The organism is Lacticaseibacillus kribbianus, from assembly GCF_020180945.1.
Classification (GTDB): Bacteria; Bacillota; Bacilli; order Lactobacillales; family Lactobacillaceae; genus Lacticaseibacillus; species Lacticaseibacillus kribbianus.
The window spans coordinates 1,019,663-1,128,202 of the sequence record NZ_JAIPUL010000001.1 but is presented as its reverse complement, the minus strand read 5'-3'; the positions used below and the strand labels follow the sequence as shown (position 1 = coordinate 1,128,202).

The window sequence follows — 108,540 nt, the reverse complement described above, 5'->3', positions numbered from 1 at the left end:
TGCACTACAAGGCCAAGGACGGCGAGACCTACATCTTTCACCTGATCGACACGCCGGGGCACGTCGACTTCTCCTACGAGGTCAGCCGCAGCCTCGCCGCGTGCGAGGGCGCGCTGCTTCTGGTCGACGCCGCGCAGGGGGTCGAGGCGCAGACGCTGGCCAACGTGTACCTCGCGCTGGACGACGACCTGGAGATTGTGCCGATCATCAACAAGGTCGACTTGCCGAGCGCCCAGCCGGACGTCGTCAAGGAGGAGATCGAGGAGATGATCGGCCTGGACGCGTCCGACGCGATTCTGACGTCGGCCAAAACGGGCCTGGGCATTCCGGAGGTGCTGGAGCGCATCGTCTCGGACATTCCCGCCCCAAGCGGCGACCTCGACGCGCCGCTGGAGGCCTTGATCTTCGACTCTGTCTACGACTCGTACCGCGGCGTCGTGCTGGCCGTGCGCATCAAGGAGGGGATGGTGCGCCCCGGCGACACCATCCAGCTGATGAGCAACGGCAAGACCTTCGACGTGACCGAGGTCGGCGTGATGTCGCCCAAGGCCGTTCCGCGGGACTACCTGATGGTCGGCGACGTCGGCTACATCACCGCAAGCATCAAGACCATCCAAGACACCCGCGTCGGCGACACCGTGACCTTGGCCAGCCGGCCCGCGCAAAAGGCGCTGGACGGTTTCCGCAAGATCACGCCGATGGTCTACTCCGGGCTTTTCCCCGTCGACAACGCGAAGTTCAACGACCTGCGCGAGGCACTCGAAAAGCTGCAGCTCAACGACGCGGCGCTCGAGTTCACGCCGGAAACCTCGCAGGCGCTGGGTTTTGGCTTCCGCTGCGGCTTCCTGGGGCTGCTGCACATGGACGTCGTGCAGGAGCGCCTGGAGCGCGAGTTCAACCTCGACCTGATCATGACCGCGCCGTCCGTGGACTACCAGGTGACCCTGACCGACGGCAGCACGCTGACCATCGACAACCCGGCCGAGCTGCCGGAGCCAAGCGAGGTCAAGAGCATCGCCGAACCGTTCGTCAAGGCCAGCGTGATGGTGCCCAACGATTACGTCGGACCGGTGATGGAGATCGCCCAGCGCAAGCGCGGCGAGTTCGTCACGATGGACTACCTGGACAAGTACCGCGTCAACGTGATCTACAACCTGCCGCTGTCGGAGATCATCTACGACTTCTTCGACGACCTCAAGAGCTCGACGAAGGGCTACGCGAGCCTGGACTACGAGATCACCGGCTACCGCGAGTCCGACTTGGTGAAGATGGACATCCTGCTCAACGGCGACCCGGTCGACGCGCTGAGCACCATCGTCCACAAGGATTTTGCCTTTGAGCGCGGCCGCGTCATCGTTGCCAAGCTCAAGGAGACAATTCCGCGCCAGCAGTTCGAGATTCCGATTCAGGCGGCAATCGGCACCAAGATCATCGCCCGCAGCACGGTCAAGGCCTACCGCAAGAACGTCCTGGCCAAGTGCTACGGCGGCGACATCACCCGCAAGCGCAAGCTGCTGGAAAAGCAGAAGGCGGGGAAGAAGCGGATGAAGGCGGTCGGCTCCGTCGAGGTGCCGCAGGAGGCGTTCATGTCGCTGCTCAAGGTCAACGAGGCCGACACCAAGGGCAAGTAACGCAAAGAAGCCGGCGGGCATTCCCGAATGGGGAATGCTCGCCGGCTTCTTTGTGGCTTCACGCGATGACGCGGAAGCGCTCCTGCACGACCAGCGCCGTGGCGGGGTCGAAGGTCAGCCCGGCCGCTTGGTACTCGGCGGTGAAAAAGGCGTCGTGCACCCGGCGCCAGTACGCCAGCGTGCGGTCGCCTTCGCCCTCGGCCGCCGCGTAGTCGGCGCCGACGCTGGCGTAGCTCGCCACCGTCACGTCGGTGGTGACGGTGACGGCGACCGGTTCGCCGTGCCCATCGAGGATCACGTCGAAGGCGCCGACCGCTGGCAGCGGCTCATTGTCCAGATGGTACAGGGCCAGGCCGCTGGTCGTGGCGGTTTTGACGCCGCGCACCACCAGCTGAGAAAGCGCATCGGCGGTTTCGGGGTCGTCCCCGAAGGCGTAGGCGGAACTCATCTCGGCGTCGGGCATCAGTTTGCCGGCTTGAATGGCGCGTTGGAAGTAGGCTTGTGGGGTCATGAGGCTCCTTTCTGGTTGGCAAAATCGGTGAGTGTCTACAAGCGCCGCACCACGGTGACGTAACCCTCGAGGCAGGTTCGTCCAACCGTCGTGGCCAGGCCGCTCGCCTCGCTGACCCGCGGCTTTGCGCCCTGGGTCTAAAAAACCCGAGCACGGTGGCTCGGGTGGGGTGGCGAAGTTAGAATTCAACCTTGTCGACGTCCGACAGGGTGGCGGTCGGCATCTTCAGGCCCATGTCGTCCGCCAGCTTCTGCTTAGCGTCGTTGCGGGTCTTGATGACGTCCATGTTCCACACGATGTTTTCAATGTCACCGCCGTCGAAGTCGAAGGGCTCGGCGTAGATGTAGCCTTCCTCCTGCTTCTTCTCCCGGGACTTGGTAAGTGAGGCGGCCAGGTCGCGCGCGTAGTCGCGGTCTTTGAGGTCTGCAAGCTCCTTTTCGGTGACGAACCCTTGGTCGTTGATCGCCTTTTCGGCAATCGATAATGCTTCAGCAGTTGCTGCCATAATAATCTCTCCTATCTGCATCAGTCGCTGATTGGAGTAGGGCTGAAAAATCTTACAACATTATTGTAACACCGCCGGCGGCATTCAGCGCCGTTTTTTGTTATACTAGTTCGGTTAGAAAGGACGATGCATGTGAGCCCACGGTATGATTGGCAACTTGAGGCACAACCCGACAGTGCGCAGATTACGGAGGTGGCAACCGACCTGAAGGTGCCGCCGTTTTTGGCGCGGCTGTTGATTCAGCGCGACATCACGACGCCGGAGGACTACGAGGTGTTCATCAATCCGGACATGGCGCGGCTGCACGACCCGTTCCTGCTGCACGACATGGACAAGGCGGTGGCGCGGATCCAGCAGGCGATCGAGAACCAGGAGCAGATCACCATCTACGGCGACTATGACGTCGACGGCCTGACCGCGTCCAGCATCATGCTGGAGACCCTGCAGAGCATGGGCGCGGAGCCCAAGGTGTTCATTCCCGACCGCTTCACGGACGGTTACGGACCCAACGCCGCGGTTTACCGCTACCTGCAGAACTCCGGCACGCAGCTGGTGATCACGGTCGATAACGGGGTCGGCGGCGCGGCGGTGATCGATGCCGCGCAGGAAGCCGGCATGGACGTGGTGGTCACCGACCACCACGAGCTGCCGCAGGTGCTGCCCAAGGCGGTCGCCGTGGTGCACCCGCGCCACCCGGACGGCGATTACCCGTTCGGCGGTCTCAGCGGGGCCGGGGTGGCCTTCAAGGTCGCCACGGCGCTGCTCGGCGCCGCGCCGGTCGAAAGCATCGACCTGGCCGCGATGGGCACGGTGGCGGACCTGGTCGACCTGACCGACGAGAACCGCATCATCGTGCAGATGGGGCTGGCGATGATCCGCACTCAGCCGCGCGCCGGCATCGCGGCGCTGTTGAACGTGGCCAAAATCGACCCGGCCACGGTGGACGAATCGAGCATCGGCTTTGGGATCGGCCCGCGCCTCAACGCGCTCGGGCGACTGGGGGATGCCAACCCCGGCGTCACGCTTTTGACCACCTTCGACGACGACGAGGCCCAGGCGCTGGCGGTGAACGTCAACGACCTGAACACCAAGCGCCAGGCGCTGGTGCAGAGCATCGCCCAGACGGCGCTTGAGATGGCCCAGACGCCGGAGAATCAGGCCCGTCGCACGCTCATTCTGGCGCACCAGGGCTGGCACGAGGGCGTGCTTGGCATCGTCGCCAGCAAGGTGGTCGAGGCCACGGGCAAGCCGACGCTGGTGTTGAACATCGCGGCGGACGGCCAAAGCGCCAAGGGCTCCGGCCGCTCGGTGCCGGCCTACCACCTGTTCAACGCGCTGGACGCTGTGCGCGACGCGATGACGGCCTTCGGGGGCCACGGCATGGCGTGCGGCCTGACCGTGCCGGTCGCCAACATTCCACAGCTGCAGGCCGCAATGGAGGCCGCGGCCGAAAAGAGCCTGAAGGACCGGCCGAAGCCGCCCTTGGCAATCGCTGCGCGGCTGACGGCCGCGGACCTGACGCTCGACCACTACAAGGCCCTGCGCCAGCTCGCGCCGTTCGGCAACGGCAACCCGGAGCCGACCTTCAGCCTGCGCCCGGACCTGATCGACCGAATCAAGACGATGGGGCAGACCAACGCCCACCTGCGCTTCGTCGCCGACGGGGCCGCGGTGGTGGCGTTCGGCTACGGCGAGTCCGCCCAGGCGCTCGAGGCCGCGCAGCAGGTCAAGCTGGCTGTGCGTCTCGACGTCAACACCTGGCAGGGCAACACGACGCTTCAGCTGCGCCTGTGCGACTGGCAGCTGCAGGCACCGTCGGTCATCGACTGGCGCGGGCCGAGCGTCAGCGCGGCGCAGTTTCGTCCGGCTCTGACTTACGTGTTCTTCGACGCGCGCAAGCAGGCCAAGTTCACGCGCCAGTTCCAGTTCGGCGGGCCGACAGTGCTGGCGGACGAGCTGGCACCACACACGAAGGACGCGGTGCTGGTGGATCTGCCCAAGGATGCGGCTCAGCTGGCCGCGGCGATGGGCCAGCTCGAGCTGCCGGTGCGGGTGCTGTTTTACGCGCCGCCGGAGGACCTGGTGGCCCTGCCGACGCGTGCCGAGTGCGGCAGCGTGCTGCGCTTCCTGGCCGCCCACCCGCAGTTTGACAAGCACCACCTGCCCGCACTGGCCAAGGCGGTGCACGTCAGCGTCGGCCAGGCGATCTTGGCCGTACAGGTGTTTTTTGAACTCGGGTTTGTTACAATAAAGGGTGCGTTTATCGACGTGGCCGAACACCCGGCCAAAAAGCCGCTGCAATCGGCCGCGGCTTATCAGGCCCGGGCCACTTTCCTGGCGCTGGCGCGGGAGTTGCAAACCGCCGACCGGCGCACGCTCGAAGCAAGACTAACGAATCAGAATGAGAGGCATCAGCATGGCAATTAATTTCAAGGACTACATCGCAAGCGTTCCCGATTTTCCCGAGCCCGGCATCGTGTTCCGCGATATCTCGCCTTTGATGGCGGATGGGGCGGCCTACGCGGCGGCCACCGATGAAATCGTGGCCTACGCCAAGGACAAGAACGTGGAGATGATCGTGGGTCCCGAGGCGCGCGGCTTCATCGTCGGCTGCCCGGTGGCCTACAAGCTGGGCGTCGGCTTCGCCCCGGCGCGCAAGAAGGGCAAGCTGCCGCGCCCGACCGTGAGCGCGAGCTACGACCTGGAGTACGGCCAGGCAACCCTGTACCTGCACCAGGACGCGATTCGCCCCGGCCAGCGCGTGCTGGTCTGCGACGACCTGCTGGCGACCGGCGGCACCATCGCCGCGACCATCGAGCTGGTTGAGAAGCTCGGCGGCGTCGTGGTCGGCACCGCCTTTCTGGTGGAGCTGTCGGACCTGCACGGCCGCGACAAGATCAAGGACTACGACATGTTCACCCTGACCACCTACCAAGGCAAATAAGTCCAACCGGCAAGGCTTAGGTCTTGCCGGTTTTTTGTCCCAGGGCGCGTTGCGCTTCGTCGCCCGACCACAGCAGAGTGTGACGTTTTGCAACGGCCGGATACCCGGTGGTGCTGTGTCGACTTGCTCGCGCGGCCGCAACGTTGCAGCGCGTCGCTTCAAGTGGGATGATAGAAGGGGAGGATGACATGAGCAAGAAAAAGAAAGAAGACAAGACCCTCGTCGAGAAGATGCTGGACAAGGCCGGTGTCGCCTACGTGCCCTACGAGTTCCCGACCCACGCGGAGGGCGACGTGGCGCAGCTGTCCGTCGACCACATCGGCGTGCCCGAGCACCGCATCTACAAGACGCTGGTGCTGACCGGCAACAAGACCGGTCCGGTGGTCGGCGTGGTGCCGTTGGATCGGCACATCGACTACAAGCTGCTCGCCGCCGCATCCGGCAACAAGAAGGTGGGGATGGTGCCCCTGCGCGACCTGGTGAAAACCACCGGCTACGAGCACGGCGCCAACACGCCGATCGGCATCCACGCGCGCTACCGCTACCCGATTTTCATCGGCACCGAGGCGCTCGAGGAGGACGAGATTCTGGTGTCGGCCGGCAAAATCGGCCGCTCCGTGGGGGTTAACCCCAAGGACCTGGCCGAGCTGGTCGGGGCCAAGTTCCAAGACATCACCAGCCTGACCGAGCAGGCCGGCTAAAAAGGGGGAGACAACATGTTTACACCAGAACACAGTCGCTTTGCGACCTTCGGCGTCATCTCGCAGGTGCCTGGCGAGATCATCGACAGCATCTGGCTGATCATCGACCAGACCCTGCAGGGAGTCGTCCCGCTGGGCAACTGGTTGCGCTTCGACCTGCTGAACACACAGGGCAAGCTGACGGTGGCCTTCTCCCAGGAAGGCGACGACACCCAGATTGCCGTGGATCTGCCGTTCACCTACCAGAGCAGCTTTCCCAAGACGGTCATGGCCTACGACGACGGGCAGCGCCAGACCATCCTGCTGCCGGCGGAGGCCGACGGACATTAAGTGTCAGACAAAAATGGCCGGTGCGGCCTTTTTTGTTTGGCCCGGGTTTCCCGGCCGCTTGAACAACAAAAACGCCGCCATCTCAAGGATGGCGGCGCGACGTGAAACCGATTGAAATGATTAACTGATTAGTGGCCCAGCTTGGCCGCATCGGCGAGGCCGTCGACCAGGCGATTGAACGTGCTGGCACCGTGGGCGTTTGTTTCCGCATCTGCACTGCGCTTGGGTACCGTCTTGCCGACCACTCGGCCTTGGGCGTCGCGGTCGTGCTCGTTGGGCATCCATTCGAAGACCACGTGGCCTGAGATGGCGTTGGCCGCGGCCACGAGTTCGTCCCACAGGTCCGCGTTGGCAATCGTGACACCAGCATTGCGCGCCACCTGGCCGTTTCCCTGGTTGAAGGCCGGCTTTTTGACCTTCGTCCAGGTGCCGGTCTTTGTACCATCGGCATTCTTGGTGATCACGACGTACTCGCCGTTCCAGCTGCCGACCAGGTTCTGACGGTCGATGAAGGCGCGAATGGTCTCGGCCTCGATGCCAGCGGCGCTGATGGCCTTCAGGGCGGCGATGATGGCGGTCAGCTCGGCGCGGTCGATGGTGGCGCCGGTGACCTGACCGGCGTTTTGAAGCAGCTTGGTCGCCGGGTCGGTGTCGTTGTTGACGACAACGAAGGCCCAGCCGCTCTGGTCGCTTGCCGTGATGTGTTCGCCGGCGGCCTTGCCAGCCACCGAGGAACCGTCGGAATAGATGTTGAGGGTGTTGTAACTTGTCATGTGAGACTCCTTTCAGGGACGAATCGTTGTGGTTCGTCGTGCATGTCCATTATAGCGCGGAATTGCGTTGGGCGGGGAATGGCACACTGAGACCGCCAGACCATTTTTGGGTAAAAAAAACAGCAGCCCCGAAAGGCTGCGGAACGCTGTCATATCAGCGTTTCAAGAGGAGAGTACAGGATTAAATGGTGCCGCTGTACCGGCTTTTCTGACCTGTTATCCCACAAAATTCCCACAAACTCACAGCGCAGACAGTGCTTTTACCGCCGCTTGTGCTTGTTCCTGCTCGTGAGCTTTCAGCAGATGCTGGTAGACCCGAAGCGTGATCGTGATATCCGAGTGACCGAGCCGTCTGGAGATATAGGCGATGTCAACGCCCTTGGCGAGCAGGTAGCTCACGTGGGTGTGCCGGAGCCCGTGGAAGGTGACAGGCGACGGGAAGCCGAGCTTGTCCTCCACACGCTTGAGTCCGTGGTTCAGCGCGTAGTCGCTCGGTACTTGGTGGCGATTGTTGCGGAATACCATGTCCAGCTCGTCGCGGTAGCCGGTACGCAGGTTGGCCGCCGTCTGCTCGCTGTGCAGCTTCTGGAGCATCGCCACAAGCTCGTCCGGTATGTCTATGTCTCGCACGCCAGAGGGTGTCTTAGTGGGCTTGAATCCCGTGCCGTAGACGTAATCCCACGACTTCGTGACGTGGATAATGCGAGCACCTAGGTCGACGTCGGCCCACTGGAGCGCAATCAGCTCGGAAGCTCGGCACCCGGTGAGAATTGCGGCGGCGATGCAGTATAGGTACATACTCGACAGCTTGGCGTGCTCGCGGCAATAGACGAGCAGGGCGGAGAACTCGTCAAGCTCAAGGAACTTCAAGTCACTTGCTTTGGCGGCGGTGCCAGGGTTGACCACCCGCGCTGCAAAGTTCGCAGTCAGAATACGGTCAGCGATAGCGTCCTCACACATAGCCTTGATGTAGCCGTTCAGCTTGGACACAGTGTCGTGCGACCGTGGCTTAGGTTGCTTGGCGTTGCGCGGCGTTACGGTTCCGGCGGCATAGGCGTTGATGAAGGTCTGCCACGTCGTGCGCGTTATCTCTTTAAGCGGCTGGTCGCTGCCGAAATACTCCGCCAGCGCTTTGCGGATAGTAGCGTACCTGGCCTCGGTAATTTGTGAGTGCTTACCAGCCTTGAAGGTGGCGAGCCACCGATCATAGTAGGCAAGCAGCGTCACATCGGACAGGTCAGCACCAGAGCGCTTGTCGTGCTCGACTTCCGCCGCAGCTGCTTCTGCCAGTTTCTTCGTGCGGAACCCGGACTTAGACTTTTCGCGCCAGATGCCGTCCGTATCCTTGTACCGGACGCGGTAGCCGTAGGTCTTGCCGCGTTTTTCGATTGATGCCATGAGTACCTCCATGTGCTATACTGGAGTACGCAAAGAGCGCACTCCAGTAGTTCGCTTCGAGCGTTTGTTTGCGCGTCTACCCACGGTCCGCCAAGATTAGTGGGGTAGACGCTTTTTGTTTGCCAAACGCCAACGGACTGGTTTAATTACTTGGGCGTAAGGGTTACCGGTTCCCTTTTGCACGATTATGTGTCTCACACAACATTTGGCAGTTTGAGATATCAGTTGACCCGCCTTTGCTCCATGCAGTTACGTGATCCGCATCCATCTCGTTGAGCTTATAAATGCGAGTTGAGTTGTTACCATGTCCGAGTGCACATAGTGGACAGTTAGATACTGCGCGGTTCCTAGCATCCTTTGTTTGTGCATCGTAAACGGTTTTCTTAGTTTTAGGGTCGAAAACGCGAACGTTTAGAAGCTCGGTTTTTTTCTCTCCACCTAGAACGTATTCAAAGATGCCGTGTTTATCTGTCACCTCAAAATCAGCAAGTAAAGTAGACACTCGATCGTTTACGGTGTCTTTTGAATAGGCGTTCGTGTGGTACGTACGGTACAAATCTCCCCAATCTAGACCACGCATTTCTGGGCCGGTGTAATCAAAAAGTTTGTCGACCCAATCGATAACTGTATCAAAGAAAGTTTGGAGTTGCGAGATATCACTGTCATAGCGATGTTCTGCCATATATTCGTCAATGTTGTGGTTGCTAACCCAGTCGAGAGCAGTTTCTAGAATGGCTTGACGTTTCGGGTCACCCTTAATGTAAGCTTGCCATCTGTTCATATTGGCGTTTCCGGTGTTAGAAAATACAGCACGTGCTTGGGTAACGAATGGTCCGTGGTATGAAGCATTCCTAAGTTCTTGCTTAGTGAGGGGAACACCTGCAATGTTGATAGTCTCAAACCACTCTTGAATCTCAGAGGGCTCGCCCTCACACACATATATTGTCAATGGCGCATCAATAATCAGCCTCTGCTGGTCGGCATCGAGGCTATCAAAGTAGCGGGGCTTACCGTTTACATTGACCGCAAATGGCCATGACCGATTGACAAAGCGAGCAAACGAGGTGATGCGTTGCTGGCCGTCTAACACTTCATATTTCCCATCTGGATTCTTGACAAAGTAAATCAATCCTAGTGGGTAGCCTTTGAACAAAGACTCGACAACGGCCACGTCCTTTTTACCATCACCGTAAATGTAATTACGTTGGTATTCTGGTTGAATGATCAGTTGACCATCAAGGCCAAAGAGACCCTTGCCTTCGTTTTTGTCATAGACGAAGCCTTGGCAGACATCGCCAACTGTCCAATCAGTGTGCAGTGTTGTTTTCATTTGAAAAATCTCCATTTTTTTGACGAATCAATAACCGCTGATAGACTTTTTCGAAACGTCCCCGTTGCTTTACCACTCCGCTCGCATTCAAATCGTACTGCCCATTTCTACCAAATTTAGCAAAGTAAGCATTTTTCTTTTCGTCAGAAGTATAAATCCTAGTTTTTAGTTTATACAAATCTTCGTTTTCCGCCATGCCTATAATTTCAAACTGTTCAGGGTTGTACTTGTCCATAAACGTTATTGGTACCCCCATAACGCCGTCGTAGTCACTCGGAATTGCATCGGTAAAGGGCACTTCGATGGCATCGTAGTTGTCGTAGTGGGGGTATTCAAGCTTGCCATAGTCCTTTTCAAACTTCTTCCGCAATTTTTTGTTAAATTTCAGATTATGTTCCACAGTGTCGAGGATCAGTTGTTCGTGCCGCTTGCCATGGTCTATGTTGGTAAACCATCGTACCCCCTTGACCCGGATAAACTTCTTGCCGTCCGAATCGATACCGTAACCGGCCGCGTTCAACGGATAAGAATCAGGAACATTAAATTTTCGGTCGCCGGAATGAATTGAGTATCCTAACCAAAGCTGGTTATGGCTAATCAGTGGGAATACAGTCTTATAGGTGATCGCGTTCATGTTTCCGATAATAATAAATTTCTTATTAGCTTCCACAATCCATGCCAGAAACTCGCGGAATAGTGAGAAGGGTGGATTGGTGATAATAATGTCCGCCTCATCTCGTAATTTGCGAATCTCTGGTGACCGAAAGTCACCATCACCATCAAGATATCCAGAAAACACGATATCGTCAGTATCAATCTGGCCCGAATGGTTCGTATCACGGGTCAGCGTGAAAAGCTTGCCATGAGCTGGGTGCAGCTTCTCATCGTAGAGTGGTGAGCCCATTTCAAATAAAGTCAATTGCTGGCTACCTGAGCTTTTGGCATAGGAAGTGGAAATTAACTTCTTTAAGCCAAAACGGGTGAAGTTAGATGCAAAGTATTTAGTGAAGTTTGACCACTCCGGATCATCGCAAGGCAATAGAATTGTTTTGTTACGAAAGACATCAGGGTTAAATTCTACATAAGCATTCATTTCAGCTTCAATGTCGCTGTATTGTGTGTAGAATTCATCATTCTTGGCATGCTTGGCTGCGCCCAAGCTAGTATTATCAACCATTTAGTTCTCCCCATTCTGTTAAGGTCTGAAGCTGACGCCCGCGGCCCGGCTTGCACGGGCCTGCCGCTGGAGTGGGCTAGGCGAGTTCGACCACGTAGAGGACGACCTTGCCGACGATGTTTGTGAGGTCTGGATCGTCGTACCGGCGAACAATCGGCGCGAAGCCAGGCTTGCTTGAGTCGGGCTGGAAGATGTACGCGCGGCCCGTGCGGTCATTGAAGAACCGCTTGACGGCATACTCACCATCACAGTCGAAGACCACGATGTCACCGTCCTTGAGGTCTGCCGGGTCGTCCACGGCGTGGACACCGATAAGGGAGCCGTCCGGGATGACGCGGTTCATGCTCTCACCGTTGGCGCGCATGAGCTTGATGTCGGTGTGCCCCGCCCACTTGCCCATGACGGCGTCTGGAATCGCGACGACTTCGAGCTGGTCAGGCGTGATCGCGTCCACGGTGGCAGGAGCACCGGCAGAGATGGCGGCGGGGATGTATGGGTAGGTGTGGATTGGTAGAGGAACACCGTTATCGTGGTGCTCAACCAGTGCTGACTTCTTAACACCAAAATAATTGGCCATCATTTCAATCTTATCAATACGTGGGTAGGTCTTTCCGTTCGCCCAGTCCCACACGGTTGAGGTGCTGAAGCCAAGGGCAGAAGCCAAGTCAGTCACCGACATTTTCCTCTGATTCATCATTTCGGTTAGGTTCTTGCCGAAGATTGCTTTATTTCCTAAGTCTGACATATTGGACACCTCTTTATAGGTAACTATATACCAGTACCGGAAAAATACAAGGAAAAGCAGAAAATATTTCCGGTTAAGTCGAAAAACTTCTTGCGTTTCCGGTCTAACCGGATTATGATTGTTTGTGTTGAGAAAGGAGGTGAGCCAATGAGCATCACACTGAAAGCCGCACGAGTTAATGTTGGGCTGACCCAGTCCGAGTTTGCTAAACGTATCGGCGTCACCGACACCACGGTGCGCAACTACGAACGAGGCAAGACCTATCCAGACATCAAGGTTCTGGAACGAATTAAGCAGGTTACGGGTGTCGGCTATGAAGATCTTATTTTTTTACCCGACGCTCCGGTTAAACCGGAAACCAACACCAAGCAGGAGGCCTAACAATGAACAATTTAGTCATCATGCACGACAAGCAGGCGGTCACATCAAGCCTGCAAGTAGCCGAAACATTCGGCAAGGAACACAAGAATGTTATCCAAAGTATTGAAAATCTCGTGGCTGAAAAATCAGCCGCCAAATTCTTCGCTGCTGGCACATATGAAAACCGTGGCAAACAGTACCCAATGTACTACATGAACCGTGACGGCTTCAGTCTGCTGGCCATGGGCTTCACCGGTAAGAAGGCAATGAGCTTCAAGCTCCAGTACATCGACGCCTTCAACGCGATGGAAACCACGCTCAAGAAGGTGCCGGCCAAGAAGCTCGATCCCGTACTCCAAGCGGAGCTGGCAATCAGCCGCGCCAAGACGGCCCAGGCTAACGCGTTGTATCGAATCGCCAACAAAACTACATCCGAGTCAGCACGCGAGCAGATGCTGTCCCGCGCCGCTGAAATCATCACCGGTGAGCGCCTGATCCCGGTCATGAAGCAGGATGAGTACACCGCCGGTGAGGTTGCTAAGAAGTTGGGCATCTCATCTGGCGCGATGGTCGGGCGTATCTGCAACACGTTGGGACTCAAGGCAGAGCAGCCGGGCCAAAACGAGTACGGCCGCTGGGCGGCTGACAAGTCGCAACACGGCCCGAAGGAGACGCCGAATTGGCTGTACTTCGACAAGGGTGTCGCTGCAATCAAGGAGGAGGCCATCAGAATCGGAAAGCTTCAGGAGGTAGCCGAATGACAAAAAAACTGCAGGCGGCGCTGGATAAGGCGCTCGCCGCCATCGAGGACGCTCGGGACGCGGAAGACGACGCACGTGAAGCCGGCCTTGACACAGAAGGCCTGGGCGACGTGCTCGGCCGGGCCGCACATGAGCTTGAGCTTTACACGGGCTAGGAGGTCTAACCATGTCAAAAACAAAAGAGGTCGACGTCAACCAGGAAGTCGCGAACTATATCGTCGAAACACTGCGCGACCCAGAGCTAAAAAAAGAGCCCGCAATGGTGGCAGCCATCGCGGAACTCTACGCAACACTTATCCGGTACTACTAGAATGATGAGACACTTACGCAAGCTAAAAGGTCGCCTGACAGAGGCGGCGGACAACTTCAACATCAATCACGAGTGGGTACTACCAATCGCGTTGTCTGTTCTTACGGGAGTCGCGTATGGCATTGCGATTTACTTCTTATCTGGAAAGTAGATATGCCACGACGGCAGTTACGACGCCTGTAATGAATGGCGCCACAAAATGTTTTACAACGAAAGCTCGCTGTAATCGCTCGTGACGTCCGGCAAAGGTACGGCCTTTTGTAGTTGGCGATGCGGTGACCAGGTCGTTAGAAAAGCCTTTGCCATCGCTCCAATCGCCGTCAAGTTTGAGCCAACCGTCGGCATCTAGAGTTTTTAGATAGCCCCAGACCACTTCGTATGGCGTTGGCTTGACTGCCGTAAAAATTTTTTCGACCTGAGTGAAGCCCGGCTCTGACTGAGGGTGGGAATACACAGCCTTCATGATAGTGACGGCAACTTTATCGAATTCATCAATGTTCATTTTCACACCTCCTTCCCGGACACATTATCCGCCAAGCGAGGTTCAAACGAAAGGAGGCCTGATCCATGCCACCAATCACAATCTCAGTTCCGCCAGAACTGATTCAGCAAGCGGTCGACAAGGCCGTGGCTGAACGTCTCCAGCACGAACCCGACTACCGCCGCTGGTGGTCGGCTGCCGACGTGCTCGACCGATACGGACTGACACAGACGTGGCTGTCCACACACGTACTCGACAAGCCACGGTTCCAGCGGCAGCTCGACGGGTTCGCATTCAACTACGGTGGGCGCATCGGCTGGCGGTTCGAGCCGCTGGCGTTCTCGGAGTTCATGCGGACAGAGTTCCGCAATATCGCAAAGGAGGCTCAATCATGATTTACCTACAATTCGGCGCCATCCTAGGCGCCGTTCTGGCGGCCCTATGCGCCATCGCCGAGTTCATCGAAGACAAGCCGATGCCGCACTGGCTGACCGACATCACCGGCGACCTGCGCGCGGTGGACAACACAAAAGAGGAGGCGGACTGATGGAAGTAACATCACTGGAGCGCGCCGTCGTGGAAGCAATGCGGAAAGGCGCGCGGGTCAGCGTGACGTACTTCGATAGGTCGAACACGAAGGCCAACGAACTGCTTGCACCATTCGCGGCGGCTGTTGGAAAGCCGATCCGGCACGTAAAGCCAAAGCGGAAAGACCAAGTTAGCTATCGCACCGTATTTGACTATCCGTTCGATGCTAGTGTGATTCTTCGTCAAGGCCCGCCAGAACCGAAGCCGGAACCTGACCCGGTCGGGGAGAAGATTGACCACGACTACGACGGCCTGTTCTGAAGGGAGGTGAATGCAATGAAAAGTGACATCGTAAAAGAATACGCAGAACTGAATGAACTCATCGGCAAGAAGCTCGATGCCATCGCGTCCGAACTTATTGATATGTCCGACACGTGGGGCGAAGCGGTGGACGGTCTCGAATATCTTGATGATCCACACATGTTGACCAGCGAGCTTCACAGCCGCTTGTACGACCGAATGAAAAAGCAAGCCAACCGCCAGTGACTTGCTCTCTAAAGCTATCTGATTCCGTGCTGGCGATTCTGGACGACCCGCTTCATATCCGAGGTGAATTATCTCACACGAAAGGAGGTGAGACCATGACACTATTTGACACCACAATCGAGCAGGTTCAGTCCTACACCCGCGATGCACGCGCTAAGCAGCACGCCGACACTGTGATGGCAGCCATCCACGGCGCCGCATTCAGAGGCCAGTCCAGCGTCACCGTGAAGGACGTCAGTCCACAGGAGATTATCGAGCTGTCGTCGCTCGGGTTCACGCTAGACCCAATCAGCGGCGGCCAGTGGATCTCGTGGGACGAAAAATAGCCACCGGGGGCAACCGGTGGCCAGAAAGGAAAACATCCATGGACACATTATACAACATCGAGACTAAAATTGCCGATCTAACGGCAAAATTCCAGGCCGGGGACATCGACGAGCAGGCCTACCAGGACAGCGTCGATTCGCTTATTGACGGTTCGCTTCAAGACAAACTGGTGGCTTACGCACACATCGGAGAAAACGCCAAGGCGTTAGCACTCGGCCAACGCAACAAAATCAAAGAGTGGGCAGGCCGTGCCGCAAAGAACGAGGCACTGGCTGACAAGATGTTCGCCATTGTTAAGGAACGAATGCAGGCCTACGACTTGAAGACCATCGAGACCGACGACACCTACCTGCACATTCAAAACGCTGGTGGTCAGCTCGGCATCAACATTGATGGAGACCACTTGCAGGCTGATATGTTCAAGACCGAGCTGCGGCCTGACAAAGACAAGATTCGCCGCGCTTTGGCGGCAGGGCACAAAGTTGTCGGGGCAGAATTCAAGCCCCGCGGAATCGTATTGAGGGTGAACTGATGACTGACAAAACCGAAAAACTTGATGTTGCTAAGAAGGTCCTTAGGTCGGCAGAGGAACGCACGAAGCCAAGCCAGTTCGAGATGCTGAGCCACCTCAACGTTTCTGACCACATCCAGAAGGTCGAGACCAAAAGCGCCAAGCTTTCCTACCTGTCGTGGGTGTGGGGCTGGTCGGAGATGAAAAAGGCTGATCCGGCTGCGACACGCGAGTACACGATGTTCGACGAGGTTGGGCCTAATGGAGAGCTTACCGGACGCAAGGTACCATATCTGATTACCCCTCAAGGAGCGCTGGTCGAATGCACGGTTACCATCAACGGAATCAGTGAAACCGAATCACTGCCCGTGATGGACTTCAAGAATGCTGCGGTGCTTCGCCCGGACATGATGCAGATTAACAAGACGCGTCAGCGCGCGTTCGTCAAAGCCCTGGCGCTTCACGGCATCGGCTTGTACATCTACGCCGGTGAAGACTTCCCGAGCCAAGAAGCTGACGAGAGCGCCACGGCAAATGCCGCAGCGAACGCGCGCAACGTTGTTGACGAGACCCAGGCAAACGCCGCGTGGACGATGGTATGCGAGATTGCGAGTGGAACGGAAGGGTTCACATGCGAGCAGGTACTTCTCGGGCTTGAGCGCCGCGCACAGATTGTTGGGATTCAGTCAGAAGAAGTTGTTCCGGTGGATAAACTTACGGCTGATCAATACGGTCTTCTCTTGCGGGCTATCAATCAGTCAAAGGCTAAGCTGGCAAGTAAGCAAGAGGGGTGAGCAATGTGCGGTTTGACGGCGAGATTACCGCAATCAGCGGTGCGACCATCACAGTAAGCCTAACCGGTGGCCGGGACGTCGATACGCTTCGGGTTGCCAAGCTTGCGGCAGGAAGGCGGCCGTCTGTGTCGATTGACGTTGAGGACGGCCGGAGCATCAGCCCGGAGCAGCGGCGGAAAGTGTGGGCGCTGCTCAACGACTACGCAGACTTCACCGGGTACAACCCGCTTGAGATGGAAGCGTGGGTCAAGGCCTACTACATGGCGGAAACTGGGAGCGACTACTTCTCGCTTTCCGATTGCAGCATGAGCAAGGCAAGCGAGTTCTTGTCCTACGTGATTGACTTTGGTTTTGCCAACGACATTCCATGGCAGACAAAGCACCTGGACTCAATTCCAAGCGACTATCCGCTGATGATGCAATGCTTGAAACATCGCATGTGCGTTATCTGCGGCAAGCACGCAGACATTGACCATGAGCCACCTATTGGGAACGGGCGCAACCGGAACGAAATTGACAATCGCAGATACAAGTTCTTCCCGCTGTGCCGGGTTCACCACACCATCCGGCACGATCTAGGGATTGACGCGTTCATCGACCACTACCATATCAAGCCCGTCAAGCTCGATGAGCCAACGCTTATCAGTCTTAGGCTAAACACATGCGCTGACTTCGACCGGTTCGATGGATTGGGGGCGGGGTAATGGCAAGCTCGTACTTCTCACATGACAGCAACGCCAGAAACGACGACAAGATTATCAACCTCCGAATGAAGTACGGCATGGAGGGCTACGGGATTTACTTCTGCATCATTGAGCGGCTTCGAGATGAGCCAAGTTATACGGCTAAAAAGGACTACAACGCAATCGGGTTTGATCTACATGCCGACGCTGAGAAAGTAAGAAATGTGGTTGAGTCTTTCGGGTTATTTTCCTTCACCGATGACGGTGAGTGTTTCTACTCCGAGAGCCTAAACAACCGCATGGCGCACATGGACGGAAAACGAACGAAGCGCTCCGAAGCTGGCAAAAAAGGTGCTGCAAAGAGGTGGGATAGCAAAGCTATGGCAATGCCAACCAAAACGGATAGCAAAGCTATGGCAATGCCAACCGAAACGGATAGCAAAGCTATGGCAATGCCAACCGAAACCGATGGCAATAAAACTAAACTAAATAAAACTAAAGAAAATAAAACCAAAGACAGTCTGTCCGGCGGACGCGTGCAAGAGAAATCGGCGTTTAGTCGCTGGCAGGAAGTCTGGGGATTCCCCAACGCGGTTGCCCAGCAAGACCTTGCCGATTGGGTTTCGGAGTTCGGCGACGAGTTGGTGACATGGGTGATTGATTACGCCGCCCGCCGCGCAGTGCAGGCTAGGGCTGCCGACAAATATCTCGATCGTGTGTTGACGCAGTACCGTGAGCAGGACATCAAGACTGTCGAACAGGCGGAGGCCGAGGCAAAACAGCACGAGAAGACTGCCAAAGCCAACGCCCCGCGTCCGCAACGGTATGGCAAGCAAGCACGCCAGGAGACGACGCCTGACTGGGCTAAGCCTGACTACAAGGCACCGGAGGTATCAGTCACTGACGACCAGCAGGAAGAGATTCAGGCACGTCTGGCGGCGCTCAAGAAACTGGAGGAAAGCAAGAGTGACTAGATACAGAATCGTTGTTCCTGGAGAGCCGGTGGCGCAAGGACGCCCGCGTGTCTACCGGACGCCGCGTGGCGTTCGTGGGGTCGATCCTGCGAAGTCTCGCCAGTACAAAGCGCTGGTGTCGCAGCAGGCACAGCGCCAGTGGCACGGAGAACCGCTAAGCGGGCCGTTAGCCGTCAACGTGACCATTTACCGGTCGATTCAGCAAAGCGGCTCAAAGCGGCTCAAAATGGCGAAACATGCTGGTACCGTCCGCCCAATCGTGAAACCTGACGCGGACAACTACTACAAGGCCGTTAGCGATGCGCTGACCGGCATCGTGTGGGAGGACGACAACCAAATCGTGACCATCACCGTCGCCAAGTACTACGACGACGGCGGTGGCCCTAGGGCCGAGATTACCGTGGAGGATGAGAATTATGCCAAGAATGATGACGCCTAAAGAATGGCGTGAGCGCGAGCTTGACCTGCTCACTGTGATTGAGCAGTCATTGGACGAACGCGGGTATGTCCCAACGGTCCGTGAAATTTGCGCTGGCGTCGGGTTGTCGGTAGGAACCGTACACAACAACATGGCCAGGATGCAGCGAGCAAAACTGATTGATTGGGATCGCTGGAAACAGCGTACCCTGCAAGTCACCGAACTTGGCGACAAGCTATACCAAGAAAGCATGGAGGAACGACAACGTGAGCACGACAACGAAAAGCAGCATTACCGCCGATGATATTTACGTCGGTAATCACATCACGGTCCCGACGTGGAAAGGAAACGGGGACGGGTGGCACGAGGGGCACACCTTGAAGAACTTTAGCGGGCGGATTATCCATGTCTACGAGTGCAGTTTCATGGTCGAGATTGACCCAGGCGAGATTGACCGTAATACCAAGATTGACACTTGTGGCCGTGTCGTCGTCAGTATGAAAAGCGTCGGAGTCAGGCCGAGAGACGTTAAGGAACGCGCATTCTGCGGTATTGGCAGGTCGCTGTCTGTCATGACGGCCATTGATGCGGCGGAAATCGCGGCTCGTGAAGGCCACAAGCTGGCAGACAACTCGAAAAGGCGCAAGGATCTGCGAACCGGAACGACAACCGAATCGCGCAGGCTTGGTTACCGCAAGCGGCGTGACGCGATGGCACCGACGGTCGAGAAACTGTACGCGGAGGGGCTGTCACGAACCGAAGTTGCTCAGCAGATGAATTGCAGCAGCAACACACTGGTCAAGATTGAGACAGAAAATGGGCTCAAAGAGCTTGAGGTGTTTTCTGCAAAGCGTGTGCTGCCAGATGGTTCTTTCAAATACTATCGCAACACCGAAGAGGCAATCCGAAACGGATACAAGCCTAAAAGTACTTGGCGTGATCGTAGCAACGGTAAAGATGGTTCACATATCGAATATGGGATGTACAGGCAGGGTGCGCACGGGTGGCACGAATGTAAGAAGGGGCAGCGTCACGACAAGAAGGAGGAACAAGCATGATTAACAACGTCTCACTGACGGGTCGTCTGACCCGCGACATCGAATTACGCTACACGCAAAGCGGCACCGCCGTCGGTTCGTTCACGCTGGCGGTTGACCGTAAGTTCAAGAGCGAAAGCGGCGAGCGTGAGGCCGACTTCATCAACTGCGTCATCTGGCGCAAGAGCGCGGAGAACTTGAGCAACTTCACGAAGAAGGGTTCGCTTATCGGAATCGAGGGTCACATTCAGACTCGCACCTACGACAACAACCAGGGCCAGCGCGTCTTCGTGACAGAGGTGGTGGTCGACAACTTTGCGCTCCTGGAGAGCCGGCAGAAGCAGGCGGCGCCCGCAGCGCAGCCGGCAGCGGCACCGTCAGCTCAACCGGTGGCGGCCACCACGGTGCCAGCACAATCGGTCGGGTGGACGGCGACTGCCACGGCAGCGGCCAACCCGTTCGCAGGCACATCAGCGGCCATCAGCGATGATGACCTGCCGTTCTAGGAGGGGACGCGATATGACAGGGAAGATGATCTATATTCCGGTTCACACGTCAGGAGAGTATTCAGACTACACCGAGTACGTTATCGGCGTGTTCGACAGCAAGGAAGCGGCGCTGGAGGCTGCGGCACAAGGCGCTGCCAAGTGGAACACGAAGTCACACTATGCTGACGGCGATGTGATTAAGCTACGCCACTATCCGCTGAACCAGGCGATTCGCGGCACAAGTGAAGCCGAGCGCGTGGCCTACGCGATGAGCGACGACTGGGGCAAGGTGATCTACGAGCTGGACGATGGCGACGATTATCACGCGAAGCTGGTCAAGGTTGAGGAGGACGAGCGATGAGCATTTGGGCGATTGAAAATGATAATCAAGAGTTTCTATCGGTGAGAGGTATCTGGCTAGATGGTGATGGAGACGATGACGCCATTCGCGCTGTGTTCGGATCATATCAAGAAGACGAGGAACTTGCCAAGACCATCGCCAAACGGGAAGGTGGCCACGTCGTCGAGCTAGTCGAAGCGCCGGAGAAGGTCGTGGTGAGCGAAGAGGAAGCGGAGATGCTGGAGCAGGCAAAGTGTGATGATGACCCAGCGGAGCTACTTGTCGGGTTCGTCAACTCTCATGACCAGTATGACGATGACGGTATGGCCGAAGACCGCCTCATGCGCGCCTACGTCAACGGTTGGGAGGTCGAGAAGCCGAAGCGCTACTTCGTCCGAGTACCCCACGCAAACCGCCATTACTACTACCAAAAATGTGATAGCGGCGAGGTGATTCCGGTCTGGGATATGGAAAAAGAACCACCTACACGGTTCACCGCTGCCGAGATTGAGCACTATGAACTGACCGACTGCGAACGTGTGGAGGTGACTGACAATGAGCAATGAGACGAAGCGGGAAGTGTTTTATGACCTGGTCGACGCGTATGCGGACTCCGCTGCGAGCGGTGGACGGTTTTGCAATGACACGCCGCGGCAATACATTGATCGTTATACCCTCGCAACAGACAGTGATCCAGGCTGCCCGTACTGCCACGAACCGCATAAGGTAATTCCGACAGACGATGAGTTTGGTTGGGGCGGTGAGTCTGACAACTTTCTGCGCATTGGTATGACTGGTGGTGACGGTTGGGACGGCATACCGCCAAAGCCGACACCGGGTGGGGCTATTCACACCATTATGGCAGTGGGGTACGAAAATGCGGAAGTCGATGAAACAATATCAATAAAATACTGTCCGATGTGTGGGCGGAGACTGAGGACGGGAAAATGATAGAGAAACGGCATGAAATTCACATTCTGGGCGCGCTGTTTGTCACTGTGCCTCTGGGGCTTCTTGATGCGGTGGTCTCGATGTATGGCTGGAACACGTTTGTGGCCAGCGCTTTCGGAGTACCAAAGCTGAAGTTAATAAGTACATGGGGTCTTCTAGTATTCTTCAACTACCTAATCACGAAGAGAAAAGACTTCTCTGACGACAGTCGAATGACTTGGGAAGACCTAATAATCGCCATGCTCACGACACTGTACGTTTGGCTAATGATGTTCGTGTTGCACTTTTTCATATAGGGGGAGAACGAAATGAGCCTGCATGATTATCTTGGAATCAAGCTCTGGTGGGAGGCCATCACTACAATTATCGGCCTCACCGCGTTTGCTATCTGGTTAATTTACAACTGGTGGCATGATCGCTGATTGCCGTCATGCTGTTCATAGCCTTGGTGGGCGTGTGGTTCTGGGCTAATTGGGAAAGGAGCGGTGCGCAAGTGAGAAAGACAACAGCTAGTGCTGTGAGCCCGTGGGATTATGAAGCGTCTGTAGCAGAAGCTGACAATGTGCTAGAAGACTATCGTAGACGAAAACAAAGGTCACGGGTCAAGGCTTCTATCCAGTCGCCATCACTTGACGGTATGCCAAGATCATCATCAATCGGCAACGTTATGGAGATAAAGATCACCAACCGTTTGGATGATGAAACGTACGTAGAAGTATGCGAAAAGACAATCGAGTGCATCGAAGATGATGCTCGGCGAAACATACTGAGAGACTATTACATTAAGCGACCCATTGCCGTAGAACTCTTGATTGCGGATTCTGGATATAGTAAAGCCGGATACTATATCGCGCTCAAAGAGGCATTGTACGCTTTTGCCAGTATATGGCCTGTTGGTAGTCATGGATTGCTGGTTAATAAAAGTAGACAAACAGTGGACAAAAGGTAAACAAAGAGTAGACAAAGACTGGACATCTACCATGAAATTGCATGTTATTATTGTATTGTGCCAAAGGTGAGAACCTAAGACACACCTTCTTTCTTTGTTTATGGCGGTCTATGGTGATGATAAAGCCATGGACAGGTCACCCCGATATGGAAGCCACGCACGGCTGCCGGTCCGATTCCGGCACGGGGAAGAGCTTGCGATGACCCCATACTAAACTGGGCGAGCGAGCGACTCAAAAATACTGCATCACGCATATGGCCTTCGTGCCACTCATACCGTTGAGGACGTGATGACGGACAGTATAGCAATCGTAGCTCAGTATGGTAGAGCCATCGCCTAAACGACGTATGTCGCTGGTTCAAATCCAGCCGATTGCATCAAAGCATTGCATAACCTAGTCATACGTGTTAATATTTTGCACGTTGCTGTTTACTAATCAAATCATAGGAGGAACTCCCGTCATGAATTTAAAAAAGAGCTTAGTAATTTCCGCCGTTGCGATTGCGCTACTGGGAACTGGATTTGGCGTAAAAACTTTTGCGGATGATTATTGGGCAGGGCACGTAGATGTTGAAGCTATTAACACCGACATTGACACACTTGCCAGTCGTGTCCAAAGTAAGAACAGTCAGATTACACAGTTGACGTCTGACCTTGGTAATGCCAAGTCTTCCGTTAGCGGTTACCAAGATCAGATTAAGGCCCTACAGGACCAACTCACTCAGGCTAATGCCGACAAGCAGACTGAGATTCAAGAAAAAATTAACGAAATCAATCAGAAAATTGATGAAGGCAACCAGAAAGTTGCTGCTAAGCAAGCTGAGGTTGATGCAGCCAACAAGAAAGTCTCCGATCTTCAACAACAGCTAGCAGACGCACAGCAAAAGCTTTCCGATGCGCAAAACAAAAACAATGCCGATATGAACCAAGCATTGAGTGATGTTCAGGCGACACACGCTAAAGCTGATCAGGCCGTTCAAAATAACCAATAAGTTTTATTTCTCAAGGACGCTTAGGCGTCTTTTTATTTACGCAAGCACTCCGCCAAACGGTGAGGTGCTATTTTTGTGCAAACAAATAGCCGGCAAATGCCGGCCAAGAGATTAATCTTTATTGAACTTTTCTTTTACGTCATCAACGGTATCTTTAACGGCATCTTTGGCATCGTCTAATTTTTCTTTTACTTTGCCAAGCACGCCTTCAGCCTTACCTTGTGCTTCACGGGCCTTATCGCCAGTAACTTTACCTTCAACTTCTTTGGCTTTACCGGAGATTTTGTCCTTAGTGCTATCAACTTTACCATCTAAGCTCATAGATATTACCTCCTTTTGGTGTACCATCATTGTCCTATATTTGGAGTTATATTGCAAGCAACTTATTTTTTGGAGGCGAGGACATGAATTCAAAAGGAAAATATGATCCTTACCGATGGAAGGCAACAAATAAATGTTGGGATTGGGACGAATGGAAACATGAGTTCCAAGGAAATGGCAAACAAGTTCATCGTATGGAACGTAGGCTTGCCAAGCAAGACTTGGAACAGTTTCGGAGGCGAGTAGATGCAATGGACAGATGAACAAATCAGTGGCATTAGGAAGCTCGCCTCTGAAGGATTTACCAGACGCGAGACAGCAGACGAGCTAGGAATTAGTTACGATGCAGTCCAGAAGAAATCGCGGCGGCTTGGAATTGAGTTTCAATCACCCATGACTAATGAATATGACTCAGACGGTACACAGTCTAGTCAGACAATTCTAAAGGTTGTCAGGGGCCACAAAATGACGCCTAGAGAGGTGCTAGAAGCTCACGGGTACGATTACACCAAGTGGGAGCTTGTACGTGCCACGAGCAATTTCTGGAAGCAGACGCCCGAAGCTACTCTGTACCAGAGCAAGATACAAATTAGGCCATTGGTCGCGGCCGAACAATATGAATCATTGATGAATGACATCATCACACACAAGGAGCCCTATAAAGCCAAGGCTCCTATTTTTGTACCATCAGAACGATATCTTGTCGTTCCCGCATTTGACACACACTTCAACGGGCACACATTTGATATTTACGCAGAGTCCTTGAAGCGGCAGCTAGATATCATACAACGCGGCCATTATGCAAAGATATTGCTCATTCTGGGTGGTGACCTGGCTCACGTGGACAACATCAACTCGACCACAGCAAAGGGCACACAGCTCGAAACAACCGACCTAGGAGAAACTGTGAATGAAATGGAGCAATACTTCGAGACACTGATTGAAGCAATCATTAAGAACGCCAATGAGTGTGAGGTCATGTATTGTGCCGGAAACCACGACCCGTCAGTTGGATATATGTTCGCACGCCTATTGAAACGCGCCTACAGCAACCAAACAAACATCACATGGGATATATCGCTAAAACACTACAAGGGCGCTATTATGGGACACAACTTCATTGGGGCCACTCACGGAGACAAGGGCAAGAACAACTATCTGGCCAAGTATCTTGATGAGTTTGGCTTCATGTTAGGCACAGCACAGAACCGCGAATTGTTTACGGGGCATCTCCATTCAGAGATGAGCAAAGACCTAGGCGGCTTCGTACAACGTCAAGTATCAACGAGAAAACCTAATGACCGCTGGACTGATGACCTCGGGGTTGTTGCCCACAAAACGTTTGAGCTGGTCGAATACAGCGATCATGATACGAGGGCAATCTACTATGTCTAATCGCATGATCCGATTTGATTACGGCTACGTCAGCAGCACAGAGCAAGCAATCATTGAGAAACTATCGAGGGAAGAGAAACGTATGCACGCAATCATTTATACCAAACAAAACTGTGCCAAGTGTCGCATGACAGCCAACCTGCTGTCTCGTGCCATGCCAGTCCAAACAATCATGGCTGACGAGCGGGACTATGCACGTTTCCGCAAGCAAGGCTACCAGTCAATGCCAGTCGTTACGGTCTACAAATCAGACGGGACGCACGACACTTGGTCAGACATGCGAGTGGACAAGATTAAACAGTACACAAAGGGTGATGCTCTTGGCTAACCGAGAGCGTAACCGCGCGTTCTACCAGTCACAACGCTGGCAACGCAAGCGCGCCGTGGTCCTGCGCAAGTACAAATACGAGGACCAAGAAGCCAAGCGATACGGGCGGGTGGCGCAAGCCACGATGATCCACCACATCTATCCACTGGCTGACTATCCGATGCTGGCTTTGCAGACGTGGAACCTGTTGCCACTCTCTGCTGCATCACACAACAAGATGCACGACCGGCTCACGGATGAAGTGACCGGCGCAGGATTGTACTGGCAAGAGAAACGGCGACGCGAGTTTGAAAAATTTTTTGCCGATAAAAATTTGGATCCCCCCCGTTCACAAAAATAATTTTGGCTTACGGGAGACGGGACAGTGGGAGTTTTTTCCGACTACGCGGAAATTGTAAGTGAAAGGGGTGCCGCGGATGGCACAAGAAGTAAGAGTGGACACGCTGGACCGCAGGCGCCGCGTGGTTGAGCAGATGAAATACCTGGGCGTGTACAAATCAGCATACGATGACCTCATCACGATCTATGCCGGAATGCTTGACCAGTATGCCGCACTGAATCACCAGTATGAGGAATCGGGCTACAAGGTCACAGAAGATTACACCAACAAAGCCGGCGCCACAAACCAGCGTAAGGTGCCGATTCTCAACGCGATTGAATCGCTCCGTAAGGACATCGCCAGCTACTCCGATCGGCTACAGCTGAATCCGAAATCAAACAGTGTGGAAGTGGTGCCGACCGTCAACGCGAACCCACTAGCAGAATTCATGAAGAGCCGTGGTCGCGATGGATAACTTCGAGACTGCTACTGCTTATGCTCGTGGTGTGGTTGACGGTTCGATTCCGGCCAACCGGCTGCGTGTGCAGGCAGGTCAACGGTTTCTCGACGACCTGAAGCGAACGGATGAATTCGACATCCGCGCTGAAGATGCAGACTTCGTGATCAACTTGATCGAGAACGTGTTCGTACATCAACAAGGTGAAGACTTGGAAGGCCGTCCAATGCGTGGGCGGCCTCTGCTGTTGACTGACTGGCAGAAGTTTTGCATCGTCAACATGCTATGCTTCTACCGTAAGGACACCGACCTTCGCCGCTTCCACGAAGTGCTCATCATGATTCCGCGGAAGCAAGGGAAGACGACGTTCGCCGCGGCGCTGGGGTTCGCGCTGTCGCTGCTCGAAGCGCGGTCGGGCTCTAAGCTATATGTGTTAGCGAATAGTCTGAAACAGACGATGGAATCGTTCAGCCTGTTGAAATTCAACATCGACCGTTTCCACGATTCGACCTACCAGATTCGCGACAACAACTCCGAGCACTCGATTGCTAAGGACTTTGGCGAAGACGGTTCGATCTATATCCAAGCGCTGGCTAGCGATGAAAAGAGACTCGACTCGCTGAACGCGAACCTGCTCATCTTGGACGAACTGCATGCGTTCAAATCGGCGAAGAAATATATCCTGATGAAGAACGCGCAGAAGGCGTATCGGAACAAGCTGCTGATTGGCATCTCGACCGCCGGCGATATTCCGAACGGCTTCCTCGCTCAGCGCGTGGAATACGCCAAGAAGGTGCTGTCCGGCGCGATCGAGGATGATGAGTACTTCTTCTTCATCTGCCAGGCCGACCAAAACGACGATGGCGATGTGGACGACTTCACGTCCGACGAGGTGCTCATCAAGTCGAACCCGTCGGTGGGCGTATCCGTCTCACTTGATGACTTGAAGCGCGATGCTGAGATGGCGCTCAATGATCCGCAGACGCGGCTGGAGTTTTTCAACAAGACGCTGAACGTCTTCACGGCCAGCTCAAAGGCCTACTTCGACATTGAAGATTTCAAGGCGTCTGACCGCTCATACGATTGGTCACTGGAAGAGCTCGCAAAGATGAACGTCAAGTGGTACGGCGGAGCGGACTTGTCCAAACTGCACGACCTCACTGCCGCTGCTCTGTACGGTCGCAAGGGTGATGTGGACATTATCATCACGCACGCGTTCTTCCCGCGCCAAGCCGCACACGAGAAAGCAGACAAGGACGGCATCCCGCTGTTTGGTTGGGAAGACGATGGATGGCTGACGATGAGTAACACCGCGACCGTGCTGTACGACGACATCGTGAAATGGTTTGAAGAAATGCGTGCCATGGGCTTCAAGATTCAAAAGATTGGTTTCGATAAGAAGTTTGGCCGTGAGTTTTTCATGAAGATGAAGAAGGCACACTTCCGCATCGTTGACCAGCCGCAGTATTACTTCAAGAAGTCTGAAGGCTTCCGGCGTATCGAAGTGAAGGCCAAGAACAAGGAACTATATTATTGCCATTCTGAAGCCTATGAGTACTGTGTATCCAATGTGGCTGCAGTCGAGAAGGTTGACGACGCAATTCAGTACGACAAGATTGACGGGCAGTCAGGCAACCAGCGCATTGACCTTTTTGATGCGTCCGTGTTCGCATGCGTGCAGATGTCTGAGGACATCACGAAGAACGAGAATGCGGCGGCCTGGCTGAAAGGAGGTGATTAAATGTTTGGACCCTCAATTTTCAAGTCAAGTGCAACGATGATAACGAATTCTTGATAGTGGTCTAGGCTGTTACGCCATGCATCGGTAGTAATCGCATGGGCGAAGATAGTTCAGAATACGTCTGGGACGATGGTTCAGTGCGGATTGGACTGCTTGAATTTCAACCAGGGTAACGGCTCTGAGAGACTTCCCTTTCGGGAAGAATTCCCTAAGCAGTCCATTGGCGTTCTCGTTTGTGCCACGCTCCCAAGGCGAGTACGGATGTGCGAAGTAAATCTGGGTTCCAACAATCTCTGATAACTTGGCAAACTCGGAACCATTGTCAAAAGTGATACTCTCAAATTCCTTGGCCCCGTAGTCGTCAATCGTGTCTTGCAAGGCTTTAAGGCAGGTGCCCGCATGATAGTCAGGAATCTTGACGATGATCTCAGTCCGGCTGTACCGTTCTGTGAGCGTCATTAATGCTGGCTCATCAGCTAAGCGAATACCTTTGACCAAGTCGCCTTCCCAATGTCCCACGCCTGTGCGGTCATTCACGGCCGCAGGACGCAACTCGATTGAGTCGCCGTATGTCTTCTTATTCTTGCGCTTGTGGGCGTTCTTATAGCCTTTGATGCGGCGTCGGAGCTTCTTGGGAAGTGTCATGTTGTCTAGCTCAAGCAGCCCGGCGTCGATGTAGCGATACACAGTTGTCGTTGAAGGGCAAGCCTTGCCCTGGTCGCGATAGAAGTGTACGAAGCTATCAACGCTGTGTACGCGCGGCTTACGAGTAAGCTCCCTGGCGAGAGCCTTGAAGAACGCACGGCCGGTCTTAAGAAAGGCGTAGTGACCGGTTCTATCGCGTTTACGGTCGTGCATGGCTTGGGCAGTTTCCGCAAGATAGACTTGATGCGAGTGACGCTTCGAGTCGAGCTGAGTTACAGATCCACGCGTGATTTCTCGTGAGATTGTCGCTTTACTGCGATGAAGCTTCTGTGCAATCACGGTCGCGGTGTCACCAGCAGCCCGAAGGGCCTGAATTGTAGCACGGTCGCTAAAACTGAGTTGTTGGTAATGCTTGTGGGTGTTAGTCTGAGAGTGGGTCATGAAGATTCCTGCTTTCTTGTTTAGCTAGTACTAACAAGAATAGGTCTTCATGGCCTTTTTGGTCTAGTCGTCAGGGTGTTGCACTTGAATTGTAAACTGGGGTTAAATGTTTGGACTAAAACGGAAAACTGAAAAGCGTAGCACGCCAACGATTGTCCAACTTGGTTCACCGCAGTGGTCAGAGCTATTGCAGACTAGCGGCTACACGCGGCTGGCAGACAACCCGGACGTGCAGTCTGCTGTGAATACGATTGCCGAGTTGGTGTCTTCGATGAGCATTCATTTGCTGGAGAACACCGACAAGGGCGACAAGCGTGTGAACAATGAGCTGTCACGGCTGATTGACGTCAGCCCGTCCAAGGGAATGACCCGCAAGACGTGGCTGACGAAGATTGTTCGTGACCTGTACCTGTATGGTGACGGCAACTCGCTGTGCCAGATTGTCGTGCAACCAGGTAGCGAATACTTGTCCGAGTTACGCCCGCTGGATATGGCGAACGTCAGTTACATCTACGATTCGCAGACTGCCGACCTGCGCGTCCGGTACGGTGACAAGGAAATGGACTCAGCTCAGCTGGTGCATTTCCTCATCAACCCGGACCCACGTTACCCGCTGATTGGCAACGGCTTCGATACGATTCTTAGCACCACACTGAACAACTTGGCACAGGCCGCGAAGACGAAGTCGGTCTTTATGAGTGGCAAGTATATGCCGAATATCATTATCAAGGTGGACTCAGACAGTGACGCCTTGAGTAGTGACGAAGGTCGCACAGAGGTCAAAAATAAGTATATTGGTCACTCTGACGGGTTGGAACCGTGGATTATCCCAGCAGACCTACTGGAGGTGCAGCAGGTCAAGCCGTTGACGTTGCAGGACATCGCGCTGAATGAAGGCATCGAAATCGACAAGAAGACCGTGGCTGGACTATTTGGAGTACCGGCCTTTTTGCTCGGCGTTGGTGACTTCAATCGCGAAGAATACAACAACTTCGTCAACACGCGCATTGCCGGCCTTGGCCAGATGATTGCGCAGGCGCTGACGCGTGACGTGCTCATCTCATCGAACTGGTACTTCCGCTTCAACCCACGTTCGCTGTACCAGTACGACCTAGCTGAGCTGGTAAATGCCGGCAAGGAAATGGTTGACCGTACCGCGATGCGTCGCAATGAGTGGCGTGGATGGGTAGGCTTGCCGCCTGATGATGATATGGAATCACTTATCACCCTGGAGAATTATGTGCCGACCGCGCAACTTGGCGACCAGGCCAAATTGAAAGGAGGTGATAGCAATGGAGAAAAGAACCAGTCTGACGAAAACGGCTGACTTCCGCGCAGCTACCGAAGACGATAGCGGCAAGAAGTATCTTTCCGGTTACTTTATCCGCTTCAACGACGAAACGGAACTGTATCGAGGTCAGTTTGAGACCGTAGCACCAGAAGCAATCCCAGATGATATCGCAGACCACGATATCCGCGCGTTGTTCGACCACGACACCGGAAAGGTGCTAGGGCGTACAAGCGCCGGCACCATGACGCTACGTAAAGACGACAAAGGGCTATTCGGAACCGTCGAGATTAACGACGACGACCCGGAGGCCCTTTCAATTTACGCAAAAGTAAAGCGCGGCGACGTGTCGCAGGCATCATTCGGCTTCTACATCCGAGACCAAAAGGTGGAGAAGCGCGATGACGGCTGGCACAACACGCTGACTGACGTTGACCTGTTCGAGGTATCTGTGGTGGCCTTCCCAGCCTACGAAACAACCGAGATTGGTGCACGTAGCCGTGACAACGAACACGCCGAAGAAGAAGCATTCAACGAACGAAAGCACAAGATCGTGGAGGAGCTGAAAGAAAAATGGAAAATCCAATCATTCTGAACGCACGCCTGAAGATGGCGCGTGCGGCTTTGGCCGAAAACGAAACGAAACGCGGCGAATTGGAAAGCAAAAAGCAAGTTATCTTGCGCGCTGCTGATGAAGCTGCTGACCAGGAAGCCCTGGACAAGGCGGCCGCTGACAGCGACGAGAACGATAAGTCAATGGCTGATCTTGAAAAAGAAAACCAAGACTTGAAGGACAAAATCGCTGATTTAGAAAAGCAACTGGAAGACGCAAACGAAACACCCGCGGAACCAAAGGAACCACAGACAAACGCAAAGAAAGGTGGGGAAACCCGTATGAAGACGATTGAAAAAGAAAACCCAGAAGTACGTAGCCTGATTGACTACTTGAACAGCAAAGGCCAGAAGCGTGATGGCATCGTGTCAGGTGACGTTGCTGCTATCATCCCGCAGCAAATCTTGTACAAGGCACAGGACGAACTCAAGTCCACCTATGACCTGACAAAGTTTGCTGATGTTATCAGTGTTCAACAAGCAGGCGGAACCTACGTGGTGGCTAAGAAGACTGACGAAAGCCTCCACACGGTTGAAGAGCTGGCTGCTAACCCAGAGCTGGGCAAGCCTGAACTCATTACCGTGAAGTGGAACGCCGGCACCTACCGTGGTTCCATCACCACTTCCCATGAATCCCTGCGTGATGCGACCGACCTGAACCGCTTGCTACAGAACGTGCTAGACCAGGTTGTGTTAAATACCAAGAACCGCTTGATTGCCGAAAAGTTGAAGACTGCTCCTGCTGCTTCTGCTACTGATGCAGACGGCATCAAGAAGATCATCAACGTTGACCTCGACCCCGCCTACAACAAGGTTGTCATTGCCACCCAATCTGGGTTCCAATTCCTCGACACCTTGAAAGACGGCGAAGGCCGCTACCTGATGCAGCCAGACGTAACCAGCGCAACCGGCTACCGCTTCCTGGGTCTGCAGATTGGCATCGTTCCGGACACCGCGCTGGGCGAGGCTGCGGGTGATGCACTGGCCTTTATCGGGGATGCAAAGCGCTTCGTCAAGCTGTTCGACCGCGAGGAAGTACAACTTGGCTGGGCTGTGAACGAAAACTTTGCACAAGCGATGCTGGCGGCAATCTCCGTCGATGCTGAAGTTGCTGATACTGCTGCTGGCTACTTGGTAACGCTTGGCCCAAAAGCGTAACGCCGGCTCCGAACCCGGCAACCGGGCTCAAGATGAGCCAGGCAACGGCTTCGATTAAAGTCGGCGCAACTAAGCAAGTAACCGCCGTGGCTGATCCAGCTGACGCCGATGATGCGGCTGCTGTGAACGGCGCAATCACCTACGCGTCCAGCGATGAGGCAATCGCAACGGTTGCCGCCGATGGCACTATCACGGCGGTGGCTGAGGGCACGGCGACAATCACCGCGACCAGCGGCAGCTTCACTGGCACCGTAAAGGTTACCGTTGCAGCGGCAGCGTAGGGAGGTGGCCTGAATGGCTGAATTGGACAAACTCGGCCTGCTGAAGGCCAATCTCGGAATCACGTCAGAAGCGCGTGACCAATATTTGAAGTCGATTCTAACGAGTGTGGAGGGCGAGCTGAACGCTTCTGGCGTGACCATTGGTGACGAAGACAACCCGGCAATCATGCTGCAGGTTGACTATGCCGCATGGCGCTTCCGCAATCGCGGTGAAGGTACGATGCCACGCAACATCCAGTACCGCCTACACAATCTGATGGTTGGGCAGGTGAGCGCTGATGATTGACTGGAGTGAAGACGTGACGCTCATTGGCAAAGCCTACGAACCTGACCAATATGGCAATCAAATCGCAACAGAGACGAAGAATACGGTGCAGGCCGGGAAGAAAGAACTCACGATGAGCGAGTTCTACGCGGCCGCCCAAGCTGGCATTCGTCCAGAAGTCGAGTTGATTGTCCACGCTTTCGAGTATGACGGCCAGCAGTCGATGAAATGGCGCGGAAACACGTACACCTTGATTCGCACCTACCAGCGCAACGCCGATGAGGTGGAGTTGTACTTGCAAAGGAAGGTGAGCGACATTGGCGATTGAACTTGACCTGTCGAAAATACTCGACCAGTACAAGGAAGAGGTTCAGCAGGCCGTGGACGAAGCGCAAGAAAAGGCTGCCAAGGCGGCCGTTGATGAGCTCACTGCATCGTCACCGCGTGATTCACGAGCAGGCAAGAAGTACTACCGAGGCTGGACCAGCCAGAAGAATGGCAAGAGTGTGATAGTCTACAACAAGAACAAAAAGCAGCTTACACATCTACTTGAGTACGGCCACGCCAACCGTGACGGCAGTCGCACCCGTGCGATTCCACACATCGCTCCTGCTGAGAAAACGGCCGCAGATACCTTCGAGACCGCAATCAGAAAGGGGCTGAGCTGATGCTGACTGACCTAATCACTGGACTGTCGGCAATCATGCCGACCACCTACGGCGCGTGGGGCACGGGAAACGCCAAACCCTTGCCGTACCTGATTGTGTTCGACACCGGCCCCGATGACTTCTATGCAGATGATGCACACTACCTCAAGCGCGGCACCTACCGCGTGGAGTTTTATTTTGAACACAAAGACCCGACTGTAGAAACGAAAATCGAGTCTTTTTTTGATGCTAACGAAATCGGCTGGGCATGCGATGGCGATCTATACCTCGATGCTGACAAGATGTTCGAGCGCATCTACTACATTGAAAAAGGAGAATAATCATGGCAGAAAACACAGAAAACAAAGTCGAGTTCGGCCTCAAGAACGCCTATTACGCCATCGCAACCGATGACGGTTCCAAGCTGACCTACGGCGATCCAGTTGCGCTGAAAGGCGCAACCGAATTGAGCATCGACCCGGAAGGCGAGTCCAACGACTTCTACGCCGATGACACTAAATACTATACTTCAGTAAGCAACCAAGGTTACTCCGGCAAGTTGACCGTGGCCCGGCTGAATGACCGATTCAACCAGGACGTGTTCGGTGACGTTATCGATGCCACCACAGGGATGCAGGTGGACAACACGGACGCAGAGCCAAAGCGGTTCGCACTGCTGTTCGAGTTCAGCGGCGACAAGAACCGCACCCGCCACGTGATGTTCAACGTCACGGCAACTCGGCCTTCCATTGGTTCTAAGACTAAGGAAGACAAGACTGAAGTTAACACACAGGAATTGAGCTTCACTGCCGCACCGGATCCGTATGAACATCGCTCCCACGGCAAGGTGTCCGAAGGTTCACCGGCATACAGCAACTTCTTCACCAAGGTTGTTGTACCGGGTGAAACCACGCCTACAAATCCATAGACCGCCGGTTCTGAAGGATAGTCCGTCACCTAGTCGCCTATGAAATCAACAGTACACGATCCTGTGGGCGGCTCACATTTATAGGAGGAAACGATGCTAAAAGTAGTTGACCTACCAGACGGCAAGCAACTCGCGCTGCGCTCCAGCGCGGCAACTGCAATCCTGTACAAGAATCAGTTCGGCACTGACTTTTTTGCCGACATGATCATGCTGGCGAAAACGTTTGGCGCTATTCAGGACACGTCAGACAGTGATGAATTTGATATGTCTGAACTGTCTTACGAAGACTTGAAGCATTTGGACATGACCACGCTGTACAAAGTGACCTGGGCTTTCGCAAAAAATGCAGACAGCTCAATCGGCGACCTCACCAAATGGCTTGGACAGTTTGATGAGTTTCCGCTCGACGTTGTGCTTGGAGCAGTTATGGAGCTTATCCAGAAGCTATTTTCAACGACAAAAAACTAAGCAGCACCGATCAATCAGACGAACCAATCGACACGGATTCGTTCTTGTATATGTCTAAGGTCATGGGGTTCAGCGTGAGCGAACTCAATGAGCTTTCGATTGGTCAGGTGCTTGATCAGAGTGTCGAATATGTCAACGCACACAAGGGCGGTGGCGAGAAGTCACGCAAAGCGACTCAAGCTGACTTCGACAACTTCTAAAAGAAAGGAGACGAATACATGGCTGGAAATATTAAAGGCATCACGATTGAAATTAATGGCGATACAACCAAACTCGATAAGGCTCTTTCTGATGTGAATAAGCAGACCACTAGCGTCAACAAAGAGTTGCGCCAAGTGGACAATCTGCTAAAGTTTAACCCCGGAAACACCGAATTGGTGGCGCAGAAACAGCAACTGCTGGCAAAACAGATTGAGCAGACCAGTTCCAAGCTTAAGACGTTAAAGGACGCCCAAGCCCAGGTCGAGGCGCAGTTCAAGGCCGGCGACATCGGCGAAGATCAGTACCGCGCATTTCAGCGCGAGATTGTCGCAACCGAAGGCAAACTGAAGTCATATCAAGGCCAATTAGCAGCCAGCAAGAGCGAACAAGCCGAGCTTGAGTCTTCTACCAAGCAGCTCGGCGCTTACTTCGAAGCGTCGGGGAAGGATGTGAGCGACTTCACCGACGTGCTCGGGCCGAAGCTCACCAGCGCGGTCAGGGAAGGCAAGGCATCAAGCGCTCAGCTCAACGACGCCATCAACAAGATTGGCCGCACGGTGACTAACAGTGAAGGTGACTTCGACAAGTTCAAGGGCGCGCTCAAAGGCATCAGCGATGGTGGCTCCATCGACGTGTTACGCGGCGAACTGAAGCAACTGTCGTCTAGTGCGGATAGCACCGGCGATGCGTTGGAAGGCATCGGTAAGAAGCTTGACGCCGGCAACCTCATGGACGCGGCGGATTCGCTCAGCGGAATCACTGATAAGGCCAGCGAGCTTGCCGGTGAGGCGGTCGACACCGCCAAGTCGTTGTCTGACTTTCAGACCAACGCCGAAAGATCGTTTGGCATGAGCGCTGACTCTGCTCAGCAGCTTGCCGACGTCGTCAAAGATGTGATGGAGAACGGCATTGTTCCAGATCTTGATGATGCCAGCGACGCTGTCATGTCTGCAAAGAACTACTTCTGGGGATTGAACCAAGTCGACCTGACCGACGTGTCAAACAAGCTGGCGGCGCTGACCAAGACCTTTGGCGGCGACTTCAGCGAAAACGCGAACGCGGCCAAAAAGTTGATGGATAACTTCGGTTTGAGCGCGAACGACGCGTTCGACCTGTTGACTGCTGGCTATCAGCAAGGTCTCAACAACTCCGATGACTTCTTGGACACCATCAACGAGTACTCACCGCTGATGAAAAATGCTGGTATTAGCGCCGGGGAGTTCACCGATATGTTGGCAATCGGTATGCAGAATGGCGCCATGAATACTGACAAGACCGCCGATGCGGTCAAGGAGTTTCAGATTCGACTCGGTGATGGGACATTCAAGCAGAATCTCGGCAGCTTCAGCGGTGATACCAAGAAGATGTTCGGCGAGTGGCAGAAAGGTAAGGCAACCGTGACCGACGTGATGAAGTCAGTCGGCAAGGACCTCAACGGTATGAACCCTCAGAAACAACAGGCCGCGATCAGCCTGCTAGGTACTCAGTACGAGGATATGGGCACCAAAGCCTCCATCGCGTTGCTAAGCATGAAAGGCGGTATGGGTGACGTTGCCGGTGCGGCAGATAGCCTCAATAAGAAATCACCCGGCGAACAGATGGCCGCTGATATGGCGAAGCTCAAGGACAGCCTTGCAGATGCCATTCAGCCGATCATTGAGAAGATCACGGATTTGGTGAAGTGGTTTAACAAACTGAGCGGCCCGGCCAAGCAAGTCTCTGCTGTTGTTGGTATCGTGACACTCGCGGTACTCGCACTGGTTCCCGCCATTGTCAGTTTGGCGGTGGCGTTTATGTCGCTCGACGTATCGCTTGCACCGTTTATTGCAGTGATCGTCGGCATCATCGCGGTTATCTCGGCGGTGGTGCTTGCCATCATGCACTGGGGTGCGATAGTCGATTGGCTAAAAGGCGTGTGGAAGTCGGTAAGCAGTTTCTTCTCCGACTTGTGGGCGACCATTTCGCAAGCATTCAGCGACGGTGTGAACTCAGTCGTCACATTCTTCACCGGTATGTGGACGTCAATCACGAGCGCCTTCACGGCTGCCGGGCAAGCGATTGCCGGCGCGGTCACACCAATCTTCCAAAGTATTTCGGACACCATCAAAACAATCTGGGGCGGCATCACGAGCTTCTTCAGCTCCGTCTGGGAAGGCATCAAATCCGTCTTCACAGCTGCAATCACCATTGTCGCCGTCATCATCGGCACGGGAGTCGAGATATGGAAGGCCACCATCGGCCGCGTGATGAAAGCCATCAAAGGCGTCATCGTCAAAATCTGGAACGGCATCAAGGCGTTCTTTGGGCCGATTCTGTCCGCAATCGGCAACCTCATCTCGAAGGCGTGGGGGGCTATCAAGTCTGTCACGTCTTCCGTCTGGAACGGAATCAAATCGAAGATAACAACCGTCGTAAACGGAATCAAGTCAGTGGTATCCAAGGTTTGGAATGGCATCAATTCCGTCACGTCGTCAGTCTTCAACGCCGTCAAGTCCACCGTCTCCAGCATCTGGAACGGTATCAAGTCGGTGGTCACGAAGGCCGTCAACGGCGTGAAGTCCACTGTATTGAACGTCTGGAACGGTATCAAGTCGGTGACGTCGAGAGTCTGGAACGGCATCAAGAACGCCATCATGACGCCAATCAATGCGGCACGCGATGCTGTGAAGCGGGTTGTCGATGCAATCAAAGGCTTCTTCCACTTCTCAATCTCATGGCCACATATCCCGATGCCTCATTTTGGCATTAGCCCTGCCGGTTGGAAGATTGGCGACCTTCTGAAAGGTAAGCTGCCCCACCTATCAATCAACTGGCACGCGGCTGGGGGCATCTTCAACAAGCCAACTCTGTTTGCTGGCGGAGATGGTGCTGTCCACGGTGTCGGCGAGGCAGGGCCAGAAGCAGTCGCTCCAATCAGTGAGCTGATGGGCTACGTGCAGACGGCGGTGGCTAACACGATTGGTGCCGCTACTGCTCAACAACTGACGTACGCCAAGGCACAAAACGATATGCTGGCACAACTACTATCAGCAGTAGTAGAAGGCGTTCCTGCCTATGTTGACTGGCAAGCAGGGGCGCGCAAGATGCAACCAGAAATTCAGAAAATCACTAATTCGGCGATCCGCGTAAAGAATCGGAGGTTAGGCAATGTATAAGAATGAGCTTTCAATCACCTTTAATGGAGTCTTACTAAATGACTACATCACGCCTTCCTTCGCCACTGACACAGGCTTGCTTCCGGATGCCACAGACACGGTGCTTTCATTTGTTGACACGATTGGCGAACGCTTTTCACGTCGCAAATACGGCGCGAAGACAATTAAAATTCCGTACAAAATGCACCACCCAAGTGAATCCAAACGTCAAGCGTTAACGGCAGCACTTGCAACAACTGAACCGAAGCAACTAATTCTAGGCCGCACACCAGACAGGTACTATCTTGCAATTCCAAAGAATGGCGAGTTTACGATTGAAGGCTTCAGAACGTCAGGTGCGCTAGAATTCATTTGCTACGACAGTGTCGCACATTCCAACGACCTCACGGTCCTCACCGGCACCAGCGGCGCACCGATCACCGTGTCTAACAACGGCACCGCGCCAACTGCACCTGTGCTAACTGCAACTATGACCGGCGACAACGGGCTGGTAGCGTGGACAAATAACAGTGGTGGTGTGCTCCAGTTCGGCAACCCAGACGAGGTGGACGGCTACATTGCCAAAAACAATGAGCGGCCGCTGCGCTGGAGCTTCTCCGTTGCGCCCAGCGACGCTGTGCTCAACACCAACGCCGTGACGCCATACCCGTTGCGGCTAAATAGTGAAGATTACCCGAACCAGCAGACCGGCTCCATGACCTACGGCGTCGGGTCCGACGGTAAGGTGGTGGCTGGTGGTCAAGCGGCAGCTCCAGTCTTTACCAGCGTGGCTGACAAGGTCTGGCACGGGCCATCGCTGCACGGCGACATCAAGCCTAGTGCAGCCGGTGCCATGACTGACCTTCTGTGCAAGGCACGCCTGCGATTCCTGCCGGCGCTCAAGTCGATGGGTCGCATGGAGATTACGCTGGAGTCCGCAGGTCAGCCGCTACTGACGGTAGTTGTTCGCGACAGCTCGGCCGCTAGTCTCATCAAGACGGTCGAGTTCTGGAGCGGCACTAAGATGGTCAAGACTAAGCAGCTGAGCACCAAGCAGTTCGGCGGCAGCTTCGACGAGGTGCAGATGATGCGCCACGGCGACGAGGTGACCTTCCGCTTCGCCCAAATCAAGGAAGTCAGCTCGAAGGGCGTGGTCAACAGTAGCGCGGTGTGGTCATGGCCGCTGACGATCCCGGGCCTCGGCAGCACCGCCATCGACGGCATCACGCTGTGGTGTGAGAAGTACGGATCGACGCCAGTGGCCGCCATGTCTTGGACTGACCTGTCCGTGGACTGGATCAACGTTGAGACCTGGGCTGACCAGCCAAACCGCTTCAGTGACGGCGATGAGGTGGTGGCAGACGTGGCAACGAAGACGGTCTATGTTAACGGCGTCCCGGAACCAACCCTGCAGCGTGTAGGTAACATGTGGGATAGCTTCATGCTTGCGCCAGGTGAGACCGTTATCCAGCCGGTGGCCTCTGAGTGGGCTGACCCGTTCGACGCAAAGGTTGAATATAGGGAGGCTTGGTACTAGTGGACTTTTACATTACTGACCGAAAGTATAACCTGCTCGCTGTCGCCTCCACAGACGGTACAGGGCAGTTTTACATCACGGACGATGTGGACACGGAAATCGTGCCACAGTCCGTTGGCCGGTCATACGCCGGTACGATTAACTTCGCACCGGCACAAATTGACACAGCCAAGAAGCTGGCTGAGGCCGGAAATTATCTGCTGTATCAGGATGACCGCGGCCGCTACGTCTTTGCAACAATGATGGAAACCGAATTGAACGCGTTAGACGGAACAATTGACTTCACTGCCGAGAACGGTGGGGTAGACCTGATTAACGACACTGTCGGCGCATATAAGGCCGCTAAAGCGATGACCATTGCCGACTATCTGGCAGTGTTTACCTGGGATAGTGGCTTTGACATCGGCATCAATGAAGTCTCAAACCTGACGCGCACACTGGAGTGGGAAGGGGAAGAAACCGCGCTGGCGAGAGTTGAGGCGGTGGCCGCAAACTTTGACGCCGAGCTGGACTTCCGCTTCGAGGTCACTGGACTGCAAGTGGTCAAGCGCTACATCGATATCTACAAGAAGATTGGCGATGACAAGGGCGAGCGGCTGGAAGTTAATACGCACATCAATTCGATTGTGACCACGTCTAACATCTACGACCTGTACACATCAGTGATCGCCAGCGGTGACACACCGGAAGGCAAAGACGCGCCGATTACGCTGAAAGGCTACAAGTGGACGGACCCGGACGGGCGGTTCACGCTGAAATCGGATGGTATCTTGCGTGACAGCGTGGCGGTCCAGCTCTGGTCCCGAACGTTGAGTAACGCTAACCCAAACCCGACGCAGCACCATATCCAGCGTGTGAAGACGTACACGGCCAAGACACAAGCAGAGCTACTGCAATCGGCACTGGCCGACCTCAAGAAGTACAACCATGCCACGGTTAACTACACGGTCGACCTGGCCTACCTGCCGGATGGCATCAATGTTGGCGACACGGTGCACTTGGTCGATGAAGCGCAAGACCTGAATTTGTCTGCGCGATTGCTTGAGCTGAAGACAAGTTACGCCAATGGCACCCGTGCAGCTACCTTTGGTGACTATCTGATTGAGGCCAACGCAATCGACCCCGAGCTGCGCGATCTGGCGAACACAGTCAAGATTCTGTCGGCATCGGCTAAGCAGTTTCCGTGGGTTCGCTACGCTGACGATGACCATGGCACGGGCATCAGCGCGCTACCGGAAGGAAAGTCGTATATGGCAGTAGTGTGGGGCAAGACTGCCACACCGAGTGATGATCCCGCCGACTACGCAGGAAAGTGGCAGAAGGTCACCGGTGAAGATGGTGCCACTGGCGAACCCGGAAAGCCCGGTGAAGACGGTCGCACGCCATACTTCCACAAGGCTTACGCGAACAGCGTGGACGGGAAGAATGACTTTTCGCTCACTGATGCGGCTGACAAAGCGTATCTGGGCACTTACGCGGACTACACGCAAGCTGACAGCACCGACTCAAGCAAGTACATCTGGCAGCTCACCAAAGGCGAGCAGGGGCCACAGGGACCGGCAGGCAAGGACATCACGTCATACGCCAGCGGAACGGTGATTCCATCCACGGTGCCGCCTGCCAATTCGCAATTCTGGCTCCTCGATGGTGATGGCATCGCGACAAAATTCTACAAGTCAGACGGCACAAAGTGGGTTGAACAGCCTATCAGCGCTTCCGCCATTTCGGCAGCCACTTTCAACGGGTTGACCTTCAACGGCGTTCGGTTTAACGGCTCAAAATTCGTCAGCAGCTTCTCAGGGCAGTCAGTGGATGCCTCAGGAGTGCAGTCAGAGCTGACGACGACTGGTTCGGGCACGGCCACCCTAGGCGACGGATACTTGGTTATTGATGGCAAGATTGACGATGCTAGTTTTGGCGAAGCCTTTCACACTGAGGTTGGCCCTTCGGGCGCGTTCAACCGTGTTACGTCGGATCTCGGCATGGAGAGAAGTGCATCGCTGACGATGGGCGAGCTCGCCTTGTACTCAAAAGAAAGCGATGCGAGTCCGGCATATGTCGGGACGCTCACTTCGGAGAAGCTTCAGCAGATCAACAACGCCGACAAACTGTTGTGGTCTGGCTCACTGTGGATGTTGGCCAATCACGTGATCACGCCAACCCTGCCGCTGGATCAGTGCCAGAATGGCTGGAAGCTCCTGTGGAGCCGATATACTAATGGCGCGGCCGCAGACTCGCAGTTCGCAACGCTGTCGATACCAAAATTCTTCGGGGCCATGTTCAGCGGCAAGTCATACAATTTTTCGCTCACGACTTACTCGACCAACAAGACAGTGACCAAGATGCTGTACGTTACCAACACGACGCTCCAAGGCCATGACACTAACGGCACGGCGCCGCAGAACGAATACACGCTGCGCGCCGTGCTGGCTGACTAAGAGGTGATCAGATGGACAAGGAAACAATCAAGGTGCTGTTCGACCTCGACGCCGACGGCTACATCATCGGCTGGCAGGTTGGGTTTTGGGACGGCACGGCGTGGCAGGCGCCGTTTGATACCACAGGCGCCGTCGACCTGGCACCCGCTGCACTGGCCACTGTCATCATTGGCGCCACGCGCTACACCGACGGTCAGCTGGTGATCGACGAGGCCAAGCGCGCAGAACTAGCTAATCCAGCTCCTAATCCAACTGTTGAGCAGAAGATGTTGGCGGCGCTGGCCTTGAAATTGGCAAAATTGGAGGCGGGTTGATGACAGACTTTGAGCAGTGTGAACAGTTTTACACCTGGGGCATCGACATTGCACCGTACGTGGGACTGATGATAACAGCGGAGGAATACGAGAAAATCACAGGAAGCGAAGTGAAGTGAATTGGTACATGGAATGCTAGGCCTCAGTTGGGCCGAGTGGTTGGCGGTCCTCGGCATCGTGGGGGCGGTGTATGGCGGCATCAGGTCGCTGCTAAAGAATTTTGGCGACAACATCGCCAAACCGCTGAGCCAACAGATTGCCGGGCTGACACAGGCGATTGACGACCTGACGGCGAACAGCCTTAAGGAGCACAACACCTTCGACAAGCGGCTGGATCGTCACGACATCAAACTCGGCATTCACGACGCGGAAATCGGTACGCTGTACAGCGAGGTCGGCCTCCGCAGGAAGGAGCAGAATAATGACTAAGATTAACTGGAAAGCCCGGGTGCAGAACCCGGTGTGGTGGGTGCAGATTGCGCTCGCTATTTTTTTGCCGGTTCTGGCCTACTTCGGGCTAGACGGCAAGGACATGAGCACGTGGAAAGCGTTTTTTGACCTGTTATGGCGAGCATTCAGCAACCCATATGTTGTGGCAATGATGCTGGGATCAGCGTGGTCAGCGATCAATGACCCGACGACTGCTGGGGTCAGCGATAGCGCGCAGGCACTGACGTACACCGCGCCGAAGAAGGAGGAAAAGTAGTTGGTTACTATTAATAAGTCATATATGATCGCTCCAGGCACCGCCAAGACCATCGGCCACATCTTAGTCGTCCATGCGACGGCGGACTACGAAGCCACGGCGGCGAACCTGGCGTCCTACGAGCACCGGACGTGGCGCAGTGCCGAGACCTTCGTGCATCTCGCCGTGGACGACAAGGGCGCCTTCCAGGTCGCACCGACGGGCTACGTGGCCTGGGGTGCCGGCAACGTCAACCGGCTGGCACCAGTCCAGATTGAGCTGTGCCAATTCCGCGACCGCGTCCGCGCACTCAAGGCGTACAATAACCTTATCGCTTTGGCCGTGGCACAGGCCAAGCTGTACGGCGTGCCTCTGACCCTGGATAGTACCGACAAGACAAACGGCATCAAGAGCCACTACTGGTGCTCGCGGACGTACGGCGGCAGTGACCACACCGACCCGTACGCGTATCTGCAGTCCATCGGCATCAGCAAGGCACAGCTTGCGGCTGACCTCAAGGCGGGCCACGCCAGCGTGACCGCTACGGCTACTGCGACGGTCCTCAAGCCAACAGTACCTGTCAAGACCACGGCAGCCAAGGCCACGACGACCAAGCTTGCTGTCGACGGTGACTGGGGCGCTTCCACGACCAAGCGGCTGCAAGTGATCTACAAGACTACGGCCGACGGCATCGTGTCCAGTCAGTATCCGTGGGCGTGCTTCAAGGGTGCCGTGACCGGCTTCAAGTACGAAAAGGTCAACCCGGCCGGCAGCCTGCTTATCGCCGCTATCCAGCGGTCGCTGGGCCTCAAGGATGACGGCCTGCTCGGGCCGGCCACCATCAGGGCCATGCAGCGCAAGGCTGGCACACCGGTCGACGGGGTCATCTCCGTACACTCGCAGCTGGTCATGTACATCCAGCGCGAACTCAACGCGGGGCGCAAGCCTTTCTAAACAGTAAGCTCATCGCCTTCGGGCGGTGGGTTTATTTTTTTTGCTCTTAATGCAAGTTTTTTGACTAAAAGGGTTGCACATAGTCCAAAAAGTTGTATTATATAGGAGTAGGGTAATTCAGCAAAGAAAGCCACGGAGGCATACATCATGACAGACGCAAAGGAATTTCTGTTCGGTACCACTGATAAGCCACTCAACGCAGCTCAGCAGCGTGCTGTTCGCCACTTCGATGCCTTCTACGGCACGCTGGCCTTCAACGCCGCCGACGGTCACTACTACAGCGACGGCGAGAAAATTGAAGATGGCGCCTGCCTCACGGTCGCGGCGCACCCATTCACGATGGTCGGCCGCATGGTCTTCGCCGCTGACCGGGAGCAAAACCACGGCTGGAAGCTTGAAGTCGAGCCCGGAATGCTGTCACACGACCAGATCACTGACGCACCGCTTGTAGTTGAGTACAAGGACATCGAGCTCACCGAAGGTATGCGCGTCATGACCACGAAGCAAGAGGCTTACGGCGTCCGTGGAGACATGGGATAGGGAGGAGACGATCGGGATGGCAGAAGACACAAACACACTCGACACCTACCTATCAGCGCACGGCCTGACCCGCTACCAGCTCGCCAAGCAGACCGGCATCAGCGCGTCAGTATGGCAGACGGTCAACAACAAGCCTTTCAGCAAGTGGAAGGTGAGCCAGGTGCAGGCCTTGGCCGAAGCGCTGGGCCTAGCATCAAGCACCGTGATGCGCGACCTTGAGAAGATAGAAGCACTATGATCGAGTCAAGAGCTGGGTTAGCTATTGACCTCACAGGAAGACACTTCGGGCACCTCACCGTCATCAAGGACGACGGCACGCGCTCGTCTAGGGCGATAGCTTGGCTGTGCCGGTGTGACTGCGGCAAGCTGACCCACGTCAGGACGCAGGCGCTCAAGTCAGGTGCCATCACGAGCTGCGGCCACGTGCAGCGGGCTAAGCTACCAGAGCTGCAAGAGAAGCGCAGGCAGGAGTCACCAGAGGGGACACGCCTAGACCAGCTGGGAGACACCTTGAGCCGGAACAGTGCGACGGGCTACCGCAACATCTCGATTACACATCGATACGGCCGTCTGCAGTATCGCGTGTCGGTGGTCTACCAGCGCCACCAGCACGGCGGCATCTGCGACACGCTGGAAGAAGCGATTGATCTACGCGAGCGGATGCGGCGGCAGTGGTGGCCGGGATATGACGAGAAGTAGGCGGGCTGATGGCCCGCTTTTTGTGTATCGCGAACCACCGAAAGCCCCGTCACCACGGCGGTTGCGCCGCCCGCATTTGCCCACAAATTGCCCACAAAACTTTTCAAAACATACAAAATCAAGCGAAAACAAAAACCCCAGAATGCCTATATATCAGGCTTTTCGGGGTTCAAACGAACTCATGAAAGTACTACGAAAGGAGAGTACAGGATTTGAACCTGCGCGCCGGTATTACCGGTTCGACGGATTTCGAGTTGTAATCTGACGGTTTGAATGACGTCGGATTGTTGATTTGACGGCATTCTTGGTACGATTGAAACGGTTGAAATCGGCTGAATTTGGATGAAGTGGTACTGAATTGGCACGCCAATATACTTGGTTGGTCGTCACTAGTTGGCGGCCTTTTTGTATGGCTAAACATTATTATTCAGCAACAATCTTCAAATTGACAATAAAATCAATACCATCAATGCTTATCACCAAACGCAAAAAAATCACCTTCAAAAGAAGATGATCAATGAATGATAAAAAATATCGACTACTGCTTAATTAAAATAATAGCTGCATAATATGCCTAATAGTGTCACTTTCAAGAATGATCATGATGCCTAAACCAATATAAATAATGGCCATGATCCAATCACCAAAACGATCAAGAAAGTTCTTTACAAAATTCACTTGTGAGAACTTATCACCAAGGAAAACTAAAAAATAAATACAAATGGTAAAAACAAACAGCGTTACGATTAGCTGTACCAGTGATAATGATACGAAGTAAGGAACAAAAAGGCCAATATTATCCGCACCACAAGAAGCTACCGTAATTAAAGCCACCGTTGCAATTAAATTCTTATTTTTACGCGCTTCAATTTTCTGATCAACTTCTGCGGCTTCATCTTCTTTGCTAAATATATATTTGATTCCAAAGGCAATGGGAATCAACCCTAAAAAACCTAGTAACCATTTGGCGGGTACGTAATGGAGAATAAATGCAAAAAACAAACTAATTCCAATGAGCGTATATGAGCCTAAGAACTGACCAATATAAATTTGTCGGCGATGCTTTGTTGAACGATATTTTGAAAAAAGTAACATTAAAATAACTAATAAGTCGATTGCAGTTGATGTATAAAGAATAATACTCGTTATAATTGTCCTGATCATTTTATTTTCCCCCACCAGCATTGATTTTTCCGGCATCTTCAGCTAAACACCATGCCCGTTCTAATAAAATTGCCGTACATTCATCAATGATCTGATATTCAATGAAGTTGCCATTACGCTTCGCTTTAACTATCTTTTGATCTACTAGACGTTGTAACTGGTTTGAGATGGCTTGGACCTTCATATTTAGTGATGTAGCAATCTCACTAACGGCCATATCTGGTTCACGCGTTAAGCAATGTAAAATTCTTAGCCGCGTATTATTTGCGAGTACTTTAAAAAGTAAAGCAATGTCAGCGGCTTGATTCTCATTTAACAATGCCCGATCAGCCAAATCTGGTTTACCCGGACAACAGTCTACTTGTATCATTAGATCACTCCTCGTTTATTAATCTATTACATTATATCATGTAATAGTGTTGTACCGCAAATTGCAAGAACAAGTTAGCCACCTGGCCCGATCCGGCGTATGAAAGCCTGTTATCTATGAAGTTGGTGAGTTAGTCGGCGTCGACGCTTTAGCCGCCCGGCGTCGGACCTGAGCGGATTCCGCCACGAATCGTTCTGTGGGGGTCTGGTACTTCAGGATGTGACGTGGGAGGTCGTTGATCTTACGTCCGGCCTCGGCCACCTCCTGAGGGCCTACGGTATCTAGAGACAGGCCCTTGGGGAAGTCCCGTCGCAGCATCCGGTTATGGGCTTCGTTGGTGCCGCGCTCGCTGGAGCGATAAGGATGGGCGTAGTATACGTCAGCGACTCCGTCGAGTACGAATGACAAGTCTGCGAACTCTGAACCGTTGTCCGCCGTGACGGTCTTGATGATGTCCCCGTGGTCCTTGACGATAGCGCGCATGGCATAGTTAACCGAGTCCGCATCACGACCATCAATCAGGCGCACGAACTGGAAGCGGGTTTTGCGCTCAATCAGTGTCATCAGTACACTCTCCTGGCCATTGCGCTTACCAACTATGGTGTCTAGCTCGAAATTGCCGAACTCTCTACGAGAGTCCACACGCTTTGGCCTGTCGTCAATACTGCGACCCGTCAGCATGCGTTGGAACTTGTGGTTGGCCTTATGCTTCACACGTCTACTAGGCTTCTCAAGCAGATCAATATTTCGCACCTCCAGTAGCTGAGCGTCGATATAGTTGTAAAGCGTCGCAGTACAAACCATTTCGTCGGGCAAATATAGCCCCTCTGCCCTAGCGCGGCCAACGGCCGCGTCAGGTGACCAGCTATCCTCTTGAAAGTGGCTTGTAAAGTAGGTAATGAAGTCCTGGACCTTCGAGAGCTTAAGCGGACGACGGCAGCGCTGGCGGTTTTCCTGATAACGTATCTGGGCAGTTTCAGGACTGTAAACACTATAGTAGTGCAGCTTGCCGTTGACCTTCTCGACCTGGTCAGTCTGCCCGCGAGCAATTTCGTTGGCGATGGTTTGGCGATTGATACCGAGGCGGTCGGCAATCTTTCGATTGGACTTTTCTTGCGCGTGGAGAACTGCGATTTCTCCACGCTCAGATGGGGTTAGGTGGTGACCTTTAACGTGAGGCGTGATAAGCTGGTCTTGCATCAAGACATCCTTCTTTCATTGTTTGTATGGTAGCTTCAATGATAACAGGACTTTTGTCTTGGTGTTTTTTATCGTCTCAAATTTGAGGCGATGGTGGCTAACTTGATTCTAAAACGCGGGATTTCAATAATCAGCAGTTTTGGTAGTAGCGAGTCAATCCGTTTATCGTGTCCGTCAATTTTTACTCGCCATTCATATCCAGCACGACTAACAGAACGTGAGATTCCAAAAACCTCATAAAAATCGGCCATAAATTCACGATCATGCTGCCGTTCGGTCACATGTCCCTGTTCCACTAAGGGAAGCCAGTTCTTTTGAAACGTTAGTGCCCGCTGTAATAATGCATTCTTTTCCATTTTCCATACCCCAATACTCTGGTTTGATGTTGCTGATGAACTGTCTGCGCAAAAAAGCCAGCGAATGCTCAAGATGGTTTTACCATCTCTCCTAATCCCTGGCCTCAAGCGTCTGCCAAACAGGGACGCCGCAATCGTAAGTTTATGACGTTGGTGCCGTCAATCAAATTAAGCTAGATTTTATGCCATGCTCGCTGGGCCAATCGTCAGGTTGAGCGGACGACCCAGCGCATTGGCAAGCTTGGTTAACGTATCGATGGAAGTGTTGTTACCATTTTCAATACGAACGATTGTTGTCTTAGGAACACCGGACTTGTCCGCCAGCTTCTGTTGGGATAAACCAGCTTCCTCGCGCGCTTCGAGCAGCGCCATTGCACTTGCCATTTTGTTTTTTTCTTCATTGTAGACTTCACGGTACGAGGAATCTTTCATCATTTCCGCGAAGTAGGCGTCGAGATCACCGGTGTGTTCCATCGTGAATTCGTGCATGTCTTTACTCATTTGTCGTCTTCCTCCTTGTAGGTTTGATAGAACTCAGCTCGTAGGTCGATTGCATGATCAATTTCTCGCTGTGGCGTCTTGTTTGTCTTCTTCGAGAAGCCGTGGGTGATGACATAATCACTGCCAAATACGTGAAAATACAAACCGCGCTGATAGGTTTTTCCTTGCCGCGAACGCAACTCATATAAATTGGTTGTGAGTTTCTTGACCAGCAACCGTTGAGCTGCTTCTTGTAAGCCGAGTTCTTCCGTAGTATGGATGGCTAACTGTAATTTTGCTCGTTCCTTGAGGGGCAGCGAATCAAGAAATTCAATGAATTCCATGTGGCCGTTCGGCCGCTTGTAAGGTCTAAACTTTGGCTTTTCCATAATTAGATTTTACCATATATTGAACCGATTAACAAATATGTGACCGCGTTATAGCAAATCAGATTATATACTGTAAATCTCAAGAGTGCTATTTTTGACTGTCGATGATCGATTCACGAGTTTCCTTTTCCATCTTGTCGAGGTACTCGGTCACATACCGCCGATCAAGTAAATGCGCGACATCACGGAAATGGTCATTGGTCCACATGTACATCTGAATGATTTGATCTAGAGTAGCACGCTCTAGCTTCTCATCTCCGGCTTTGCGGGCCAGTTCTGCCTCCGCAAACATCTTTTGAACCATTTCGACGTGATCGACCAAACCGTTAACGGAATGGTCTTGGTGTTCAAGCTTCTCTGACTGCCAGCTGCGCCAGTCGGCATCGTTGAGATACAAGTCGTTAGGCGTCACTTGCAACGCCTCACACAGCTGCATAATCGCTTTAGCAGACGGTGCAGAGATCGCCCGCTCAAACTTAGACACACTTTGCTCGATGCTCCCCATCGCATCAGCAAGGTCTTTTTGCGTCATACCGCGTTCCATGCGAATGCGCTTGATATTTCTAGCGAGCTTCTTGTCGATACCTTCTTCGCTTTTTCCAAACATGGGTTGATTTCTCCTTTGTGTGGCCTTACTTGAAGCTTAATGAAACCCATTGAAAGTGTCAAGGAATAATTAAACGAAACCTGTTTGTAATTTACCCAAAGAGGTTGATAAATCTCTCGGAGGATGGTATGATTCAGCCATAGCAGATCATAAACCTATACCTGTTAAATATAAACCAAAAGAGGTGATTAGATGTTAGTCGACAAGAAGATGCTTATGCAGCTTGGCTTTTCCGGTTACAAAGCCGGACAGATTATCCATCAATGCAAATTGAACTTGGTCGCAGACGGTCACGGTTTCTATGCAAACCGCAAGTGCGGTCAAGTCCCACTCCATGCCATTGTCAGTCTGTTAGGCTTCAATCCATTTGAAGATCTGGCAATGGTTACGTAACACCACGCCGCTGCGCGCGGCGTGCAGCGCGAAAGCCGCTAGCGCGAGCGGCGGCGGTCGGCGTTAGCCGGCCGCCCAAGCCCCCGTATTCTAACAGGGGGGTACAAAATGACAACAACAATCCGAAACGAGGCAGAAAACACAAGCGATTCGCCGCTATGCACGGTAATCCGCTGTTCGCAGACGGCGAAATCAGAGCACACGAGGTGAGCAATGGATAAAACAATGATGAATGGCCGTGATCATACTGGGCACGGCTGGTTGGTGGAATTTCGCCGACAAATGACTGGTGCTGGTATCAGTCAAGCGCAACTTGCGGCACAATTAGGGATGACCCGCTCCTATGTCAATCGACTGTTAAATGGAAACGGTGCACTAACGGAAGAAATGCAACGACGCTTGGGACACGCGCTCCTTGGCCTGACAAACCGTGATTCGATGTTTATCTTAGTCGATTACGTGCGAGTGCGGTTCAATACTCAAGACGCCGAGTACGTGTTCAAGAAGCTATTTCCAATGAACAGAGACTTCTTCTCCTTAACGGAAAAAGCATTTTACGGGTACGACTACACGATTCAACGCGGCGATATTTCGATTATGAGTACCCGTGTTGGTGGCCCAAATACCAAACTTGGGACAATAGTTGAAATGCACGGGTCTGGTTGCCGTCAATTGGAGGCGGTGCTTGTCCGAGACGGGTTAACTTGGTTCGACTTCTTTCAGGCCTGTGATGACTTAACTGGCATCTACAAACGCGTTGACTTCGCCATCAATGACACCGTCGGGATTATCGACATTCCCCACTTGATTCAAAAAGTCGAGAAAGACGAACTAGTGAGCCTGTTTAAGAGCAAAGGCGCAATTGAAACGATCAAGAAAGGCTGCGTTGGGAAAACCGTTCAATTCGGTTCACCTCAAAGTTTGGTGCAAATGATTGGCTATCAAAAGGACATCGAGCAATATTTCAAAAACAAAATCGACTACCCAGAAGATTCTCCAATTCTCAACCGGTTTGAAGTCCGACTTCGCGACCAACGGGCACAAAAAGCCATGAAGGAACTACTAGCCTGCCAAGACGCCGAGGCGGTCGTCTTTGGTATCATCAACCACTACTTGCGGATCGTGACGCCACAAGGCTCGAAGAACTTGGCTGATTGTCCACTGGACCCGGATTGGCAAACTTTCATCGGTGACAACCGCAATCACTTGAAGCTCGCCATGCAGCCCGAACCGATCACGTTGGACAGCGTGCTAAACTGGCTGAAAAAACAGGTTGCACCCAGTCTGAAAATGGTCCAACAGGTCGATTCACTCAATGGCACCGATATGATTGCGGACATGATCAATGCAGCCGAATTCTCCCCGCAGCAAAAGACGTTACTCAAGGAGGTGCTCGAACAAGCGCAACATGACAACGAAAAAAAACAAAGCAACGAATGAACGTGATTGCACGCACCCGATACTTTGCCCTAGACAAGCCAAGTATATCATGGTCAACGACCAAAGCAAGCGTGCCTTCAATTATTTGGAGGTATGAAATGAGCATTACTCAAGCAGCAAATGGCACCTACGTTGTCAGTGTCTCCTTTGGCACTGATCCCGTCACCGGCAAGCGTCGCCGCAAAAAGAAACAAGGCATTCGTTCAATGGCGTCTGCCCGCGAAGTTGAAAAGGAGATGATGCGTACTAGCGTCGACCGACTGTTCAATCAGGAAACAGTCACCTTCGACGAATTGTTCGAGCGGTACGTGAACCGCGTGAAGATTCACATCAAGCCGTCCTATTTGCAGTCTCAACGCGCCGTGTACAAGCGCTATATCCAGACATTCTTCGTCAATGCCGATATTAAGCGCCTGACTAGCGAGCATATCCGCGACTTTCAAGAATGGCTCACCGAAGAACGCGATTTGAGCAACAACACCAACAACAAGACCTTGATTGAGTTGAAGCTGATCCTCGACGTTGCAGTTGAGGAGAAAGTGATTGTCGAAAATCCTTGTATTGGCGTGAAGAAGCTCAAAATCGAACGCAAGAAAATGGAATTCTACACGCCAGATGAATTTCACGCGTTTACGAAGCTGATTCACCTGCCAGAAGAATTCGACTGGTACGTGTTATTCTCGTTGCTGTTCTTTTCTGGCCTGCGGGTCGGCGAACTTTGCGCGCTGGACTGGTCGGATCTTGACTTCAAACGCAAGGAACTGACTGTCAGCAAGTCCGTGTTCCGACGTGGCGGCGTGGATATCATCACCCCGCCAAAGTCCAAGGCTAGTAATCGCCGCATCAGCCTCAACCAAGGCATGATCGCCTTGCTCCTGCAGTGGCGTGAACAGCAACAGGAACTCTTTAAGCACGACTTAGCCCTCGACTGGAGCGAAGATACGCCGATGTTCCAAGCAACGCTGATACGCCGCAACAAGCACACGATCCGCATGCGCTATAAACGTATCTGCAAACGTGATCCCACGATGAAGCAGATTCGTATTCACGATTTCCGGCACTCGCACGTCGCCTTGCTGATTGATCAAGAAACAGAGTACACGATCATCAAGGAACGACTGGGGCATGCCAGCATCGTCACAACGATTGACACTTACGGGCATCTTTTCCCAAACAAGCAACGCGAAACTGCCGATGCCCTCGACAAATTCTTCTAAAAGAAAGGTCTAATCACATGAAATTCCGGACACGTTTACCGCCCAAACCGGCGGCCCGATTTTTTCAACTGGTACTGTACTGGTACTGGAAGGTCGATTTTGGTCCAAACAAGTGTTTGAAAGCAACAAAAAAACCGCAACCCAGAAAGGCTGCGGAACGCTGTTAAATCAACGTTTATTCAGGAGAGTACGAGATTCGAACTCGTGCGCCGGTATTAGCCGGTTCGACGGATTTCGAGTCCGTTGCATTACCACTCTGCCAACTCTCCGTAACAACGAGTTCAAGTATAGCAAATCTTGAGAATTTTGCAAAGCGCCTCGGGCGATTTTATTTTTGGGCGGTGACTGCGTATACTAAGGGTAATTGAATTTGGGAGTGGAAGCCGTGAATCGTTCCGTCGTCAAAATCCTGGCGCTGTTCAGCGTCGTCTACATTCTGTTCACCGTCATGGTGCTGGCCGCCGCTGTGGTCACGACCTGGTCGGGCGGCCTCACCACCGCGGGCATCGCGCGCCAGCTTTTCGCGTGGGAGGCCCGCTGGTGGTGGCTGAGCCTGATCGGCGGCGTGCTGCACCTGCTGGGCTACCTGCGCTCACTGCGCCGGCCGCGGCTGATGGTGGGCAACACGCTGTGCCTGTGGGCGTTCATCGCCTACGCCCTGGTCCCGAACTACAGCCTGATCATTCTGTTGGTTCACCTGGTTGGCGTCGGGCTGATCATGGGTTACCACCGGGCACCGCAGCCCGGCATTGGGGAGGTAAGGCAATGAGCTGGTTTGGCAAAAAGCACGAGAGAAAAGAGGAGGCCCCGGCTCAGTACGACTTCGCCCAGATGGTGAAGTCGGCGCGCGAGGACCGCGGGCACTTCCAGAAGGTGCAAGACGCCTTCAAGGACTTGAAGAAGAAACCTAAGAAGCGGCCGTGATATTCACCGCCCCTTGCCCGCAGCAGTCGGGCAGGGGGCGGTGTTTGTTTGTGAGCGCCGTCGTGGGATGGCGGCTGCCTAATCAATTGCCCCGAGTGAACGACACGGGCTGTGAATGATTGAGCGCAATCGCCGTTCCTTCTGAGGTGAAAGGTTATTGCCATAAACCAAATTATATACTATAAACGTTTTGGTTATGATCCAAATTCCCGGTCACCGATCCCATGCAGGAACTCATTAACAACGCGGCATTCAAGCTTGCGAATAAATAACTGGTGTTATAAAAACACGGTTCGTACATGATTTATTACATAACATCTACCTGCAAATTATTTTTGCCAAATTATATTGACGATTAGAATTGTAAGCGTTAAACTGGTTTTTGTAAGCTACGTTAATGTGTGAGCAAGGAGGCCCGCCGATGCAAACAGACCAGTATGTTCAATGTGTGAACCAGGAGTTGGAACGCCTTTTAGTTTTCGAGACCGTGTTCAAGGAGTACTTCCACACGTGCAGAAACATCGAAAAGGGCAATTGCTACGCAAGCGAGAGCTTCGAGCGGCTGCACCTGTACCTCAGCAAGAACATCCTGCGCTACAACCGCTTCGTCGACCAGTGCGCCAAGGTCCCGGCGCCGCAGGGCTACGAGGAGTTCAACCGCCGCCTGATCGAAGGGTTGAAGGGCATTCGCAACGGCGTCTTGATGGCGCTCATGGCCATCGAGCCGGATCGGCTGGATGCGTCGCTCTTCAACGCCGGGGTGAACACCCAACAGCAGGCGCGCGATGCCATCGACGCCGCGTTCTCCCACATTCAAGTTGCCGCAAGTTAAAAAACAGGGTTCGCCAAGCTCATGCGCCTGGCGAACCCTGTTTTATTTGGTGAGGCACTTTTCGAGCACCGCGGCCAAAAGCTCCTCGGTGAAGGCGCGCGACTCCTGGAGCATGAACGCGGTCTGCTGCGCGAGGTCGGCGTCCGGCGCCGCCTTTTGCCAATCGGCGGCGCGCTGTCTGAGCTGCACCTCGGTGAAGTGGGCGGCGACCAACGTGTCGGCGGCGTCGGCGATGGTGGCCCGCAGTTCGCTTGATTGCTTCAAATGATCACCTCCTGTGAGCCAAGTCTTGGTTGCCCCTCGATTATACTGGAGTTGCAGGGCGGTTTCACTTTTCCCCGCGGAGTTTTTACGATAAACTGTTAGCGGAAGTGCGGCGAATGCGCCGCCGAACCGGGCCGCGCAGACGCGGGCCCACTGGAGGATAACGATGGCCAAGATTGAACAGAACATGCTGGATTACATCGGCGACAAGATGGACGCGCTGGATTTCGACGGCGACTTGGACCTGAACTGGGACAAGGAGGCGCACGTGCTCGAGGTCGAGCTGACCATGTACGTGGATGCCGCGGCGGGCTACGAAGTCGAGGACCAAGACGGCCAGACCGTTGAGGACGGCGGCGAGGTCGATTACGCCGACGCTATTTTGTTTTACGACGAGACCCGGCTGAACGGGGCGGACTACGCGGACAACTACCTGACCGTTGTCGGCTTCGCGGGCAAAAAGGGCATCGAGCAGGCCAAGGTGGACGCACTGTTCACCTACCTGCAGACGCTGCTGGACGACGGTCAATCCGACCTGTTCGACTTTGTCGACGGCACCAGCGACGCCGAGACTTTCGCCTTGACCTTCAATCAGGCCAAGTTCGACGAGGCTTACGCCGCGCAGCCGGCGGCGAACAAGGCCGTGTTCCTGCCGTACCCGAAGTATTAGGCGCCGTCATGGACTACTTGACTGTGACCGTCACCACCAGCAGCGAGGCCGTCGACGCGATCAGCGCCGCCTTGATGGCGCTCAGCGCCTCGGGCCTTGCGATTGACGACGCCGCCGACATGGTCGGACAGCCGGCCGCCATCGCCGCCCAGCACCAGGCGGCGGGCGCCGCGGTGACCGGCTATTTTGCCCCCGATGCCGACCAGACCGCGATTCGCGCGGCCCTGACCGCCAAAATTGCCCAGCTGCCGGACTTCGGCCTGGCGCGCGGCGCCGGCACCGTCACCATCAGGGGGGGCGCCGAGGCCGACTGGGCGGACAACTGGAAGCAGTACTACCAGCCCCTGCGGGTGACGCGCTACCTGACCATCGTGCCCGACTGGCTGGATTACCGACCGGCGCAGGCCGGGGAGATGGTGATCCGGCTGGATCCGGACATGGCGTTTGGCACCGGCAAGCACCCGACGACCGCGATGATGCTGCAGCTTTTGGAGGCGACCGTCCGCGGCGGCGAGCGTATGATCGATGTCGGCACCGGCTCCGGGGTTTTGGCCCTGGCCGGGCGGCTGCTCGGCGTCGACTCGGTGCTGGCCACCGACGTCGACCAGGTCGCCGTGACCAACGCCGAGAAAAATCTGGCGCTCAACCCGGGCGTCTCCGGCATCACGGTTGCGGCCAACGATCTGTTGACCGGCATCACGAATCAGGCCGACCTGATCGTCGCCAACATTCTCGCGGAGGTGCTGTTGCCGCTGATTCCCCAAGTGCCGGCACGGCTGGCCCCGCACGGCACCGTGCTTCTCAGTGGCATTTTTCACGACCAGCTGGCGGCCGTCGAGGCGGCGCTTGCGGCCAGTGGGCTGGAAGTGACGACGCGGCTGCAGCGCGGGGACTGGTTCGCGCTGAGTGCCGCGCGGCCGACCGAGTGAGGGCCGATTGCAGGCCTGCGCGGCGCGTTTTGGCGTGCAGTTCGGCCTGCCGGCAGTAATTTGCGGCTGAATGCTTGTGCGGAAAGTGCTAAACTGGGAGAAAGTGACGCCGTGTTTTGGCGGCGGGTGCGACCGGCGGCCCGCGCCGGTTGCCACAATTCTTGTCGGGCCTAGGCCGGACAACTGCAGGGAGACGACTTAATGACGACTATACTGGCCTGGTTACGTTCCTATCGTGGCCGCATCATCATGTTAAGCATCACGGCAACCATGGTGCTGCCGTGGCTCTTCACGCTCGGTCACGTGAAGGTGGCTTACCGCCTCGCACTGCTGTTCATCCTGATCAACATGATTCTGGCCGTTTTGATCGGCCGCTGGCTGGCGAAGGGCCACCTGCCGTGGTGGTACAGCTTGTGCCTGCCGGTGCTGTTTGGCTTCATGGTCTGGTTCCGCTTTGCGGATTACAATTACTGGTTCATGCCGATTTACTGGCTCATCACGATGCTGAGCCTGTCCAAGGAGTAGCATAGCCGCTGCGCAGCGGCTATTTTTGTGACTAGGGCGCAGCCCGACGAAACCTAGGGCGGCGCACGGCGTTTTTCGCGAGATGAATCGTCTAACGCGGGGCGTCTGGAGGCGTCGGCGCGCGGCCATTGACACTTGTTAATCCCAAGCGAGAGGCCGGCCCGGCGGCCAAATGGCTTTTGTCTCACTCTGGGCTTTGTGCGATAATGTAAGAAAGACTTCGCCCGAGCGGCGAGGAGACGAGGTGGAAACTTGGACGCAGTCACATTGAAGGGGCGCAAGGCGGGATTCGAACTGCAGCTGGCGGATTGGGCGTCGATTACCGACATCACGGCCGAGCTGCAGACGCTGTTGACGCGCCTGGCCGGCGACACGCCGGAGGGCGATATCGACTTCGCGCTTGAAACCGGGGACCGCCGGCTATCCGATGACGCGGTGGCGTCGATTCAGGCGGTGTTCGACCAGTTCCCGCGCTTCACGGTCAAGACCATCCACGCGGAGGTCGACTTGGTCGGACCGCTGCTGGCCCGGGTGGCGACCCAAAGTGTGCACCTGGTGGGCGGCATCATCCGCTCCGGACAGGTGGAGGAGGTGCAGGGCGACGTGCTGTTCGTCGGCACGCTGCACCGCTCCGGCACGCTGAAGGCCACCGGGAGCATTTTTGTCATGGGCAGTGCCGCGGGGCTTTTGATTGCCGGCTCGGCCGGCGACCAGGGCGCGATCATCGCCGGTGACATCAGCCAGGCGGGGCAGATTCGCATCGCAGACACGGTCGAGATCATCGACAAGAACACGTACGGTCCGCAGACGACCAGCTACATCAACGATCTGCACATTCTGGAGCACGGCGAGCTGGGCAAGCTGGCGCAGCTGCGGCCCCGGATTTTCCGGAAACTGGAGGAATTGTGATGGGAAACGCATTAGTGGTGACTTCGGGCAAGGGTGGTGTCGGCAAGACCACGACCACTGCCAACATCGGCACGGCGCTCGCGCTTCAGGGCAAGCGCGTCTGCCTGCTCGATCTTGACATCGGCCTGCGCAACCTCGACGTCGTGCTGGGGCTGTCCAACCGCATCATCTACGACATCGTCGATGTGACCACCGGGCGGGCGAAGCTGCACCAGGCGCTGATCAAGGACAAGCGCTTCGACGACCTGCTGTACGTGCTGCCCGCGGCGCAAAACGCGGAGAAGGACGCGCTGACGCCGGCGCAGGTCCAAAGCATCGTCGACGAGCTGCGGCCGGAGTTCGACTGGCTGATTCTCGACTCGCCGGCGGGCATCGAGCAGGGCTTCCGCAACGCGGTCGAGGGCGCGGACGGCGCGATCGTCGTCACCACCCCGGAGATCAGCGCGGTCAGCGACGCGGATCGCATCGTCGGCCTGCTGGAGCAGCGCGACATGGTGTTTCCGCCGCGCCTGGTGATCAACCGCATCCGCACGCACATGATGGCGGACGGCCGCGCGATGGACGTCGACGAGATCACCAAGCACCTGGGCATCGACCTCTTGGGCATCATCGTCGACGACGACGGGGTCATCGCAAGCTCCAACAAGGGTGAGACCATCGTGATGGATCCGGACGACCCGGCCAGCCTGGGCTACCGCAACATCGCGCGCCGGCTGCTCGGCGAATCGGTGCCACTGATGACGCTCGAGCAGAAAAAAGTTGGCTTTTGGGCCAGATTATTTCACCGGCAGGGTTGACAAGTGGCAATTCGGTGAGTATTCTTTAACCAATCATTCAAAACGTTGAGTGGAAATGTGGCAAGCGAAACGCCTTAGCGAGTCCGGAACGGTGAAAGCCGGATGCTGATCCTTGCCCCTCACATCCACGAGTGCCCCGCTGAAAGTCAGTAGGCCGGGCCGGTTGAGCTCGTTATCGCTGTGGTCAATAAGACCATGTGAGGCCGCCTTGGTGACAGGGCGGCGAGCATGAGGTGGTACCGCGCGATGCGCCCTCATACAGCAGATGCTGTGTGGGGGCGCTCTTTGGTGCCATAGCTTATTGACCACGTGAGGTCGGCGTGGTGACGCGCCGGCGAACTGAGGTGGCACCACGCAGAAGCGTCCTCTTATCCGTGACGGATGGGAGGGCGCTTTTTGGCGTTTCGCCGGCGTTGCGGTTCGGGGGCGCACACCGCTCCGGTTTTGAATGCTGGTTGACCTGCCGCTGAGGCACACATTTTAGGAGGAATCACTATGGCTTACATGATCTCGATTTTACCGGCGCTGCTCGCCGGCACCAAGATGACGCTTGGGGTCTTTGCCCTCACGCTGGTTGGGTCCATCCCGCTGGGCATGGTCCTGTCGGTCGGTCTGATGCATCGGGATCAGCCCGGCGAGTTTTGGCTCAAGAAGTGGTTCTTCAAGTGCCTCAAGGCGATCATCGAGGCGTACGTCTGGCTGTTCCGCGGCACGCCGCTTTTGCTGCAGCTGATCTTCGTCTTCTACGGACTGCCGCTGATCGGCATCGTGTTTGACCGCTTCAACGCCGCCATCTTCGCCTTCGTGCTGAACTACGCGGCCTACTTCGCCGAGATCTACCGCGGGGGCTTCGGCGCCGTCGCCACCGGCCAGTTCGAGGCCGCGACGGTGCTGAACCTCACGCGCTGGCAGACGCTGCGCTACGTGGTGATTCCCCAGGTGCTCAAGATTGTTCTGCCGTCCATGGGCAACGAGGTGATCAACCTGGTCAAGGACTCGAGCCTGGTGTACGTCATCGGGCTGGGCGACCTGCTGCGGGCAGGCAACATCGCCACCGCGCGCGACGTCACGCTGCTGCCGCTGGCCTTGGTCGGGGTAATCTACCTGCTGATGACGCTGGTGTTGACCTTCGCTCAGCGCCGCATCGAAAAGTCGTTCGCGTACTTCAAGTAGCCGGGGAGGGCACACCATTATGTTAGAACTCAAGAATGTTTCCAAGCGTTTCAACGACCAGGTCATCCTGGACAACCTGTCTTTGACCATCGCCGACCAAAAGACCCTGGCCATCGTCGGCCCGTCCGGCGCGGGCAAAACCACGCTGCTGCGCATCATCGCCGGGCTCACCCCGGCGGACGCCGGCGAGTTCCTCTGGAACGGGCAGCCGACCACGCCGGCCCACCTGCGCAAGGACGGCGTCATCGGGGTCGTGTTCCAGGGCTTCGAGCTGTTCCCGAACCTGACCGTGCTCAAAAACATCACCCTGGCCCCGACGCTTCAGGGCCAGGGCGCGGCGGAGGCGGCAAAGGCGGCCCGCGACCTGCTCGACCGGCTCGACCTGGCCGACCAGGCGGACGCCTACCCGTTCTCGCTGTCGGGCGGCCAAAAGCAGCGCGTCGCCATCGCCCGCGCGCTGGCGCTGAACCCGCAGATTCTGCTGTACGATGAACCGACGTCCGCGCTTGACCCGAACCTGCGCCAAAGCGTCGCCAACCTGATCAACCGCGTGAAGGAACAGGGCATGACCCAGGTGGTGGTGACCCACGACATGGGCTTTGCCGAAAGCGTCGCGGACACGACGTTCACCGTCGCGAAGTTCGGGGGTGACGCCCAATGACCAAGCGCTTTTGGACCGTGCTCGCGCTCCTGGTGACCCTGGTGGCCGCCGCGGGGTGCGCGCGCACGAAGGCGGCCGACTCCTGGCCGCGCATCAAGCAGGACAAGCGCGTCGTGATTGGCCTGGACGACACGTTCGTCCCGATGGGTTTTCGCCAGAAGAACGGGCAGCTGGCCGGCTACGACATCGACCTGGCCCGCGCCGTCTTCAAGCTGTACGGCATCAAGGCCGATTTTCAGCCGATTGAGTGGTCGATGAAGGAAACCGAGATGAAGAACCAGACCATTGACCTGATCTGGAACGGCTACTCGGTCACCCCGGAGCGCAAAAAGCAGGTCGCCTTCTCTGCCGACTACCTGGTCAACCACCAGATCCTGGTCACCAAGGTCAAAGACGGCGTGACCAAGCTCAGCGACATGACGGGCAAGAGCCTGGGCGTGCAGACCGGCTCCAGCGGCGCCGCGGCGCTGGACGCCCAGCCGCGGCTGCTCAAGCGCTACATCAAGAACCAGGAGCCGGTGCTGTACGACACGTTCAACGAGGCCTTCCTCGACCTGAACGCGGGCCGCATCCAGGGCATTTTCATGGATGAGGTGTACGCCCGGTACTACGTGGCACACCAAAAGGATCCCAAGTCGTACCGCATCCTGACCGGGGATTTCGACTCCGAGGCCTTCGCCGTCGGGATGCGCAAGTCCGAAACCACACTCAAGGCCAAGATCAACGAGGGCTTCAAGGTGCTGGAGCAAAACGGCACCATCGCCAAGCTGCAGGCCAAGTGGTTCGGCACCGGCAACTGAGTCGTGTTGTTCATTCACAAGCAGGCGCACCGACAACGGTGCGCCTGTTTTGCGTTCGGACCCTGCACGCTGCAACCGGGGGCTGATGCGGCTGCGCCCGGCAGGCCGTGGCGCTGCGGCCCTTGGCTGACACCGTCCCGGCGGTTGCGTGGGCGCGGCTTGCGCCCGGCGTGTATAATGATGGCATACGGAGGGAGGGATGATCATGTGGCTTGGCGTCGTGTTGTGGAGCGTGGTGGGGGTCAACGCGCTGGTCGCGTTGATCACCGTGTTTCGCCAGCCCCGAGACATCTCCGCCACCTGGGGCTGGCTGCTGGTGCTGCTGTTGATCCCGGTGGTGGGGTTCGGGCTGTACTGGCTGTTTGGGCGCAAGCTGTCGGCGCGCAAGCTGCGGGACCTGGCGAGCCAGCAGCGGCTGGGCATCGATCAAGCGGTCGCCGGCCAGCAGGAGGCGATTGCCCGCGGCCAGGGTCTGATCGGTCAGGGGGAGGCGACGGTTGGGGTGCCCGAGCTGGTGCGCGCGCTGCTCGTGGCCGACGACGCGCTGGTGACCACCGGCAACGCCGCCGACCTGATTGTGACGCGTGCGGCCTTCAACGCCAGGCTGTTCGCGGCGGTGTCTGGTGCGCTCAACCACGTGCACATCGAGGCTTACACCATTGAGCCGGACGCGACCGGGTTGGCGCTGCGGGACCTGCTGGCCGAAAAGGCCCGAGCCGGCGTGCGGGTGCGGGTGCTGTACGATCCGTTCGGCTCGCACCGGCTGACCGCGGCGTTTTGGCAGCCGCTGCGCACCGCCGGCGGCATGGTGACGCCGTTTTTCGCCACCCGGCTGGGGCGGGCGAACCCGCGCATCAACTTCCGCAACCACCGCAAGCTGGTGGTGATCGACGGCCGCCAAGGCTTTCTCGGCGGCTTTGACATCGGTCAATCCCCCAAGCGAGTGGCCGTCACGCGCGACACGGCGCTGGCCGTCGCCGGCGAGGCGGTGGCGGCGCTTCAGGCGCGGTTTTTCATGGACTGGAACACCGCGGCCAGGGTGAAGAAGGCCCACTTTTCGCACGCGTACTTCCCCAAGGCCGAGCCGAAGGGTACGGTCACGATGCAGGTGGTGTCCGGGGGGCCGGAGCAGCCGCTGGAGGCGATCAAGCTCGGGTACCTGCGCCTGATTGCGATGGCCAAGCACAGCATCTGGATTCAAAGTCCGTACTTCGTGCCGGACGAAAGCCTGCTGGACGCGCTGGCCATCGCGGCCAACGCCGGTATCGACGTGCGCATCATGGTGCCCAAAACCACCGCGCAGCCGCTGATGGCGCGGGCGACGCGCTACTACCTGGACCAGCTGGTGAAGCGCGGCGCCAAGATTTACTACTATCATGATGGGTTCCTGCACAACAAGCTGATGGTGGTGGATTCGCGGTATCTGGTCACTGGCACGGCCAACCTCGACATCCGCAGCTTCCGGCTGAACTTCGAGGTTGCCGCCTTCGTCTACGATGAGAAACTGGCGGTTGCGGCAGCGACACAGTTCACGGCGGACACGGAAAGGGCGCTGCGCTACACCCACGCGATGGCCAAGGTGAAGCCGCGGCGCACGCGGCTGGCCGAGGAGCTGTCTCGGCTCCTGGCACCGATCCTTTAGGCGACGCTGCCGGGGGATGTGTCTAGCCCCGAATGACTAATTCGGATACGTTTTCAGACAGACCGGAGATTTGCAATTCCGGGGTGACCTGTTAATATAAGGATGTCAATTAAATCTGTGAGGAACCGTCACAAAGGGGAGCCATTGGCTGAGAGTGGGGAGACCCAGACCCTTCGAACCTGTTCGTTAATACGAGCGTAGGGATTGTGAACGTCGACTTGTCGACCTTCTTTGTGGTAGGGAAATCACCTAGGAGGTCTTTTTGTTGTCCAAGAATTCTGACAAGCTGTTGATCCTCGTTGAAATCGCCGTGATTGCGGCGTTCGCCATGGCGCTGGAGTACATTCCGCACAAAACCGGGATCTCGTCCGTCGAGATGAGCTACGGCATCATTCCCATCACGGTGCTGGCGCTTCGGCGCGGCACTGGCGCCGGCATGGCGGCCGGGCTGACTTGGGGGGTCCTCGATCTCCTGCTGATCGGCTTCAGCGAAGGGTCGTTTTTGAATGTCGTCCAGGGCATGCTGGAGTACCCGATTGCCTTTGCCGTGGCGGGGCTCGGCGGCATCTTCGCCGGTCGGCTGCAGACAGCAATCAAGGACGGCCAGCTGGGCCGCGTCTTCGGCTACGCGTGGGCCGCGGTGGTGCTGGGCACGGTGGCGAAGTACTTCTGCCACTTCCTGGCCGGCTGGGTATTCTGGGGTTCTTACGCGCCCAAGGGTATGCCGGCTTGGCTGTACTCCCTGGCCATCAACGGTGGCTCGGCCATCGCGTCCGGCCTGGTCGCACTGATCGTGGTCACGGTCCTGGTCACCAGCGTCAAGCAGCTCTTCGTGCCTAAGCGCACGGTGGGGCTGGGCCACGCGGCCTAAAACCAAGTGATGGACTAAGCGCGCGGCGTTTGGCTTTGGACACAAAAAGTGGTTCACACGATGGTGTGAACCACTTTTTGTGTCTGTGGGCGAGCAATCACCCTAGGTCGGTGAGGCGGCTAAAAGGCTGCGAATGCCGCGGCAATTGCGCCGAAGACCGTGACGACGAGCATGGCCCAAGCGGCGATGTGGGTAATGTACCAAAACTTGGTTTTCTTCTGCTTCACTGTCCCACCACCTTTGTCTTTTTTATCAGTTTAACCGTTTTTGGTGCCTGGGGCAAATCAAAATCTGGTAAGATAAGGAGAACGCGCGCACGCGGCGCTTTGACGGGAGGGCGACATGGAAACGCTTCTGATCTATATTCTACCGGTGGTCGGCTGGGCCTTCGTCGTGGCCAGCCTGGTCTTCCGCTTCAGCAACAACCTATTTTACTTCACCGCCACCGGCTTCAACCTGCTGGCCGCGTGGCTGGCGCAGACCGCCGCCACCCAGAACCTGATCTGGCTTGAGCTGTTCTGTGCGGTCGCCATCGCCATCCTGTTGGTGATCGACCGGGTCAGCCGCGACTACGACCTGATTATTCCGGTGTACGCCCACTGGCTCTCCCGCACCTGGCTGCTCGCCACCACGGCTTGGTGGGTGACGGGCCTGATCATGCGCTGAGCAGGGCCGAGGCCCCACTGCGCCACCACGACGCACCCAGACACCCGAAAACTGGGCCGGCGCCCCACCTCAGACGAATTGAACGAACCTAGCCCCCGTGCCGCCTGCGGCACGGGGGCTTTTTGGCGTCGCGGCGGGCTTGGTGCGGGCCACGCTCGCGGGAAGCCGGCCGGGTCAAAAAGGCGGCCGAACGTTATAGAGGGCGAACAACAGTTTTGTGCGGGCATTTTGGGAAGTTGTGTGGTGGATTGTGGGGGGATGTGGTAGACTGAAAATAACAATATCAGGGGAGGTGTCGCCATGTTGATGGGTGAGTTTCATCACAGCATCGATGCGAAGGGCCGGCTGATCATTCCGGCCAAATTTCGCGAGCAGCTGGGTGCGAGTTTCGTGCTCACCCGCGGCATGGACGGCTGCCTCTTCGGCTACCCGGAGGCGGAGTGGGAGAAGCTGCAGGAGAAGGTGGCGACGCTGCCTTTGACCCGCAAGGAGGCCCGCACCTTCACCCGGTTTCTGTACTCCGCGGCCACCGAGTGTGAGCTCGATCGCCAGGGGCGCATCAACCTCCCCAAGCCCCTGATTGCCCACGCAGACCTGACGAAGGGCTGCACGCTGGTGGGGGTTGCCAACCGCATCGAAATCTGGAGCGACGAGAAGTGGGAGAGCTTCGCCACGGACGCCGAGGCCAACTTCGATGACATTTCCGAAAATCTAATGGACTTTGGACTGTAAAATGACAGAATTCAAACACGAAACAGTGCTGCTCAAGGAGGCCACGGCCGCCCTGGCCATTCAACCCACCGGCACCTACGTCGACTGCACCCTGGGCCGCGGCGGCCACACCCGGCGCATCCTGGACGCACTAACCACCGGCCAGCTGTACGCCTTCGATCAGGACGCAGCCGCCATCACCGCGGTTGAGGCGACGCTCGGCGACCGGCCCAACCTGCACCTCATACATAAGAACTTCAGAGCCATCAAGGACGCGCTGGCCGAGCGCGGCGTGACGCAGGTCGACGGCATCCTGTACGACCTCGGCGTGTCTTCGCCGCAGTTCGACGACTCCAAGCGCGGATTCAGCTACCGCTTCGACGCACCGCTGGACATGCGCATGGACCAGAGCCAGGCGCTGACGGCCCGCACGGTAATCAACGACTGGTCGTTCCAGGACCTGGTGCGCATCTTCAGCCGCTACGGCGAGGAAAAATTCGCCAAGCCGATTGCCCGCCAGATTGAGCGGGCTAGGGCAGAGAAGCCGATCGAGACCACGTTCGAGTTGGTCGAGCTGATCAAGGCCGGGATTCCGGCCGCGGCACGACGCACCGGCGGCCACCCGGCCAAGCGCGTGTTCCAGGCGGTGCGCATCGCCGTCAACGACGAGCTCTCCGCCTTGGAGGATTCGCTGACCGCCGCCCTGACGCTGCTGGCGCCGGGCGGGCGCATCAGCGTGATCACGTTTCAGTCCCTGGAGGATCGGCTGGTCAAAACGATGTTTCGCGAGGCGACCGCCTTGCCGGATCTGCCGCGCGACCTGCCGGTGGTGCCGGCGGGGCTGACGCCCGACTTCGTTCTTCCGGTTCGCAAGCCGATTCTGCCCGATGAGGCGGAGCTTGCGGCCAACCACCGCGCGCACAGCGCCAAGCTGCGCGTGATTGAAAAGCTTGATAAGGAAGGTGACGTTCATGCAGGATAGTACCGCACGGCAGCTGGATTACGCCCAGCCCGCCATTCAGCCCCAGCCGCGGCCGACTGTGGTGCCGACCCCGACGCCAACCGCTCAGCCCGCACCCAAGAAGCGCCTGGCGCTGAGCCCGCTTGAACGGCTGCTGACCTGCCTCTGCGGCCTGGCTGTGATGGTGTTTGCGCTCGGCTACCTGACAACCACGATGCAGCTGGCCGGGCTCAACCGCACCTACCAGACGGTTCAGCGCGAAACCACCACCCAGCAGCAGGGCGTCGCGGACGCCAAGCAGACGGTGGGGGAGCTGTCCAACTCTAGCCGGCTCGAGAACTTTGCCAAGGCCCACGGCTTCACCGTGATCGAGGGCAACATCAAGCGTGTGACGAATCAATGAAAAAACTTTTTTCCAGACGACAAACGAATGCGAGACATCCCGAGTTCAACCGCAAGCTTTTCGGCATTCTGCTGATTGGTCTGACTGCGGCCATCGGTCTTGCATTCGTTTGTCGTTTTGCGTATGTCGCCTTGGGCGGCAGCATCGACTCCAAGGACCTGAAGACCTACCGCAACAACCAGTACCACCGCGATGCCGTGCTGCCCGCCAAGCGCGGTGCCATCTACGACCGTCACGGCAGCGTGATTGCGGAGGACGCCAATACATACACCCTCTACGCCGTTTTGAGCAAAAAGACGACGGACGGCAAGGCCAACGTGGACGGCAAGACCAAGCTCTACGTCACGGATAAGGCCAAGACCGCGCAGGTGCTGGCCAAGTACCTGCCGCTGACCGCAAAGCAGATTCTGGCCTACCTCAACCCCAAGGGCAATCCGTACCAGGTCGAGTTCGGCAAGGCAGGCCGCGGCCTGTCGCTGGCGATCAAAAACCAGATCGAGGCCGCCAAGCTGACCGGCATCGGCTTCACCGACAGCCCGTCGCGCCTGTACCCCAACGGCGACTTCGCCAGCTACACCATCGGCCTGGCCACGCCGCCCAAGGACAACAGCACCAAGAACCCGCTGGTTGGGGTGATGGGGCTTGAGCAGCAGTTCAACACGCTGTTGTCCGGCACCGACGGCTACACCAGCTCGCAGTACGATGTGTACGGCTTCAAGCTGCCGCAGGCCAAGACCAAGGTCAAGCAGGCGGTCAACGGCGGTTCGGTCACCACGACTTTGGACGCCAGCCTGCAGTCCTACCTCGAGACCCTGATGACCAAGGTCGCCACCGCGTACCGGCCGAAGGTGCTCAACGCGGTGCTGATGAACGCCAAGACCGGCGAGATTCTGGCCGCAAGCTCCCGGCCGACCTTCGACCCGAGCACGCGCGAGGGGCTGACCTCCTGGCGCAACGCGCTGGTCGAGGACGTCTACGAGCCCGGCTCGGTCATGAAAATCGTCACCCTGGCCAGCGCCATCGAGGCCGGCACCTACCGCCCGGACGAGTACTACCAGTCCGGCCGCATCAAGGTGGCCGGCGGCACGGTGGCCGACTGGAACGACGGCGAGGGCTGGGGCAGCATTCCGCTAAGCCAGGCCTTCACTCGCTCAAGCAACACCGGGATGGTGCGCATCGAGCAAGAGCTCGGCGAGGCCAACGAGGCCAAGTACCTCAAGGCCTTCCACTTCGCGGAGGCCACCGGCGTCGCGCTGCCCAACGAGAACGCCGGCACGTACTCGCTTAAAAACCCGCTGCAGCGGCTGAACATCTCCTTTGGCCAGGGCATCTCGGTCAATGTGATGCAGATGCTGCAGGCGACGACGGCGATTGCCAACGGCGGCACGATGATCCAGCCCCGGCTGATCAAGAAGACGGTGTCCAAGACCGGCAAGGTGACCACCTACAAGCGCCGCGTGGTCGGCCAGCCGATCAGTGCGAACACCGCAACGCAGGTGCTCGACGCGATGCGCAAGGTTGTCACCGAGGACTACGGCACCGGGGCGCCGTACGCGATCAAGGGCGTCGATATGGCGATGAAGACCGGGACCGCGCAGATTCCGCGCGCGGACGGCAAGGGCTACGTGACCGAGGGCGACAACGCGCTGCACAGCGTGATGGCGATTGCCCCGGCCAGCAACCCGAAGTACATCGTCTACGTGACCCTGCAGCAGTCGCAAAAGAACGTCGAGGTGCCGATCGCCACCAAGATCAACCAGGTCTTCCAACCGCTGTTGAAGCGGGCGCTTGCGCTTGACGCCAGCACCGCGGCCAGCGGTGCCAGCACCCAGGCGACCGTGCCCGCGGTGACCAACGACGCCGTCGCCACCGCGCAGACGGCGGTGACGGAGGCCAAGCTCGCCGCGGCGGTGGTCGGCACCGGCAACCGCGTGGTCGCGCAGCTGCCGCAGGCCAAGACCGCGGCCTTGACCGGCGCCCGCGTGCTGCTTTTGACCAACGGCGCGATGACCATGCCCGACGTGTCTGGCTGGTCCAAGAGTGATGTGTTAAAATTAGCACAATTGACTGGTAAAAAATTCAAACTGAGCGGCACGGGGTACGCGAGTCACCAAAGCCTGGCCAGCGGGGCGCTGCTGGGCGACGATCCCGTCACCGTCACGTTCGCCAATACTAAGTAATGGGGTAGGATAATGCAATTCACACAGATGTTGATCCCGATGGTGATCGCCTTTGCCATCACGGTGATCGCCATGCCGCTGTTCATCGGCTACCAGCGCATGCGCAAGGAAGGCCAGACGATCCGCGAAATCGGCCCGAAGTGGCACGCCAAGAAGAACGGCACGCCGACGATGGGCGGCCTGATTCTGGTCGTTGCCATCATTGTCGCGGCCCTGTTCACCGGCTGGTGGCAAAACCAGCTGACCGTCAGCCTGCTGATCGGGCTGTTCGTCCTCGCGCTGTACGCGGCGCTTGGCTTCTTCGATGATTTCATCAAGGTGGTCAAAAAGCGCAACCTCGGGCTGCGGGCCTGGCAGAAGCTTCTCGGCCAGCTGGCCGGCGCGGCGGTCTTTCTGGTCGCCTACTTCCACGAGGGCTTCCCGCACACGCTGGCGCTGCCGCTTGTCGGCAGCCTGAACATCGCCTGGGTCTACGTCGTGTTCGCGATGTTTTGGCTGGTCGGCTTCTCCAACGCGGTTAACCTGAGCGACGGCATCGACGGCCTGTGCGCCGGGCTGAACATCGTGGCCTTCGGCAGCTACGCGATCATCGCGGTGCGCCAGGACCGCACCGACGTCCTGATCCTCTGCCTGGTCACCATCGGCGCGATGATCGGCTTCCTGCTGTTCAACCACAAGCCCGCCAAGATCTTCATGGGCGACGTCGGCAGCCTCGCGCTCGGCGGGATGCTCGCGGTGGTGGCACTGCTGCTGAACCGGCCGTGGTCGCTGCTGTTGATCGGCATCGTGTTCGTCGCCGAAACCGCCAGCGTCATGATTCAGGTGTTCGTGCACCACTTCTTCCACCGGCGCGTGTTCAAGATGACGCCGATTCACCACAGCTTCGAGATGTCGGGCTGGTCCGAGTGGCGCATCGACATTGTTTTCTGGCTGACCGGTGCGGTGGCCAGCGCCTTGTACCTGTTACTATTCATGTAGAAAGAAGATCAGTTCAATAATGAAACAGATCACCTCGTACCAAAACAAGAAGGTTCTCGTCTTAGGCCTGGCCAAAAGCGGCGTCAACGCCGCCAAGCTGCTCCACCGCCTGGGGGCCTTGGTCACCGTCAACGACAAGAAGGACTTCGACGACAACAAGGACGCCCAGGCGCTGTTGGCCGAGGGCATCCGCGTGATCACCGGCAGCCACCCCGTTGAGCTGCTCGACGAGGACTTCGCGCTGATGGTCAAGAACCCGGGCATTCCCTACAGCAACCCGATGGTCCAGCGCGCGCAGGAGCGCCACATTCCGATCATCACCGAACCGGAGCTGGCCTTTCAGGTCTCCGATGCGGCGTGGATTGGCATCACCGGCAGCAACGGCAAGACGACGACCACCACGCTGATCGGGCTGATGCTCAACGAGGCCAACCTGGGTGGGCACGCCTACGACGCCGGCAACATCGGCATCCCGGTCTCCGCCGTTGCGCAAAAGGCGGGGGCCGGCGACACCATCGTCGCCGAGCTGTCGAGCTTTCAGCTGGTCGGCACCACCACGCTGCACCCGCACATCGCAGTGCTGACCAACATCTACGAGGCACACCTGGATTACCACGGCGACCGCGCGCATTACGTGGCGGCCAAGATGCACATCACCCAGAACCAGACGAAAGACGATTACTTCATCATGAACTGGGACCTGCCGGAGATGCACGAGCTGGCCAAGAAGAGCAAGGCGACCATCGTGCCGTTCTCGCGCCTCGGCGCGGCCGGGGCCCGTGCGACCCTGACTGACGGCGACCTGTGCTTCGACGGCCAACCGATCATGGCGGCCGCCGACCTGCAGATTCCCGGCGAGCACAACATTGAAAACGCGCTGGCGGCGATCGCGGCGGCCAAGCTGTCCGGCGTGCCCGACGATGCGATCAAGGCGGTGCTGAGCCGCTTCACCGGGGTACGTCACCGCATTCAGTACGTGCAGACGGTGGCCGACCGCAAGGTGTACAACGACTCCAAGGCGACCAACGTGGAGGCCGCGACGGTGGCCATTGAGGCCTTCAGCCAGCCGGAGGTGCTGCTTGCCGGCGGCCTTGACCGCAAGCTGTCCATGGCCGACCTGATTCCCTTGGTCAAGGCGCACGTGCGCCATCTGATCGTCTTCGGCGAGACCGCACCGCTGCTGGTCGACGTCGCCAAGGCGGCCGGCGTGCCGGTCGAGGTGACCCAGGACGTGCAGACGGCGGTGCCGTTGGCCTTTGCGGCCAGCCAGCCGGGCGACGTGATCCTGCTGTCGCCGGCCGCGGCCAGCTGGGATCAGTACCCGAACTTCGAGACGCGCGGCGACCTGTTCATCGCCGCCGTCGAGGCTTACGCAAAAAAGGAGAACTGAGATGCGACTGATGATTTCCGGTGGCGGCACCGGCGGGCATATCTACCCGGCGCTGGCTTTGATCGAGCGGCTCAAGGCGACCGGCCAGCTGGAAGCGGTGCTGTACGTCGGCACGGCCAAGGGGCTGGAGAGCCGAATCGTGCCCAAGGCCGGCATTCCGTTCGAGACCCTGGAGCTTCAGGGCTTTAGGCGCCGCCTGACGCTTGAGAACGTGCAGACCGTGCGCCTGTTTCTCGCCTCGCTGAAAAAGGCCAAGCAGCTGCTGCGGGCGTTCAAGCCCGACGTGGTGGTCGGCACCGGTGGCTACGTGTCCGCGGGCGTCCTGTTCGCCGCCACGCAGCTGCACATCCCGACGGTGATTCACGAGCAGAACTCCGTGGCCGGGGTGACCAACAAGTTCCTGGCGCGCTTCGTGACCAAGATTGCGATCACCTTCCCGGAGGTCGCCGCCAGTTTTCCGGCCAAGAAGGTCGTGATCACCGGCAACCCGCGGGCTCAGCAGGTCGCGGGCCTCAAGCCCAATGACCGCCTGGCGGACTTCGGGCTGGACCCGAAGCGCCGGACGCTTTTGATTTTCGGCGGCTCCCGCGGCGCGCCGAAGATCAACCAGGCCGCACTCGCCGCGCTTGACGCCTTCGGCAAGGCGGACTTTCAGACCCTGTTCGTCACCGGCAGCGTGCACTACGAGCGCATCAAGGCCCAGCTGCCGGCGACGCTGCCGGCCAACGTGCAGGTCGTGCCGTACGTCGACGACATGCCGGGCATCCTGCCGGACATCAGCTTGGTGATCGGCCGCTCCGGGGCCACCAGCCTCGCGGAGCTGACGGCGCTGGGGCTGCCGAGCGTGCTGATTCCCAGCCCGAACGTGACGCATAACCACCAGTTCGTCAACGCGCACGCGCTGGCGGACCAGGGGGCGGCCCTGGTGATCACCGAGCCGGAGCTTGACGCGCAGTTCGCCGACACGATCATCGAGCTGATGCAAGACGATCCAAGGCTGTTGCAGATGGCCAAGGCGGCCAAGGCTTTGGGCACCCCGACCGCGGGGGATGACCTGATCGCGGTGTTGCACCAAGTGATCGAGAAGAATTAGACGTAAGTGAGGTGTTAGGCGTGGGCAGACGAAAGCCTGAGCAAGACCCGCTCACGCCTTGGGAGGCCTACCAGGCCAAGCAGGCGCGGGCCAAAAAAAAGGCGGCGAAGCTCAAGCTGCCGGCGGTCAGCCAGCTGCGGGCCAGACACCGCCAGCGCAACCTCGCGCTGGTGCTGACGCCGCTGGTGATCCTGCTGGCGTTTTTCGGCTACATGGTGTCGCCGTGGGCGCGCGTCGCCTCGGTGTCCGTCACCGGCACGACCAACGTGCCGATCCAGTCGGTGATCGATGCCAGCAAGCTGGACGACGCCAAGACCATCCTGGGAATGCAGCTGCACCGCCGCGACTTCCTGAAGCGGATCGCGCGCCAAGTGCCGGAGCTGCGCCAAGTCTCGGTGAGCGTCAGCGGCCTGAACCGCGTGGTGCTTCACGTCAAGGAGTACACCCCGGTCGGCTACGTGCAGCAGAAGGGACGCTACCGCCTGATCCTCGAAAACGGCGCGCTGATGCAAGACAGCACGGCGACGCCGGTCAACAACTACCCGGTGTTCACCGGCTTTGACGCCAAGGCCGCGACCAGCTTGGCCAAGGCGGTGCGCAAGTTCCCGGCGGCGGTGCGCCGGACGGTCAGCGAGGTCAAGGCGACGCGCGGCGGGGGCAATCCCTACCAGATCACCCTGACCATGACCGACGGCAACACGGTGGTGGCGGACTCGCGCACGGTGGCTAAGAAGATCAGCTACTACCCGGCCATCGTGGCGCAGGTGAAGACGAAGGGGACCGTGGACCTCGAGGTGGGCGCGTTTTTCACCCCCTACGCGAAATAAACGGCAGAATATTCAATTTTTCATTGGGTTTGCTGAATTGACGGGGTACGAACTAACCGCCCCTGTGGTAAACTTGGACTAGTCATATTTATCATAGAACAATAACGATTGGTAAAGGAGGTTCGGTCGACATGGGAAATCGCGACTTATACGTCGGTCTTGACATCGGGACAACGTCGATCAAGGTCATCGTGGCCGAGTCTGTGCAGGGGTCCCTCAACGTGATTGGGGTCGGCAGCCAGCGTTCCGAGGGCTTGTCCCGCGGCGTGATCGTCGACATCGACAAGGTGGCGGGCGCCATCCAGGGGGCCGTGGCCCAGGCGGAGGAGAAGGCGTCGATTAAGATCTCCGAGGTCGTGGCCGGGGTCCCGGCCAACGCGCTGCAGATCGAGCCGGTCACCGGCATGATCGCGGTCGGCGATCAGTCCAAGGAGATTCAGGACGCGGATGTGCGCGCGGTGGCCGCGGCGGCCTTGGTCCGCAACCTGCCACCGGAGCGCGAGATCCTCTCGCTCACACCGGACGAGTTCATCGTCGACGGCTTCGACGGCATCAAGGACCCCCGCAACATGGTCGGGGTGCGCCTGGAGATGCACGGTCTGCTGTTCACGGTGCCCAAGACGGTCCTACATAACACGAAAAAGGCGATCGAAAAGGCCGGCCTGACCATCCGCTGCATGGTCGTCGCGCCGCTGGCGGCCGCGCAGGTCGCCTTGAGCGACGGCGAGCAGGACTTCGGCACCGTTTTGATCGACATCGGCGGCGGCCAAACCACCGCGGCGGTGATTCACGACCACAAGCTGAAGTTCACCGCGGTCGATCCGGAAGGCGGGGAGTACGTCACCAAGGACATCTCCCAGGTGCTGAACACCGACTTCAAGGATGCCGAGAAGCTCAAGCGCGACTACGGCACCGCCGACTCGCTGGCGGCCGCCGAGGGCAACCGCTTCCCGGTCACCGTGGTCGGCAAGACCGAGCCCGCGATGATCTCCGAGAAATACCTCGCCGAGATCATCGAGGCGCGGATGACCCAGATTTTTGACCGGCTCCACAGCGCGTTGACTCAGGCCAAGGCGCTGGACCTGCCGGGCGGGGTGGTCATCACCGGCGGCACCACCGCGCTGCCCGGCATCGAGGCCTTGGCCCAGGACGTCCTGAGCCAGGGCCGCGATCAGGCCCTGGCGGTGAAACGCTTCATGCCCGACGAGATGGGGCTGCGCCACCCGGCGTTCACCCAGGCGCTGGGCCTGATCACCGCCGCGGCCAAGATGACGGACATCGACATTCTGGTCGCCGCGGTCCTGCCGACACCGGTGGCCGCGGCCACCCAGACCACCGCCACGGCGACAAGCCAGGCGGCACCGCAACCGCAAGCACCCGAGCCCAAAGAGAAGAAGCCTTCTGCACTGCGTCGCTTCTTCGGCAATTTCTTCGAATAATAAAGAATTTTCCTAGGAGGAACGACAATGGAATTCTCACTTGATGCACAAAACGACACCGGGGCAGTGATCAAGGTCATCGGGGTCGGCGGCGCCGGCGGCAACGCGGTCAACCGCATGATTGCCGAGGACGTCAAGGGCGTGGAGTTTATCGCCGCCAACACCGACGTTCAGGCCCTGGCCAACTCCAACGCCGAAACCAAGATTCAGATCGGTCCGAAGCTCACCCGCGGCCTGGGTGCCGGCGCCACCGCCGACATCGGCCAAAAAGCCGCCGAGGAGTCCGAGGAGGCCATCCAGCAGGCGCTTGAAGGCGCCGACATGATCTTCGTCACCTGCGGCATGGGCGGCGGCACCGGCACCGGGGCCGCCCCGGTGGTCGCCAAGATTGCCAAGGACCTGGGCGCGCTCACCGTCGGCGTGGTCACCCGGCCGTTCACCTTCGAGGGCCCACGCCGCGCCAAGAACGCCAGCGAAGGCATCTCCCAGCTCAAAGACGTCGTGGACACACTGGTGATCATCGCCAACAACCGCCTGCTCGAGATCGTCGACAAGAAGACCCCGATGCTCGAGGCCTTCCACGCCGCCGACAACGTGCTGCGCCAAGGGGTTCAGGGGATTTCCGACCTGATCACCAGCCCCGGCTACGTCAACCTGGACTTCGCCGACGTCAAGACCGTCATGGCCAACCAGGGCAGCGCGCTGATGGGCATCGGCTCCGCCACCGGCGAGAACCGCACCATCGAGGCGACCAAGAAGGCGATCTCCAGCCCACTGCTGGAGGTCTCCATCGACGGCGCCAAGCAGGTGCTGCTGAACATCACCGGCGGTCCGGACCTCTCCTTGTTTGAGGCCCAGGACGCGTCCGAAATCGTGGCGCAGGCCGCGACCAACGACGTCAACATCATCTTCGGGACCTCGATCAACGAGGAGCTCGGCGACGAGGTCGTGGTCACCGTGATTGCCACGGGCATCGACGAGGCCGCCGTTGAGGCGGGCCGCGGTGCGCGCACGGCCTCCCGTCCGGCCCCGGCGGCCAAGCCTGCCGCCAAGCCAGCGGACGATCCGTTCGGCAACTGGGACCTGCGCCGCGAGCCGAGCCAGCGCCCGGCGCCGACCGACGCCAACTTGGACAAGGCGGAGAAGAAGGATTTTGACATCTTCGAAAGCCAGCCGCAGGCGACCGACGGGGACAAGGGCGACGATCAGCAGCCGCCGTTCTTCCGGTTCCGCCGCCAGTAATTATTGAACGGAGGTGAAGGCGATGGCCTTTGAAAAAATTTCCACCAAATTCAATCAGTTCTTCGCCCTGGACCCCGAGGATACCGAGGAGGTCGCCCCCAAGGCGGCCAGCACGGAGCGGCCCCAGGCACCGGTAGCCGCCGGCACCCAGCCGGCGCGTCCGGCCACGGCACCGTTTCGCGGCAACAAGGTCGTGGCAATGAACGAGCCGACCAGCAAGGCAGCCAAGATCGTGGTCTACGAGCCGCGCATCTACTCGGACGCCAAGGAGATCGGCACCCACCTGCTGAACAACAAGGCGGTGGTCGTGAACTTCGATCGCATCACGCCGGAGGATGCCACGCGCATCGTCGATTTCCTGACCGGCACCGTGTTCGCCATCAACGGCGAGATCAAGCGGATCGGCCAGATGATCTTTCTGGTCACGCCGGCCAACTTCCAGATTGACGGCAGCCTGGCCGACACCGTCGGCCAGGACGCCGACTTCGACCTCGCAACCCCCTAAGGAGGTGTGGGCATGATTCTCTATCGGCTTTACCAGGTCCTGAGCACCGTGCTCGAGGCCTACATGCTTGCGCTGGTCGTGTACGTGCTGATGTCCTGGTTCCCGGGCGCGCGCGAGTCGGCGCTCGGGCGCTTTTTGGCCCGCATCTGCGAGCCGTTTTTGCGGCTGTTCAGCTTCCTGCCGACCTTCGCGGGGCTGGACTTCTCGCCGCTTCTGGCCTTCTTCGCGCTCGGCCTCGGCCAGCGCGTCCTGTTTTGGATTTTTTCCGCGCTGGTGACGGGCTGATGGCCGACGTGTATCAGCACTTCAGAAAGGATGAGGCGCCGTTCATCGCCGCCTTCCTGGACCAGATTGAAACCGCGGCCACGGAGTATCGACCGGTCCTGACCGATTTTCTGGATCCGCGCCAGGCCTACATCGCACAGACCCTGATCGGTCAAAACGACGCGGTGCGGCTGCACCTATTTGGCGGCATTCACGCCGCGGAGCGGGTGCGTGGACTGATTGCGCCGGACTACTTCGTGCCGACGGATTCGGACTACGAGCTTGCCGCCTTTGAAATCAAGTACCCGGAGAAGTTCGCGGAGCTTCACCACAGCCAGGTGCTGGGCACCATCGCCAACGCGGGCATCGCTCGCGAGCAGTTCGGCGACATCCTGGCCGCCGGCGGCCACTGGCAGCTTCTGACCACCGCCAGCATGGCGGACTGGGTCGAGAGCAACATCACGCGCATCGGTAAGATTGCGGTGCGGCTGGTGCCGATCGACCTGGACGCCCTGGTGGTGCCGGAGGTGGACTGGGAGGCCGCAAGCCTGACCATGACCAGTCTGCGTCTGGACAGCCTGGTCGGCCACGCCTTCAACCTGTCGCGGGCGCGCGCCAAGCACCTGGTCGACACGGAGAAGGTGCGGCTGAACTTCGCGGAGACCACCGCGCCGGACGCCGCCGTCGGCTTGGAGGACATCGTGTCGGTGCGCGGCTTCGGCCGGGTGCGGGTGCGCGCGCTGCTGGGCCTGACCAAGAAGGGCAAGCAGCACGTCGACGTCGAGATCATTCACAAATAGTAGGGGGAGAAAACAATGGCGCTGAGCCCATTAGACATTCACAACAAGGAATTCGCCAGCCGGATGCGCGGCTACGACAAGGATGAGGTCAACGATTTTCTGGCGCAGATCATCAAGGACTACGCCGCGGCCATCAAGCACAACGAGGAGCTCGAAAAGAGCCTGGCGGAGACGCAAGACAAGATCAAGTACTTCACCGACCTCAAGGACGCCCTGAACCAGTCGATCATCGTGGCCCAGGAGGCCGCCGACAAGGTCAAGAAAAACGCCGACCAGGAGGCCGAGCTGATCACGCAGCAGGCCGAAAAGAACGCGCAAAACCTGCTGACGGACGCGACCGACAAGGCCAACCACATCCTCGGCGATGCCACGGACAAGGCCAAGGTGATCACGGTGCAGACCGAGGACCTCAAGCGCCAGACCCGCGTCTTCCGCCAGCGCCTGCAGGTGATGCTTGAAAGCCAGCTGGAGGTCGTCAAGAGCCCGGAGTGGAAGGAGCTGCTCGCAAGCTCCACCGAGGCCGCCGAGTACCTTGATCCGGCCAACACCCCGGCCCCCCTTGACAACACCCCACAGCCTTCGGTAAACTCAGAGGCAAGTGAAGACAGCGACGGTGAGACCAAGTACACCGAGATCGTGTTCCCAACCGACGACGCGCCGGCGGAGCAGGAGACGGACGCGGACACGCCGGACGCTGAGTAAGTCACGTCAGAACACGCGCCAAGGCGCGGTGAGTGGACAGCGAATCGGGGACGGTGGAAGCCCGAGCCACAAGCACGCCTTGGTATCAGTTCGCAGTCGTGCGGTCGATAAGTAGGCCGCGCCGGTCACCACCGTTATCGGGCGCTGAGGGGTCGCTTTGCGGCCCGAACCTAGGTGGTACCACGAGATTCTCGTCCTATTCGGAGAGAATCTTTTTTTGTGCCGCCACACCACAGGAGGATAAGATGAAAGTCAAAGACACGTTGAATCTGGGCAAAACCGACTTCAAGATGCGCGCCGGTCTGCCGACCAAGGAGCCGCAGATGCAGGCGGCATGGGAGGAAAATGGGCTGTACGAGCTGCGCCAAAAGCTCAACGAGGGCAAGCCGACCTTCGTGCTGCACGACGGGCCCCCGTTCGCCAACGGCAACATCCACATGGGCCACGCCCTGAACAAGGTCTCCAAGGACATCATCGTGCGCTACAAGTCGATGAACGGCTTCCGCGCGCCATACGTGCCCGGCTGGGATACGCACGGTCTGCCGATCGAGCAGCAGCTGGCCAAGAAGGGCGTCCACCGCAAGGAGATGTCTTGGGCCGAGTACCGCGAGCTGTGCCGCCAGTTCGCGATGAAAGAGATTGACAAGCAGCGCACCGACTTCAAGCGCCTCGGCGTGCTGGGCGATTGGGATCACCCGTACATCACGCTGCAGCCGGAGTTTGAGGAACAGGAGATTCGCGTTTTCGGCAAAATGGCCGAGAAGGGCTACATCTACAACGGCCTGAAGCCCGTCTACTGGTCCTGGTCGTCCGAGTCGACTTTGGCCGAGGCTGAAATCGAGTACCACGACGTCAAGTCCCCGTCGATGTTCGTCGCCTTCAAGGTGGTGGACGGCAAGGGCCTGCTGGACTCGGACACCAGCTTCATCATCTGGACCACGACCCCTTGGACCATTCCGGCCAACGAGGGGATTGCGGTCAACCCACGCTTCGAGTACGTGCAGGTGAACGCCGACGGCAAGAAGTACGTCGTGGCCAGCGAGCTGTTGACCAAGATTCAGGCGACGCTTGGCTGGCAGGACGTCACCGTGCTGCAGACGCTCAAGGGCACGCAGCTGGAGTACATGACCGGCCAGCACCCGCTGTACGATCGCACCAGCCTGGTGGTGCTGGGTGACCACGTGACGCTTGACGCCGGGACCGGCCTGGTGCACACCGCGCCTGGGCATGGTGAAGACGACTACAAGTGCGGCATCAAGTACGACCTGCCGGTGCTGTCCGTCGTCGACGAGAAGGGCTTCATGACCGAGGACGCACCGGGCTTCACCGGGGTGTTCTACGACAAGGCCAACCCGATGGTGACCGAGGCCCTGAAGGCCAACGGCAGCCTGCTGAAGCTGGACTTTTTCACCCACAGCTACCCGCACGACTGGCGCACCAAGAAGCCGGTGATCTTCCGCGCCACGACCCAGTGGTTCGCCTCCATCGACGCGATCCGCGACCAGATTCTCGGCGCCATCGACCAGGCCAGCTTCTCGCCGGCCTGGGGCAAGACGCGCCTGCACAACATGATCAAGGACCGCGGCGACTGGGTGATTTCCCGCCAGCGCGCGTGGGGCGTGCCGCTGCCGATTTTCTACGCCGAGGACGGCACCCCGATCCTGGAAAAGGCCACCATCGACCACGTCGCCGACCTGTTCGGCCAGTACGGCTCGATCGTCTGGTCCCAGCGCGAGGCCAAGGACCTGCTGCCGGAGGGCTACACCAACGCCCACTCCCCACACGGTGAATTCACCAAGGAAACCGACATCATGGACGTCTGGTTCGACTCCGGCTCCAGCTGGGCGGGCGTCTGCGAGGCGCGGCCCGAGCTGACCTACCCGGCCGACCTGTACCTTGAAGGATCCGACCAGTACCGCGGCTGGTTCAACTCGAGTCTGATCACCAGCGTCGCCGCCAACGGCATCGCGCCTTACAAGCAGGTGCTGTCTCAGGGCTTCACCCTCGACGCCGAGGGCCGCAAGATGAGCAAGAGCCTGGGCAACACCATCGTGCCGGACACGGTGGAGAAGCAGTACGGCGCCGAGATCATCCGCCTGTGGGTCGCCACGGTCGACTCAAGCTCCGACGTGCGCGTGTCGATGGACAACTTCGCGCAGGCCAGCGACGCCTACCGCAAGATCAGAAACACGCTGCGCTTCATGATCGCCAACACCAGCGACTTCGACCCGGCGGCAAACACCGTGGCCTACGAGAACCTTGGCAGCGTCGATCAGTACCTGACCGTGCGCCTCAACCAGGTGATTGAGCAGGTCTTGGCGGCCTACGACCAGTACGACTTCGCGACCGTCGACAAGACCATCTCGAGCTTTTTGGTCAACGACCTGTCCGCCTTTTACCTCGACTTCGCCAAGGATGTCGTCTACATCGAGGGCGAGGACTCGCTGCCGCGCCGCCGGATGCAGACGGTGATGTTCCAGGCGCTGCTGGCCCTGACCAAGCTGCTGACCCCGATTCTGCCGCACACCGCCGAGGAAATCTGGCCGTACCTGAACCAGCCGGAGCAGTACGCGGCCTTAAGCGAGATGCCAAAGGCCCAGACAATCGCCGGCGCGGACGCGCTGGTTGCCCAGTGGCGCGGCTTCATGGCCTTCCGGACCAACGTGCAAAAGGCGCTTGAAACCGCCCGCGACGCCAAGGTCATCGGCAAGTCGCTGGAGGCCAGCGTGACGGTCTACCCGAACCAGGCCGTGCGCGACCTGCTGACCGGTCTGGACGCCAACGTGATGCAGCTTCTGATCACCAGCGCCTTCACCGTGGCGCCTGTTGGGGCCGCGGTGCCGGAAGACGCCGTCACCTTCGACGACGTGGCCGTCTTGGTCGAGCACGCCAAGGGCGAGGTCTGCGCGCGCTGCCGAATGACCACCGAGACGGTGGGCCAGGACCCGCACTTCCCGACGCTTTGCGCACGCTGCGCCAAGATCGTGACCGCCAACTTCCCGGAGGCAGTGGCCGAAGGATTCGAGGCGTAACATGCAGGGACGCGTGAAAAACTTTAACGAGGACAAGGGGTTCGGCTTCATCAAAGTCGAGAACCAGCCGGATGTGTTCGTCCACTTCTCCGCCATTCTCGGCGGGGGCTACAAGACGCTGCACCCCGGCGACACCGTGGACTTTGTGATTGTCGAGGGCCCGCGCGGTCCGCAGGCAGCCAACGTTCAAGTCAAGGATTAAGCCGAACGGTCATCGCACACGCGGTGGCCGTTTGCCATCGGAGGACTCAATGACCGAATTCGCCCTGATTCTACAGTTCGAAGACCACGCGGCCCAGACCCTGGTCGCCTGGCGCGCCGGGATCGGGCAGCTGATTGGACAGCCCGCGGGGGTGCCGCCGCACCTGACGCTGGCCGCCTTCAGCGCCGCAGGCGGGGCGGCGGTGCAGGCGCGCATCGCGGCTGCGGTGGGTCAGTTTGCGGTCGGGCCGGTGCGGCTGGCCAGTCTCGGGGCGTTCATCCCTGCGGTAGTGTACGCGGCGCCGCTGTGGACCCCGGGCCTAGTTGCGGCGAACCGGCTGGCCAACGCGCTGGGCGACGCAGCGCCGACATCGCGTTACGCGCCTGATGGGTGGCAGCCTCACGTCGCCCTGGCCTCACACTTGGGCCCGGCCAACCTGAACGCCGCGCTCATCTGGCTGACGGCGCGGTTCACGCCGCTGACGCTGGTCGAACCAAGGCTGGTGCTGATTGCCTGTGACCCGTACCAAGAGCTTGCCCGCTGGGCGATTCGGTAGGGGAGACGCAAGAAAAGGGTTGGCCAGAGATCGGCCAGCCCGAATTGAACACGAAAGTTGCATCACAGTCGCGGGCCATATGTCAACGCCCACGCGCACAAGGCGGCCACCACGCGTTTCCTAAGTTCGGGAAACACGCGGTGGCCGCCTTGTACTCTGGGCTAAGTGCGACTTATGGCCCAGCATTCGGTGTCGTTACTTGTCTTCGATCTTGCCGTCGTGGGTGCGGGCGACCTTCATCGCGGTGATGCGGATGTAACCCATCTTCTTCACCAGGGTGTCTTGCACCTTGGCCGATTGGATGTAGTTGATGAACTTGGCGACGTCGGCCTTAGGGGAGCCCTTGGTGTACATGTGCTCGTACGCCCAGATGCTCCACTTGTTGGTGGTGACGTTCTCATCGGTTGGCTTCACGTTGTCCAGGGCGACCGGAGTCACGCCGGACTGGATGGCGGAGAAGGCGAGGTAGGAGATGGCGCCCGGGGTCTGCTTGACCATCTTCATCACGGTGCCGCTGGAGTCCTGCTCCTGGGCGGTGATCACCTTGGTGGTCTTCAGGCCGAGTGCCTCGAAGGTGGCGCGGGTGCCGGAGCCCTGGGCGCGGTTGATCACCACGATGGCCTCGTCCTTGCCGCCGACCTGCTTCCAGTTTTTGACCTTGCCGGTGAAGATGTCGACCAGCTGCTTGTGGCTCAGGTTGGTCACGCCGGTGTCCGGGTGCACCACCGGGGCGATGCCGACCACGGCGACCTGGTGATCGACCAGGGCGTTGGCGTCGACGCCGTCCTTCTCCTGGGCAAAAATGTCGGAGTTGCCGATGGTCACGGCACCGCTTGCCACCTGGCTGAGGCCGGCGCCGGAGCCGCCGCCCTGAACAGTGATGTCGGCGCCAGGGGTTGCCTGCTGGTAGTTCTGCGCCGCGGCCTCAACCAGCGGCTGCAGGGCGGTGGAGCCCACCGCCACAATCTTGGTCGGCGCGGCGTCGGTGCTGCTCGAGCTCGTCTTCTTGGCGTCTCCCTGGGCGCTTTGGCTCCCGCAGCCCGCCAGGACGAACAGTAGTGCTAAGGTCGTGAACAATCCAGTTTTCTTCATCATCTTTCCCCCATTAGTTAGGATAGGCTTATCATACCCGCCGCCGGTAAAAATCCGGGCCGGTTCGGGTATCGGTTGCGTATCGATTCGGTAAAGTGTGTAAAGAATGACAGGACTGCCACTTGGCCTTTCAGAAAACATCGGCGTATACTAATCAGTAATCAAGCTGCGGGAGGCAATCATGCAAAGCTACGTCAACGACCCGGTCGTCCAGAAGAACCGCTGGTGGATCATCACGGCGGTGGGAATGTTCACCATCATGTCCACCCTGGACGGCTCCATTGTCAACATCGCCCTGCCGGTCATGGCCCGAGACCTCGGGGTGCCGATGAATCAGGCCGAGTGGGTGGTGTCCAGCTACCTGATCGTGATCTGCGCCCTGCTGCTTCTGATGGGGAAGCTGGGGGACACACTGGGCAAAATCCGCGTGTTTCGCCTCGGCACGGTGCTGTTCACCATCGGTTCGCTGTTCGCCGGCTTCAACCATAGCTTCGCGCTGCTTCTGGCGGCGCGGGTGGTGCAGGCGCTCGGGGCGTCGATGACCATGGCCAACAACAACGGCATCATCACCGAGGTCTTCCCGCTGCGCGAGCGCGGCAAGGCACTGGGGCTGATCGGCTCCTTCGTCTCGGTCGGCTCGATCGCCGGGCCCGGCATCGGCGGCCTGATCCTCGGCCAGCTGCCGTGGGGCTACATCTTCTGGATCAACATCCCGATCGGCCTGCTGACGATGGTGATGGGGCAGCTGGTGCTGCCGCGTGACCTGGCGCCGTCGCACGCGCCGATCGACTGGGCCGGCTTTGCCAGCTTCGTGGCGCTGATCGTGCCGTTCTTCGTCGCCGTCAACCTCGGCCAGGTGGTGGGCTTTGGCGACTGGCGGGTGCTCACGCTGTTTCTCGTCGCGGTGCTCGCGCTGTTGCTGTTCATCCGCATCGAGCGGCGGCACTCCGCCCCCCTGGTCTCGTTCAAGCTGTTTCAAAACGCGGAGTTCACCATCAGCCTGCTCGCCGGCTTCTTGATCTTCGTCACCAACTTTTTCTTCAACGTGATCTCACCGTTTTACCTCGAGAACGCGCGCGGGCTCTCGGCGACGACGGCCGGGTACATCCTGATGATTTTTCCCATCGTGCAGGTGGTGGTCGCGCCGCTGGCAGGCTCCCTTTCAGACAAGATCGGCCCGTACACCATCACGCTGGTGGGGCTGGTCATCATCCTCGTCAGCCAGCTCGGCTACGCCTTCTTGAACCTCTCGACGTCGCTGGCCTGGGTGCTGCTTTTGATCGGCGTGATGGGACTTGGCAACGGCTCGTTCCAGTCGCCGAACAACACAGTGGTGATGAGCGCGGTTGACGCGCAGGACCTCGGCATCGCCGGGGGGCTGAACGCGCTGGCCCGCAACCTCGGCATGGTGGTCGGCATCTCGACGGCCACCACGGTGCTCTTCTCCGCGATGAGCCACACCGCCGGGCGCAAGGTGACCACTTACCTGCCGGCGCACCCGGACTACTTCATCGTCGGGATGCACGTCGCCTTCGCCGTTGCCGCGGTGATCTGCCTGGTCGCAGTCGGCCTGACGGCGTACCGGATGCGGCAGCAGAAGCAGGGCTGAGGCCTGCGCGATGGTCGCCGCCACTGTATTGTATGCGGATAGCAAAGCGCCAGTGTTCCCACCAAATGGCGGGAACACTGGCGCTTTTGACTGCGGTGAGAGGGAGGGGGCTAGGCCTGCGGGTTGCCGCCGTTCATGCGGCCGGAGGTGTAGTCCAGCAGGTGATTCTTCAGGTCGTTTTCCATGTTGGCCAGCTCGGCCTCGGCGGCCTTGCGCTTGGCGCGGCCGTCCTGCTGAATCTGCAGGGTCTGCTTGAGCGTGTCGACCAGGTCGTTTTGGGTCTGGGTCAAGGTCTCGATGTCGACGACGCCGCGTTCGTTCTCCTTGGCGGTTTCGACCGCGGAGATCTTGAGCATCGCGGCGTTCTTCTTCAGCAGGTCGTTGGTGGTCTCAGAGACCTGGCGCTGGGCGGTGACCGCGTCCTTTTGGCGCAGCAGGGTCAGGGCGATGGCGACCTGGTTCTTCCACAGCGGAATCGCGGTGTTGACACTGGCCTGAATCTTTTCGGCCAGTGCCTGGTTCGTGTTTTGAATCAGGCGGATCTGCGGGGCCTGCTGCAGGGTGATCTGGCGGGCCAGCTGCAGGTCGTACGCGCGCTTTTCAAGCCGGGCCTGGAACTGCTTGAGGTCGTTGACCTCCTGGACCTTCATCTGGTCGCCGGATTCCTGGGCCGCCTTGAGGGCTTCGGGGATGGTGGTGGTCTCAAGCTCTTGAAGCTTCATCTTGGCCGCGGCAATGTAGATGTTCAGCGCGTCGAAGTACGCCTTGTTTTGGCCGTACAGCTCCTCGAGCATCTTGTTGTCGGTCAAGAGGCCCTGCTGCTCCTTTTCGAGCCGGCTGGCGATCGCGTCGATCTGGGCGCCGATCTTCTGGTACTTAGCCGTGATCTCGAAGATGGAGCGGCGCACCTTACCGAACATCTTCTTGAAAATGTTGCTGTTTTCGGCGCGCAGCTCGTCCGGGTTGGCCTCGTTCAGCCGCGCCATCAGGCTGGACAGGGCATCGCCGACGGCCCCGGTATCCTGGCTTTGCACCTGGTCCAGCATGGTCTGAGAGAAATTGCCGAGCTGCTTTTGGGCCGCGGCGCCGTAGCTGAGCACGGCGTCTTGGCTCTTGACGTCCAGCTGCTTGGCCAGCTCCTTGGCCTGCGCCTCCTGCTCGGGGCTCAGGGTCGGCGCGGCGGCCGCCTGCTCCTTGGGCTGTTCGGCCGGGGCGTTGGTCGTGGCGGAAAAGGGCTGGCTCAACAGGTCATTGACCAGGCTTTGGGTATCGGTTGACTGCTGTTCTTCACTCATGTGTTTTCTCCATTTCTTCCTTGACGGCGCTCAGGTCCAGCTCGTGGCCGGGCAGGGTGGTCGATTCACTCAGGCGCGGGCGCTCCTGCATCTGCTTTTTGGCGAGGGCCACGGACGCCTCAAGGTCGTCCAGGTCGTTTTCGACGAAGGCGGCGTAGTCGGTCTTGATCGCCTCGGCGAGGTCACCCAGCGCGTTGGCCGCGGTGGTCAGCACGTCGTAGGTGTCTTGGGTCTTGACCTCGTGGTGGCTGATCTCCTCGTACTTCTGCGCGATGTTGACCAGGTTCGGCAGCTGCTCGTAGACGAAGTGGCCCGCCGAGGCCAGCTGCTTGGGCGTTTTGACCACGGCCTTGAAGTAGGCGTGCATCACGTTGTCGAGGTCGTGGTTGAGTGCCACGCTCTTGAGCTTGGGCACGCGGTTTTCGATGGTCTCGAACTGGCGAATCTGGGCGGCGACCTGATCCATGGTCTCGCGGAACAGGTCGATCTCGCTTTCGCTCAGCCCGGACTCGGCGTAGTGCGCCGCCATGCGGTCGGTCAGAGGCGGCGCGACGGTCGGGGCGGCCGGGCGCGGGCGGCTCAGCTCGCCGATCAGCCGGGCGAAGCCGAAGACCAGCGCCACGAACACGGCCAGCCAGACCTGGGTGCTGAACAGGCCGATGGCGAGGCCGCCGAGGGTCCAGACCCCGACGCGCCACCAGCGAATCTGCTTATCTTTTTTTCTCACGGGCTCACTTCCTGAATTGTTATCGTGCCTTCAGTTTACCATAGAATACGGGGTGGAATATCGGCCCTAGGATTGACTTTCTTTTAGATTTGGTTAAGCCGTTGGCGAATCCCCGAGAGATTGGTAAGATACTGGTGAGGTATGTGATGGAAAAAATTGTTGCAAGTGAGCGCCTGTACACCGGGCGCATTCTGGAGCTGAACCGCCTGACCGTGCGCCTTCAAGATGGCACCACCGGTTATCGGGAGGTGGTGCACACCAACGGCGCGGCCGGCGTCCTCGCCCGGCGCGCGGACGGCCGCGTGCTGTTCGTGCGGCAGTGGCATACGCCGCTTGGCCAGGAGACGCTGGAGCTGCCGGCCGGGCGCATCGAGCCGGGCGAGTCAGCCCTACACGCCGCCCAGCGTGAGCTGAACGAGGAGGGTGGACTGGCCGCGGACACGTGGCAGCCGCTGGGCCGCACGTATCAGGCGGCGGGCTTCTCGGACGCGAGCATCACGCTGTTTGCGGCGTCCGGGCTGCACGCACCGGCCGCCGCGCGGTCGCAAGACCGCGGCGAGTTTGTGACCGGCACCTGGCTGACGCTTGAGGCGGCGCTGGCCGCACAACAGGCCGGCACCATCTGCGATGCCAAGACCGTGATTGGATTGCTGCACTGGCAGCTGAGGAGGTAACCGATGTCAGACATTCCCACCAGAAAGGCCTTTCGTGAGGCCCAGGCCAAGGCCGAGTCGCAGGCCGAAGAACGCGACGTCAAGCGCCGCCAAGTCGAGCGCGACTACGCCAAGGAACAGGAGAAACGCAAAAAGCCCGTTCCGGGGCGCTTCGACAGCGTGACCTACACGAAGGTCAACAGCCTGAAGAAAAAGCTGAACTGGGCAATCGGCATCGTCATCGTGCTTTTGATCATCGTGGCGGTGGTCCTGTTCAAGCTGTGAGCAATTGCGGCTTACCAATTGTTAGGGTAGAATAGAAGCTTGTAAATACGCGGCGATGAGCCGAAAGAATGGAGTCCAAGACATGAAGATTGGCGTTATCTGTGCAATGGAAGAGGAGATCCGCACGCTGCGGGCCCAGCTTGACGGGGAGTCCGAGCGGCAATTCGCCAGCCAGCACTACTACGAAGGCACGATTGAGGGCATCGACGTGGTGATGGTGGAATGCGGCATCGGCAAGGTGCAGTCGGCGATGACCACCGCGGTCTTGATCAACCAGTACCAGCCGGACGTCGTGATCAACACCGGATCCGCCGGTGGCATCGGCGAAGGCCTGCACATCGGCGACGTCGTGATCGCCAGCGCCGTGGCCTACCACGACGTCGACTCCACCGCCTTCGGCTACCTGCCGGGGCAGCTGCCGGACCAGCCGCAGAAGTTTGCGACCGACCCGGACCTGGTCGACGCCATCGCCAAGGCGGCGACCACCGTTGACCTGACCACGCACGTCGGCCTGATCGTCTCCGGCGACCAGTTCATCAACAGCACGGCTTCCATTCAGCGCATCCACGGCATCTACCCGGATGCCCTGGCCTCCGAGATGGAGGGCGCGGCGATCGGTCAGGTCGCCACCCAGTTCCACGTGCCGTTCGTCGTGATCCGCGCGATGAGCGACGGCGGCAACGAGGAGGCCAGCGTCAACTTCGATGACTTCATCATCGAGGCCGGCAAGCAAAGCGCCGCGATGCTTCTGGCCTACATTCACCAGCTGGCCGCGTAAGCCGACCGGCACCACATTTATCCGCAAAGAAGGCACAACATGGCTCACATTTACCTCGACAATGCCGCCACGACGCCGATGGCCAAGCCGGTCATCGCGGCGATGACGGAACAGATGGAACAGGACTTCGGCAACCCCAGCTCCACGCACTGGTTCGGACGGCAGGCGCACACCGTGATGGACGCGTCCCGCCAGGTGCTGGCGGCCAGCATCAATGCGCGGCCCGAAAACATTCAGATCACCAGCGGCGCCACCGAGGCCAACAACACCGCCATCACCGAGGTTGCCCACGCCAACCGGGACAAGGGCAACCACATCATCACGACCGCCATCGAGCACCCCAGCGTCTTGAAGCCGCTGGCGCAGCTGGAAAAAGAGGGCTACGACGTCACCTACCTGCCGGTGGATGAGGCGGGGCACATCAGCCTCGCGGACTTCGATGCCGCGCTTGACGACCGCACGATTCTGGTGTCGGTGATGACCGGCAACAACGAGGTCGGCAGCGTGATGCCGATTCAGGCCATCGGGCATCGGCTGGCCGACCACCAGGCGGTTTTCCACACCGATGCAACGCAGGCTTACGGGCTGCTTGACCTCGACGTGGATGCGCTTGGCGTCGACCTGCTCTCCGTGTCGGCGCACAAGATCAACGGGCCCAAGGGCATCGGTTTCCTGTACCGGCGCGCCGGCGTCAACTTCCCGCCGCTTTTGCGCGGCGGTGAGCAGGAGTCGAAGCGCCGGGCGGGCACCGAGAACGTCGCGGCGGTGGCCGGCTTCGCGGCGGCGGTCAAGCTGATCACGCCGCAGGAGAAGGCCGATCGCCAGGCCAAGTACCTCGGCTTCAAGCAGCAGATTCAGGATTCGCTGCGGGGTGCAGGTGTCGACTTTGTCGTCAACGGCACGGTGGAGGCGGGGGCTTTGAACCACGTGTTCAACCTCTGGTTTCCGGGCGTGTCGACCTACGCGCTGCAGACCAACCTAGACCTTGCCGGGTTCGCCGTCTCCGGCGGGTCGGCCTGCACCGCCGGCAGCCTCGAGCCCTCGCACGTGTTGACCGCGATGTACGGGGCCGACAGCCCGCGGATCGCCGAGTCGATTCGCGTGTCCTTCGGCAAGGCGACCACCACCATGGACATCGCGCAGTTCATCCAGGCGCTGATCAAGATTGTCACGCGCCTGCGCGCCAAGGCGGCCAAGTAAGCGCTTTGCGCCACCGCCAAGCAATGGTAGAATGGAAGAAAGCAGTTAGGGGGAGAGAACATGGCATTAGCAAGCACGGGATCCGCTCTTGGCGATCCCAAGACCTACAAGATCGGGGCCGGCATCAAGCGCTACACCTTGATGGACCTGGGATTCGTTCAGACCAAGAACGGCAACTTCCAGCTGGAGCGCAGCCTGGATCCCAACTCGCCGTTCACCGCGGCCAACAAGCTGAAGGTCACGGTCAAAAAGGACCTGACCGCCTTTCAGATGGGCGTCACCACCGGCAACGGGCTCAAGGCGCTGAACATCTTCAAGGACGACCGCACCGCGGACAACGTGGAGCAGTACCACTACCTGATTGAAAACCTGATTGAGCGCGACGTCCTCGAGGAGGCCTAGCGCACCGATCACGGCCCGGGGCGCCTCAGCGCCTGCGGGCCATTTTTGTGCCCCGGGTTCGCCGGCGCACCACTTGCTAACTTTTGGTTAGGATTGTTTTTCCAAGGGGGACTGGTATAATTGGTTCTACTGGAATTGTCGACCTTCAAATCGGAGAACTCCAGAATCTGATTGAAATGATGGTGATCATTTTGGACAATAGCAACACGCGCGTCGTGGTGGGGATGTCCGGCGGGGTGGATTCGTCTGTCACCGCACTTCTGCTCAAGCAGCAGGGCTACGACGTGGTCGGGGTCTTCATGAAAAACTGGGACGACACCGACGAAAACGGCGTCTGCACCGCCACCACGGACTACGAGGACGTCGCGAAGGTGGCCGCGGAAATCGGCATCCCGTACTACGCGATCAACTTCGAAAAGGAGTACTGGGACCGCGTGTTCCAGTACTTCCTGGACGAGTACAAAGCGGGCCGCACGCCGAACCCGGACGTGATGTGCAACAAGGAGATCAAGTTCAAGGCCTTCCTCGATTACGCCGAGGAGCTCGACGCCGACTACATCGCGATGGGCCACTACGCCCAGACGACCACCGATGACGACGGCGTGGTTCACATGCTGCGCGGCGCCGACGGCAACAAGGACCAGACCTACTTTCTCAGCCAGCTCTCGCAGGATCAGCTGAAGAAGTCGCTGTTTCCCATCGGCCACCTCCAAAAGCCTGAGGTGCGCGCGATTGCGGCCGAGTACGGCCTGGCGACGGCGGCCAAGAAGGACAGCACCGGCATCTGCTTCATCGGTGAGCGCAACTTCAAGCAGTTTTTGAGCACCTACCTGCCGGCGCAGCCCGGCAAGATGATGACCGTGGACGGCGTCGAGATGGGCACCCACGACGGGCTGATGTACTACACCATCGGCCAGCGCTCCGGCCTTGGCATCGGCGGCAACACGCAAAACTCCGAGCCGTGGTTCGTGGTCGGCAAGGACCTTGCGACCAACACGCTGTACGTCGGCCAGGGCTTCAACCACCCGGCACTGATGGCGACCAGCCTCGACGCCTCGCAGATGAGCTTTTTCACCGGCCACGCGCCAGCCGAGCAGTTCCACTGCACGGCCAAGTTCCGCTACCGCCAAAAGGACACCGGCGTGACGGTGACCATGAACGGCGACCAGGCGAAGATCGTCTTCGACGAGCCGGTGCGCGCGATCACCCCGGGCCAGGCGGTCGTCCTCTACGACGGCGCCGAGTGCCTGGGCGGCGGCACCATCGACCTGGCGTACAACGACGCCAAGGTGCTTCAGTACATCTAACTTCACAGCGACAATCTGCGGGTTGACCGGTTTTGCGGTCAGCCCGCTTTTGGCCTTCAGACGGGGGCCGTGGCCCCGGAACCCCGGTCGCCGCCGGCCCGCCACTCTGGTATAATGGTGGCAAACATACGTACGGAGGGTGAAATAGATGAACAAGCTAGATTGGACAACGCCGCTGGGCACGATGACGCTGGCGGCGGATGAGGTGGGGCTGTGCGGCGCCTGGTTTGCCGGGCAGGCGTACTTCGGCGCCGGGGTCGATCTGGACCAAGCGACGGTGGCGGCGACGCCGATCCTGCGCCGGGCCGCGGCGTGGCTCGACGCCTACTTCGCCGGGGCGCGCCCCGCAGTCGACGTGCCGCTGCACGCCGCCGGCACGCCGTACCGCCAGGCGGTGTGGACGGCTTTGACCGCGATTCCTTACGGGGAGACGGCGACCTACCGCGACCTTGCGCAGGCGGTCGGCGGCGGGGCCCGGGCGATCGGCGGCGCGGTGGGGCACAACCCGCTGTCGCTGTTCGTGCCCTGCCACCGCGTGGTCGCGACCGACGGGGCGCTGACCGGGTACGCCGGCGGGCTGGAGCGCAAGGCGGCGCTGCTGACGCTCGAGGGCGAGCGCGTGGTGGCCGGCCGGCTGGTCCGCGCCTGACCGCACCCGCGGCCGGGGAGCCGGCGCAGTTGGCCGCCTACGCGCCGTTTTGATCGACGTGCGAGGCCAATCACCGCTTGCCTTTGCCTGCGGTGGCCGTGCTTTCCCGGGAGCCCTTGAAATCCGCCCCCGAAATCGCGATAATTAAGGTTATCGATAAGGGGGTCACGGCTTGACGCGGTTATACTTTGTGCGACACGGGAAGACGGAATGGAACTTGGCGGGGCGCTACCAGGGGGCCAACGGCGATTCGCCGCTTTTGCCCGAGAGCTACGAGCAGATTCACCAGCTGGCCGGTGCGCTGGCGGGGGTGGCGTTCGCCCACGCCTACGTCAGTCCGCTGCCGCGGGCACAGGAAACCGCACGGGTGCTGATTGCAGACCTCGGCCAGGCGATTCCGGTCACCACCACGGTGGGGATGCGCGAGTTCGACCTGGGCAAGATGGAGGGCATGGCCTTCACCGAGGTGCACAAGCGCTACCCCCAGGAGCTGTACGCCTTTCGCCACGCGCCGGCCGACTACGACCCCACCGCCATTCAGGGCGAGAGCTTCCAGGCGCTGATCGCGCGGATGCAGCCGGTGGTGCTGGACGCTGTGGCGGCGGACCGCTCAGGCAACGCCAACCTGCTGTTCGTCAGCCACGGCGCGGCCCTGGTGGCGCTGATCCAAAGCCTGCTCGGCACGCCCCTGGCCGACATGCGAAAGCGCGGCGGGCTGACCAACTCCAGCGTCACCATTCTCGAGGCGGCGGGGCCGACGCTGCCGTTCAGCCTGATTCGCTGGAACGACACGGATTTTTTGACCAAGCGGCCCGACCCGACCGACACGATTTAGGAGGCACCATGGCAGACAAAATGATTGCGCAGTTCAACCGCGGCGAGCACGACGCGGCGATTCAAGAGGCGGTGCGCCGCATCGACGACAAGCCGACGGACCCCAAGCGCTACGCGACGCTGGCGACGATGCTGATCGGCATCAAGGCCTACGACGAGGCCAGCCAGCTATTGCTCAAGGCGCTGGGCCTGTTTCCCGGCGACGTGGAGCTGACCTACGACGCAGGGCTTCTGGCGTACGCCCAGGAGAACTTTGCGCTTGCGGTGCGCTACTTCCAGCAGCTGACCCAGGGTGCTTTGGCCGCCGACGCGCAGTACATGCTGGCGCTTAGCTACCAGCAGCTGAACCAGCCGGCGCGCGCGTTGGCCTTTGCGCTGACCGCCCACGAGGCGGACCTGACGCGGCTGGACGCGGCGGAGCTTGCCGCCGAGCTGCTGCTGGGGCTCGGCGTGTTCGAGCAGGCTGCGGCGCTGTTGAAGCCGTTTCGCAAGGTGCAAGACGCCAAGGTGCTTTTCACGTACGGCATGGCCGAAAGCGGCGCGGGGCGCGACGGCAGCCGGTGGCTTGAGGCGGCCGAAAAGCTCGACCCCAAGGGCTACAAGGCGCAGGCGGGACGGGTGCGCGACATCGCCGGGTTCCTGAAGGTTCAGCGCAATGACTGAGTGCCACCTGACCGGGCGCGTCAAGGCGATTTTTTACGAGAACAGCAGCACCTTCTTCAAGATTCTTCTGGTGGGCATCACCCAAAAGGACTTCGACTGGCCGGAAAAAGAGATTGTGGTCACGGGCAGCTTCGGCGACATCAAGGAGGAGGAGAGCTACGGCTTCGTCGGCAACTTGGTGAACCACCCCAAGTACGGCGGCCAGTTCGCCGCCAGCAACTACCAGGTTGCCAAGCCCACCTCCAAGCAGGGGCTGATTAACTACCTGAGCTCCGACAAGTTCCCGGGCATCGGGGCCAAAACCGCCGGGCGCATCGTCGACGCGCTGGGCATGGGGGCCATCGACAAGATTCTCAAGGACGCCAAGGTGCTGGCACCGCTGGGGCTGAACGCGCAGAAGCAGGCCGTTTTGGTCGACAACCTGACCGCCAACCTCGGCATGGAGCAGGTGATCATCGGCCTCAACGACCTGGGCTTCACCAGCACGATGGCCGCGCGCATCTACCAGCTCTACGGCACCGACGCGATGCACGTGATCGAGGAGAACCCGTACCAGCTGATCGCCGACGTCGAGGGCATCGGCTTCAAGCGGGCCGACGCGATTGCGGCGCACCTGAACGTCGCCGCCGATGCGCCGATGCGCCTGGCCGGGGCCGTGCTCGACGTGCTGGGCACGCTGACGGAGGGCACCGGCGACACCTACGCGCTGCTGCCGACGCTGCTGCACGACACCGTCGCGATGCTCGAAGGCGCGCGCAACGTTGAGATCGCGCCTGACCAGGTGGCCGACGCGATGCTGGCCCTGACGCGAAAAGGGGAGCTGTTCGTCGAGGCCCAGCACGTGTTCCCCAAGCGCCTGTACGACGCGGAGCGCACGATTGCCGACCGGCTGCGCCTGTTGACCCGTGCCGCGGCCGACCCAGTCAAGCCCCGCGCGATCCAAAAGGCGATCAAGGCCGTCGCCAAGGCCGAGGGCATCACCTACGACGAGACGCAGACCGCGGCGATCCAGACCGCGATGCAAAACCAGGTGTTCCTGCTGACCGGCGGCCCCGGCACCGGCAAGACCACGGTGGTCAACGGCATCGTGCGGGTGTTCGCCGCGCTCAACGACCTGTCGCTGGACCCCAACGCTTACAAGGACGAGCCGTTCCCGTTCATGCTGGCGGCGCCGACCGGCCGTGCGGCCAAGCGCATGATGGAAACCACGGGGCTGCCGGCCAGCACCATCCACCGCCTGCTCGGACTTGCCGTCGACAGCCAGGAGTTCGAGCCCAAGGACCTGCCAGACGGGCTGTTGATCGTCGACGAGATGTCGATGGTGGACACCTACCTGTTCCGCACCCTTTTGGCCTCGGTTCACCCCGGCATCCACCTGATCCTAGTCGGGGACAAGGACCAGCTGCCAAGCGTCGGCCCCGGCCAGGTCTTCGCCGACCTGCTGCGCAGCCGCACGCTGCCGGCGCTTGAGCTCAGCCACATCCACCGCCAGGACGCGACCAGCTCGATCATTCCGCTGGCCCACGCGATCAACGCCGGCAAGCTGCCGGCGGACTGGCAGCAAAACCGGCCGGACCGCTCCTTCATCCTCTGCCCGCCCAATCAGCTGGCGGCAGCGGTGGGGCAGGTCGTGGCCAAGGCCTCGCGCAAGTTCGCCAAGAGCGAGCTGCAGGTGCTGGCCCCAATGTACCGCGGGGTGGCCGGCATCGACCAGCTCAACCCGCTGATCCAAGACATCCTGAACCCGCGCCGCGACGCGCGGACCAAGGAGGTCACCGGGCCGTTCGGGGTGTACCGCATTGGCGACAAGGTGTTGCAGCTGGTCAACAACCCCGAGGCCAACGTGTACAACGGCGAGCTCGGCGAGGTCGTCGGCATCACCGAGGCCAAGCAGGCCGACAGCAAAACTGACGAGCTGACCCTGGACTTTGATGGCAACGAGCTGACCTACCAGCGCTCGGACTGGGGCAAGATGACCCTGGCCTACGCGACCTCGATCCACAAGGCCCAGGGTAGCGAATTTTCCGTCGTCATCCTGCCCCTGACGCTGGGCAGCCGGCGGATGCTGAGGCGCAACCTGCTGTACACGGCCATCACCCGGGCCAAGGACTTCCTGATTCTGATGGGCGACCCGCGGGCCTTCGAGCTGGCCGTGTCGGAGCTGGCGGACAACCGCCAGACCGCGCTGGTGGCGCGGCTGCAGGCGGTGATGCCGGCCACGGCCGCACCGGTTGGCGGCGCCACGGCGCCCGCGGCGGCCCCACCGAAATCGGCGATTGCGGACAGCCCGTCAGCGCCGGCGGCCCACGCGGGGGCCGAGCCGAGCGCCGCGCCTGATGCGGCGGCCGCAACCGCGGTCGCCAGCCAGCCGGCCGCGGCGTCAACCCCAAGCGGCCCCCCGTACCGGCTGACGAAGGAACTGGTGGCGCAAAACGCCATCGACCCGATGATCGGCATGGCCGGCATCGCACCCATTGCCACAAAGTAGACTAGAGAGAGGTTTTTATGGCAGACATACGATCCGAACTTGAGATTCGCCGGGTCACCCCGGCGGACCTGGAGCAGTTCAACGACCTGTTGGCTTACGTGTTTCAAGTCACCGCCGAGGACGAGGCCGAGGGCGGCTACGAGGAGGGGGAGCTCGAGCGCGCCAAGCGCCCGGTGCTCGAAAAATCCGACGTCATCGGCTGGTTCCACAAAGACGAGCTGATCTCGCAGCTGGCCATCTACCCGTGCCGCGTCAACCTGCACGGCACCATCTACGAGATGGGCGGCCTGACCGGCGTCGGCACGTACCCCGAGTACGCCGGCCATGGGCTGATGCACGACCTGGTGAAGCTCGGCCTGCGCCACATGCGCGACCACGGGCAGTGGATCTCCTACCTGTACCCCTACAGCATTCCGTTCTACCGCAAAAAGGGCTGGGAGATCATGTCCGATCACCTGACGTTCGACGTGCGCGACACGCAGCTGCCCAAGGCCGATGCGAACATGCCGGGCCACGTCGAGCGGCTGGAGATCGACGACCCCGACGTGATCGAGACCTACAATCGTTTTGCGCTCCACAACCACGGCGCGATGATTCGCAACCAGCTGAACTGGGACGAGTACTGGCGCTGGGAGAACGAGGAGGAGCGCGTCGCCGGGGTTTACTACGACGAGCACGACATTCCGCAGGGTTACGTGCTGTACTGGATTGCCTCCGAGGTTTTTCACATCAAGGAGATGGTCTACAACACGCAGGAGGCGCGCCTCGGCCTGTGGAACTTCGTCGCCGCGCACTTCTCGATGGTCGAGCACGTGCGGGGTAACATCTACAAGAACGAGCCGCTGCACTTCCTGCTGGACGACGGCGACATCAAGCAGACCATCCACCCGTACTACATGGCGCGCATCGTCGACGTCGCCGAGTTCCTGAAGGCCTACCCGTTCGTCGAGCCCGGGGCGCCGCTGCACTTTGTCGTCACCGATCCGCTGGCGGAGTGGAACAACCGCACCTTCGGCCTCTGGTGGGACGAGTCGGGGAGCATTCACGTCACGGACCGGCCGGTGGGCGAGAAGGTGGTTGTCGACATCCAGACGTTGACCACGATGCTGATGAGCTACCGCCGGCCATCGTACCTGGCCAAAATCGAGCGGCTGACCGCGTCCAAGAAGGCGCTGAAGCTGCTCGAGGGCATCATTCCCATGGATGAGCCGTACTTCTCGGATTACTTCTGATGCCGCAGACACGAAAGGCGCTAACCGCATTGATGAAGTGCCCTACAATTGTTAGACAAGAAGTCTAACGATTGTGGGGCTTTTCTTATGACTAAATACAGTAGTGAATTTAAAATCAGGGTTGTCTCCAGGTATCTTAAGGGTGGCATAAGCTATAAAAATCTGTGCACAGAGTTTGGAATACCCCATGCCAGAATCGTCCAAACTTGGGTTAATCAGGCTAAGGCTCATGGCCTCGATTCTCTAAAAGTTAAGCATACAAACGTTGAATACTCCCAAACATTCAAGATTGCAGTGGTAGAGTATGTGCATACACATCAAATAAGTCGTGCGCAAACTGCGGCTCATTTCGGCATCTCACCCAGCCAGGTCAATTCTTGGTATCGCATCGTGAGAGATCAAGGGGTGGCTGGATTGCGCACTACTCAAAAAGGGAGACCAGCCATGGGTAAGCACAAGAAAATCAAACCAATCAAGAAACTTGAGCCGACGCAGGAAGAGAAGTACCAACAGGAGATTCTGGAACTCAAAAGCAAGCTTCACGAGGCAGAGCTGGATCGTGATATTTTAAAAGCACTCGCGACCCTGACGAAGAACTCACCGAAGCACTCTCAGCAAAAGTGAAGGCGGGCATCGTTACCTCGTTGAGGTCGCGCTATGGTTTTCAAGAGCTGCTTAGGCAACTCAAGTTGCCTCGAGCAACGTACTATGATCGCCTTAAGCGGGATAAGAAGGCCGACAAGTACGCTGAGATTAAGAAGTTCATCAAGCGGGTCTACTACGATTCTAGGGAGACGTACGGTTACCGGCGGATTCATGATGAAGCGTTGAAGCACGGGTTTCATTATGCCGAGGAGACGATTCGACGTCTGATGAGCGACATGGGCTTGAAAGTGACGATTTACTCCAAACACACGGCCAAGTACCACTCATACAAAGGCACGGTTGGTAATATCGTCCCCAATATCTTGAAGCAACATTTTGGCGCGAAACAGCCGCTCACCGTCCTTCACACCGATGTCACCCAGGTTCGGCTCTATAACGGCGAATGGGGTTACATCTCGTCGATTACCGATGAGGCTAGTCGCGAAGTCCTCGCCACCATTGTCAGTGCCTCACCAAATAAGGCGCTTATCCAAGCGACGCTTGACGAACTCAAACATCATCTCAAAGCAGGAGTACGACCGATTCTTCACTCTGATCAAGGCTGGCAGTATCAGATGCCAGACTATCAGCAGCGCCTGAAGGACATGAACATTGTTCAGAGCATGTCACGCAAGGGCAACTGCCATGATAATGCGCCAATTGAAAGCTTCTTCAACCTGATGAAGCGCGAGTGCCTGAATCGTTATCGGATTGATGACCTTGCCAGCCTGCGCCAGCTGGTGAACGGCTACGTTGATTGGTTCAACAATGCCAGAATCTCGAGAACCAAAAATGGCCTGACCCCAGTCGCGTACCGGGAACAGGCCATGATTGCTTGATTCAAAATTGAACTTGTCTAACTTTTCTATTGCACTTCATTGATGCGGTTAGCGCCTTAATTTGCGTCTGGATTGATGTTTCGCTGGCCGGTGGCCTCAGTGCGTGCCGCTGCGCCCTGGTTTTCGTCGGGCTACGCGGCGCAACGGCCACTCATCCAGCTAAGAACGGGCACCGGGCCAAAGTGCGGCCCAATGCCCGTTCTTACGCTAGCCGTTGGCCTAAGTACGCGCCGCTTCGCCCTGGTATCGTCGGGCTGTGCGGCGCAACGCAGGAGCGGCCAGCTGCGAAGAGGGACTCGGGCCAAAGTGCGGTCCAAGTCCCTCTTCTTCGCTACCCGTCCTGCTAAGTGCGTGCCGCTTTGCTCTGGTTTTCGTCGGGCTACGCGGCGCAACGGCCACTCGTCCAGCTAAGAACGGGCACTGGGCCAAGGTGCGGCCCAATGCCCGTTCTTACGCTAGCCGGTGGCCTAAGAGCGCGCCGCTTCGCCCTTGTATCGTCGAGCTGTGCGGCGCAACACAGGAGCGGCCAGCTGCGAAGAGGGACTCGGGCCAAAGTGCGGCCCAAATCCCTCTTCTTCGCTAGCCGTCCTGCTAAGAGCGCGCCGCTTCGCCCTGATTTTTAGTCCAGCTTGATCCAAAACGGCTGCTTGACCACGTTGAAGTCCAGATCGTAGGGGCGGGTGCCCATCTCCTCGCCGTCCATCTGGCCGAACTCAAGCGAGCTGGTCTCGACGCGCAGGTGCTTGGCCTTGAAGTGGTGCACGGCCTTGTACTTCATGTGCTTGCCGCGGATCAGCTCCAGCAAGAGGAACAGGAAGTAGGGGATGTTCAGGTTCTCGACCACGATCAGGTCGATTTCGCCGTCCGTCGGGGTGGCGGTGGGCAGGATGCGCACGCCGCCGCCGAAGTACGGGTGGTTGGTGGTGGTGCACAGGAACGCGCGCGGAATCAGCTCGAACTTGCCGTCGTGGTGCACGGTGACGGGGAACGGCTTGCGCGAGAAGAAGACGTTGACCACGCCGAACATGTAGGCGAGGCTGCCGAGGTGGAGCCGGTTCAGGATGCGCTTGTAGTTGCTGCGGTTGGCCGCGGCGACGGCGGCGGCGTCGAAGCCGACGCCGATGTTGTTGACGAAGTAGCCGCTTTCGTGGCGGCTCGCCTCACTGTACTGGCCGATGTCGAGCACGAGGGGCTCCGTTGCGGCGAGAATCTGGTCCAGCGCCTTCATCGGCTCCTGTGCCATACCGATGCCGCGGGCGAAGTCGTTGCCGGAGCCCGCGGGGATGTAGGCGACGGGGAGCAGCGGCTGGTCCGTCTGGCGCAGGCCACTGATGGTCTGGTTCAGGGTGCCGTCGCCGCCGATGACCATCACCACCGCGTGCTCATGCTTGTTGAAGCTGCCGATCTGCTTACCCAGCTGGACGGCGTGCCCGGAGTAGCGGCTGACGCGGATCTCGTATGGGAGCTTGCGGGCGTCGAGCACCTTGCGCACGGCCTTGAAGGTCGCCACGGAGGTGCCAGACCCCGCTGCGGGGTTGAAAATAATATAGTAAAAGACGTCGGCCATGCGGATCCCTCTTCCTCAATTTCACTAAGTTTGATTATACCGGCTGATTTTGGATAAAACAACCGAATCGCGCCGCGGCAACAAAAAACCGAGGCGCCAGCAGGCGTCTCGGTTCAAGCTCACAGCGTGATCAGCATCGGTAAAATAACAGGGTGGCGCTCCGTCTTGTCGAACAGGAACTCCTGCAGGTTGGCGATGATCGCGTCCTTGAGCATGCCCTCGGTCACCTTCTCGTTTTGCTTGAAGGTGGTCTTGATGGTGCGGTACACGCGGCGCTGGGCGGAGTTGATCAGCTCGCCGGACTCGCGCATGTAGATGAAGCCGCGCGACAGCAGGTCCGGACCGGCCAGTACGGCCTGCTTTTGCATGTTGATCGTGGCGACCACGACCACCAGGCCTTCCTCGGACAAAAGGCGCCGGTCGCGGATCACCGCGTTGCCGATGTCGCCGATGCCCGAGCCATCGATGTAGACGTCGGCGGCGGGGAAGTGCCCCGCGCGGCGCACGGAGTCCTTGCTCAGGGCCAGCACGTCGCCGTTGTCCATGATGAAGCAGTGGTCCTCGGGGATGTGGCACTCCTGCGCCAGCTCCGTGTGGATCTTCAGCATCCGGTACTCGCCGTGGATCGGCATGAAGAACTTCGGCTTCATCAGGCGCAGCATCAGCTTCTGCTCCTCCTGGCCGCCGTGGCCGGAGGTGTGGATGTTGTTGACCTTGCCGTGGATGACCGTGGCGCCGGCCTCCTCGAGCTCGTTGATCACGTGGTTCACGCTCACGGTGTTGCCCGGGATCGGGTTGGAGGAGAAAATCACGGTGTCGCCGGGCTGAATGGAAATCTGGCGGTGGGTGCCGTTGGCGATGCGCGACAGCGCAGCCATCGGCTCACCTTGCGAGCCCGTGCAGAGAATCATGACCTCCCCGGCCGGAATCTTGTTGAGCTCGTGGCTGTCGATCAGCACGTCGTCTGGAATGTCCAGGTAGCCGAGCTCGCGGCCGTTGACCATCGCGGTTTCCATCGAGCGGCCGAACACCGCAATCTTGCGGCCGTGGTCCATCGCCGCCTGGGCGGCCTGGGCGATGCGCGAGATGTTGGAGGCGAAGGTCGCGAAGATGATGCGGCCCTCAATGCCGTCGAACAGGTGGCGAATCGAGTGGCCGACGAAGCGCTCGGACTTGGTGAAGTTCGGGATCTCGGCGTTGGTCGAGTCGGACATCAAAAGAAGGACGCCTTCCTCACCGAGCCGGGCCATTTTCTGCAGGTTCGGCGCCGGCTGGTCGCCAACCGGGGTCAGGTCGAACTTGTAGTCCCCGGTTTCGACGATTACGCCTTGCGGGGTGTGGACGGCGACGCCCAGGGTGTCCGGAATGCTGTGGGTGGTGCGGAAGAAGTCGACGGTGACCTTGCGGAACTTGAGCACCGTGTCTTCCTTCAGCTCGTGCAGCTCGGTGGTGCGAAGCAGCCCGTGCTCCTCGAGCTTGCCGCGGATCAGGGCCGCGGCCAACGGCGGGGCGTACACCGGAACGTTCGGCACCTGCTTGAGGAAGTAGGGGATGCCGCCGATGTGGTCCTCGTGGCCGTGGGTGATCACCAGGGCCTGAATCTTGTCTTGGTTCTGGACTAGGTAGGAGTAATCGGAGATCACGTAATCAATCCCGAGCAGATCATCCTCCGGGAACTTAATCCCGGCGTCGATGACGATGATCTCGTCTTGGAACTGAACCCCGTACATGTTCTTGCCGATTTCGCCCAAGCCGCCGATCGCGAAGACGGCGGTTTCGTTGTTCTTGACGTTAAGTTTCATCTAGGTTAAAACTCCGTCAGCTCAAAGCCCGGTTCTTGCTGCTCGAAGGCCAAGAACTTGCCTGAGAGTTCCTGCACAAGCTCGATGTTGTAAGGGGTGTTATCTTCAACGAGTGCGCGTGCTGCCGCTGCCGAATCCGCCTGGAGGTAAAGCGTCTCCGTGGTTTCCCGCTTCGGGTTGCGGATTTTGTCTGGTTGGTACAATACTTTGTAGATCATAGTGGACTCCTTTCGTGTACGCCAAAAAACTCCCCGTGAGCGGGGTGATTTAGCGATTTACCGGTCAAATGTTGAAGTTTCTTCAACAGTTACGACTATCTTATCATAGATGGCGGCGTGACGCCACGCCCTAACGCCCGCCGGCAAGGCGTGTCCAGATGCGGCCAGGTTGGTCGATGCGGTATACTGGAGTCACAAGGAGGTGCTGACATGATCTGGTGGTTGATGGCAGTGATTGCGGTGGTGGCGCTGATTTTCGCCGTCTTGGTCGTGCGCGCGCTGCGCAGGCGCCGTGCGCTGCGGCTGTTTCTGGCGCGCAACCAGCGGGTGTGCGATCAGGTTGTGACCGCGGCCCTGACGGCGCTTGGCTGGCCCGAGTCGCCGCTGGTGCCGGCCGCGCCGGTCGCCGACGTCTGGGGCCACGGCATCGCGGCCTTCGAGTACGTGACTCTGGCGCCGGATTCGGACGCTGAGGCGGTCACCAAGGCGACGCTGGGGCAGGCGCTGGTGGATGCAGCCGCGGAAATGGCGACGGCGGGGCAGGTCACCGTCACCCCGGAAGCCGCCGCCGAGTTCGTGGTCACCGATTTTTGGCTGCGCGACGGGCTGATCCACTTCGATGTGGCGCGCCTGGTCAACCCGGCGACGCGCGAGTACGTTGAGGATGTGCGGCGGGTGTGAGGGCCTGCACCGCACTGGATTCCTGAGACAAGACAACGGCGCCTGCCGCAGCTCCCCGGATCAGGGAAGCTCGCGGCAGGCGCCGTTGTCTTGTGCTTAGTTGTGTGAAGCTTAGTCGATCAGGATGCCCTCGGGCTTCATGTGGAAGGGCTGCTTCTTGTCGATGTGGTCGTAGAAGAGGATGCCGTTGAGGTGGTCAATCTCGTGCTGGCAGACGATGGCAGGGTAGTTCTTGAGCCGCACCTTCTTGGTCTCACCGGCCTCGTTTTGGTAGCGGATTGTGATGCGGTCGTGGCGCACCACGTAGCCCGGCACGTCCTTGTCCACGCTCAGGCAGCCCTCACCCTCGGACAGGGCTGCCTCCTGGACGCTGTGGCTGATGATGACGGGGTTGATCAGCACTTCCTTGAACAGAATCTCGTCGTCGGGGCCGGGCACGAGCACCGCGGCCATCGCCTTGCCAACGCCGACCTGCGGCGCGGCGAGGCCGACGCCCGGGCGCAGCTTGTACTTTTCGTTTTCCTTCTCGTCCTGGCTGATCACCAGGTACTCCATCATGTCGTCGGCCAGCTTCTTGTCTTCAGCCGAAAGCGGGAACGCGACCGGCTGCGCGGTGGCGCGCAGCACCGGGGCCCCGTCGCGGGTGATGTCTTTCATGAGATACACGGTCCAGACCTCCAATTCATTATTCCTCATTACCTTACCACACCGGCGCGCAACAAAAAAGAAAATCTGCAAGGCGCGGCCTTGACACCCGCCGGGCAATCACGTATGATAAGTAAGTAGTTGAAAACCGGTGCTTTCCGTTAGGTGAGGCTCCTATACGAACAATGCTGCTGCTCAGAAACATCCAGAGATGCCAATGAGTCAACTGCGCTTGTCTACAAAGGCTTGCGCTAACGTAGCTGAACGAGGGTTCTAGGCGTATAGTGCTAAAACTAAACGATTGGGATGCAGATCGCGCGCATGCCCAATTGGTGCGCGCTTTTTCGTGCAACGGAACGTGAATGAAAGGTGGTGAGCACATGAAACAAACAGCGATTGATGGCGGTAACCCCGACAATGCGGATCCCCGAAGATTTGTCCTTGTGCCGCCACTTAACTTAATAATGAGGTAAAGCGGCATCGGACCTCCTCGGGGTAGAGAGGAGATCGACGATGTTGATGCAAGTACAAAGCGGCTTGACCCGCTTCGAGGTCAAGCAACAACAAGTTTTCAAGCGGACGAGCGCCGTGGTACGCCCGGCGTTCGCCCTGCGCCCGATCATCCTGCTCGGGCTGGGTCTTGGCGTCGTGCTCGGCGACTGGACCACCTCCGGCATGGTTGGGTTTGCCCTGGTTGCCCTGATCACGGCGGCAACCCTGCTGGGCCACGCGGCCTTTCGCCGCTGGCTCGCCCGGCTTGACGCGCCACGCCAGGTGCTGGTGGTGCGCGACGGGCTCGCCCGCGCCGTCGACGCGGCGGAGCTGGTCGCCGGTGACATCGTGCAGGTTCAGGCCGGCACGGTGCTTCCCGCAGACGTGGCCGGGACGGTCGCGGCCAAGCCGAGTGCGTGGCTGCGCCTGATTGCCCTGGCAACCGGCATGACCGCCGGCACGATTGCCGCCGGCAGCCGCTTCACCGCGGCCGGTCAGGTTCAAGTCGTGGCCGTCGGCGCCGACCGGCTGGTGGTGCGCCAGGTCGCAGGCGATGCGACCGCCGGTGCGGCCTTCACGCTGGTGGGCTGGCTCGCTCAGGCCGCACTCGGCCTGGCCGCGCAGGTGCGCCTGGCGCTGCACCAGTTCGGGCAGGGTCAGGCAGCCCTGGCATGCCGCCCGGTGGCCCGCGCCATCGACGCACGGCTTCACACGATTCTCGGGGCGTTGAACGCCCTGGCGACCCTGGTTGGGACCAGCGGGCACGACGCCAAAGAGGCGGCGTTCCGCTACAACCAGGACCCGGTCTCGTGGCGCTTGGCCTAATTTTTGACTCAGATGACACGATTGCGCAAAGGCGGTCGGCGCGTTTCCCTCGGGGGAATGCGCCGGCCGTTTTGTGCAATGCTGCGGCCGGCGGGCGATAATTGTAGCCAATCGGGTCAAAAAGCGGTATCCTTCGGGTATCATTAGAGACTCGTGGGAGTCGGTAGGGGGACAACATGCAAAAAGTGGTGGTGTGCGGGCAAAGCACCGTGACGGTGAGGGTGTGCGAGCGGCTGATTCAAAGTCCGCTGCCGCTGGGGGTGGCGCTTGAGGCCACCGACGCCGCGGCGCTTGACTTCGAGCGGCTGGCGGCGCTTGCGCTTTTGGGCGCCAACGACTTCGCCAAGGCGACGGCCAAGAGCCTGGCCAGCGCCGACGTGCTGATCTTCACCGACTACGGCGACGAGCCGGCGGAGGCGGTGCGAGGCGAGAACGTCGCGCGCATGCGCCGCGTGCTGAATGCCGCGATGGCCGCGGGATTTGGCGGCGTCGTGCTGGTGGCGACGCGCGAAGCGGCGGTCGGTACCTACTTTGCCCAGCGCATCTCGGGGCTGCCTAAGGCCGACGTGTTCGGGGTGGGGACCCTGGCGCTGTCGGCCTGCTTCGAGCGTTTCTTAGCGACGCGCTTTGCCGTGCCGCTCAGCGCGGTAACCGCCTACGCGGTTGGCACCCAGCAGGATTACGTGTTACTGTGGAGTCGCGCCTACATCGGCACCACACCGGCGCTCAGTCTGATGAAGGACCTGGACGCCGGGGCCATCATGCAAGACGCCCTAGGCGCCTGCGACGCCTTCGCCGCGGCCACGGGTGCGGCGGTGTGGGCGGCGGCCGTCGAGCGGCTGCTCGCGGCCCTGGCCGGGGATGCGCTGCTGGCCCCGGTGACCACTCTGGTCGACCGGGACGACGGGCCACTGGCGATCGCCCAGCCGATGCTGGTCGACGGGCGCGGCGCGACGCTTTTGGCCCCGGTCACCGGCGACAATGCCGAGCAAGACGAGCTGGCCGCCATTGAGGCCAAGGTGCTGGCGAAACTTTCAACAATCGATTAACGGAGGAGCGGCACGTGAAACCTAATTACCAATACCCACTGGATCTGGACTGGACCGCGGACGAAATGGTCCTAGTCACCACCTTTTACTCCCTGGTGGAGGACGCCTTCGAAAAAGGCGTGGACCGCGCCAACCTGCTGGCGGCGTACGCCGGCTTCAAGCAGGTGGTGCCGGACAAGGGACGGAGCGCCAGCTGGGGCGCGAGTTCGAGGCCGCCTCGGGCTACTCGCTGTACCTGGTCGTGAAGGCGGCGCGCACCGAAACCGGCAAGCGCGTCAAGCTGAGGGCGGACTGATGACGCCGGCGACGCTTCACGCCCAGGTGGTGGACTGGTTCGACCAGAGCCGCAAGCGCGTGCTGGCCGCCATGGCCGCCCCCGTTGCGGTGGCGACCAAGCGCAACCGCAACGACCTAGTGACCAACGTCGACCGCGCCAACCAGGCCTTCCTCGTTGACAAGCTCCGCGCGGCGTACCCGCAGGCGGGCATTGTCGGCGAGGAGGCCAACCTGCCACGGCCGGGCAGCATGGCCGGGCTGGTGTTTTTCCTCGATCCGATCGACGGGACGATGAACTTCGTCAAGCAACGCGCCAACTTCGCGGTGATGCTCGGTGCCTACGTCGACGGCGCGCCGGTCTACGGGGCGATTCTCGACGTGATGGCCGACCGGCTGCTGGCGGGCGGCCCGGACTTTGCGCCTCGGCTCAACGGGGTGCCGCTGCCGCGGCCTGCGGACCTGCCGCTTGAGGACGGGCTGCTCGGCGTGAACTCGCGCATGACGATTCACAACCAGCAGCACCTCGGCGACCTGGCGCTGGCCAGCGCAGGGGCGCGCATGATCGGCAGCGCCGGCATGACCTTCACGGCGCTTTGCCTGGGGCAGCTGATCGGCTACGTGTCGTTTCTTCAACCCTGGGACGTGGCGGCGGGCGCGGCAATCGGCGCCGGGCTTGGCCTGCAGGTGACGCGGCCGGACGGTGGTCCCGTGGCCTGGCTTGAGCCCGGGCTGGTGGTGGCGGCGATGCCGCGCGCTCATGCGGCAATCGTGGCCGCGATGGGCCGGGCCTAGGCTTGCAGAAAAAGTTTTCAGAAAACTGCCGCAGAATCGTGCGGCTGTGCTATAATGTTTTATCGAAGACTGTGTCGACGCGACACACGTTTTTTTATGCCGTAATCAAACAGGCACGCTGAAAGGAAGTTAATACACGTGAAGACACGCGACGACATTCGGAATATCGCAATCATTGCCCACGTCGACCATGGTAAGACGACGCTGGTCAACGAGATGCTGAAGCAATCCGACACCCTGGCTGAGCACATGACCATTGGGGACCGCGCTTTGGACTCGAACGCCATTGAAAAGGAACGCGGGATCACCATCCTGTCCAAGAACACCGCCGTGAAGTACGGCGACACCACGATCAACATCGTGGACACCCCAGGGCACGCGGACTTCGGGGGCGAAGTGGAACGGATCATGAAGATGGTCGATGGGGTGCTGCTCATCGTCGACGCCTTTGAAGGAACCATGCCCCAGACCCGCTTCGTGCTGAAGAAGGCCCTGGAACAGCACCTAGTTCCAATCGTGGTCATCAACAAGATCGATCGTCCGGGCGCCCGTCCGGAGGAAGTGGTCGACGAAGTGCTGGAACTGTTCATCGACCTGGGTGCCGATGAAAGCCAGCTCGAGTTCCCGATTGTTTACGCCAGTGCGCTGAACGGGACCTCCAGCTATTCCGACGACCCGGCCGACCAGGAGCACACGATGCAGCCGCTGTTCGACACCATCGTGAAGACCATCCCGGCCCCAATCGACAACACCGACGAGCCGCTGCAGTTTCAGGTTTCCATGCTGGACTACAACGACTACGTGGGCCGCATCGGCATCGGCCGCGTTTTCCGCGGCACGATCTCCGTCGGCGACAACGTGTCCGTTCTGAAGCTCGACGGCACCAAGAAGAACTTCCGTGTCACCAAGCTGTTCGGGTTCTTCGGCCTCAAGCGCGTCGAGGTTCAGACGGCCAAGGCCGGCGACCTGATCGCCGTGTCCGGGATGGACGACATCTACGTCGGTGAAACCGTCGCGGATGCCAACACCCCAGAGGCCCTGCCGGTGCTGCGGATCGATCCGCCGACACTGCAGATGATGTTCCTCCAAAACGACAGCCCGTTCGCCGGCCGCGAAGGCGACAAGGTCACCGCGCGCAAGCTCGAGGACTACCTGCGTTCCAAGCTGCAGACGGACGTCTCCCTGCGCGTCGACGACACCGACCAGGCCGGCGCCTGGATGGTGTCCGGCCGTGGTGAGCTGCACCTCTCGATTCTGGTCGAAGAGATGCGCCGCGCCGGCTTCGAGCTTCAGCTCGGCCGTCCGGAAGTAATCTACCGCGAAATCGACGGTCAGACCTGTGAACCGTTCGAAGAGGTGCAGATCGACACGCCGGAGCAGTACACCGGGACCATCATCGACGCCATGTCCAAGCGCAAGGGTGAGATGCAGAACATGGAGAACGAAGGGAACGGCCAGACCCGCATGACCTTCCTCGCCCCGTCCCGTGGCCTGATCGGCTACTCGACCGAGTTCCTCTCCAGCACCGGCGGCTACGGCATCATGAACCACACCTTCGAGAAGTACCTGCCAGTCGTTAAAAACTGGGAACCGGGCCGCATCACGGGCGCTCTGGTCTCCATCAACGCCGGCCAGGCGAC

General features: G+C 58.5%; 133 protein-coding genes, 2 tRNA genes, 3 pseudogenes and 2 riboswitches (2 of these 140 only partly in view). Of the genes and pseudogenes, 111 read left to right on the top strand and 27 right to left on the bottom strand.

Features of this window, described 5'->3' with window-relative positions:
• Positions 1–1,631 carry the 3' portion of a translation elongation factor 4 gene (lepA, locus tag LE416_RS05435; protein WP_225047459.1) on the top strand. Its footprint begins 208 nt before the window's first position, so 1,631 of the gene's 1,839 nt are visible here — the last part of the coding sequence; its start codon lies off the left edge, out of view; the stop codon is at positions 1,629–1,631.
• Between the two features lie 58 nt (positions 1,632–1,689).
• Here the strand turns inward: lepA and LE416_RS05430 are convergent, their stop codons facing one another.
• Positions 1,690–2,142 (bottom strand): ASCH domain-containing protein, encoded by a 453-nt coding sequence (locus LE416_RS05430; RefSeq protein WP_225047458.1) that lies wholly within the window; start codon positions 2,140–2,142, stop codon positions 1,690–1,692.
• 178 nt (positions 2,143–2,320) lie between these two features.
• Entirely contained in the window at positions 2,321–2,647 is a 327-nt protein-coding gene (locus LE416_RS05425) for a hypothetical protein (protein ID WP_225047457.1), read from the bottom strand.
• A gap of 132 nt (positions 2,648–2,779) precedes the next feature.
• Here LE416_RS05425 and recJ point away from each other — a divergent pair, with 132 nt between their 5' ends.
• The 4 genes from recJ (at position 2,780) to LE416_RS05405 (ending at position 6,622) form a co-directional block, all read left to right on the top strand.
• The gene (recJ, locus tag LE416_RS05420; protein WP_338034761.1) at positions 2,780–5,074 is read left to right on the top strand and encodes a single-stranded-DNA-specific exonuclease RecJ; all 2,295 of its coding nucleotides are present in this window, start codon (positions 2,780–2,782) and stop codon (positions 5,072–5,074) included.
• On the top strand, positions 5,064–5,591 hold the full coding sequence (locus LE416_RS05415; RefSeq protein WP_225047456.1) for an adenine phosphoribosyltransferase: 528 nt from the start codon (positions 5,064–5,066) through the stop codon (positions 5,589–5,591). Before recJ ends, LE416_RS05415 begins: the two co-directional genes overlap by 11 nt.
• Before the next feature lie 188 nt (positions 5,592–5,779).
• Entirely contained in the window at positions 5,780–6,292 is a 513-nt protein-coding gene (locus tag LE416_RS05410) for an aminoacyl-tRNA deacylase (protein ID WP_225047455.1), read from the top strand.
• Between the two features lie 15 nt (positions 6,293–6,307).
• Positions 6,308–6,622 (top strand): DUF960 domain-containing protein, encoded by a 315-nt coding sequence (locus LE416_RS05405; protein WP_225047454.1) that lies wholly within the window; start codon positions 6,308–6,310, stop codon positions 6,620–6,622.
• Positions 6,623–6,750: 128 nt separating this feature from the next.
• Here the strand turns inward: LE416_RS05405 and LE416_RS05400 are convergent, their stop codons facing one another.
• The 5 genes from LE416_RS05400 to LE416_RS05380 all read right to left on the bottom strand — a co-directional run bounded on the left by LE416_RS05400 (position 6,751) and on the right by LE416_RS05380 (position 12,045).
• Positions 6,751–7,395 (bottom strand): ribonuclease HI, encoded by a 645-nt coding sequence (locus LE416_RS05400; protein WP_225047453.1) that lies wholly within the window; start codon positions 7,393–7,395, stop codon positions 6,751–6,753.
• 240 nt (positions 7,396–7,635) lie between these two features.
• Positions 7,636–8,793 carry a tyrosine-type recombinase/integrase gene (locus LE416_RS05395; RefSeq protein WP_225047452.1) on the bottom strand — a complete coding sequence of 386 codons (1,158 nt, stop codon included), beginning with the start codon at positions 8,791–8,793 and terminating at the stop codon, positions 7,636–7,638.
• A 163-nt stretch (positions 8,794–8,956) separates the two neighbouring features.
• On the bottom strand, positions 8,957–10,123 hold the full coding sequence (locus LE416_RS05390) for a GmrSD restriction endonuclease domain-containing protein (RefSeq protein ID WP_225047451.1): 1,167 nt from the start codon (positions 10,121–10,123) through the stop codon (positions 8,957–8,959).
• On the bottom strand, positions 10,101–11,300 hold the full coding sequence (locus LE416_RS05385; protein WP_225047450.1) for an adenine-specific methyltransferase EcoRI family protein: 1,200 nt from the start codon (positions 11,298–11,300) through the stop codon (positions 10,101–10,103). The genes LE416_RS05390 and LE416_RS05385 overlap by 23 nt, the downstream gene beginning before the upstream one ends.
• Before the next feature lie 76 nt (positions 11,301–11,376).
• The gene (locus LE416_RS05380) at positions 11,377–12,045 is read right to left on the bottom strand and encodes a LexA family transcriptional regulator (protein WP_225047449.1); all 669 of its coding nucleotides are present in this window, start codon (positions 12,043–12,045) and stop codon (positions 11,377–11,379) included.
• A 147-nt stretch (positions 12,046–12,192) separates the two neighbouring features.
• Between LE416_RS05380 and LE416_RS05375 the strand changes: the two genes are divergently transcribed.
• From LE416_RS05375 to LE416_RS05360, 4 genes are read left to right on the top strand one after another with little or no spacing between them, the layout of a single operon-like run.
• Positions 12,193–12,426, top strand: coding sequence for a helix-turn-helix transcriptional regulator (locus tag LE416_RS05375; RefSeq protein WP_225047448.1), 234 nt, complete (start codon positions 12,193–12,195; stop codon positions 12,424–12,426).
• A 2-nt stretch (positions 12,427–12,428) separates the two neighbouring features.
• Positions 12,429–13,166, top strand: coding sequence for a Rha family transcriptional regulator (locus tag LE416_RS05370; RefSeq protein WP_225047447.1), 738 nt, complete (start codon positions 12,429–12,431; stop codon positions 13,164–13,166).
• On the top strand, positions 13,163–13,321 hold the full coding sequence (locus LE416_RS05365; RefSeq protein WP_225047446.1) for a hypothetical protein: 159 nt from the start codon (positions 13,163–13,165) through the stop codon (positions 13,319–13,321). Before LE416_RS05370 ends, LE416_RS05365 begins: the two co-directional genes overlap by 4 nt.
• Before the next feature lie 11 nt (positions 13,322–13,332).
• A complete protein-coding gene (locus tag LE416_RS05360; RefSeq protein WP_225047445.1) occupies positions 13,333–13,476 on the top strand; it encodes a hypothetical protein in 144 nt (47 codons plus the stop codon).
• Positions 13,477–13,612: 136 nt separating this feature from the next.
• Here the strand turns inward: LE416_RS05360 and LE416_RS05355 are convergent, their stop codons facing one another.
• Positions 13,613–13,978, bottom strand: coding sequence for a hypothetical protein (locus tag LE416_RS05355; RefSeq protein WP_225047444.1), 366 nt, complete (start codon positions 13,976–13,978; stop codon positions 13,613–13,615).
• A gap of 65 nt (positions 13,979–14,043) precedes the next feature.
• Here LE416_RS05355 and LE416_RS05350 point away from each other — a divergent pair, with 65 nt between their 5' ends.
• The 19 genes from LE416_RS05350 to LE416_RS05260 all read left to right on the top strand — a co-directional run bounded on the left by LE416_RS05350 (position 14,044) and on the right by LE416_RS05260 (position 23,495).
• Positions 14,044–14,352 (top strand): DUF771 domain-containing protein, encoded by a 309-nt coding sequence (locus tag LE416_RS05350; protein WP_225047443.1) that lies wholly within the window; start codon positions 14,044–14,046, stop codon positions 14,350–14,352.
• Positions 14,349–14,504: a hypothetical protein gene (locus LE416_RS05345; RefSeq protein ID WP_225047442.1), complete on the top strand. Its 156-nt coding sequence runs from the start codon at positions 14,349–14,351 to the stop codon at positions 14,502–14,504. Before LE416_RS05350 ends, LE416_RS05345 begins: the two co-directional genes overlap by 4 nt.
• Positions 14,504–14,806 carry a hypothetical protein gene (locus LE416_RS05340; protein WP_225047441.1) on the top strand — a complete coding sequence of 101 codons (303 nt, stop codon included), beginning with the start codon at positions 14,504–14,506 and terminating at the stop codon, positions 14,804–14,806. The genes LE416_RS05345 and LE416_RS05340 overlap by 1 nt, the downstream gene beginning before the upstream one ends.
• Positions 14,807–14,821: 15 nt before the next feature.
• Positions 14,822–15,031: a hypothetical protein gene (locus LE416_RS05335; RefSeq protein ID WP_225047440.1), complete on the top strand. Its 210-nt coding sequence runs from the start codon at positions 14,822–14,824 to the stop codon at positions 15,029–15,031.
• A 95-nt stretch (positions 15,032–15,126) separates the two neighbouring features.
• Complete coding sequence (locus tag LE416_RS05330; protein WP_225047439.1) at positions 15,127–15,357, top strand: hypothetical protein; 231 nt, start codon at positions 15,127–15,129, stop codon at positions 15,355–15,357.
• A 38-nt stretch (positions 15,358–15,395) separates the two neighbouring features.
• Positions 15,396–15,890: a siphovirus Gp157 family protein gene (locus tag LE416_RS05325; protein ID WP_225047438.1), complete on the top strand. Its 495-nt coding sequence runs from the start codon at positions 15,396–15,398 to the stop codon at positions 15,888–15,890.
• Entirely contained in the window at positions 15,890–16,663 is a 774-nt protein-coding gene (locus LE416_RS05320; RefSeq protein ID WP_225047437.1) for a Sak single strand annealing protein, read from the top strand. The genes LE416_RS05325 and LE416_RS05320 overlap by 1 nt, the downstream gene beginning before the upstream one ends.
• Positions 16,660–17,367, top strand: coding sequence for a putative HNHc nuclease (locus LE416_RS05315; RefSeq protein ID WP_225047436.1), 708 nt, complete (start codon positions 16,660–16,662; stop codon positions 17,365–17,367). The genes LE416_RS05320 and LE416_RS05315 overlap by 4 nt, the downstream gene beginning before the upstream one ends.
• Positions 17,367–18,320, top strand: a complete 954-nt coding sequence (locus LE416_RS05310; RefSeq protein ID WP_225047435.1) for a Lin1244/Lin1753 domain-containing protein — start codon at positions 17,367–17,369, stop codon at positions 18,318–18,320. Before LE416_RS05315 ends, LE416_RS05310 begins: the two co-directional genes overlap by 1 nt.
• A complete protein-coding gene (locus LE416_RS05305; protein ID WP_225047434.1) occupies positions 18,313–18,759 on the top strand; it encodes a RusA family crossover junction endodeoxyribonuclease in 447 nt (148 codons plus the stop codon). The genes LE416_RS05310 and LE416_RS05305 overlap by 8 nt, the downstream gene beginning before the upstream one ends.
• Positions 18,737–19,042, top strand: a complete 306-nt coding sequence (locus LE416_RS05300) for a LexA family protein (protein ID WP_225047433.1) — start codon at positions 18,737–18,739, stop codon at positions 19,040–19,042. Before LE416_RS05305 ends, LE416_RS05300 begins: the two co-directional genes overlap by 23 nt.
• On the top strand, positions 19,005–19,796 hold the full coding sequence (locus tag LE416_RS05295; RefSeq protein WP_225047432.1) for a hypothetical protein: 792 nt from the start codon (positions 19,005–19,007) through the stop codon (positions 19,794–19,796). The genes LE416_RS05300 and LE416_RS05295 overlap by 38 nt, the downstream gene beginning before the upstream one ends.
• Complete coding sequence (ssb, locus tag LE416_RS05290; RefSeq protein WP_225047431.1) at positions 19,793–20,281, top strand: single-stranded DNA-binding protein; 489 nt, start codon at positions 19,793–19,795, stop codon at positions 20,279–20,281. Before LE416_RS05295 ends, ssb begins: the two co-directional genes overlap by 4 nt.
• 13 nt (positions 20,282–20,294) lie before the next feature.
• Complete coding sequence (locus tag LE416_RS05285) at positions 20,295–20,624, top strand: hypothetical protein (RefSeq protein WP_225047430.1); 330 nt, start codon at positions 20,295–20,297, stop codon at positions 20,622–20,624.
• The gene (locus LE416_RS05280; RefSeq protein WP_225047429.1) at positions 20,621–21,169 is read left to right on the top strand and encodes a DUF1642 domain-containing protein; all 549 of its coding nucleotides are present in this window, start codon (positions 20,621–20,623) and stop codon (positions 21,167–21,169) included. Before LE416_RS05285 ends, LE416_RS05280 begins: the two co-directional genes overlap by 4 nt.
• The gene (locus LE416_RS05275) at positions 21,159–21,554 is read left to right on the top strand and encodes a thioredoxin domain-containing protein (protein WP_225047428.1); all 396 of its coding nucleotides are present in this window, start codon (positions 21,159–21,161) and stop codon (positions 21,552–21,554) included. The genes LE416_RS05280 and LE416_RS05275 overlap by 11 nt, the downstream gene beginning before the upstream one ends.
• 493 nt (positions 21,555–22,047) lie before the next feature.
• Positions 22,048–22,503, top strand: a complete 456-nt coding sequence (locus LE416_RS05270) for an ArpU family phage packaging/lysis transcriptional regulator (RefSeq protein WP_225047427.1) — start codon at positions 22,048–22,050, stop codon at positions 22,501–22,503.
• A 304-nt stretch (positions 22,504–22,807) separates the two neighbouring features.
• Positions 22,808–22,880: transfer RNA gene (locus LE416_RS05265), tRNA-Arg, on the top strand.
• Positions 22,881–22,964: 84 nt separating this feature from the next.
• Positions 22,965–23,495, top strand: a complete 531-nt coding sequence (locus LE416_RS05260) for a hypothetical protein (protein WP_225047426.1) — start codon at positions 22,965–22,967, stop codon at positions 23,493–23,495.
• Between the two features lie 111 nt (positions 23,496–23,606).
• On the opposite strand, the gene LE416_RS05255 is transcribed toward LE416_RS05260, so the two are convergent.
• Positions 23,607–23,816, bottom strand: coding sequence for a CsbD family protein (locus tag LE416_RS05255; RefSeq protein ID WP_203624779.1), 210 nt, complete (start codon positions 23,814–23,816; stop codon positions 23,607–23,609).
• 83 nt (positions 23,817–23,899) lie between these two features.
• On the opposite strand from LE416_RS05255, the gene LE416_RS05250 reads away from it, so the two are divergent.
• The 6 genes from LE416_RS05250 (at position 23,900) to LE416_RS05225 (ending at position 28,056) form a co-directional block, all read left to right on the top strand.
• Positions 23,900–24,079 (top strand): hypothetical protein, encoded by a 180-nt coding sequence (locus tag LE416_RS05250; protein WP_225047425.1) that lies wholly within the window; start codon positions 23,900–23,902, stop codon positions 24,077–24,079.
• Positions 24,063–25,211 carry a hypothetical protein gene (locus LE416_RS05245; protein ID WP_225047424.1) on the top strand — a complete coding sequence of 383 codons (1,149 nt, stop codon included), beginning with the start codon at positions 24,063–24,065 and terminating at the stop codon, positions 25,209–25,211. Before LE416_RS05250 ends, LE416_RS05245 begins: the two co-directional genes overlap by 17 nt.
• Positions 25,204–25,539, top strand: coding sequence for a thioredoxin domain-containing protein (locus LE416_RS05240; protein WP_225047423.1), 336 nt, complete (start codon positions 25,204–25,206; stop codon positions 25,537–25,539). Before LE416_RS05245 ends, LE416_RS05240 begins: the two co-directional genes overlap by 8 nt.
• Positions 25,532–25,879 (top strand): HNH endonuclease, encoded by a 348-nt coding sequence (locus LE416_RS05235; RefSeq protein WP_225047422.1) that lies wholly within the window; start codon positions 25,532–25,534, stop codon positions 25,877–25,879. The genes LE416_RS05240 and LE416_RS05235 overlap by 8 nt, the downstream gene beginning before the upstream one ends.
• Before the next feature lie 76 nt (positions 25,880–25,955).
• Positions 25,956–26,333 carry a P27 family phage terminase small subunit gene (locus LE416_RS05230; protein WP_225047421.1) on the top strand — a complete coding sequence of 126 codons (378 nt, stop codon included), beginning with the start codon at positions 25,956–25,958 and terminating at the stop codon, positions 26,331–26,333.
• On the top strand, positions 26,326–28,056 hold the full coding sequence (locus tag LE416_RS05225; protein WP_225047420.1) for a terminase large subunit: 1,731 nt from the start codon (positions 26,326–26,328) through the stop codon (positions 28,054–28,056). The genes LE416_RS05230 and LE416_RS05225 overlap by 8 nt, the downstream gene beginning before the upstream one ends.
• Positions 28,057–28,125: 69 nt before the next feature.
• Here the strand turns inward: LE416_RS05225 and LE416_RS05220 are convergent, their stop codons facing one another.
• The gene (locus LE416_RS05220) at positions 28,126–29,142 is read right to left on the bottom strand and encodes an IS30 family transposase (RefSeq protein ID WP_225047419.1); all 1,017 of its coding nucleotides are present in this window, start codon (positions 29,140–29,142) and stop codon (positions 28,126–28,128) included.
• 106 nt (positions 29,143–29,248) lie between these two features.
• Between LE416_RS05220 and LE416_RS05215 the strand changes: the two genes are divergently transcribed.
• The 22 genes from LE416_RS05215 to LE416_RS05115 all read left to right on the top strand — a co-directional run bounded on the left by LE416_RS05215 (position 29,249) and on the right by LE416_RS05115 (position 45,291).
• Positions 29,249–30,469, top strand: coding sequence for a phage portal protein (locus LE416_RS05215; protein ID WP_225047418.1), 1,221 nt, complete (start codon positions 29,249–29,251; stop codon positions 30,467–30,469).
• On the top strand, positions 30,435–31,025 hold the full coding sequence (locus LE416_RS05210) for an HK97 family phage prohead protease (RefSeq protein ID WP_225047417.1): 591 nt from the start codon (positions 30,435–30,437) through the stop codon (positions 31,023–31,025). Before LE416_RS05215 ends, LE416_RS05210 begins: the two co-directional genes overlap by 35 nt.
• The gene (locus LE416_RS05205; protein WP_225047416.1) at positions 31,004–32,200 is read left to right on the top strand and encodes a phage major capsid protein; all 1,197 of its coding nucleotides are present in this window, start codon (positions 31,004–31,006) and stop codon (positions 32,198–32,200) included. The genes LE416_RS05210 and LE416_RS05205 overlap by 22 nt, the downstream gene beginning before the upstream one ends.
• 32 nt (positions 32,201–32,232) lie before the next feature.
• Positions 32,233–32,481: an Ig-like domain-containing protein gene (locus LE416_RS05200; RefSeq protein WP_225047415.1), complete on the top strand. Its 249-nt coding sequence runs from the start codon at positions 32,233–32,235 to the stop codon at positions 32,479–32,481.
• 13 nt (positions 32,482–32,494) lie between these two features.
• Positions 32,495–32,767 (top strand): hypothetical protein, encoded by a 273-nt coding sequence (locus LE416_RS05195; protein WP_225047414.1) that lies wholly within the window; start codon positions 32,495–32,497, stop codon positions 32,765–32,767.
• Positions 32,760–33,074, top strand: a complete 315-nt coding sequence (locus LE416_RS05190; RefSeq protein ID WP_225047413.1) for a phage head closure protein — start codon at positions 32,760–32,762, stop codon at positions 33,072–33,074. The genes LE416_RS05195 and LE416_RS05190 overlap by 8 nt, the downstream gene beginning before the upstream one ends.
• On the top strand, positions 33,064–33,414 hold the full coding sequence (locus LE416_RS05185) for an HK97 gp10 family phage protein (protein WP_225047412.1): 351 nt from the start codon (positions 33,064–33,066) through the stop codon (positions 33,412–33,414). Before LE416_RS05190 ends, LE416_RS05185 begins: the two co-directional genes overlap by 11 nt.
• Positions 33,414–33,734 (top strand): hypothetical protein, encoded by a 321-nt coding sequence (locus tag LE416_RS05180; RefSeq protein ID WP_225047411.1) that lies wholly within the window; start codon positions 33,414–33,416, stop codon positions 33,732–33,734. Before LE416_RS05185 ends, LE416_RS05180 begins: the two co-directional genes overlap by 1 nt.
• Before the next feature lie 2 nt (positions 33,735–33,736).
• Positions 33,737–34,321, top strand: a complete 585-nt coding sequence (locus tag LE416_RS05175) for a major tail protein (protein WP_225047410.1) — start codon at positions 33,737–33,739, stop codon at positions 34,319–34,321.
• A 93-nt stretch (positions 34,322–34,414) separates the two neighbouring features.
• Positions 34,415–34,789 carry a hypothetical protein gene (locus LE416_RS05170; RefSeq protein WP_225047409.1) on the top strand — a complete coding sequence of 125 codons (375 nt, stop codon included), beginning with the start codon at positions 34,415–34,417 and terminating at the stop codon, positions 34,787–34,789.
• A 74-nt stretch (positions 34,790–34,863) separates the two neighbouring features.
• Positions 34,864–34,989, top strand: a complete 126-nt coding sequence (locus LE416_RS13130) for a hypothetical protein (protein WP_257793751.1) — start codon at positions 34,864–34,866, stop codon at positions 34,987–34,989.
• A gap of 18 nt (positions 34,990–35,007) precedes the next feature.
• On the top strand, positions 35,008–38,145 hold the full coding sequence (locus tag LE416_RS05165) for a phage tail tape measure protein (protein WP_225047408.1): 3,138 nt from the start codon (positions 35,008–35,010) through the stop codon (positions 38,143–38,145).
• Complete coding sequence (locus tag LE416_RS05160; RefSeq protein ID WP_225047407.1) at positions 38,138–39,661, top strand: distal tail protein Dit; 1,524 nt, start codon at positions 38,138–38,140, stop codon at positions 39,659–39,661. The genes LE416_RS05165 and LE416_RS05160 overlap by 8 nt, the downstream gene beginning before the upstream one ends.
• On the top strand, positions 39,661–42,099 hold the full coding sequence (locus LE416_RS05155) for a phage tail spike protein (RefSeq protein WP_225047406.1): 2,439 nt from the start codon (positions 39,661–39,663) through the stop codon (positions 42,097–42,099). The genes LE416_RS05160 and LE416_RS05155 overlap by 1 nt, the downstream gene beginning before the upstream one ends.
• Before the next feature lie 11 nt (positions 42,100–42,110).
• Entirely contained in the window at positions 42,111–42,413 is a 303-nt protein-coding gene (locus tag LE416_RS05150) for a phage infection protein (RefSeq protein WP_225047405.1), read from the top strand.
• A complete protein-coding gene (locus tag LE416_RS05145; protein ID WP_225047404.1) occupies positions 42,413–42,532 on the top strand; it encodes an XkdX family protein in 120 nt (39 codons plus the stop codon). The genes LE416_RS05150 and LE416_RS05145 overlap by 1 nt, the downstream gene beginning before the upstream one ends.
• 13 nt (positions 42,533–42,545) lie before the next feature.
• On the top strand, positions 42,546–42,842 hold the full coding sequence (locus tag LE416_RS05140; RefSeq protein ID WP_225047403.1) for a hypothetical protein: 297 nt from the start codon (positions 42,546–42,548) through the stop codon (positions 42,840–42,842).
• Entirely contained in the window at positions 42,835–43,119 is a 285-nt protein-coding gene (locus LE416_RS05135; RefSeq protein WP_225047402.1) for a phage holin family protein, read from the top strand. The genes LE416_RS05140 and LE416_RS05135 overlap by 8 nt, the downstream gene beginning before the upstream one ends.
• Positions 43,120–44,052: a peptidoglycan recognition protein family protein gene (locus LE416_RS05130; RefSeq protein ID WP_225047401.1), complete on the top strand. Its 933-nt coding sequence runs from the start codon at positions 43,120–43,122 to the stop codon at positions 44,050–44,052.
• A gap of 147 nt (positions 44,053–44,199) precedes the next feature.
• Entirely contained in the window at positions 44,200–44,592 is a 393-nt protein-coding gene (locus LE416_RS05125) for a hypothetical protein (protein ID WP_225047400.1), read from the top strand.
• Positions 44,593–44,608: 16 nt separating this feature from the next.
• A complete protein-coding gene (locus LE416_RS05120; protein ID WP_225047399.1) occupies positions 44,609–44,830 on the top strand; it encodes a helix-turn-helix domain-containing protein in 222 nt (73 codons plus the stop codon).
• A 272-nt stretch (positions 44,831–45,102) separates the two neighbouring features.
• Positions 45,103–45,291 carry a hypothetical protein gene (locus LE416_RS05115; RefSeq protein ID WP_225047398.1) on the top strand — a complete coding sequence of 63 codons (189 nt, stop codon included), beginning with the start codon at positions 45,103–45,105 and terminating at the stop codon, positions 45,289–45,291.
• Positions 45,292–45,840: 549 nt separating this feature from the next.
• Here LE416_RS05115 and LE416_RS05110 read toward each other — a convergent pair.
• The 7 genes from LE416_RS05110 to LE416_RS05080 form a co-directional block, all read right to left on the bottom strand.
• Entirely contained in the window at positions 45,841–46,455 is a 615-nt protein-coding gene (locus LE416_RS05110; RefSeq protein ID WP_003678449.1) for a CadD family cadmium resistance transporter, read from the bottom strand.
• 1 nt (position 46,456) lies between these two features.
• Positions 46,457–46,825, bottom strand: a complete 369-nt coding sequence (locus LE416_RS05105) for an ArsR/SmtB family transcription factor (RefSeq protein WP_003678450.1) — start codon at positions 46,823–46,825, stop codon at positions 46,457–46,459.
• A 114-nt stretch (positions 46,826–46,939) separates the two neighbouring features.
• A complete protein-coding gene (locus tag LE416_RS05100) occupies positions 46,940–48,025 on the bottom strand; it encodes an IS30 family transposase (protein WP_155287937.1) in 1,086 nt (361 codons plus the stop codon).
• A 68-nt stretch (positions 48,026–48,093) separates the two neighbouring features.
• The gene (locus LE416_RS05095; RefSeq protein WP_225047397.1) at positions 48,094–48,381 is read right to left on the bottom strand and encodes a hypothetical protein; all 288 of its coding nucleotides are present in this window, start codon (positions 48,379–48,381) and stop codon (positions 48,094–48,096) included.
• 180 nt (positions 48,382–48,561) lie between these two features.
• Positions 48,562–48,882 carry a helix-turn-helix transcriptional regulator gene (locus tag LE416_RS05090; protein ID WP_021354119.1) on the bottom strand — a complete coding sequence of 107 codons (321 nt, stop codon included), beginning with the start codon at positions 48,880–48,882 and terminating at the stop codon, positions 48,562–48,564.
• A complete protein-coding gene (locus LE416_RS05085; protein ID WP_024129350.1) occupies positions 48,879–49,250 on the bottom strand; it encodes a type II toxin-antitoxin system RelE/ParE family toxin in 372 nt (123 codons plus the stop codon). Before LE416_RS05085 ends, LE416_RS05090 begins: the two co-directional genes overlap by 4 nt.
• Before the next feature lie 88 nt (positions 49,251–49,338).
• The gene (locus LE416_RS05080; protein ID WP_021354117.1) at positions 49,339–49,857 is read right to left on the bottom strand and encodes a helix-turn-helix domain-containing protein; all 519 of its coding nucleotides are present in this window, start codon (positions 49,855–49,857) and stop codon (positions 49,339–49,341) included.
• Between the two features lie 192 nt (positions 49,858–50,049).
• Here LE416_RS05080 and LE416_RS05075 point away from each other — a divergent pair, with 192 nt between their 5' ends.
• The 3 genes from LE416_RS05075 to LE416_RS05065 all read left to right on the top strand — a co-directional run bounded on the left by LE416_RS05075 (position 50,050) and on the right by LE416_RS05065 (position 52,907).
• Positions 50,050–50,250 (top strand): DUF3173 family protein, encoded by a 201-nt coding sequence (locus tag LE416_RS05075; protein WP_021354116.1) that lies wholly within the window; start codon positions 50,050–50,052, stop codon positions 50,248–50,250.
• 213 nt (positions 50,251–50,463) lie between these two features.
• Positions 50,464–51,690, top strand: a complete 1,227-nt coding sequence (locus LE416_RS05070) for a replication initiation factor domain-containing protein (protein ID WP_054678133.1) — start codon at positions 50,464–50,466, stop codon at positions 51,688–51,690.
• Between the two features lie 98 nt (positions 51,691–51,788).
• A complete protein-coding gene (locus LE416_RS05065; RefSeq protein WP_024129352.1) occupies positions 51,789–52,907 on the top strand; it encodes a site-specific integrase in 1,119 nt (372 codons plus the stop codon).
• Positions 52,908–53,088: 181 nt separating this feature from the next.
• Here the strand turns inward: LE416_RS05065 and LE416_RS05060 are convergent.
• A tRNA-Ser gene (locus LE416_RS05060) sits at positions 53,089–53,176 on the bottom strand.
• A gap of 116 nt (positions 53,177–53,292) precedes the next feature.
• On the opposite strand from LE416_RS05060, the gene LE416_RS05055 reads away from it, so the two are divergent.
• The 3 genes from LE416_RS05055 to LE416_RS05045 all read left to right on the top strand — a co-directional run bounded on the left by LE416_RS05055 (position 53,293) and on the right by LE416_RS05045 (position 54,663).
• A complete protein-coding gene (locus tag LE416_RS05055) occupies positions 53,293–53,676 on the top strand; it encodes a hypothetical protein (RefSeq protein ID WP_225047396.1) in 384 nt (127 codons plus the stop codon).
• Positions 53,673–53,831, top strand: a complete 159-nt coding sequence (locus tag LE416_RS05050; protein WP_225047395.1) for a hypothetical protein — start codon at positions 53,673–53,675, stop codon at positions 53,829–53,831. Before LE416_RS05055 ends, LE416_RS05050 begins: the two co-directional genes overlap by 4 nt.
• Before the next feature lie 421 nt (positions 53,832–54,252).
• Positions 54,253–54,663: a hypothetical protein gene (locus LE416_RS05045; protein ID WP_225047394.1), complete on the top strand. Its 411-nt coding sequence runs from the start codon at positions 54,253–54,255 to the stop codon at positions 54,661–54,663.
• A 42-nt stretch (positions 54,664–54,705) separates the two neighbouring features.
• Here LE416_RS05045 and LE416_RS05040 read toward each other — a convergent pair whose 3' ends face one another.
• Entirely contained in the window at positions 54,706–54,927 is a 222-nt protein-coding gene (locus tag LE416_RS05040; RefSeq protein WP_225047393.1) for a hypothetical protein, read from the bottom strand.
• A 166-nt stretch (positions 54,928–55,093) separates the two neighbouring features.
• Here LE416_RS05040 and LE416_RS05035 point away from each other — a divergent pair, with 166 nt between their 5' ends.
• The 10 genes from LE416_RS05035 to thiT all read left to right on the top strand — a co-directional run bounded on the left by LE416_RS05035 (position 55,094) and on the right by thiT (position 63,904).
• Positions 55,094–55,597 (top strand): DUF3013 family protein, encoded by a 504-nt coding sequence (locus LE416_RS05035; protein WP_225047392.1) that lies wholly within the window; start codon positions 55,094–55,096, stop codon positions 55,595–55,597.
• 8 nt (positions 55,598–55,605) lie between these two features.
• The gene (gene prmA, locus LE416_RS05030; RefSeq protein ID WP_225047391.1) at positions 55,606–56,526 is read left to right on the top strand and encodes a 50S ribosomal protein L11 methyltransferase; all 921 of its coding nucleotides are present in this window, start codon (positions 55,606–55,608) and stop codon (positions 56,524–56,526) included.
• A gap of 201 nt (positions 56,527–56,727) precedes the next feature.
• Positions 56,728–57,051, top strand: coding sequence for a hypothetical protein (locus tag LE416_RS05025; protein WP_225047390.1), 324 nt, complete (start codon positions 56,728–56,730; stop codon positions 57,049–57,051).
• 252 nt (positions 57,052–57,303) lie between these two features.
• Positions 57,304–57,960 carry a septum site-determining protein MinC gene (locus tag LE416_RS05020; RefSeq protein WP_225047389.1) on the top strand — a complete coding sequence of 219 codons (657 nt, stop codon included), beginning with the start codon at positions 57,304–57,306 and terminating at the stop codon, positions 57,958–57,960.
• Positions 57,960–58,757 (top strand): septum site-determining protein MinD, encoded by a 798-nt coding sequence (gene minD / locus LE416_RS05015; RefSeq protein ID WP_225047388.1) that lies wholly within the window; start codon positions 57,960–57,962, stop codon positions 58,755–58,757. Before LE416_RS05020 ends, minD begins: the two co-directional genes overlap by 1 nt.
• Positions 58,758–59,252: 495 nt before the next feature.
• Entirely contained in the window at positions 59,253–59,930 is a 678-nt protein-coding gene (locus LE416_RS05010) for an amino acid ABC transporter permease (protein ID WP_225047387.1), read from the top strand.
• 19 nt (positions 59,931–59,949) lie between these two features.
• Complete coding sequence (locus tag LE416_RS05005; protein WP_225047386.1) at positions 59,950–60,591, top strand: amino acid ABC transporter ATP-binding protein; 642 nt, start codon at positions 59,950–59,952, stop codon at positions 60,589–60,591.
• Entirely contained in the window at positions 60,588–61,391 is an 804-nt protein-coding gene (locus tag LE416_RS05000) for an amino acid ABC transporter substrate-binding protein (RefSeq protein ID WP_225047385.1), read from the top strand. The genes LE416_RS05005 and LE416_RS05000 overlap by 4 nt, the downstream gene beginning before the upstream one ends.
• A gap of 205 nt (positions 61,392–61,596) precedes the next feature.
• Entirely contained in the window at positions 61,597–63,033 is a 1,437-nt protein-coding gene (cls, locus tag LE416_RS04995) for a cardiolipin synthase (protein WP_338034768.1), read from the top strand.
• A 124-nt stretch (positions 63,034–63,157) separates the two neighbouring features.
• A riboswitch (TPP riboswitch) is annotated at positions 63,158–63,254 on the top strand.
• Between the two features lie 107 nt (positions 63,255–63,361).
• A complete protein-coding gene (gene thiT, locus LE416_RS04990) occupies positions 63,362–63,904 on the top strand; it encodes an energy-coupled thiamine transporter ThiT (RefSeq protein WP_241864985.1) in 543 nt (180 codons plus the stop codon).
• A 119-nt stretch (positions 63,905–64,023) separates the two neighbouring features.
• Here thiT and LE416_RS13090 read toward each other — a convergent pair whose 3' ends face one another.
• A complete protein-coding gene (locus LE416_RS13090) occupies positions 64,024–64,131 on the bottom strand; it encodes a DUF4044 domain-containing protein (protein ID WP_225047382.1) in 108 nt (35 codons plus the stop codon).
• 115 nt (positions 64,132–64,246) lie between these two features.
• Between LE416_RS13090 and LE416_RS04980 the strand changes: the two genes are divergently transcribed.
• The 18 genes and pseudogenes from LE416_RS04980 (at position 64,247) to LE416_RS04895 (ending at position 81,855) form a co-directional block, all read left to right on the top strand.
• Complete coding sequence (locus tag LE416_RS04980; RefSeq protein WP_225047381.1) at positions 64,247–64,570, top strand: DUF3397 domain-containing protein; 324 nt, start codon at positions 64,247–64,249, stop codon at positions 64,568–64,570.
• 300 nt (positions 64,571–64,870) lie between these two features.
• On the top strand, positions 64,871–65,302 hold the full coding sequence (gene mraZ / locus LE416_RS04975; RefSeq protein ID WP_225047380.1) for a division/cell wall cluster transcriptional repressor MraZ: 432 nt from the start codon (positions 64,871–64,873) through the stop codon (positions 65,300–65,302).
• Position 65,303: 1 nt separating this feature from the next.
• The gene (gene rsmH / locus LE416_RS04970) at positions 65,304–66,263 is read left to right on the top strand and encodes a 16S rRNA (cytosine(1402)-N(4))-methyltransferase RsmH (RefSeq protein ID WP_225047379.1); all 960 of its coding nucleotides are present in this window, start codon (positions 65,304–65,306) and stop codon (positions 66,261–66,263) included.
• On the top strand, positions 66,253–66,645 hold the full coding sequence (gene ftsL / locus LE416_RS13125; RefSeq protein ID WP_225047378.1) for a cell division protein FtsL: 393 nt from the start codon (positions 66,253–66,255) through the stop codon (positions 66,643–66,645). Before rsmH ends, ftsL begins: the two co-directional genes overlap by 11 nt.
• Positions 66,642–68,825 carry a penicillin-binding transpeptidase domain-containing protein gene (locus tag LE416_RS04960; RefSeq protein WP_225047377.1) on the top strand — a complete coding sequence of 728 codons (2,184 nt, stop codon included), beginning with the start codon at positions 66,642–66,644 and terminating at the stop codon, positions 68,823–68,825. Before ftsL ends, LE416_RS04960 begins: the two co-directional genes overlap by 4 nt.
• 12 nt (positions 68,826–68,837) lie before the next feature.
• Positions 68,838–69,803: a phospho-N-acetylmuramoyl-pentapeptide-transferase gene (mraY, locus tag LE416_RS04955; protein ID WP_225047376.1), complete on the top strand. Its 966-nt coding sequence runs from the start codon at positions 68,838–68,840 to the stop codon at positions 69,801–69,803.
• Between the two features lie 19 nt (positions 69,804–69,822).
• The gene (gene murD, locus LE416_RS04950) at positions 69,823–71,193 is read left to right on the top strand and encodes a UDP-N-acetylmuramoyl-L-alanine--D-glutamate ligase (RefSeq protein ID WP_225047375.1); all 1,371 of its coding nucleotides are present in this window, start codon (positions 69,823–69,825) and stop codon (positions 71,191–71,193) included.
• Position 71,194: 1 nt separating this feature from the next.
• Complete coding sequence (gene murG, locus LE416_RS04945) at positions 71,195–72,286, top strand: undecaprenyldiphospho-muramoylpentapeptide beta-N-acetylglucosaminyltransferase (RefSeq protein WP_225047374.1); 1,092 nt, start codon at positions 71,195–71,197, stop codon at positions 72,284–72,286.
• 20 nt (positions 72,287–72,306) lie between these two features.
• Positions 72,307–73,113 (top strand): cell division protein FtsQ/DivIB, encoded by an 807-nt coding sequence (locus tag LE416_RS04940; protein WP_225047373.1) that lies wholly within the window; start codon positions 72,307–72,309, stop codon positions 73,111–73,113.
• Positions 73,114–73,244: 131 nt separating this feature from the next.
• On the top strand, positions 73,245–74,552 hold the full coding sequence (gene ftsA, locus LE416_RS04935; protein ID WP_225047372.1) for a cell division protein FtsA: 1,308 nt from the start codon (positions 73,245–73,247) through the stop codon (positions 74,550–74,552).
• A 27-nt stretch (positions 74,553–74,579) separates the two neighbouring features.
• Positions 74,580–75,530: pseudogene (gene ftsZ, locus LE416_RS04930) on the top strand (cell division protein FtsZ); the annotation flags it as partial.
• Positions 75,531–75,816: 286 nt separating this feature from the next.
• Positions 75,817–76,299: a cell division protein SepF gene (locus tag LE416_RS04925; RefSeq protein WP_225047370.1), complete on the top strand. Its 483-nt coding sequence runs from the start codon at positions 75,817–75,819 to the stop codon at positions 76,297–76,299.
• Between the two features lie 12 nt (positions 76,300–76,311).
• Complete coding sequence (locus LE416_RS04920; RefSeq protein WP_225047369.1) at positions 76,312–76,584, top strand: YggT family protein; 273 nt, start codon at positions 76,312–76,314, stop codon at positions 76,582–76,584.
• Complete coding sequence (locus LE416_RS04915; protein ID WP_225047368.1) at positions 76,584–77,363, top strand: YlmH family RNA-binding protein; 780 nt, start codon at positions 76,584–76,586, stop codon at positions 77,361–77,363. Before LE416_RS04920 ends, LE416_RS04915 begins: the two co-directional genes overlap by 1 nt.
• 15 nt (positions 77,364–77,378) lie before the next feature.
• Positions 77,379–78,065, top strand: a complete 687-nt coding sequence (locus LE416_RS04910; RefSeq protein WP_225047367.1) for a DivIVA domain-containing protein — start codon at positions 77,379–77,381, stop codon at positions 78,063–78,065.
• Between the two features lie 245 nt (positions 78,066–78,310).
• Complete coding sequence (gene ileS, locus LE416_RS04905; RefSeq protein ID WP_225047366.1) at positions 78,311–81,097, top strand: isoleucine--tRNA ligase; 2,787 nt, start codon at positions 78,311–78,313, stop codon at positions 81,095–81,097.
• Position 81,098: 1 nt separating this feature from the next.
• Positions 81,099–81,299 (top strand): cold-shock protein, encoded by a 201-nt coding sequence (locus tag LE416_RS04900; protein ID WP_225047365.1) that lies wholly within the window; start codon positions 81,099–81,101, stop codon positions 81,297–81,299.
• Positions 81,300–81,348: 49 nt separating this feature from the next.
• Complete coding sequence (locus LE416_RS04895; RefSeq protein ID WP_225047364.1) at positions 81,349–81,855, top strand: 2'-5' RNA ligase family protein; 507 nt, start codon at positions 81,349–81,351, stop codon at positions 81,853–81,855.
• Between the two features lie 195 nt (positions 81,856–82,050).
• Here LE416_RS04895 and LE416_RS04890 read toward each other — a convergent pair whose 3' ends face one another.
• Positions 82,051–82,947 carry a phosphate ABC transporter substrate-binding protein gene (locus tag LE416_RS04890; RefSeq protein WP_420844378.1) on the bottom strand — a complete coding sequence of 299 codons (897 nt, stop codon included), beginning with the start codon at positions 82,945–82,947 and terminating at the stop codon, positions 82,051–82,053.
• A gap of 181 nt (positions 82,948–83,128) precedes the next feature.
• Here LE416_RS04890 and LE416_RS04885 point away from each other — a divergent pair, with 181 nt between their 5' ends.
• Positions 83,129–84,556, top strand: a complete 1,428-nt coding sequence (locus tag LE416_RS04885) for an MFS transporter (RefSeq protein WP_225047362.1) — start codon at positions 83,129–83,131, stop codon at positions 84,554–84,556.
• A 110-nt stretch (positions 84,557–84,666) separates the two neighbouring features.
• Here the strand turns inward: LE416_RS04885 and LE416_RS04880 are convergent, their stop codons facing one another.
• Both LE416_RS04880 and LE416_RS04875 read right to left on the bottom strand, forming a co-directional pair.
• The gene (locus tag LE416_RS04880; protein ID WP_225047361.1) at positions 84,667–85,851 is read right to left on the bottom strand and encodes a toxic anion resistance protein; all 1,185 of its coding nucleotides are present in this window, start codon (positions 85,849–85,851) and stop codon (positions 84,667–84,669) included.
• A complete protein-coding gene (locus tag LE416_RS04875; RefSeq protein ID WP_225047360.1) occupies positions 85,844–86,578 on the bottom strand; it encodes a 5-bromo-4-chloroindolyl phosphate hydrolysis family protein in 735 nt (244 codons plus the stop codon). The genes LE416_RS04880 and LE416_RS04875 overlap by 8 nt, the downstream gene beginning before the upstream one ends.
• 146 nt (positions 86,579–86,724) lie before the next feature.
• Between LE416_RS04875 and LE416_RS04870 the strand changes: the two genes are divergently transcribed.
• The 14 genes and pseudogenes from LE416_RS04870 to LE416_RS04805 all read left to right on the top strand — a co-directional run bounded on the left by LE416_RS04870 (position 86,725) and on the right by LE416_RS04805 (position 98,553).
• On the top strand, positions 86,725–87,252 hold the full coding sequence (locus tag LE416_RS04870) for an NUDIX domain-containing protein (protein ID WP_225047359.1): 528 nt from the start codon (positions 86,725–86,727) through the stop codon (positions 87,250–87,252).
• A gap of 3 nt (positions 87,253–87,255) precedes the next feature.
• Complete coding sequence (locus tag LE416_RS04865) at positions 87,256–87,516, top strand: hypothetical protein (RefSeq protein ID WP_225047358.1); 261 nt, start codon at positions 87,256–87,258, stop codon at positions 87,514–87,516.
• Positions 87,517–87,598: 82 nt separating this feature from the next.
• The gene (locus LE416_RS04860) at positions 87,599–88,294 is read left to right on the top strand and encodes a 5'-methylthioadenosine/adenosylhomocysteine nucleosidase (RefSeq protein WP_225047357.1); all 696 of its coding nucleotides are present in this window, start codon (positions 87,599–87,601) and stop codon (positions 88,292–88,294) included.
• Positions 88,295–88,333: 39 nt separating this feature from the next.
• Entirely contained in the window at positions 88,334–89,494 is a 1,161-nt protein-coding gene (locus tag LE416_RS04855; RefSeq protein ID WP_225047356.1) for a cysteine desulfurase family protein, read from the top strand.
• 60 nt (positions 89,495–89,554) lie between these two features.
• On the top strand, positions 89,555–89,896 hold the full coding sequence (locus LE416_RS04850) for a DUF1831 domain-containing protein (RefSeq protein WP_225047355.1): 342 nt from the start codon (positions 89,555–89,557) through the stop codon (positions 89,894–89,896).
• A 188-nt stretch (positions 89,897–90,084) separates the two neighbouring features.
• Complete coding sequence (gene mnmA / locus LE416_RS04845; RefSeq protein ID WP_338034767.1) at positions 90,085–91,203, top strand: tRNA 2-thiouridine(34) synthase MnmA; 1,119 nt, start codon at positions 90,085–90,087, stop codon at positions 91,201–91,203.
• Between the two features lie 148 nt (positions 91,204–91,351).
• Complete coding sequence (locus LE416_RS04840; RefSeq protein WP_225047353.1) at positions 91,352–91,852, top strand: methylated-DNA--[protein]-cysteine S-methyltransferase; 501 nt, start codon at positions 91,352–91,354, stop codon at positions 91,850–91,852.
• 172 nt (positions 91,853–92,024) lie between these two features.
• A complete protein-coding gene (locus LE416_RS04835) occupies positions 92,025–92,687 on the top strand; it encodes a histidine phosphatase family protein (protein WP_225047352.1) in 663 nt (220 codons plus the stop codon).
• Between the two features lie 8 nt (positions 92,688–92,695).
• Entirely contained in the window at positions 92,696–93,349 is a 654-nt protein-coding gene (locus tag LE416_RS04830) for a tetratricopeptide repeat protein (RefSeq protein WP_225047351.1), read from the top strand.
• Positions 93,342–95,837 carry an SF1B family DNA helicase RecD2 gene (gene recD2, locus LE416_RS04825; protein ID WP_225047350.1) on the top strand — a complete coding sequence of 832 codons (2,496 nt, stop codon included), beginning with the start codon at positions 93,342–93,344 and terminating at the stop codon, positions 95,835–95,837. The genes LE416_RS04830 and recD2 overlap by 8 nt, the downstream gene beginning before the upstream one ends.
• A gap of 17 nt (positions 95,838–95,854) precedes the next feature.
• On the top strand, positions 95,855–97,069 hold the full coding sequence (locus LE416_RS04820; protein ID WP_225047349.1) for a GNAT family N-acetyltransferase: 1,215 nt from the start codon (positions 95,855–95,857) through the stop codon (positions 97,067–97,069).
• A gap of 87 nt (positions 97,070–97,156) precedes the next feature.
• Positions 97,157–97,498: pseudogene (locus LE416_RS04815) on the top strand (transposase); the annotation flags it as partial.
• Positions 97,499–97,513: 15 nt separating this feature from the next.
• Positions 97,514–97,693: a hypothetical protein gene (locus tag LE416_RS04810; RefSeq protein ID WP_225047806.1), complete on the top strand. Its 180-nt coding sequence runs from the start codon at positions 97,514–97,516 to the stop codon at positions 97,691–97,693.
• The gene (locus LE416_RS04805; protein WP_225046558.1) at positions 97,690–98,553 is read left to right on the top strand and encodes an IS3 family transposase; all 864 of its coding nucleotides are present in this window, start codon (positions 97,690–97,692) and stop codon (positions 98,551–98,553) included. Before LE416_RS04810 ends, LE416_RS04805 begins: the two co-directional genes overlap by 4 nt.
• Positions 98,554–99,172: 619 nt before the next feature.
• Here LE416_RS04805 and LE416_RS04800 read toward each other — a convergent pair.
• From LE416_RS04800 to LE416_RS04790, 3 genes are all read right to left on the bottom strand, one after another.
• Positions 99,173–100,120: a diacylglycerol/lipid kinase family protein gene (locus LE416_RS04800; protein WP_225047348.1), complete on the bottom strand. Its 948-nt coding sequence runs from the start codon at positions 100,118–100,120 to the stop codon at positions 99,173–99,175.
• A gap of 119 nt (positions 100,121–100,239) precedes the next feature.
• Positions 100,240–101,922 (bottom strand): ribonuclease J1, encoded by a 1,683-nt coding sequence (gene rnjA, locus LE416_RS04795; RefSeq protein WP_225047347.1) that lies wholly within the window; start codon positions 101,920–101,922, stop codon positions 100,240–100,242.
• Between the two features lie 5 nt (positions 101,923–101,927).
• Complete coding sequence (locus LE416_RS04790; RefSeq protein WP_225047346.1) at positions 101,928–102,140, bottom strand: DNA-directed RNA polymerase subunit epsilon; 213 nt, start codon at positions 102,138–102,140, stop codon at positions 101,928–101,930.
• Between the two features lie 210 nt (positions 102,141–102,350).
• On the opposite strand from LE416_RS04790, the gene LE416_RS04785 reads away from it, so the two are divergent.
• Positions 102,351–102,821 (top strand): hypothetical protein, encoded by a 471-nt coding sequence (locus LE416_RS04785; protein ID WP_225047345.1) that lies wholly within the window; start codon positions 102,351–102,353, stop codon positions 102,819–102,821.
• A gap of 111 nt (positions 102,822–102,932) precedes the next feature.
• Here the strand turns inward: LE416_RS04785 and def are convergent, their stop codons facing one another.
• Positions 102,933–103,487, bottom strand: coding sequence for a peptide deformylase (gene def / locus LE416_RS04780; RefSeq protein WP_225047344.1), 555 nt, complete (start codon positions 103,485–103,487; stop codon positions 102,933–102,935).
• A 129-nt stretch (positions 103,488–103,616) separates the two neighbouring features.
• Positions 103,617–103,779, top strand: a riboswitch (M-box (ykoK) riboswitch).
• 200 nt (positions 103,780–103,979) lie between these two features.
• Here def and LE416_RS04775 point away from each other — a divergent pair.
• The 5 genes and pseudogenes from LE416_RS04775 to typA all read left to right on the top strand — a co-directional run.
• Entirely contained in the window at positions 103,980–104,783 is an 804-nt protein-coding gene (locus tag LE416_RS04775) for a P-type ATPase actuator domain-containing protein (RefSeq protein ID WP_225047343.1), read from the top strand.
• Between the two features lie 176 nt (positions 104,784–104,959).
• Positions 104,960–105,832 carry a Rossmann-fold NAD(P)-binding domain-containing protein gene (locus LE416_RS04770; protein ID WP_225047342.1) on the top strand — a complete coding sequence of 291 codons (873 nt, stop codon included), beginning with the start codon at positions 104,960–104,962 and terminating at the stop codon, positions 105,830–105,832.
• A gap of 14 nt (positions 105,833–105,846) precedes the next feature.
• Positions 105,847–106,127, top strand: a pseudogene (locus LE416_RS04765) (UPF0223 family protein).
• Entirely contained in the window at positions 106,127–106,900 is a 774-nt protein-coding gene (locus LE416_RS04760; RefSeq protein WP_225047341.1) for an inositol monophosphatase family protein, read from the top strand. The pseudogene LE416_RS04765 and the gene LE416_RS04760 overlap by 1 nt, the downstream one beginning before the upstream one ends.
• Before the next feature lie 138 nt (positions 106,901–107,038).
• Positions 107,039–108,540, top strand: the 5' portion of a protein-coding gene (typA, locus tag LE416_RS04755) for a translational GTPase TypA (RefSeq protein WP_225047340.1). It continues 346 nt past the right edge of the window; the window shows 1,502 of its 1,848 coding nt (coding positions 1–1,502); it begins with the start codon at positions 107,039–107,041; its stop codon lies beyond the right edge, outside the window.

Excerpts from the sequence above, each read along its gene's own strand:
- LE416_RS05430 (WP_225047458.1), bottom strand. The coding sequence starts at position 2,142 with ATGACCCCACAAGCCTACTTCCAACGCGCCATTCAAGCCGGCAAACTG.
- LE416_RS05425 (WP_225047457.1), bottom strand. The coding sequence starts at position 2,647 with ATGGCAGCAACTGCTGAAGCATTATCGATTGCCGAAAAGGCGATCAAC.
- LE416_RS05415 (WP_225047456.1), top strand. The coding sequence starts at position 5,064 with ATGGCAATTAATTTCAAGGACTACATCGCAAGCGTTCCCGATTTTCCC.
- LE416_RS05410 (WP_225047455.1), top strand. The coding sequence starts at position 5,780 with ATGAGCAAGAAAAAGAAAGAAGACAAGACCCTCGTCGAGAAGATGCTG.
- LE416_RS05405 (WP_225047454.1), top strand. The coding sequence starts at position 6,308 with ATGTTTACACCAGAACACAGTCGCTTTGCGACCTTCGGCGTCATCTCG.
- LE416_RS05400 (WP_225047453.1), bottom strand. The coding sequence starts at position 7,395 with ATGACAAGTTACAACACCCTCAACATCTATTCCGACGGTTCCTCGGTG.
- LE416_RS05395 (WP_225047452.1), bottom strand. The coding sequence starts at position 8,793 with ATGGCATCAATCGAAAAACGCGGCAAGACCTACGGCTACCGCGTCCGG.
- LE416_RS05390 (WP_225047451.1), bottom strand. The coding sequence starts at position 10,123 with ATGAAAACAACACTGCACACTGATTGGACAGTTGGCGATGTCTGCCAA.
- LE416_RS05385 (WP_225047450.1), bottom strand. The coding sequence starts at position 11,300 with ATGGTTGATAATACTAGCTTGGGCGCAGCCAAGCATGCCAAGAATGAT.
- LE416_RS05380 (WP_225047449.1), bottom strand. The coding sequence starts at position 12,045 with ATGTCAGACTTAGGAAATAAAGCAATCTTCGGCAAGAACCTAACCGAA.
- LE416_RS05375 (WP_225047448.1), top strand. The coding sequence starts at position 12,193 with ATGAGCATCACACTGAAAGCCGCACGAGTTAATGTTGGGCTGACCCAG.
- LE416_RS05370 (WP_225047447.1), top strand. The coding sequence starts at position 12,429 with ATGAACAATTTAGTCATCATGCACGACAAGCAGGCGGTCACATCAAGC.
- LE416_RS05365 (WP_225047446.1), top strand. The coding sequence starts at position 13,163 with ATGACAAAAAAACTGCAGGCGGCGCTGGATAAGGCGCTCGCCGCCATC.
- LE416_RS05360 (WP_225047445.1), top strand. The coding sequence starts at position 13,333 with ATGTCAAAAACAAAAGAGGTCGACGTCAACCAGGAAGTCGCGAACTAT.
- LE416_RS05355 (WP_225047444.1), bottom strand. The coding sequence starts at position 13,978 with ATGAACATTGATGAATTCGATAAAGTTGCCGTCACTATCATGAAGGCT.
- LE416_RS05350 (WP_225047443.1), top strand. The coding sequence starts at position 14,044 with ATGCCACCAATCACAATCTCAGTTCCGCCAGAACTGATTCAGCAAGCG.
- LE416_RS05345 (WP_225047442.1), top strand. The coding sequence starts at position 14,349 with ATGATTTACCTACAATTCGGCGCCATCCTAGGCGCCGTTCTGGCGGCC.
- LE416_RS05340 (WP_225047441.1), top strand. The coding sequence starts at position 14,504 with ATGGAAGTAACATCACTGGAGCGCGCCGTCGTGGAAGCAATGCGGAAA.
- LE416_RS05335 (WP_225047440.1), top strand. The coding sequence starts at position 14,822 with ATGAAAAGTGACATCGTAAAAGAATACGCAGAACTGAATGAACTCATC.
- LE416_RS05330 (WP_225047439.1), top strand. The coding sequence starts at position 15,127 with ATGACACTATTTGACACCACAATCGAGCAGGTTCAGTCCTACACCCGC.
- LE416_RS05325 (WP_225047438.1), top strand. The coding sequence starts at position 15,396 with ATGGACACATTATACAACATCGAGACTAAAATTGCCGATCTAACGGCA.
- LE416_RS05320 (WP_225047437.1), top strand. The coding sequence starts at position 15,890 with ATGACTGACAAAACCGAAAAACTTGATGTTGCTAAGAAGGTCCTTAGG.
- LE416_RS05310 (WP_225047435.1), top strand. The coding sequence starts at position 17,367 with ATGGCAAGCTCGTACTTCTCACATGACAGCAACGCCAGAAACGACGAC.
- LE416_RS05300 (WP_225047433.1), top strand. The coding sequence starts at position 18,737 with ATGCCAAGAATGATGACGCCTAAAGAATGGCGTGAGCGCGAGCTTGAC.
- ssb (WP_225047431.1), top strand. The coding sequence starts at position 19,793 with ATGATTAACAACGTCTCACTGACGGGTCGTCTGACCCGCGACATCGAA.
- LE416_RS05285 (WP_225047430.1), top strand. The coding sequence starts at position 20,295 with ATGACAGGGAAGATGATCTATATTCCGGTTCACACGTCAGGAGAGTAT.
- LE416_RS05280 (WP_225047429.1), top strand. The coding sequence starts at position 20,621 with ATGAGCATTTGGGCGATTGAAAATGATAATCAAGAGTTTCTATCGGTG.
- LE416_RS05275 (WP_225047428.1), top strand. The coding sequence starts at position 21,159 with ATGAGCAATGAGACGAAGCGGGAAGTGTTTTATGACCTGGTCGACGCG.
- LE416_RS05260 (WP_225047426.1), top strand. The coding sequence starts at position 22,965 with ATGAATTTAAAAAAGAGCTTAGTAATTTCCGCCGTTGCGATTGCGCTA.
- LE416_RS05255 (WP_203624779.1), bottom strand. The coding sequence starts at position 23,816 with ATGAGCTTAGATGGTAAAGTTGATAGCACTAAGGACAAAATCTCCGGT.
- LE416_RS05250 (WP_225047425.1), top strand. The coding sequence starts at position 23,900 with ATGAATTCAAAAGGAAAATATGATCCTTACCGATGGAAGGCAACAAAT.
- LE416_RS05245 (WP_225047424.1), top strand. The coding sequence starts at position 24,063 with ATGCAATGGACAGATGAACAAATCAGTGGCATTAGGAAGCTCGCCTCT.
- LE416_RS05240 (WP_225047423.1), top strand. The coding sequence starts at position 25,204 with ATGTCTAATCGCATGATCCGATTTGATTACGGCTACGTCAGCAGCACA.
- LE416_RS05230 (WP_225047421.1), top strand. The coding sequence starts at position 25,956 with ATGGCACAAGAAGTAAGAGTGGACACGCTGGACCGCAGGCGCCGCGTG.
- LE416_RS05225 (WP_225047420.1), top strand. The coding sequence starts at position 26,326 with ATGGATAACTTCGAGACTGCTACTGCTTATGCTCGTGGTGTGGTTGAC.
- LE416_RS05220 (WP_225047419.1), bottom strand. The coding sequence starts at position 29,142 with ATGACCCACTCTCAGACTAACACCCACAAGCATTACCAACAACTCAGT.
- LE416_RS05215 (WP_225047418.1), top strand. The coding sequence starts at position 29,249 with ATGTTTGGACTAAAACGGAAAACTGAAAAGCGTAGCACGCCAACGATT.
- LE416_RS05210 (WP_225047417.1), top strand. The coding sequence starts at position 30,435 with ATGGAGAAAAGAACCAGTCTGACGAAAACGGCTGACTTCCGCGCAGCT.
- LE416_RS05205 (WP_225047416.1), top strand. The coding sequence starts at position 31,004 with ATGGAAAATCCAATCATTCTGAACGCACGCCTGAAGATGGCGCGTGCG.
- LE416_RS05200 (WP_225047415.1), top strand. The coding sequence starts at position 32,233 with ATGAGCCAGGCAACGGCTTCGATTAAAGTCGGCGCAACTAAGCAAGTA.
- LE416_RS05195 (WP_225047414.1), top strand. The coding sequence starts at position 32,495 with ATGGCTGAATTGGACAAACTCGGCCTGCTGAAGGCCAATCTCGGAATC.
- LE416_RS05190 (WP_225047413.1), top strand. The coding sequence starts at position 32,760 with ATGATTGACTGGAGTGAAGACGTGACGCTCATTGGCAAAGCCTACGAA.
- LE416_RS05180 (WP_225047411.1), top strand. The coding sequence starts at position 33,414 with ATGCTGACTGACCTAATCACTGGACTGTCGGCAATCATGCCGACCACC.
- LE416_RS05175 (WP_225047410.1), top strand. The coding sequence starts at position 33,737 with ATGGCAGAAAACACAGAAAACAAAGTCGAGTTCGGCCTCAAGAACGCC.
- LE416_RS05170 (WP_225047409.1), top strand. The coding sequence starts at position 34,415 with ATGCTAAAAGTAGTTGACCTACCAGACGGCAAGCAACTCGCGCTGCGC.
- LE416_RS05165 (WP_225047408.1), top strand. The coding sequence starts at position 35,008 with ATGGCTGGAAATATTAAAGGCATCACGATTGAAATTAATGGCGATACA.
- LE416_RS05160 (WP_225047407.1), top strand. The coding sequence starts at position 38,138 with ATGTATAAGAATGAGCTTTCAATCACCTTTAATGGAGTCTTACTAAAT.
- LE416_RS05150 (WP_225047405.1), top strand. The coding sequence starts at position 42,111 with ATGGACAAGGAAACAATCAAGGTGCTGTTCGACCTCGACGCCGACGGC.
- LE416_RS05145 (WP_225047404.1), top strand. The coding sequence starts at position 42,413 with ATGACAGACTTTGAGCAGTGTGAACAGTTTTACACCTGGGGCATCGAC.
- LE416_RS05140 (WP_225047403.1), top strand. The coding sequence starts at position 42,546 with ATGCTAGGCCTCAGTTGGGCCGAGTGGTTGGCGGTCCTCGGCATCGTG.
- LE416_RS05135 (WP_225047402.1), top strand. The coding sequence starts at position 42,835 with ATGACTAAGATTAACTGGAAAGCCCGGGTGCAGAACCCGGTGTGGTGG.
- LE416_RS05125 (WP_225047400.1), top strand. The coding sequence starts at position 44,200 with ATGACAGACGCAAAGGAATTTCTGTTCGGTACCACTGATAAGCCACTC.
- LE416_RS05120 (WP_225047399.1), top strand. The coding sequence starts at position 44,609 with ATGGCAGAAGACACAAACACACTCGACACCTACCTATCAGCGCACGGC.
- LE416_RS05110 (WP_003678449.1), bottom strand. The coding sequence starts at position 46,455 with ATGATCAGGACAATTATAACGAGTATTATTCTTTATACATCAACTGCA.
- LE416_RS05105 (WP_003678450.1), bottom strand. The coding sequence starts at position 46,825 with ATGATACAAGTAGACTGTTGTCCGGGTAAACCAGATTTGGCTGATCGG.
- LE416_RS05100 (WP_155287937.1), bottom strand. The coding sequence starts at position 48,025 with ATGCAAGACCAGCTTATCACGCCTCACGTTAAAGGTCACCACCTAACC.
- LE416_RS05095 (WP_225047397.1), bottom strand. The coding sequence starts at position 48,381 with ATGGAAAAGAATGCATTATTACAGCGGGCACTAACGTTTCAAAAGAAC.
- LE416_RS05090 (WP_021354119.1), bottom strand. The coding sequence starts at position 48,882 with ATGAGTAAAGACATGCACGAATTCACGATGGAACACACCGGTGATCTC.
- LE416_RS05085 (WP_024129350.1), bottom strand. The coding sequence starts at position 49,250 with ATGGAAAAGCCAAAGTTTAGACCTTACAAGCGGCCGAACGGCCACATG.
- LE416_RS05080 (WP_021354117.1), bottom strand. The coding sequence starts at position 49,857 with ATGTTTGGAAAAAGCGAAGAAGGTATCGACAAGAAGCTCGCTAGAAAT.
- LE416_RS05075 (WP_021354116.1), top strand. The coding sequence starts at position 50,050 with ATGTTAGTCGACAAGAAGATGCTTATGCAGCTTGGCTTTTCCGGTTAC.
- LE416_RS05070 (WP_054678133.1), top strand. The coding sequence starts at position 50,464 with ATGGATAAAACAATGATGAATGGCCGTGATCATACTGGGCACGGCTGG.
- LE416_RS05065 (WP_024129352.1), top strand. The coding sequence starts at position 51,789 with ATGAGCATTACTCAAGCAGCAAATGGCACCTACGTTGTCAGTGTCTCC.
- LE416_RS05050 (WP_225047395.1), top strand. The coding sequence starts at position 53,673 with ATGAGCTGGTTTGGCAAAAAGCACGAGAGAAAAGAGGAGGCCCCGGCT.
- LE416_RS05045 (WP_225047394.1), top strand. The coding sequence starts at position 54,253 with ATGCAAACAGACCAGTATGTTCAATGTGTGAACCAGGAGTTGGAACGC.
- LE416_RS05035 (WP_225047392.1), top strand. The coding sequence starts at position 55,094 with ATGGCCAAGATTGAACAGAACATGCTGGATTACATCGGCGACAAGATG.
- prmA (WP_225047391.1), top strand. The coding sequence starts at position 55,606 with ATGGACTACTTGACTGTGACCGTCACCACCAGCAGCGAGGCCGTCGAC.
- LE416_RS05025 (WP_225047390.1), top strand. The coding sequence starts at position 56,728 with ATGACGACTATACTGGCCTGGTTACGTTCCTATCGTGGCCGCATCATC.
- minD (WP_225047388.1), top strand. The coding sequence starts at position 57,960 with ATGGGAAACGCATTAGTGGTGACTTCGGGCAAGGGTGGTGTCGGCAAG.
- LE416_RS05010 (WP_225047387.1), top strand. The coding sequence starts at position 59,253 with ATGGCTTACATGATCTCGATTTTACCGGCGCTGCTCGCCGGCACCAAG.
- LE416_RS05005 (WP_225047386.1), top strand. The coding sequence starts at position 59,950 with ATGTTAGAACTCAAGAATGTTTCCAAGCGTTTCAACGACCAGGTCATC.
- LE416_RS05000 (WP_225047385.1), top strand. The coding sequence starts at position 60,588 with ATGACCAAGCGCTTTTGGACCGTGCTCGCGCTCCTGGTGACCCTGGTG.
- cls (WP_338034768.1), top strand. The coding sequence starts at position 61,597 with ATGTGGCTTGGCGTCGTGTTGTGGAGCGTGGTGGGGGTCAACGCGCTG.
- thiT (WP_241864985.1), top strand. The coding sequence starts at position 63,362 with ATGGCGCTGGAGTACATTCCGCACAAAACCGGGATCTCGTCCGTCGAG.
- LE416_RS04980 (WP_225047381.1), top strand. The coding sequence starts at position 64,247 with ATGGAAACGCTTCTGATCTATATTCTACCGGTGGTCGGCTGGGCCTTC.
- mraZ (WP_225047380.1), top strand. The coding sequence starts at position 64,871 with ATGTTGATGGGTGAGTTTCATCACAGCATCGATGCGAAGGGCCGGCTG.
- rsmH (WP_225047379.1), top strand. The coding sequence starts at position 65,304 with ATGACAGAATTCAAACACGAAACAGTGCTGCTCAAGGAGGCCACGGCC.
- ftsL (WP_225047378.1), top strand. The coding sequence starts at position 66,253 with ATGCAGGATAGTACCGCACGGCAGCTGGATTACGCCCAGCCCGCCATT.
- LE416_RS04960 (WP_225047377.1), top strand. The coding sequence starts at position 66,642 with ATGAAAAAACTTTTTTCCAGACGACAAACGAATGCGAGACATCCCGAG.
- mraY (WP_225047376.1), top strand. The coding sequence starts at position 68,838 with ATGCAATTCACACAGATGTTGATCCCGATGGTGATCGCCTTTGCCATC.
- murD (WP_225047375.1), top strand. The coding sequence starts at position 69,823 with ATGAAACAGATCACCTCGTACCAAAACAAGAAGGTTCTCGTCTTAGGC.
- murG (WP_225047374.1), top strand. The coding sequence starts at position 71,195 with ATGCGACTGATGATTTCCGGTGGCGGCACCGGCGGGCATATCTACCCG.
- ftsA (WP_225047372.1), top strand. The coding sequence starts at position 73,245 with ATGGGAAATCGCGACTTATACGTCGGTCTTGACATCGGGACAACGTCG.
- LE416_RS04925 (WP_225047370.1), top strand. The coding sequence starts at position 75,817 with ATGGCCTTTGAAAAAATTTCCACCAAATTCAATCAGTTCTTCGCCCTG.
- LE416_RS04920 (WP_225047369.1), top strand. The coding sequence starts at position 76,312 with ATGATTCTCTATCGGCTTTACCAGGTCCTGAGCACCGTGCTCGAGGCC.
- LE416_RS04915 (WP_225047368.1), top strand. The coding sequence starts at position 76,584 with ATGGCCGACGTGTATCAGCACTTCAGAAAGGATGAGGCGCCGTTCATC.
- LE416_RS04910 (WP_225047367.1), top strand. The coding sequence starts at position 77,379 with ATGGCGCTGAGCCCATTAGACATTCACAACAAGGAATTCGCCAGCCGG.
- ileS (WP_225047366.1), top strand. The coding sequence starts at position 78,311 with ATGAAAGTCAAAGACACGTTGAATCTGGGCAAAACCGACTTCAAGATG.
- LE416_RS04900 (WP_225047365.1), top strand. The coding sequence starts at position 81,099 with ATGCAGGGACGCGTGAAAAACTTTAACGAGGACAAGGGGTTCGGCTTC.
- LE416_RS04895 (WP_225047364.1), top strand. The coding sequence starts at position 81,349 with ATGACCGAATTCGCCCTGATTCTACAGTTCGAAGACCACGCGGCCCAG.
- LE416_RS04890 (WP_420844378.1), bottom strand. The coding sequence starts at position 82,947 with ATGAAGAAAACTGGATTGTTCACGACCTTAGCACTACTGTTCGTCCTG.
- LE416_RS04885 (WP_225047362.1), top strand. The coding sequence starts at position 83,129 with ATGCAAAGCTACGTCAACGACCCGGTCGTCCAGAAGAACCGCTGGTGG.
- LE416_RS04880 (WP_225047361.1), bottom strand. The coding sequence starts at position 85,851 with ATGAGTGAAGAACAGCAGTCAACCGATACCCAAAGCCTGGTCAATGAC.
- LE416_RS04870 (WP_225047359.1), top strand. The coding sequence starts at position 86,725 with ATGGAAAAAATTGTTGCAAGTGAGCGCCTGTACACCGGGCGCATTCTG.
- LE416_RS04865 (WP_225047358.1), top strand. The coding sequence starts at position 87,256 with ATGTCAGACATTCCCACCAGAAAGGCCTTTCGTGAGGCCCAGGCCAAG.
- LE416_RS04860 (WP_225047357.1), top strand. The coding sequence starts at position 87,599 with ATGAAGATTGGCGTTATCTGTGCAATGGAAGAGGAGATCCGCACGCTG.
- LE416_RS04855 (WP_225047356.1), top strand. The coding sequence starts at position 88,334 with ATGGCTCACATTTACCTCGACAATGCCGCCACGACGCCGATGGCCAAG.
- LE416_RS04850 (WP_225047355.1), top strand. The coding sequence starts at position 89,555 with ATGGCATTAGCAAGCACGGGATCCGCTCTTGGCGATCCCAAGACCTAC.
- LE416_RS04840 (WP_225047353.1), top strand. The coding sequence starts at position 91,352 with ATGAACAAGCTAGATTGGACAACGCCGCTGGGCACGATGACGCTGGCG.
- LE416_RS04830 (WP_225047351.1), top strand. The coding sequence starts at position 92,696 with ATGGCAGACAAAATGATTGCGCAGTTCAACCGCGGCGAGCACGACGCG.
- recD2 (WP_225047350.1), top strand. The coding sequence starts at position 93,342 with ATGACTGAGTGCCACCTGACCGGGCGCGTCAAGGCGATTTTTTACGAG.
- LE416_RS04820 (WP_225047349.1), top strand. The coding sequence starts at position 95,855 with ATGGCAGACATACGATCCGAACTTGAGATTCGCCGGGTCACCCCGGCG.
- LE416_RS04810 (WP_225047806.1), top strand. The coding sequence starts at position 97,514 with ATGGGTAAGCACAAGAAAATCAAACCAATCAAGAAACTTGAGCCGACG.
- LE416_RS04800 (WP_225047348.1), bottom strand. The coding sequence starts at position 100,120 with ATGGCCGACGTCTTTTACTATATTATTTTCAACCCCGCAGCGGGGTCT.
- rnjA (WP_225047347.1), bottom strand. The coding sequence starts at position 101,922 with ATGAAACTTAACGTCAAGAACAACGAAACCGCCGTCTTCGCGATCGGC.
- LE416_RS04790 (WP_225047346.1), bottom strand. The coding sequence starts at position 102,140 with ATGATCTACAAAGTATTGTACCAACCAGACAAAATCCGCAACCCGAAG.
- LE416_RS04785 (WP_225047345.1), top strand. The coding sequence starts at position 102,351 with ATGATCTGGTGGTTGATGGCAGTGATTGCGGTGGTGGCGCTGATTTTC.
- LE416_RS04775 (WP_225047343.1), top strand. The coding sequence starts at position 103,980 with ATGTTGATGCAAGTACAAAGCGGCTTGACCCGCTTCGAGGTCAAGCAA.
- LE416_RS04770 (WP_225047342.1), top strand. The coding sequence starts at position 104,960 with ATGCAAAAAGTGGTGGTGTGCGGGCAAAGCACCGTGACGGTGAGGGTG.
- LE416_RS04760 (WP_225047341.1), top strand. The coding sequence starts at position 106,127 with ATGACGCCGGCGACGCTTCACGCCCAGGTGGTGGACTGGTTCGACCAG.